This window comes from Streptomyces sp. NBC_00328 (assembly GCF_036139655.1).
Lineage (GTDB): Bacteria > Actinomycetota > Actinomycetes > Streptomycetales > Streptomycetaceae > Streptomyces.
In genome coordinates this window covers 2531602-2645836 of the sequence record NZ_CP108013.1, presented here as the reverse complement: position 1 = coordinate 2645836, position 114235 = coordinate 2531602, and the positions used below count along the sequence as shown (strand labels likewise).

General features: G+C 71.3%; 98 protein-coding genes, 1 tRNA gene and 1 pseudogene (2 of these 100 running past the window's edge). 53 read left to right on the top strand and 47 right to left on the bottom strand.

Annotated features, from left to right (window positions below):
• A protein-coding gene (locus OG485_RS11570; RefSeq protein WP_328674322.1) for a mannosyltransferase family protein crosses the window boundary here: on the bottom strand, positions 1-25 show its start. The gene continues 1127 nt to the left of window position 1, outside the view; only the first 25 of its 1152 coding nucleotides appear in the window; its start codon is at positions 23-25; the stop codon falls past the left edge of the window.
• A gap of 283 nt (positions 26-308) precedes the next feature.
• Between OG485_RS11570 and OG485_RS11565 the strand changes: the two genes are divergently transcribed.
• Positions 309-1997 (top strand): MFS transporter, encoded by a 1689-nt coding sequence (locus OG485_RS11565; protein WP_328667998.1) that lies wholly within the window; start codon positions 309-311, stop codon positions 1995-1997.
• A 225-nt stretch (positions 1998-2222) separates the two neighbouring features.
• Positions 2223-3413 carry an acyl-CoA dehydrogenase family protein gene (locus OG485_RS11560; protein ID WP_328667996.1) on the top strand — a complete coding sequence of 397 codons (1191 nt, stop codon included), beginning with the start codon at positions 2223-2225 and terminating at the stop codon, positions 3411-3413.
• Positions 3414-3464: 51 nt separating this feature from the next.
• Here OG485_RS11560 and OG485_RS11555 read toward each other — a convergent pair whose 3' ends face one another.
• Positions 3465-3902, bottom strand: coding sequence for a cell division protein SepF (locus tag OG485_RS11555; protein WP_328667994.1), 438 nt, complete (start codon positions 3900-3902; stop codon positions 3465-3467).
• A gap of 289 nt (positions 3903-4191) precedes the next feature.
• On the opposite strand from OG485_RS11555, the gene OG485_RS11550 reads away from it, so the two are divergent.
• The 6 genes and pseudogenes from OG485_RS11550 to OG485_RS11525 form a co-directional block, all read left to right on the top strand.
• Positions 4192-5460: a DUF5685 family protein gene (locus tag OG485_RS11550; protein ID WP_328667992.1), complete on the top strand. Its 1269-nt coding sequence runs from the start codon at positions 4192-4194 to the stop codon at positions 5458-5460.
• Positions 5461-5685: 225 nt separating this feature from the next.
• The gene (locus OG485_RS11545) at positions 5686-6468 is read left to right on the top strand and encodes a DUF1684 domain-containing protein (RefSeq protein ID WP_328667990.1); all 783 of its coding nucleotides are present in this window, start codon (positions 5686-5688) and stop codon (positions 6466-6468) included.
• 262 nt (positions 6469-6730) lie between these two features.
• Positions 6731-7630, top strand: a complete 900-nt coding sequence (locus tag OG485_RS11540; RefSeq protein WP_326788668.1) for a S1 family peptidase — start codon at positions 6731-6733, stop codon at positions 7628-7630.
• A gap of 224 nt (positions 7631-7854) precedes the next feature.
• Positions 7855-8718, top strand: a complete 864-nt coding sequence (locus tag OG485_RS11535) for a slipin family protein (RefSeq protein WP_328674319.1) — start codon at positions 7855-7857, stop codon at positions 8716-8718.
• A gap of 385 nt (positions 8719-9103) precedes the next feature.
• Positions 9104-10186 carry a S1 family peptidase gene (locus OG485_RS11530; protein WP_328667988.1) on the top strand — a complete coding sequence of 361 codons (1083 nt, stop codon included), beginning with the start codon at positions 9104-9106 and terminating at the stop codon, positions 10184-10186.
• Between the two features lie 196 nt (positions 10187-10382).
• Positions 10383-10733: pseudogene (locus OG485_RS11525) on the top strand (DinB/UmuC family translesion DNA polymerase); the annotation flags it as partial.
• 30 nt (positions 10734-10763) lie between these two features.
• Here the strand turns inward: OG485_RS11525 and OG485_RS11520 are convergent.
• A complete protein-coding gene (locus OG485_RS11520; protein ID WP_328674317.1) occupies positions 10764-11138 on the bottom strand; it encodes a cupin domain-containing protein in 375 nt (124 codons plus the stop codon).
• A gap of 130 nt (positions 11139-11268) precedes the next feature.
• On the opposite strand from OG485_RS11520, the gene OG485_RS11515 reads away from it, so the two are divergent.
• The gene (locus OG485_RS11515) at positions 11269-11715 is read left to right on the top strand and encodes a MarR family winged helix-turn-helix transcriptional regulator (protein ID WP_328667986.1); all 447 of its coding nucleotides are present in this window, start codon (positions 11269-11271) and stop codon (positions 11713-11715) included.
• A 170-nt stretch (positions 11716-11885) separates the two neighbouring features.
• Complete coding sequence (locus OG485_RS11510; RefSeq protein ID WP_328667984.1) at positions 11886-12746, top strand: esterase/lipase family protein; 861 nt, start codon at positions 11886-11888, stop codon at positions 12744-12746.
• A 155-nt stretch (positions 12747-12901) separates the two neighbouring features.
• On the opposite strand, the gene OG485_RS11505 is transcribed toward OG485_RS11510, so the two are convergent.
• On the bottom strand, positions 12902-13972 hold the full coding sequence (locus OG485_RS11505) for a lytic polysaccharide monooxygenase auxiliary activity family 9 protein (protein ID WP_328667982.1): 1071 nt from the start codon (positions 13970-13972) through the stop codon (positions 12902-12904).
• A gap of 327 nt (positions 13973-14299) precedes the next feature.
• Between OG485_RS11505 and OG485_RS11500 the strand changes: the two genes are divergently transcribed.
• Positions 14300-14953, top strand: coding sequence for an NUDIX hydrolase (locus OG485_RS11500; RefSeq protein ID WP_328667980.1), 654 nt, complete (start codon positions 14300-14302; stop codon positions 14951-14953).
• A 12-nt stretch (positions 14954-14965) separates the two neighbouring features.
• Here the strand turns inward: OG485_RS11500 and OG485_RS11495 are convergent, their stop codons facing one another.
• A complete protein-coding gene (locus OG485_RS11495; protein ID WP_328667978.1) occupies positions 14966-16210 on the bottom strand; it encodes a hypothetical protein in 1245 nt (414 codons plus the stop codon).
• Positions 16211-16386: 176 nt separating this feature from the next.
• Here OG485_RS11495 and OG485_RS11490 point away from each other — a divergent pair, with 176 nt between their 5' ends.
• Positions 16387-16869 (top strand): GNAT family N-acetyltransferase, encoded by a 483-nt coding sequence (locus tag OG485_RS11490; RefSeq protein ID WP_328667976.1) that lies wholly within the window; start codon positions 16387-16389, stop codon positions 16867-16869.
• Between the two features lie 106 nt (positions 16870-16975).
• On the opposite strand, the gene OG485_RS11485 is transcribed toward OG485_RS11490, so the two are convergent.
• A complete protein-coding gene (locus OG485_RS11485; protein ID WP_263974428.1) occupies positions 16976-17110 on the bottom strand; it encodes a hypothetical protein in 135 nt (44 codons plus the stop codon).
• A 161-nt stretch (positions 17111-17271) separates the two neighbouring features.
• Here OG485_RS11485 and OG485_RS11480 point away from each other — a divergent pair, with 161 nt between their 5' ends.
• The gene (locus OG485_RS11480; RefSeq protein WP_328674316.1) at positions 17272-17895 is read left to right on the top strand and encodes a class I SAM-dependent methyltransferase; all 624 of its coding nucleotides are present in this window, start codon (positions 17272-17274) and stop codon (positions 17893-17895) included.
• 193 nt (positions 17896-18088) lie between these two features.
• Here the strand turns inward: OG485_RS11480 and OG485_RS11475 are convergent, their stop codons facing one another.
• Together OG485_RS11475 and OG485_RS11470 are read right to left on the bottom strand one after the other, a co-directional pair.
• The gene (locus OG485_RS11475; RefSeq protein WP_328667970.1) at positions 18089-18589 is read right to left on the bottom strand and encodes a DUF402 domain-containing protein; all 501 of its coding nucleotides are present in this window, start codon (positions 18587-18589) and stop codon (positions 18089-18091) included.
• Entirely contained in the window at positions 18570-19499 is a 930-nt protein-coding gene (locus tag OG485_RS11470) for a GNAT family N-acetyltransferase (RefSeq protein ID WP_328667968.1), read from the bottom strand. Before OG485_RS11470 ends, OG485_RS11475 begins: the two co-directional genes overlap by 20 nt.
• 71 nt (positions 19500-19570) lie before the next feature.
• Between OG485_RS11470 and OG485_RS11465 the strand changes: the two genes are divergently transcribed.
• The gene (locus OG485_RS11465) at positions 19571-19948 is read left to right on the top strand and encodes a GntR family transcriptional regulator (RefSeq protein ID WP_328667966.1); all 378 of its coding nucleotides are present in this window, start codon (positions 19571-19573) and stop codon (positions 19946-19948) included.
• Between the two features lie 51 nt (positions 19949-19999).
• Here OG485_RS11465 and OG485_RS11460 read toward each other — a convergent pair whose 3' ends face one another.
• Entirely contained in the window at positions 20000-21094 is a 1095-nt protein-coding gene (locus OG485_RS11460; RefSeq protein ID WP_326788681.1) for a DUF5925 domain-containing protein, read from the bottom strand.
• Between the two features lie 451 nt (positions 21095-21545).
• Between OG485_RS11460 and OG485_RS11455 the strand changes: the two genes are divergently transcribed.
• Positions 21546-22352, top strand: a complete 807-nt coding sequence (locus OG485_RS11455) for an SGNH/GDSL hydrolase family protein (RefSeq protein WP_328667965.1) — start codon at positions 21546-21548, stop codon at positions 22350-22352.
• Between the two features lie 88 nt (positions 22353-22440).
• Here OG485_RS11455 and OG485_RS11450 read toward each other — a convergent pair whose 3' ends face one another.
• The 4 genes from OG485_RS11450 to OG485_RS11435 form a co-directional block, all read right to left on the bottom strand.
• Positions 22441-24075 carry a serine/threonine-protein kinase gene (locus tag OG485_RS11450; protein ID WP_328667964.1) on the bottom strand — a complete coding sequence of 545 codons (1635 nt, stop codon included), beginning with the start codon at positions 24073-24075 and terminating at the stop codon, positions 22441-22443.
• Positions 24076-24120: 45 nt separating this feature from the next.
• On the bottom strand, positions 24121-26028 hold the full coding sequence (locus tag OG485_RS11445) for an urease accessory protein UreH domain-containing protein (protein ID WP_328667963.1): 1908 nt from the start codon (positions 26026-26028) through the stop codon (positions 24121-24123).
• A complete protein-coding gene (locus OG485_RS11440) occupies positions 26025-27608 on the bottom strand; it encodes a tetratricopeptide repeat protein (protein WP_328667962.1) in 1584 nt (527 codons plus the stop codon). The genes OG485_RS11445 and OG485_RS11440 overlap by 4 nt, the downstream gene beginning before the upstream one ends.
• Positions 27609-27719: 111 nt before the next feature.
• On the bottom strand, positions 27720-29261 hold the full coding sequence (locus OG485_RS11435) for a DUF4331 domain-containing protein (protein WP_328667961.1): 1542 nt from the start codon (positions 29259-29261) through the stop codon (positions 27720-27722).
• A gap of 352 nt (positions 29262-29613) precedes the next feature.
• Between OG485_RS11435 and OG485_RS11430 the strand changes: the two genes are divergently transcribed.
• The 3 genes from OG485_RS11430 (at position 29614) to OG485_RS11420 (ending at position 31385) form a co-directional block, all read left to right on the top strand.
• On the top strand, positions 29614-30156 hold the full coding sequence (locus OG485_RS11430; RefSeq protein WP_328667960.1) for a sigma-70 family RNA polymerase sigma factor: 543 nt from the start codon (positions 29614-29616) through the stop codon (positions 30154-30156).
• A gap of 55 nt (positions 30157-30211) precedes the next feature.
• Positions 30212-31000: an anti-sigma factor gene (locus OG485_RS11425; protein ID WP_328667959.1), complete on the top strand. Its 789-nt coding sequence runs from the start codon at positions 30212-30214 to the stop codon at positions 30998-31000.
• 115 nt (positions 31001-31115) lie between these two features.
• Entirely contained in the window at positions 31116-31385 is a 270-nt protein-coding gene (locus OG485_RS11420) for a hypothetical protein (RefSeq protein ID WP_328667958.1), read from the top strand.
• Positions 31386-31542: 157 nt separating this feature from the next.
• On the opposite strand, the gene OG485_RS11415 is transcribed toward OG485_RS11420, so the two are convergent.
• The 4 genes from OG485_RS11415 to hmgA form a co-directional block, all read right to left on the bottom strand.
• Positions 31543-32739: a CaiB/BaiF CoA transferase family protein gene (locus OG485_RS11415; RefSeq protein ID WP_443048683.1), complete on the bottom strand. Its 1197-nt coding sequence runs from the start codon at positions 32737-32739 to the stop codon at positions 31543-31545.
• 200 nt (positions 32740-32939) lie between these two features.
• Positions 32940-34154 (bottom strand): type ISP restriction/modification enzyme, encoded by a 1215-nt coding sequence (locus tag OG485_RS11410; protein ID WP_328667954.1) that lies wholly within the window; start codon positions 34152-34154, stop codon positions 32940-32942.
• A 41-nt stretch (positions 34155-34195) separates the two neighbouring features.
• A complete protein-coding gene (locus OG485_RS11405; RefSeq protein WP_328667953.1) occupies positions 34196-34945 on the bottom strand; it encodes a GntR family transcriptional regulator in 750 nt (249 codons plus the stop codon).
• 48 nt (positions 34946-34993) lie between these two features.
• Positions 34994-36334, bottom strand: coding sequence for a homogentisate 1,2-dioxygenase (gene hmgA / locus OG485_RS11400; protein WP_328667952.1), 1341 nt, complete (start codon positions 36332-36334; stop codon positions 34994-34996).
• Between the two features lie 215 nt (positions 36335-36549).
• Here hmgA and OG485_RS11395 point away from each other — a divergent pair, with 215 nt between their 5' ends.
• From OG485_RS11395 to OG485_RS11360, 8 genes are all read left to right on the top strand, one after another.
• Positions 36550-37122 carry a hypothetical protein gene (locus OG485_RS11395; protein ID WP_328667950.1) on the top strand — a complete coding sequence of 191 codons (573 nt, stop codon included), beginning with the start codon at positions 36550-36552 and terminating at the stop codon, positions 37120-37122.
• 147 nt (positions 37123-37269) lie between these two features.
• A complete protein-coding gene (locus OG485_RS11390; protein WP_328454147.1) occupies positions 37270-37887 on the top strand; it encodes a TetR/AcrR family transcriptional regulator in 618 nt (205 codons plus the stop codon).
• A 317-nt stretch (positions 37888-38204) separates the two neighbouring features.
• Positions 38205-40463, top strand: coding sequence for a molybdopterin oxidoreductase family protein (locus tag OG485_RS11385; RefSeq protein WP_328667947.1), 2259 nt, complete (start codon positions 38205-38207; stop codon positions 40461-40463).
• Positions 40464-40651: 188 nt separating this feature from the next.
• Positions 40652-41362: a hypothetical protein gene (locus OG485_RS11380; RefSeq protein ID WP_328667946.1), complete on the top strand. Its 711-nt coding sequence runs from the start codon at positions 40652-40654 to the stop codon at positions 41360-41362.
• The gene (locus tag OG485_RS11375) at positions 41349-42128 is read left to right on the top strand and encodes a class F sortase (protein WP_328667943.1); all 780 of its coding nucleotides are present in this window, start codon (positions 41349-41351) and stop codon (positions 42126-42128) included. Before OG485_RS11380 ends, OG485_RS11375 begins: the two co-directional genes overlap by 14 nt.
• A 240-nt stretch (positions 42129-42368) precedes the next feature.
• Entirely contained in the window at positions 42369-43715 is a 1347-nt protein-coding gene (locus OG485_RS11370) for an ABC transporter ATP-binding protein (RefSeq protein ID WP_328667940.1), read from the top strand.
• 133 nt (positions 43716-43848) lie between these two features.
• Positions 43849-45237 carry an aldehyde dehydrogenase family protein gene (locus OG485_RS11365; protein ID WP_328667939.1) on the top strand — a complete coding sequence of 463 codons (1389 nt, stop codon included), beginning with the start codon at positions 43849-43851 and terminating at the stop codon, positions 45235-45237.
• A gap of 10 nt (positions 45238-45247) precedes the next feature.
• Entirely contained in the window at positions 45248-46330 is a 1083-nt protein-coding gene (locus OG485_RS11360) for a Zn-dependent alcohol dehydrogenase (RefSeq protein ID WP_328667938.1), read from the top strand.
• 96 nt (positions 46331-46426) lie between these two features.
• Here OG485_RS11360 and OG485_RS11355 read toward each other — a convergent pair whose 3' ends face one another.
• Entirely contained in the window at positions 46427-47068 is a 642-nt protein-coding gene (locus tag OG485_RS11355; protein WP_328667937.1) for a TetR/AcrR family transcriptional regulator, read from the bottom strand.
• A gap of 89 nt (positions 47069-47157) precedes the next feature.
• Between OG485_RS11355 and OG485_RS11350 the strand changes: the two genes are divergently transcribed.
• The 3 genes from OG485_RS11350 to OG485_RS11340 all read left to right on the top strand — a co-directional run bounded on the left by OG485_RS11350 (position 47158) and on the right by OG485_RS11340 (position 49352).
• A complete protein-coding gene (locus OG485_RS11350) occupies positions 47158-48309 on the top strand; it encodes an acyl-CoA dehydrogenase family protein (protein WP_328667935.1) in 1152 nt (383 codons plus the stop codon).
• Positions 48310-48374: 65 nt separating this feature from the next.
• The gene (locus OG485_RS11345) at positions 48375-48629 is read left to right on the top strand and encodes a YiaA/YiaB family inner membrane protein (RefSeq protein WP_326788704.1); all 255 of its coding nucleotides are present in this window, start codon (positions 48375-48377) and stop codon (positions 48627-48629) included.
• 96 nt (positions 48630-48725) lie between these two features.
• Positions 48726-49352, top strand: a complete 627-nt coding sequence (locus tag OG485_RS11340; protein WP_328454166.1) for a TetR/AcrR family transcriptional regulator — start codon at positions 48726-48728, stop codon at positions 49350-49352.
• Between the two features lie 107 nt (positions 49353-49459).
• Here OG485_RS11340 and OG485_RS11335 read toward each other — a convergent pair whose 3' ends face one another.
• Entirely contained in the window at positions 49460-49921 is a 462-nt protein-coding gene (locus OG485_RS11335; RefSeq protein ID WP_328667933.1) for a MaoC family dehydratase, read from the bottom strand.
• 106 nt (positions 49922-50027) lie between these two features.
• Here OG485_RS11335 and soxR point away from each other — a divergent pair, with 106 nt between their 5' ends.
• Entirely contained in the window at positions 50028-50579 is a 552-nt protein-coding gene (gene soxR / locus OG485_RS11330; RefSeq protein WP_328667932.1) for a redox-sensitive transcriptional activator SoxR, read from the top strand.
• A gap of 62 nt (positions 50580-50641) precedes the next feature.
• Here soxR and OG485_RS11325 read toward each other — a convergent pair whose 3' ends face one another.
• On the bottom strand, positions 50642-51748 hold the full coding sequence (locus OG485_RS11325; RefSeq protein ID WP_328667930.1) for an RNA ligase (ATP): 1107 nt from the start codon (positions 51746-51748) through the stop codon (positions 50642-50644).
• 429 nt (positions 51749-52177) lie between these two features.
• Positions 52178-52780 carry a hypothetical protein gene (locus OG485_RS11320; RefSeq protein WP_326788709.1) on the bottom strand — a complete coding sequence of 201 codons (603 nt, stop codon included), beginning with the start codon at positions 52778-52780 and terminating at the stop codon, positions 52178-52180.
• Between the two features lie 283 nt (positions 52781-53063).
• Here OG485_RS11320 and OG485_RS11315 point away from each other — a divergent pair, with 283 nt between their 5' ends.
• On the top strand, positions 53064-55856 hold the full coding sequence (locus OG485_RS11315) for a penicillin acylase family protein (protein WP_328667927.1): 2793 nt from the start codon (positions 53064-53066) through the stop codon (positions 55854-55856).
• A 95-nt stretch (positions 55857-55951) separates the two neighbouring features.
• Here OG485_RS11315 and OG485_RS11310 read toward each other — a convergent pair whose 3' ends face one another.
• Both OG485_RS11310 and OG485_RS11305 read right to left on the bottom strand, forming a co-directional pair.
• Positions 55952-57274: a serine-threonine protein kinase gene (locus OG485_RS11310; protein WP_328667925.1), complete on the bottom strand. Its 1323-nt coding sequence runs from the start codon at positions 57272-57274 to the stop codon at positions 55952-55954.
• A gap of 125 nt (positions 57275-57399) precedes the next feature.
• The gene (locus OG485_RS11305) at positions 57400-58647 is read right to left on the bottom strand and encodes an exo-beta-N-acetylmuramidase NamZ family protein (RefSeq protein WP_328667923.1); all 1248 of its coding nucleotides are present in this window, start codon (positions 58645-58647) and stop codon (positions 57400-57402) included.
• A 204-nt stretch (positions 58648-58851) separates the two neighbouring features.
• Between OG485_RS11305 and OG485_RS11300 the strand changes: the two genes are divergently transcribed.
• From OG485_RS11300 to OG485_RS11290, 3 genes are all read left to right on the top strand, one after another.
• Complete coding sequence (locus tag OG485_RS11300; protein WP_328667921.1) at positions 58852-59616, top strand: SDR family oxidoreductase; 765 nt, start codon at positions 58852-58854, stop codon at positions 59614-59616.
• Entirely contained in the window at positions 59613-61274 is a 1662-nt protein-coding gene (locus OG485_RS11295) for a class I adenylate-forming enzyme family protein (RefSeq protein ID WP_328667920.1), read from the top strand. The genes OG485_RS11300 and OG485_RS11295 overlap by 4 nt, the downstream gene beginning before the upstream one ends.
• A gap of 84 nt (positions 61275-61358) precedes the next feature.
• Positions 61359-61952 (top strand): TetR/AcrR family transcriptional regulator, encoded by a 594-nt coding sequence (locus OG485_RS11290; protein WP_328454182.1) that lies wholly within the window; start codon positions 61359-61361, stop codon positions 61950-61952.
• 95 nt (positions 61953-62047) lie between these two features.
• On the opposite strand, the gene OG485_RS11285 is transcribed toward OG485_RS11290, so the two are convergent.
• From OG485_RS11285 to OG485_RS11260, 6 genes are all read right to left on the bottom strand, one after another.
• On the bottom strand, positions 62048-63262 hold the full coding sequence (locus OG485_RS11285; protein WP_328667919.1) for an acyl-CoA dehydrogenase family protein: 1215 nt from the start codon (positions 63260-63262) through the stop codon (positions 62048-62050).
• Positions 63263-63268: 6 nt separating this feature from the next.
• On the bottom strand, positions 63269-64291 hold the full coding sequence (locus OG485_RS11280) for a phosphotransferase family protein (RefSeq protein ID WP_328667918.1): 1023 nt from the start codon (positions 64289-64291) through the stop codon (positions 63269-63271).
• A 145-nt stretch (positions 64292-64436) separates the two neighbouring features.
• On the bottom strand, positions 64437-64766 hold the full coding sequence (locus OG485_RS11275) for a DUF202 domain-containing protein (RefSeq protein ID WP_328667916.1): 330 nt from the start codon (positions 64764-64766) through the stop codon (positions 64437-64439).
• On the bottom strand, positions 64763-65155 hold the full coding sequence (locus OG485_RS11270) for a YidH family protein (protein WP_328667915.1): 393 nt from the start codon (positions 65153-65155) through the stop codon (positions 64763-64765). Before OG485_RS11270 ends, OG485_RS11275 begins: the two co-directional genes overlap by 4 nt.
• Positions 65156-65227: 72 nt before the next feature.
• Positions 65228-65743, bottom strand: a complete 516-nt coding sequence (locus OG485_RS11265; protein ID WP_328674314.1) for an NUDIX hydrolase — start codon at positions 65741-65743, stop codon at positions 65228-65230.
• A gap of 198 nt (positions 65744-65941) precedes the next feature.
• Positions 65942-66835 (bottom strand): DMT family transporter, encoded by an 894-nt coding sequence (locus OG485_RS11260; protein ID WP_328667914.1) that lies wholly within the window; start codon positions 66833-66835, stop codon positions 65942-65944.
• A 301-nt stretch (positions 66836-67136) separates the two neighbouring features.
• On the opposite strand from OG485_RS11260, the gene OG485_RS11255 reads away from it, so the two are divergent.
• The 5 genes from OG485_RS11255 to OG485_RS11235 all read left to right on the top strand — a co-directional run bounded on the left by OG485_RS11255 (position 67137) and on the right by OG485_RS11235 (position 73311).
• Positions 67137-68792: an FAD-binding dehydrogenase gene (locus tag OG485_RS11255; protein WP_328667913.1), complete on the top strand. Its 1656-nt coding sequence runs from the start codon at positions 67137-67139 to the stop codon at positions 68790-68792.
• A 317-nt stretch (positions 68793-69109) separates the two neighbouring features.
• Positions 69110-70060: a hypothetical protein gene (locus tag OG485_RS11250; protein WP_328667912.1), complete on the top strand. Its 951-nt coding sequence runs from the start codon at positions 69110-69112 to the stop codon at positions 70058-70060.
• Between the two features lie 40 nt (positions 70061-70100).
• Positions 70101-71666: an APC family permease gene (locus tag OG485_RS11245; protein ID WP_328667911.1), complete on the top strand. Its 1566-nt coding sequence runs from the start codon at positions 70101-70103 to the stop codon at positions 71664-71666.
• A 348-nt stretch (positions 71667-72014) separates the two neighbouring features.
• Entirely contained in the window at positions 72015-72692 is a 678-nt protein-coding gene (locus tag OG485_RS11240; RefSeq protein ID WP_328674312.1) for a molybdopterin-dependent oxidoreductase, read from the top strand.
• Positions 72676-73311 carry a cytochrome b/b6 domain-containing protein gene (locus OG485_RS11235; protein ID WP_328667910.1) on the top strand — a complete coding sequence of 212 codons (636 nt, stop codon included), beginning with the start codon at positions 72676-72678 and terminating at the stop codon, positions 73309-73311. The genes OG485_RS11240 and OG485_RS11235 overlap by 17 nt, the downstream gene beginning before the upstream one ends.
• Positions 73312-73422: 111 nt before the next feature.
• Here OG485_RS11235 and OG485_RS11230 read toward each other — a convergent pair whose 3' ends face one another.
• Positions 73423-73950 carry a gluconokinase gene (locus tag OG485_RS11230; protein ID WP_328667909.1) on the bottom strand — a complete coding sequence of 176 codons (528 nt, stop codon included), beginning with the start codon at positions 73948-73950 and terminating at the stop codon, positions 73423-73425.
• A gap of 130 nt (positions 73951-74080) precedes the next feature.
• Between OG485_RS11230 and OG485_RS11225 the strand changes: the two genes are divergently transcribed.
• Entirely contained in the window at positions 74081-74782 is a 702-nt protein-coding gene (locus tag OG485_RS11225) for a FadR/GntR family transcriptional regulator (RefSeq protein ID WP_328667908.1), read from the top strand.
• A gap of 26 nt (positions 74783-74808) precedes the next feature.
• Here the strand turns inward: OG485_RS11225 and OG485_RS11220 are convergent, their stop codons facing one another.
• From OG485_RS11220 to OG485_RS11195, 6 genes are all read right to left on the bottom strand, one after another.
• On the bottom strand, positions 74809-75183 hold the full coding sequence (locus OG485_RS11220; RefSeq protein ID WP_328667907.1) for a YchJ family protein: 375 nt from the start codon (positions 75181-75183) through the stop codon (positions 74809-74811).
• Positions 75184-75187: 4 nt separating this feature from the next.
• Positions 75188-76594 carry a M1 family metallopeptidase gene (locus OG485_RS11215; RefSeq protein WP_328667906.1) on the bottom strand — a complete coding sequence of 469 codons (1407 nt, stop codon included), beginning with the start codon at positions 76592-76594 and terminating at the stop codon, positions 75188-75190.
• Positions 76595-76667: 73 nt separating this feature from the next.
• Positions 76668-80543, bottom strand: a complete 3876-nt coding sequence (locus OG485_RS11210) for a Pls/PosA family non-ribosomal peptide synthetase (RefSeq protein ID WP_328667905.1) — start codon at positions 80541-80543, stop codon at positions 76668-76670.
• Positions 80544-80881: 338 nt separating this feature from the next.
• Positions 80882-81883 carry a polysaccharide deacetylase family protein gene (locus OG485_RS11205; protein WP_328667904.1) on the bottom strand — a complete coding sequence of 334 codons (1002 nt, stop codon included), beginning with the start codon at positions 81881-81883 and terminating at the stop codon, positions 80882-80884.
• Between the two features lie 39 nt (positions 81884-81922).
• On the bottom strand, positions 81923-82945 hold the full coding sequence (locus tag OG485_RS11200; RefSeq protein ID WP_443048682.1) for a glycoside hydrolase family 11 protein: 1023 nt from the start codon (positions 82943-82945) through the stop codon (positions 81923-81925).
• A 360-nt stretch (positions 82946-83305) separates the two neighbouring features.
• Positions 83306-83393, bottom strand: a tRNA-Leu gene (locus OG485_RS11195).
• 186 nt (positions 83394-83579) lie between these two features.
• Between OG485_RS11195 and OG485_RS11190 the strand changes: the two genes are divergently transcribed.
• From OG485_RS11190 to OG485_RS11180, 3 genes are all read left to right on the top strand, one after another.
• A complete protein-coding gene (locus tag OG485_RS11190; protein ID WP_328667903.1) occupies positions 83580-84905 on the top strand; it encodes a M20/M25/M40 family metallo-hydrolase in 1326 nt (441 codons plus the stop codon).
• A gap of 216 nt (positions 84906-85121) precedes the next feature.
• A complete protein-coding gene (gene chpH / locus OG485_RS11185; protein WP_328667902.1) occupies positions 85122-85355 on the top strand; it encodes a chaplin ChpH in 234 nt (77 codons plus the stop codon).
• A 214-nt stretch (positions 85356-85569) separates the two neighbouring features.
• Positions 85570-86505, top strand: coding sequence for a chaplin (locus tag OG485_RS11180; RefSeq protein ID WP_328667901.1), 936 nt, complete (start codon positions 85570-85572; stop codon positions 86503-86505).
• 184 nt (positions 86506-86689) lie between these two features.
• Here the strand turns inward: OG485_RS11180 and OG485_RS11175 are convergent, their stop codons facing one another.
• A complete protein-coding gene (locus OG485_RS11175) occupies positions 86690-86878 on the bottom strand; it encodes a DUF5703 family protein (RefSeq protein ID WP_326788735.1) in 189 nt (62 codons plus the stop codon).
• 47 nt (positions 86879-86925) lie between these two features.
• On the opposite strand from OG485_RS11175, the gene OG485_RS11170 reads away from it, so the two are divergent.
• A complete protein-coding gene (locus OG485_RS11170) occupies positions 86926-87633 on the top strand; it encodes a hypothetical protein (RefSeq protein WP_328667900.1) in 708 nt (235 codons plus the stop codon).
• 97 nt (positions 87634-87730) lie between these two features.
• On the opposite strand, the gene OG485_RS11165 is transcribed toward OG485_RS11170, so the two are convergent.
• On the bottom strand, positions 87731-89986 hold the full coding sequence (locus OG485_RS11165) for a helix-hairpin-helix domain-containing protein (RefSeq protein WP_328667899.1): 2256 nt from the start codon (positions 89984-89986) through the stop codon (positions 87731-87733).
• Entirely contained in the window at positions 89983-90966 is a 984-nt protein-coding gene (locus OG485_RS11160) for an aldo/keto reductase (protein WP_328667898.1), read from the bottom strand. Before OG485_RS11160 ends, OG485_RS11165 begins: the two co-directional genes overlap by 4 nt.
• A gap of 296 nt (positions 90967-91262) precedes the next feature.
• On the opposite strand from OG485_RS11160, the gene OG485_RS11155 reads away from it, so the two are divergent.
• Positions 91263-92318, top strand: coding sequence for an LLM class F420-dependent oxidoreductase (locus OG485_RS11155; protein ID WP_328454228.1), 1056 nt, complete (start codon positions 91263-91265; stop codon positions 92316-92318).
• Positions 92319-92545: 227 nt separating this feature from the next.
• Positions 92546-93334: a ferritin-like domain-containing protein gene (locus OG485_RS11150; protein ID WP_328667897.1), complete on the top strand. Its 789-nt coding sequence runs from the start codon at positions 92546-92548 to the stop codon at positions 93332-93334.
• Between the two features lie 9 nt (positions 93335-93343).
• On the opposite strand, the gene corA is transcribed toward OG485_RS11150, so the two are convergent.
• Entirely contained in the window at positions 93344-94342 is a 999-nt protein-coding gene (gene corA, locus OG485_RS11145) for a magnesium/cobalt transporter CorA (RefSeq protein ID WP_328667896.1), read from the bottom strand.
• A gap of 98 nt (positions 94343-94440) precedes the next feature.
• Between corA and OG485_RS11140 the strand changes: the two genes are divergently transcribed.
• The 4 genes from OG485_RS11140 to mshC all read left to right on the top strand — a co-directional run bounded on the left by OG485_RS11140 (position 94441) and on the right by mshC (position 97949).
• Positions 94441-95127, top strand: coding sequence for a histidine phosphatase family protein (locus tag OG485_RS11140; RefSeq protein ID WP_326788749.1), 687 nt, complete (start codon positions 94441-94443; stop codon positions 95125-95127).
• Positions 95128-95243: 116 nt separating this feature from the next.
• Positions 95244-95834, top strand: coding sequence for a DUF3090 domain-containing protein (locus OG485_RS11135; RefSeq protein ID WP_326788750.1), 591 nt, complete (start codon positions 95244-95246; stop codon positions 95832-95834).
• The gene (locus OG485_RS11130; RefSeq protein ID WP_328667895.1) at positions 95798-96625 is read left to right on the top strand and encodes an SCO1664 family protein; all 828 of its coding nucleotides are present in this window, start codon (positions 95798-95800) and stop codon (positions 96623-96625) included. Before OG485_RS11135 ends, OG485_RS11130 begins: the two co-directional genes overlap by 37 nt.
• A gap of 94 nt (positions 96626-96719) precedes the next feature.
• Positions 96720-97949, top strand: coding sequence for a cysteine--1-D-myo-inosityl 2-amino-2-deoxy-alpha-D-glucopyranoside ligase (mshC, locus tag OG485_RS11125; RefSeq protein ID WP_328667894.1), 1230 nt, complete (start codon positions 96720-96722; stop codon positions 97947-97949).
• A gap of 99 nt (positions 97950-98048) precedes the next feature.
• On the opposite strand, the gene OG485_RS11120 is transcribed toward mshC, so the two are convergent.
• The 7 genes from OG485_RS11120 to OG485_RS11090 form a co-directional block, all read right to left on the bottom strand.
• Positions 98049-98636: a hypothetical protein gene (locus OG485_RS11120; RefSeq protein WP_328667893.1), complete on the bottom strand. Its 588-nt coding sequence runs from the start codon at positions 98634-98636 to the stop codon at positions 98049-98051.
• Between the two features lie 63 nt (positions 98637-98699).
• Positions 98700-100448 (bottom strand): S8 family peptidase, encoded by a 1749-nt coding sequence (locus tag OG485_RS11115; RefSeq protein WP_328667892.1) that lies wholly within the window; start codon positions 100446-100448, stop codon positions 98700-98702.
• 447 nt (positions 100449-100895) lie between these two features.
• Positions 100896-102092, bottom strand: coding sequence for a PAC2 family protein (locus OG485_RS11110; RefSeq protein WP_328667891.1), 1197 nt, complete (start codon positions 102090-102092; stop codon positions 100896-100898).
• Between the two features lie 294 nt (positions 102093-102386).
• Positions 102387-104003 carry a glycerol-3-phosphate dehydrogenase/oxidase gene (locus OG485_RS11105; protein WP_328667890.1) on the bottom strand — a complete coding sequence of 539 codons (1617 nt, stop codon included), beginning with the start codon at positions 104001-104003 and terminating at the stop codon, positions 102387-102389.
• A gap of 19 nt (positions 104004-104022) precedes the next feature.
• Positions 104023-105561 carry a glycerol kinase GlpK gene (gene glpK, locus OG485_RS11100; protein ID WP_328667889.1) on the bottom strand — a complete coding sequence of 513 codons (1539 nt, stop codon included), beginning with the start codon at positions 105559-105561 and terminating at the stop codon, positions 104023-104025.
• Positions 105562-105677: 116 nt separating this feature from the next.
• Entirely contained in the window at positions 105678-106466 is a 789-nt protein-coding gene (locus OG485_RS11095; protein WP_328667888.1) for an MIP/aquaporin family protein, read from the bottom strand.
• A 637-nt stretch (positions 106467-107103) separates the two neighbouring features.
• On the bottom strand, positions 107104-107868 hold the full coding sequence (locus OG485_RS11090) for an IclR family transcriptional regulator (RefSeq protein WP_151468334.1): 765 nt from the start codon (positions 107866-107868) through the stop codon (positions 107104-107106).
• A gap of 266 nt (positions 107869-108134) precedes the next feature.
• Between OG485_RS11090 and metH the strand changes: the two genes are divergently transcribed.
• From metH to OG485_RS11075, 3 genes are all read left to right on the top strand, one after another.
• Entirely contained in the window at positions 108135-111662 is a 3528-nt protein-coding gene (gene metH, locus OG485_RS11085) for a methionine synthase (protein ID WP_328667887.1), read from the top strand.
• Positions 111663-111801: 139 nt separating this feature from the next.
• Positions 111802-112503, top strand: a complete 702-nt coding sequence (locus tag OG485_RS11080) for an HAD family hydrolase (protein ID WP_328667886.1) — start codon at positions 111802-111804, stop codon at positions 112501-112503.
• Positions 112504-112967: 464 nt separating this feature from the next.
• Positions 112968-114235, top strand: the 5' portion of a protein-coding gene (locus OG485_RS11075; RefSeq protein ID WP_328667885.1) for an ABC transporter substrate-binding protein. The gene runs 337 nt beyond the window's last position; the window shows 1268 of its 1605 coding nt (coding positions 1-1268); the start codon lies at positions 112968-112970; its stop codon lies off the right edge, out of view.

The following is a 114235-nucleotide window of genomic DNA, read 5'->3' as shown; positions in this document are numbered from 1 at the left end:
GGCGCAGGGCGCTCCCGCGGGGCATCACGGCGGGACTCTCCGGATCGGTCACGGGCTCGATTATCGGCGGACCGCGGAACCGGCAGGCCGTACGGGGTGTGACGACGTGCGGGCGGCGTGGCGTACGCCACACACCCGGCCGGCGAACGTGAGAGGTCCGCCACGTGTCACGGGCGAGAACTCGCGTACGCTGACGGCTCACTCGCCTTTGTTGCGTGGGCCCGGGACTCCGCTCTCCGGGCCGCAGCCCCAGGGAGTCCCCACCCTGCGGATCCGCAGAACGCGAGGGAATCTCTGGAGGTACGTACATGTCCGGGACGACCACGGCCGCTGCGCGATGCCGTCGGGAGGCCGGAGCCGGTGCCAACCGCTGGGTCGTCCTCGTCGTCCTGTGCGTCAGCCTGCTGCTCGTCGCCCTCGACGCCACCGTTCTCCATGTCGCGGTGCCCGCCGTCACCGAGGACCTGAAGCCCGGCGCGATAGAACTGCTCTGGATCGTCGACATCTATCCGCTCGTCTGCGCCTCGCTCCTCATCCTCTTCGGCACGCTCGGTGACCGGATCGGCCGACGACGGGTCCTGCTCCTCGGTTACGCGCTCTTCGGAGTCGCCTCCGGCATCGCGGCCTTCTCCGGTAACGCGCAGCTTCTGATAGGCGCCCGCGCCCTGCTCGGCATCGGCGGCGCCATGATCATGCCCGCCACGCTGTCGATCCTGCGCGAGGTCTTCCCCGACCGGCGCGAACGGGCGCTCGCGATCGGCATCTGGAGCGCCGTCGCCGCCGTCGGCGCGGCGGTCGGACCGCTCCTCGGCGGCTTCCTCCTCGAACACTTCTGGTGGGGATCGGTCTTCCTCGTCAACATCCCGCTGATGATCATCAGCCTGCCGGTCGGACGGCTGCTGCTGCCCGAGTCCCACGGCGACCGCGACGGTCCCTGGGACGTCGTCGGGGCGCTCATGGCCGCCGCCGGCCTGTTCGGACTCGTCCTCGGCGTGAAGCGCCTCGGCGGCGGCGAGGCACCCTTCAGCCCCTTCACCCTCGTACCGCTGCTCGTCGGCGCCGTACTGATGGCCGCCTTCGTACGGCGGCAGCGGCGGCGCGCGCATCCCCTGGTCGACCTGCGCATGTTCGCGCGTCCCGCCTTCAGCACGTCGGTGGGGTGCATCGTCCTCGCCATGCTCGCCCTGGTGGGCCTGGAACTGATCGCCGCCCAGTACCTCCAGCTCGTGCTCGGTCTGTCGCCGCTCCAGACCGGGCTGCGGCTGCTGCCGCTCACCATCGCGGCGATGGCCGCCGGTCTGGCCGGGGCGAAGCTGCTGCGCAGGTTCGGGCCGCGCGCGATGGTCTCCTTCGGGTTCTGTCTCACCGCGGCGGCCGTCGTCACGCTCACCGCGATGGGCGGGAACGACAACGCCGCGCTGCTGCTCTTCGGCTTCGTGCTGCTGGGCTTCGGCCTGGAGACCACGCTCTTCGGGGCGTACGAGTCCATGCTCAGTGAGGCGCCGCAGGCGCAGTCGGGCGGCGCCGCGGCGATCGGTGAGACCTCGTACCAGCTCGGCGCGGGGATAGGGATCGCGCTGCTGGGGAGCGTGATGAACGCGGCGTACACGCCCGGACTGTCGTCCGTCCCCGGGGTCCGGGCGGCCGATTCGGCGGCGGCGGGACACTCGCTGGGCGAGGCGTACCAGGTCGCCGACCGGCTCGGCGGCGCGTCCGGCGGTGCCCTGCGGCAGGCCGCCCGGGACTCCTTCGTGCACGGACTGCATGTGACCCTGCTGGTGAGCGCCGGCCTGTTGCTGCTCGGCGCCGTGATGGCGCTGCGGCTGCCGCGGGTCATGGAGTGCGGCACCGCCGCGGTTGCGGCTCCCGCCTCGGACGTCGTCGCCGTCCCGGCCTCCGCGCCGGGCCCCGCCGGTATCCCGGTGGCGCCGGGCCCGACCGGTATTCCGGTTCCCCGTGACGCCGCAGGGACCGCCGAGAGCCGCGTCTCCGCTTAGGTTCCCCGGTCCGCTCCTGGGCAGGGCCTCCGGCTCGCGAGCCGGTGCCGCACCCGCGAGCCGGAAGCCCGGGTCGCCCCGCGTCGCCCACTGGGCGGGCCGGCCGGGCGCCGGGCTCCCGGGTGCTGCGAGCCAGTGCCCTGGACTTGCGGGACACTGCGTCGTAACGTCGGGCCGAGATCCTTAACTAGCGGTGCTAGTTGTCACCCTGCCGGAGGCTGTCGTATGTCCGCGTCCTCGAAGCTGCCGCCCTTCGACCCCGCCGACCCGCTCGGGATCGACGACCTGCTGGACGCGGAGGAGCTGGCCGTCCGCGACACCGTGCGGAGCTGGGCCGCGGACCGCGTGCTGCCGTACGTCGCCGACTGGTACGAGAAGGGCGATCTGCCCGGTATCCGGGAACTGGCGCGGGAGCTGGGCGGGATCGGCGCCCTCGGGATGTCGCTGCAGGGGTACGGGTGCGCGGGCGCCAGCGCCGTGCAGTACGGCCTCGCCTGTCTGGAGCTCGAAGCGGCCGACTCCGGGATCCGCTCGCTCGTCTCGGTCCAGGGTTCCCTGGCCATGTACGCCATCCACCGGTTCGGCAGCGAGGAGCAGAAGCGGGCCTGGCTGCCGGGCATGGCCTCCGGCGAGATCATCGGATGCTTCGGACTGACCGAGCCCGATCATGGCTCCGACCCCGGTTCCATGCGGACGCACGCCAAGCGCGACGGCGGGGACTGGGTCCTGAACGGGCGCAAGATGTGGATCACCAACGGTTCCGTCGCCGGTGTCGCCGTCGTCTGGGCGCAGACCGAGGACGGCATCCGCGGATTCGTCGTGCCCACCGACGCGCCCGGCTTCTCCGCCCCCGAGATCAAGCACAAGTGGTCCCTGCGGGCGAGCGTGACCAGCGAACTCGTCCTCGACGACGTGCGGCTGCCGGCCGACGCCGTCCTGCCCGACGTTGTCGGACTCAAGGGCCCGCTCGGCTGCCTCTCGCACGCGCGGTACGGGATCGTGTGGGGCGCGATGGGCGCGGCGCGCTCCAGTTTCGAGTCCGCACTCGCGTACGCGAGGACGCGTGAGCAGTTCGGGCGCCCCATCGGCGGTTTCCAGCTCACCCAGGCCAAACTCGCCGACATGGCCGTCGAACTGCACAAGGGGATCCTGCTCGCCCATCACCTGGGCCGCCGCATGGACGCGGGACGGCTCCGCCCCGAGCAGATCAGTTTCGGCAAGCTCAACAACGTACGCGAGGCCATCGAGATCTGCCGTACCTCGCGCACGATCCTCGGTGCCAACGGGATCTCGCTCGAATATCCCGTGATGCGGCACGCCACGAACCTGGAGTCGGTGCTCACCTACGAGGGCACCGTCGAGATGCATCAGCTCGTGCTGGGCAAGGCGCTCACCGGGCTCGACGCCTTCCGGTGACGGTCCCGCGTGTGAAGCACCGGCCGGGCAGGGCCGGTGAGCGGCCCTGCCTCAGCTCTGGTTGAAGAAGCCGTCGGTCTGACGGCCCGCGGCGTCGCCGCTGACGATCTCCGTGTGCGCCGGGGTCAGCAGGAAGACCCGGGTCGCCACCCGCTCGATGGTGCCGTGCAGGCCGAAGGTCAGGCCGGCCGCGAAGTCCACCACGCGCTTGGCGTCGGCGGCCTCCATGGACGTGAGGTTGATGATGACCGGGACGCCGTCCCGGAAGAGTTCGCCGATACCGCGTGCGTCCCGGAAGCTGTCCGGGGTGACCGTGCCGATCCGGCGGCCCTTCTCCTCCGCCGTCTCGGAAGCAACCTTCACGCGAGGGTCGGTGACCCAGGCGTCGCCGGAGTCCTGACCCTCGGCGTAGTCGTCGTCGTAGTAACGCTCGTCATCGTTGTCGTCGACGAGGCCAAGCCAGGCACTCGCCTTGCGCACCGATCCCATGGACGCCTCCTCTCACAGCGGTCTTTCGTGCTTCCGCATCCCCATGGTCGTCCATGATGCGGATGTCGCGCCAAGTGGATAGACGCCGCGTGGGGGTTTCGTGACGGTACTGGTGCACAGCGAATCCGTCGAGAGCCCGCGCCCCCCAAGGGTCGTACGGGGTAAGGCTGCTGACTGAGAGTGAAATATGATTTCTCGCGGCGACCGGGTGACGGGCGGTGCGTACGGGTGAACGGGAGGGTCGATACGATGCCCGACCTCAATGTCGTACAGGTCACGGGGGAGTGTCGTGTTCGGAATCGTGAGGCCCTGCAGCCACCGTCTCGGTGAGGGGCTCAAGACGCAGTGGATGGCGCATCTGTGCGGGCTCTGTCTCGCGCTGCGCGGGGACCATGGTCAGTTCGCGCGGGTGGTCACCAACTATGACGGCCTGCTGGTATCGGTTCTGACGGAGGCTCAGGCCGAGCGGGCCACGGGATGGCGGCGCACGGCGGGCCCCTGTCCGCTGCGCGGCATGCGGACCGCCTCCGTCGCGCAGGGCGAGGGCGCGCGGCTCGCCGCCGCCGTCTCCCTGGTCCTCGCCTCGGCGAAGGTCCGCGACCATGTCGCCGACGGGGACGGGCTCCTGGCGCGCAAGCCGGTCGCGCTGGCCGCGCGCCGGGTGGCCGCGAGCTGGGGCAGGGCCGGGGCGCGAACGGGAACCGCCGTCGGCTTCGACACGGCCGTGCTCGTCGACGCGGTGGACCGGCAGGTCGGGATCGAGGCGCTGGCCGGGCCCGGAACACCGCTGCTGACCGTCACCGAACCCACCGAGACCGCCACCGCCGCAGCCTTCGCCTACACCGCCGTCCTCGCGGGCCGCCCCGGCAACGCCGCTCCGCTGGCCGAGGCCGGGCGGCTCTTCGGACGGCTCGCTCATCTGCTGGACGCCGTGGAGGACAGGGAAACCGACGCCGCGTCAGGAGCCTGGAACCCCCTCTCCGCCACCGGGACCTCGCTCACCGAGGCCCGCAGGCTCGCCGACGACGCCCTGCACGGGATACGGCTCGCGCTGCGCGAGGCCGAGTTCACCGACGGCAGACTGGCGCATGTGCTGCTCGCCCACGAACTGGGCCGCTCGGTGGACCGCGCGTTCGGGACGTCGGGGTGCGGGCACGCGGGGGACGGAGCACACGGACCGCACGGCGCCCTCGGCTCTCCCGGGTCCGGCCGTCTCCTCGACGCGCCGGGATCCGCCGTCCTGCTCGGCCCCGAGGGCTCCTTCGGGCCGCCCCGGCACGGCGGGAATCCGTACACCGGTGGGGGCGACCCCTTCGGCGGCGGCCCTTCCGTCCAGCCACCCAACCCCGGCAAGCGCGGATTCTGGGCCGGCTGCGCGGCCGCCGTCGGACTGTGCTGCACCTGCAAGATGTGCTGCGCCGACCAGTACGAGGGTCCGTGGTCGCGCAAGAAGCGCGAAGGGTGTCTGAACGACTGCGACTGCGACTGCGGTTGCTGCGAGGCGTGCAAGTGCTGCGAATGCTGTGAGTGCTGCTCGTGCTGTGACTGCGGGTTGTGACGGGCGGAAAGGCGTACGGGGGCGGTGCCGCCGACGGCTTCGCCCTCGTGCCCCCGCGATGCCCTGCGGACCAGAGGAGTCCGTGGACCGGGTGATGCCGCCGCTCCAGGACCGCGGATCGTTCCGCACCGAATAGCCAATAGCCGAATAACCCGAATGAACGGGCCTCACGTCGCCGCCCGCACCTCGACCTGGCCGAGCCGCTCGTGTGGAAGGGTTGATCACATGACGACGGACGCACCCGAGGACTGGAAGCACTGGCAGGAGCACCGCGTGGCGACGGTTTCGGCGCCGTACGGACCGCTCGCGCTCACCGGGACCCACTGGATCGAGAACTATCCGGAAGGGCGACTTCCGGACATCCCCGGGCGTTGGGCCGTCAAGGGCGGCCAAGTGACCCTGACGGCGGCCGCCGAGGACGGGCTCACGGTCGACGGCGAGCCCTTCACCGGCGACATCGCGCTGGACGCCGACTACGGACCGGCCGGCGGAGCCCGGGTCGGGCGCGGGGAGCGGCGGTTCGTCGTCCTGGCGCGCGAGGGGACGTGGGGCGTACGCGACTACGACCCCGACGCGCCCGGCCGGAAAGCCTTCGCCGGCATCGAGGCGACCCCGTACGACGGGCGCTGGGCGGTGCCCGGACAGTTCACCCCGTACGGCGAGGGCCGTACCGTGCGCGTCGAGAACGCCGACGGGGTGACCCGCGGGCTCGCCCTCGGCGGAGTCCTCGCCTTCACCCTGGACGGGCAGGACCTCACCCTCCAGGTGTCGGTCGAGAGCGACGGCACGCTGTGGGCCGTCTTCGCCGACACCACCAGCGGGGACAGCAGTTACCGCTTCCGGTTCCTGCGCCCCGCGGCGCCCGACGCCGAGGGGCGTACGACGGTGGACTTCAACCGGACCGTGCTTCCGCCGTGCGCGTTCGCCGACCATTTCGTCTGCCCGTTCCCGCCGCCCGGAAATACGCTGCGCGTGGCCGTCGCCGCGGGGGAGCGCCGATTGGCCTGAGGTCCCCGGGACTCCTGAAAACGCGCGGGAAATCCTGCGCCTTCAGTGGTCCGATGATCAACCTCCGGTGGATGAGGGCAAGTTGAACGCTGCACGGCCGAAAGGCGCCCTTGCGTCTGTCGGCCGCACAGCCGAATACTCCCCCTCAGCGCTTGTCAGGGGCATGGCTTGTTCGGAATCCGGACGGGCGGCTCCCGGCTGCGCCTCACGGGCCCCGACCCCACGACACGGGACCCCTTACTTCCCTTCGGAGGAATGAAACGTGAGGATCAAGCGCACCACCCCCCGCAGTGGCATCGCGAGACGGAGCCGGCTGATCGCCGTGACCACCGGACTCGTCGCCGCCGCAGCGTTCGCGGTCCCCAGCGCGAACGCGTCCGACGCCCAGACGTTCAGCGCCACCCAGCTGAGCAGTGCCAAGCAGTCGGTACTCAAGTCCGACATCGCGGGCACCGCTTGGGCGGTCGACGCCAAGACGAACCGTGTGGTCGTCACCGTCGACAGCACGGTCTCGAAGGCGGAGATCGCGAAGATCAAGCAGGAAGCGGGCGGCAACGCGGCCGCGCTCACCATCAAGCACACCCCGGGCACCTTCAAGAAGCTGATCACCGGCGGCGACGCCATCTACGGCGGCGGCTACCGCTGCTCGCTCGGCTTCAACGTGCACAGCGGGAGCACCTACTACTTCCTGACCGCCGGCCACTGCGGTGAGGTCGCCTCCACCTGGTACTCCAACTCGGGCCAGACCACGAAGCTGGGCACGAACGTCAGCTACAGCTTCCCGACCAACGACTTCGCGCTGGTCAAGTACACCAGCACCACGGTCGCGCACCCGAGCGCGGTCGGCAGCCAGACGATCAGCAGCGCGGCCACGCCCAGCGTGGGCACGACGGTCTACCGGCGCGGCTCGACCACCGGTACGCACAGCGGCCGGGTCACCGCACTGAACGCCACGGTCAACTACGGCAGTGGTGACGTCGTCTACGGCATGATCCAGACCACGGTCTGCGCCGAGGGCGGAGACAGCGGCGGTCCGCTGTACGGCGGCAGCGTGGCCTACGGTCTGACCTCCGGAGGCAGCGGAAACTGCACCTCCGGCGGTACGACCTTCTTCCAGCCGGTCACCGAGGCGCTCAGCTACTACGGCGTGAGCGTCGGCTGACCCGTCCGGTCGCGCGACGGACCGGCCGTTCGTCGACTCCTCGACCCACAGGGCCGGCACCCCCCACGGGACACCGCGCGACCGGACCCACGGCAGGCGGACCAACCGGCGAGCCCCCGCACGCAACCGACGTGCGGGGGCTCGCCCTTGCTCCGGTGACGGGTCTACCTTCGAAGCGCGCGCTCCGTACGCCCGGTGCGCCACGTCGGACCCTGGGGGCCGTGATGGTCGAGGAACTGGTGGTGGCGGGAGTCTCCGTCGTGTCCGTGGGGCTGGTCTACACGATGGCCGCCGCCCGCGTCGTCAAACAGTACGAACGGGGCGTGGTGCTGCGGCTCGGCAAGCTGCGCTCCGAGGTCCGCGGCCCCGGCTTCACCATGGTCGTGCCGTTCGTGGACCGGCTGCGCAAGGTCAACATGCAGATCGTGACCCTGCCCATCCCGGCCCAGGAGGGCATCACCCGGGACAACGTCACGGTCCGCGTGGACGCGGTCGTCTACTTCCGGGTGGTGGACGCGGCGAACGCGATCATCCAGGTCGAGGACTACCGCTTCGCGGTCTCCCAGATGGCACAGACCTCCCTCCGGTCGATCATCGGCAAGAGCGACCTGGACGACCTGCTCTCCAACCGCGAAAAGCTCAACCAGGGGCTGGAGTTGATGATCGACAGCCCGGCGATCGGCTGGGGCGTGCAGATCGACCGGGTCGAGATCAAGGACGTGTCGCTGCCCGAGACGATGAAACGGTCCATGGCCCGCCAGGCCGAGGCCGACCGCGAGCGCAGGGCCCGGATCATCAACGCGGACGCGGAACTTCAGGCATCCAAGAAGCTGGCGCAGGCCGCCGAGGTGATGTCGGAACAGCCGGCCGCGCTCCAACTGCGGCTGCTCCAGACGGTGGTGGCCGTCGCGGCCGAGAAGAACTCCACCCTCGTCCTGCCCTTCCCGGTCGAACTGCTGCGCTTCCTGGAACGGGCCCAGTCGGGACAGCCGCCGGCGGTGGCGCAGCCGCAGCCGGACTCGGGGCCGGAGCGGACGCCGGGTGCGTCACCCGTGGTGGAGCGGCAGCCCGGGACCGGGCCCGAGTAGTCCGCCGGGTGGCGGAGCGACCGGTGCGGAAGCAACCGCCTTGCGGGAGAGCCTTCCTGGATCCGCCCCACGCGAGGGCGATATCAAGACAGGGCCGGATCTCGTGAGCCGTGCGGTGCGACGCGTGTCTCCGTGTTTGCTGTGCGAATCCACGGGGCGTGACCACGCACAGTCAGGACGTAGAAGCGGTACGGCTGTTGTCGTACAGGCGTCCTGAAGTCGACCTTGTGTGTTCCCTGTGCGTCTCGGAATAGTGGTCGAGGAACAACTGGCATGGACGCGACGGTACGGACTTTTCGTCGTGCCCGGCGCCCATGTCCGTACGCCTTCCGGTCCCGGAGGTCCCCACAACCTCCCGGACCGACCCCCCACAGGAGGACGTGAGTTGAAGCACCGACGTATGTCCAAGAGGCCTGCCCTCATGACGGGCGCGGGCATCGCCGCACTCGTCGCCGCCGGAGTCACCTTCCAGACTGCGAACGCGAGCGAGGCCCCGAAGAGCCACGGACCGCACACCCTCTCCGTCACGGCGGCCGGAAAGCTCGCCTCGGCCCTCGGCGAGGACCTGGGCGCCGATGCCGCGGGAACGTACTACGACGCGAAGTCCCGGCACCTCGTCGTCAACGTGCTCGACGAGACCGCGGCCAAGACCGTCACGGCGGCCGGAGCCAGGGCCAGGATCGTCGAGAACTCCCTCGCCGAGCTGTCCGGCGCCCGCACCACGCTCAAGAAGGACGCGAGCATCCCCGGTACGTCCTGGGCCACCGACCCGGAGACCAACCAGGTCGTCGTCACCGCCGACCGCACGGTCTCCGACGCCGAGTGGGCCAGACTCGCCAAGGTCGTCGACGGTCTCGGCGCCAAGGCCGAACTCAAGCGGACGAAGGGGGAGTTCAAGCCCTTCATCGCCGGTGGTGACGCCATCAGCGGTTCCGGCGGGCGCTGTTCGCTCGGCTTCAACGTGGTCAAGGGCGGGCAGCCGTACTTCATCACCGCCGGGCACTGCACCGAGGCGATCTCCACCTGGTCGGACTCCGACGGCAAGCAGATCGGCACGAACGAGCAGTCCAGCTTCCCCGACAACGACTTCGGCCTGGTCAAGTACACGGCGACCACGGACCACCCGAGCGAGGTCGACCTCTACAACGGCTCCACGCAGCCCATCACCAAGGCGGGCGACGCCACCGTCGGCATGAAGGTGACCCGCAGCGGCTCCACGACCCAGGTGCACGACGGCACGGTCAAGGGCCTGGACGCCACCGTGAACTACGGCAACGGCGATGTCGTCAACGGTCTCATCCAGACCGACGTCTGCGCCGAGCCCGGCGACAGCGGCGGCTCGCTCTTCTCCGGTGACACCGCGATAGGCCTCACCTCCGGCGGCAGCGGTGACTGCACCGCGGGCGGCGAGACCTTCTTCCAGCCGGTGCCCGAGGCGCTCTCGGCCTTCGGCGCCCAGATCGGCTGACCGGTTGACGGCCTTCGGAGCCCGGACCGGCTGACCGGCTGACCGGCCGACGGGCTTCGGAGCCCGGACCGGCTGACGGTCTTCCCGGCCAGGCCTCCCCCGGGAAGGCGGAGCCCCGCTCCCGCGTACGTCGCGGGGGCGGGGCTCCCGGTTTCTCCCGGCTGGGGAGTCCCGGGCGGGAGGAACGCCGACGCTCCTCGGTACCCGGCTGCGCTCCCTGGAGAAGGTCTGCCGCACACTGACCCTCACCGTGCGTTACGCCGACCGCTCCGCGACCACCCGCAGCCGTACCCTCACGGAGGCGACCGCTCACTCCTCGACGCTGACCGGCACCGTGTACCGCATGTACGAGGCGCTGGGCCTCCAGCGTGCCCGGGTCCGTGTGATCGCCCTGCGCGCCGAGGGGCTGACCCCCGCGGCGCAGGCCTCCCGTCGGCTCACCTTCGACCCGGTCGACGAGAAGGTCCGCCGTATCGATGAGGTCGCCGACCGGGCGCGGGCGAAGTTCGGCCCGCACGTGATCGGCCCGGGGACGCCGGCCACGTGACGCCGTCCGGGGCCGGCGTCTTTGGGGCGCCTAGTTCGCCCAGGGCGGTGTGAGGGTCGAGCCGTCGGCCAGTTGCGCCTGGAGGCCGATGGACGTGGTGACCCAGGAGAGCGCGGCCTCCTGGGCAGGGTTCTCGATGCCGAGGGTCGCGCCCGGGGTGATGATCACGGTGTCGCCCGCGGTGATCCGCTCGGTGCGGCCGTCGAGCGTGACCAGCAGTTCGCCGGAGAGGAGAAGGAAGATCTCCTCACGGTTGACGGTGTGCACGGGGGCCTGATGCCCCGCGGGAATCTCCGCGCGCCAGGCGCACAGCTCCTTGCTGCCGCTGCGGGGAGCGGCGTACGAGACGAAACGGGCGCCGTGGACCTCGTGGGCGACGGCTTCGGACGAACGGACGACGGGCACGGGTGCCTCCAGGATCGGTGAGTCGGCGGGGCCGCCGACCGTCGGGAACATAGTCAATTAGCTTGACTATCTGTCTCGCGATTATGGTCAAGCAGCTTGACCGAATAGTCAAGGGTGTTTCAATGCGTGCGTGCAGAACTCCGAGGCCATGGCCCTGTCCGCCGCCCTGCTCGCCGCCGCCGGCGAGCTGACGCAACGTATCCACGAAGGCGTGGTCGCCCGGGGGTTCGAGGGGGTGCGGCCCGCGCACGGCTTCGCCTTCGCACGGCTCGCTCCGGACGGAGCGACGGTCACCGACGTCGCCGCCCACCTGGGGGTCACCAAGCAGGCCGCCAGTCAGCTCGTCGAGGAGCTCGTCCGCAAGGGGTACGTGGAGCGGCGGCCGCACCCCGACGACGCGCGGGCCCGGCTCCTCGTGCTCACCGAGCTCGGGTGGGCCTGCACCCGGGCGGCCGAAGAGGCGGCCGCGGACGCCGTACGGGCGTGGGCCGAAGTGCTGGGGGAGAGTGAAATGCGCGCGTTGCGCACGCGTTTGGCGAGCATCGCGCCCTACGGTCCCATCAGGCCCACCTGGTGACGTTCCGTCACCGGCGGCGGTCGTTCCGGCTATCACTGGAAGTTTTTACTGACGCGTAACTTCACACGTCTGCTACTCGCCCGTAACTTGACGAGTGAACAGCATCCTCGTGATCCGGATCACAGGGCGTAAACCCCCACAACTCCCTTGAGCCGCAAGGAGATCACCCGATGCTGCCCTGGAAGCGAGTGCTCAGACCCCTGGCCGCGCTGCTCCTGACCGCCATGGTCGCCGTCGTCCCCGCCGCCACAGCACAAGCTGATTCCGCCCCCAGCAGTGGCTGGAACAACTACTCCTGCAAGCCGTCCGCCACGCACCCGCGCCCCGTCGTCCTCGTCCACGGCACCTTCGGGAACTCCGTCGACAACTGGCTGGCCCTCGCCCCCTACCTGACCAGCCGCGGGTACTGCGTCTTCTCCCTCGACTACGGGCAGCTGCCCGGCGTCCCCTTCTTCAACGGCCTCGGCCCCATCGACAAGTCGGCCGCACAGCTCCAGGTCTTCGTAGACAAAGTGCTCGCCGCGACCGGCACCGCCAAGGTCGACGTGGTGGGTCACTCGCAGGGCGGCATGATGCCCCGCTACTACCTCAAGTTCCTCGGCGGAGCCGCCAAGGTGAACGCCCTCGTCGGTATCGCCCCCGACAACCACGGCACGTCCCTCAACGGACTCACCAAGCTGCTCCCGTACTTCCCGGGCGCGGAGGACCTGCTGTCCACGGCGACTCCGGGACTCGCGGACCAGATCGCCGGCTCCGCGTTCCTGACCAAGCTCAACGCGGGCGGCGACACCGTCCCCGGCGTCCACTACACGGTCATCGCCACCAAGTACGACGAGGTGGTCACGCCGTACGACTCCGGGTTCCTGAGCGGATCCGACGTCCACAACGTCCTGTTGCAGAACCTGTGCGGGCTCGACCTCTCCGAGCACGTGGCCATCGGGATCTTCGACCGGATCGCGTACCACGAGGTGGCGAACGCGCTCGACCCGGCGCACGCGTCCACCACCACCTGCGCGTCGGTGTTCAGCTGACCGGCTCGGCGGACCACTCGTCCATGGTGGTCCGCCCGAGCACACTGGCGTGATCGTCCGTCCGCGTCCCGCATGTGCGGAACGCGGACGGCGGAGCACGCCGCCGGGGGCTGTCCGGCCTGAGCCGCCGGTCAGCCCCCGGAGTCGTCCGGCTCTCAGCGCCCGCGCCGGCTGCCCGGCGTCGCGCGCCGCCGCACCGAGGCGAACAGCGCCGCGGCACCGAGCGCGAGCGCGGCGGCACCGCCGATCGCGATGTACGAGGTGGAGGCGTCGCCGCCGGTCTCGGCGAGACTCCGAGCGGAACCGGCGGCTTCCGGCAGGTTCTCCGAGGAGTCCGAAGAGCCCGCGGAATCACCGGAATCAGCAGTGGCCCCGGAGTCCTCGGCCGCCCCGGCCGACTTGGTGTCCCCGGCCGTCTCGGCGGTGTCCGCGCTCGCGGCCGGCTCCGCCGACGTACCGGCATCGTCGTCACCGTGGCCGTGGTGCTCCACGGTCGACTTGTCGCTGCCGTCCTCGATCTGCTTCTCGGACGGCGCCGAGGCGCTCGGCGCGGGAGCGCTGCCGCCGCCCGTCCCCTTGTCGCCACCTGTGCCGCCGAACGCCACATCGGAGCAGGAGTAGAAGGCTTCCGGGCTGTCCGAGCGCTGCCAGACCGCGTACAGGAGCTGCTTGCCGGAGCGCTCCGGGAGGGTGCCGGAGAACGTGTAGAAGCCGCCCGAGGCCGCCGGGTCGGTGGCCGTCGCGACCGGGTGCGCCAGGTCGAGGTCGCCCCAGGCCAGCGGCCGCGACGGGTCGTAGCCCGACTTCGTGACGTAGACCTTGAACGTGCCCTTGTGGGGTGCGGTCACCCGGTACTTGAAGGTGTACGAGCCACTGCTCACGCTCGTCGCGGGCCAGTCGGAGCGCGCCAGGTCGAGCCCCTTGAACTCGGCGTTGCCGGCGCTGCACAGCTTGCCGTCCGGGATCAGCTCCTGGTGCCGCCCGTTCGCGTCGCCGATACGGATGCCGTTCCAGTCGTAGAGCGCCTGGGTGCCGCCTGCCGCGACGGCCGCCTTGCAGGCGTCCGACCGGGGGTTCTCCGGACCTTCCGCGTAACACTGGGACACCCGGCTCACCGGGTCCCCCATCGAGCCGTGCGCCGAGGCGGGCGCGGCGGCCAGCGCGGACAGGGCGAGCGGGGCGATACCGAGGACGGCGACGCCGGCGGCCTTGCGGCGTGCGGACATGGGGAACTCCTCGAACGGTCCTGGTGCGTGGGGTGAGTCCCGCACGGCACTCCGTGCGGGGATCCCGTGGGGGGTGATCAGAAAGCTAGCCCCAAGAAGCCGTGGAATCGCCTGCTGGAGGCGGGTGACGGAGATCCTTATGGTGCCTTTAAGGCAGAGCTAACGGGGGGCTGAGGAAGGGCGTTCGAAGGGGCTGTCCCGCCTGCCGGGTGCCGGTGTTGGGGGCGCTGAACGGTCCGTGGCCGTCCGCTCCCGCGCGCAGGTCACCGTGACAGCCGAGCGGTGGCCCGTACGGCTCGCACGGAGCTGTCTCCGGAGGGAGGCGGGGTGTTCTGCCGACTGCCACCCGTGGATTGGCCGGCCGGGCCTACGGGCACGGTTGATGGGGTGTCGCCTTGTGGATCAATTCTCGAAGTCTGTTCTCGGAGGCAGTCGATGCAACCACGCCGTATCCGGAGACAAGAGGCTGTCGAGGTGTACCGGAACGCCTACGGAAGCCTGTACGACGACGCGGTCGTCTCTCCGGACGGGGAACCGGGACGCTATCTTCGGTGGAATTGTTCGACGCCGGGTGTTGTCGTTGTGCCCCGCTGGGCCGACACCGTCGCGCTCGTTCCCGCTTTTCGCTACCCGATCGGCGATCTGTCGTGGGAATTCCCGCGGGGAGGCCGGGAGCCCGGCGAGTCGGTCGAGGAAGCCGCGGCCCGGGAATTGAACGAAGAGACCGGCCTGACCGCGACCACCACCAAACGTGTGGGTGTGCTATACGCGGACACCGGCCTGATCGAGTCTTCCATCGAGGTGGTCGAGGCCTTCGTGGCGACCCCTGGGTTCGGGAAGCGGTCACCGGAAGTCATGGAATCGGTGGAGGAACCGGTCTGGTTCAGCTCCCCCGAGTTGCGGACAGCCTTCACGGAGCAGCGAGTACGGTGTGCGGTCATCATCGCCGCCGCCGCACTGGCTTGGCCACGGGAGCCCTAGCGGCCGGTCACTTCATTCGGGGGGTTCCGTCGGACTGACGATCCGCAGCAGCTTCTCATGATCGGGGAGCTGCTTCTCCAGCCGCCAGGCGTTCTTGAGCCTTTCGGATTCCTTCTTCAGTTTCCTCTCCTTCTTGTCCTGGGCGATGTCGAAGGGCATGGAGAGCAGATTGAGCATGAGCGAGGCAGGGTTGAAGCCGGAACTTATCAATCCGATCAGGGTGTCGAGGGAACCTGTGGCGACGGAGGATGCCGAGACGTGGAGCCTGGCCTTGACCCGCTCGTCCCGGACCGCGGCCAGAGCGTCGGCGTCGAGGCCTCGGAAGGCGGCGACCGCGGCTTCCTGGAGGTGCATGCAGAAGTCTTCGACGCCGTCCCTCGGCGCGTCGGTGTCCACCGGTCGGCCGCTGTGCGCCTTCGCGAATTGATCGACGACCACTTTCCGGGACGCGAGCCCGACGGCTTCGTTGACCACGCCCGCGGGGAGGCGCGCCAGTACATAGGGGTTCAGTGCATAGCCAGGCAGGGTCAATTCGCCCTGGAGAGCGTCCCCTTGCAGCGCGACCGTGGACGGCGTGCGCACGGCGCCCCATGCCACGGGCATCTCCAGTACGGCGGGCAAGGAAGTTCTGAAGGACCAGTTCGCCGACCGCTCGACGGCCGCCAGCGCGACTTCGGAGCTCTCTCCATGGGCCGCTCGCCGCTCCGCGATCCATCCGCGCAGGGAGTTGTAGTAAAGCGGATCCTGACCGTGGATCCATTCCACCGCGGCACGCAGGGTCCGGGAATAGGCATCGTCGGGCGGTCCGATCAGATCGGACAGACGATCCGCCGTCCTCCGCTTGAAGCGCGCGCTCACCTCGTCCACTGAATACGGGGCGATATGTCCTTCGGTGATCTCGTCCATGAGTTCGGCGTATTCCTCGGTCGGAACATCGACGACATTGCGCGCCTTGTGTTCGTCCCGGATCTCACGAAAGGAACCCGCCGAGTCGCGTCGCACGATGACCAGCATGCCCGAGCTGATCAATTCGGCGAGATCCGCACGCCATTCGGGAGTCGACGGGGTCTGCCCGTCGAGGAGTGAACGTAATGCCACGTTGTGGAGCACCTGGGAATCGGTGATGACCAGCCGCTCGGCGAAGAGAGCGTTCTGCACTATCCGCGCCCGTAGTCCTCCGGGGTCGGTGACAGTGCCGCCATGATGTTCCGTCTCGCTCAGAAAGACGTGGGTGCTGTTTCCCGCAGCAAAGGACACTGTTCCTCCACCAATGGCGTTTTCGAGCGCACCTGAGGAAGGCGCGTCCGCGTCCTTTGCGGCGACACTAGCGGCTCTGGCGCATCGCCCTCCAGCCGTCGCGGCTGAGGAGCTTCGGGGCGGCGTTCGGTATACAGGGGGTGTACGTGACTGCGATCAGGTAAGTGGGTGCGGGCATGGCGGAGACGTCGGGCGAATTCGGGGAGACGGCCGAGGGGTTCGGGGTACGGCCGGCCGGCGCCGCCGACGTGCCCGTCGTGAAAGCCGTGATCGACGCCGCCTTCCAGCCCTACGTGGAGCGCATCGGGCTCGTGCCGGTGCCCATGGAAGCGGACCACGCGGCGAACGTGGCCGCGGGACGGGTGTTCGTCACGGGCGAGCCGGTCCTCGGGCTCGTGGTCGTCGAGGAACGCCCGGACCATCTGTACCTCGACATCATCGCGGTCCGGCCCGATGCCCACGGCCGGGGCATCGGGGGCCGGCTGCTGCGCTTCGTCGAGGCACACGCGCGGGCGCTCGGGCTGGACGAGATCAGGCTCTACACCAACGCGATGATGTGGGAGAACCAGAAGATCTATCCGAGATACGGGTACGAGGTCGCCGAGCGGCGCGCCGACGGGCCGTACGACCGGATCCACTACCGCAAGCGGCTGGTCTGACGGGATCCACGGTGAGCGGTCGGCAGGCCTTCACCGCATGCCGACCGCGGGGCTTCACCGCCCGCCGTTGATCCGGCGGAACGCGCGCCGTGCCCGGCGCGCCGGCTCAGCCGTCCGGCCACCAGGTGCGCGCGATGTCCTTCCGGACCTCCGGACGCTCGGCGGGGCGCTCGTCGGGCTCGTCCCGTACACGGCGGGAGTCCGACTTCCTCAGGGGCTTCTGCACGGTCACACGGCGCATGGCTGCCTCCTCGTGTCTACCGGATTCCGCGGTTGTACGGAGGTAGACCGTTTCGGGGAGAGTTCCTCATCGGTCGCGAAATGTCTGTGGCGCGGGTCACTCGCCGGCCGTCCGTGATGGGCGCGGGCCGATTGTCAGTGGTGGGTGACACCGTGGAACGCATGGTGAGCGACGGCGGTACGAATACACGGGCGGGCGTCGACTGGGACGCGGAATCCGGCACGTTCGACGAGGAACCCGACCACGGGCTGCGCGATCCCGAGGTCCGCGGTGCCTGGGTCGCCCGGCTGCGGGACTGGCTGCCCGAGACCTCCGGTGACCTGCTCGACGTGGGCTGCGGCACCGGCAGCCTGTCGCTCATAGCGTCCGAGCAGGGGCACCGGGTCACCGGGGTCGATCTCGCCCCGGGCATGATCGGCCAGGCCCGCGCCAAGCTGGCCGGGCGGGACGCGGTCTTCCTCGTCGGCGACGCGGTGGCGCCACCCGTCGGGGAGCAGCGCTTCGACGTCCTGCTCAGCCGCCATGTGCTGTGGACGCTGCCCGATCCCGGGCGGGTGCTGCGGCACTGGCGCGGGCTGCTGCGCCCGGGAGGACGGCTGGTGCTCGTCGAGGGTGTGTGGGGGACCGTGAGCACGGTCGGTATATCCGCCGAACGGATGGCCACCCTGCTCCGGCCGCTGCTGTCCGACCCCGCCGACCTGCGGGTGGACCCGCTGTCGGCCGACGCGCGGCTGTGGGGCCGCGACGTCGGGGACGAGCGGTACGCGGTGGTGGCCCGCTTCTGAGCAGCGCTGCTCATTGACCGGCGCCGGTCATCGAGCAGGGTCGGTCATCGAGCGGGGCCAGTCACCGAGTGGCGCGTCCGGCGGTCTCGCCGGGTACGTGGCGGCCAGGGTCTGTCGATTGGATCAGGTGGCGCCGAGGTGCGGTGCGTTGTCGGTTGCCCCGCGTCCCGCCGCATGATCCAAACGACACCCCCTAGGCCAGCAGCGCCTCGAAGCCGCCCTCGCGGGCCAGGTGTTCGAGGTCGTCCAGGGCTTTCTCGGCGGCGGCCGCGGCGGCCGGGTCGGTGGTCGCCAGGCCGCTCTCCGCGAACTCGTCCTCGTCCAGGCGTCGTACGTCCGTGCCGTCGGCCGATCGCCACAGGTCGAGGTCGAGATCCTCGACGACCAGCCGGCCGCCGGAGAGGGTGGCCGGACGGGTGATGTCGCAGTACCAGCCCTTGCGCTCACCCGCCGCGTCCCGGACCTCCTTCACCGAGTACCAGCGGTCCCGCCAGTAGTACTCGGTGAAGATGTCGCCCTTCTCGAACCGTACGAAGCCGAAGTCACGGACGCCGTCTCCCGCCCAGGGGGCGCGCACGACGACCCGGGTGCCGTCGTCGGCGAGCAGCTCGGCCGGGTAACTGATCTTCGTACGGCCCGCCTTGACGAGCACGATCTCCAACGTGCCGGGCGTGTCAGCCGAGGTCACGGACATACCTCACCTCCGTTGCGCAGATTTCATAGCCGAACCATGTGTTGATCGCCAGCATCGGGTCGTTGCCGGCGTCGTTGCCCGTGAACGCGTCCGTGAACCCGGCCGCGCGGGCCCGGTGCAGGGAGTGGTTCTTGGCGAGTTTGGCCAGACCCCGGCCCCGGAAGGCACGGCCGGTGCCCGTCATCACGGTGCCGTAGCGGGTGCCGCCGTCGGTGCGGGCCGCGCTGAACGCCGCCGGGCGGCCGTCGACGAGCGCGACGGACGTGAGTTCAAGGTTCAGGAGAGGGTGGTGCCAGGTCTCCGTCAGCCAGGCGTCGTAGTCCGTGAACTCGTGCTCGATGTCGCTCGGTTCGTCGAGGGTTGTCTCCGCGTCCAGCCGGAACAGTGGCCTGGGATCGTCCGCGAAGTCCGCCGCGGTTCGCAACTCCACACCGTCCGGCGGGGACTGGAGCGGGGGCAGGGTGCCGTTCGCCAGGTCGAGGCGGAGGAAGTGCGCCGAGCGGGCGGCGCGATAGCCCCGCTTCCCGGCGAAGGCGCGGTTCTCGGGTGCGTCCAGTACCCAGGCGTGCAGTCGGGTCGCGCCCAGGGCGGCCAGTTGCTCCTCGGCGGTGCGGGCCAGCAGCGAACCCGCGCCGCGTCCCGTCCGTTCCGGGTGCACGTAGATGTTGAGGTTCCCCTGGCCGGGCTCGGGGCTGTCGTGGACAAGGCTCACCTGCGCGGTGCCGATCGGCTCCCCGTCCTCCTCGGCCACCAGCGGCCGGTAGTGGGAGTCCGGATGGGCCCGCTCCAGGTCGTAGGCGACGGACTCGGGGGTGAAGAGCATGAACGGGAGGGCCTGGTGACGAATGTGCGCGAAGCCCGCGGCGTCCACCGGGTCTCCGTGCCGCAGTTCGCGAACGATCACGGTCATGTGATCGCACGCTACGCGGGCGCCGCGTGCGGGTGCCTCTCATTTTCGTGCGGGTACGGGACAATCACCGCGTGACCCTGAAGATCCGCATCGAAGAGGGGGCCGCGCCGTACGAGCAGGTGCGCGCCCAGATTTCCGAGCAGGCCCGGTCCGGAGCGCTGCCGGTCGGCTACAAGCTGCCCACGGTGCGGGGGCTGGCCGAGTCGCTCGGCCTCGCTGCCAACACCGTCGCCAAGGCCTACCGGGCCCTGGAGTCGGACGGGGTGATCGAGACGCGGGGCCGCAACGGCACGTTCGTGGCGGCCGCCGGGGACGCCGCGTCCCGCGAGGCGGCGACGGCCGCGCAGGCCTACGCCGAGCGCGCGCGACGGCTCGGCCTGACGGAGGACGCCGCCCTGGACGCCGTACGAGACGCACTGCGGGCAGCCTTCGAGGACGGCGCCACCTGATCCGAACGACAGACCCCGGCGCCGAGGCGGGCGCCGTTCGGACCGGGCCGGTTACAGGTACAGCCCCGCGTCCGCGCCCTCGCGTTGGTCCGGGACGGATGTCGGGGTCGTCCCGCGGCGCAGCGCGTACAGCTCCGCGAGGGTCGCGCCCTCGCGTGAGACGCCTTCCTCGGTGCCCAGCCAGCCCACCGCCTCGCGGCGGGTGAGCGGTCCGACCTCGATCCGGGCGAGGCAGCGGCCGGGGCGGACGACGGCGGGATGGAGGCGCTCCAGGTCCTCGTTGGTCGTGACGCCCACGAGGACGTTGCGGCCCTGGCCGAGCAGTCCGTCGGTGAGGTTGAGCAGCCGGGACAGGGCCTGGCCCGCCGTGTGCTTCGCCTCGCCGCGGATCAGTTCGTCGCAGTCCTCCAGCAGGAGGAGCCGCCAGCGGCCCTTGCCGGTGCCGTCCTCCTCGCCGATCGCGATGTCCATCAGATAGCCGACGTCGGAGAAGAGGCGTTCGGGGTCCAGCACGCAGTCCACCTGGCACCAGTCGCGCCAGGAACGGGCCAGCGTGCGCAGGGCGGAGGTCTTGCCGGTGCCGGGCGGCCCGTGGAGCAGCAGCAGCCGGCCCGCGATGCCCTCCGGGGTCGTCTTCATCAGGTGGTCCATGGCGTCCGCCACCGGCGCCGTGTAGTTGGGGCGGATCTCCTCCCAGGTGCCCGCGGAGATCTGCCGGGTCGTGCGGTGCGGTCCCCGGCGCGGCGACACGTACCAGAAGCCCATCGTGACGTTCTCCGGCTGCGGTTCGGGTTCGTCCGCCGCGCCGTCCGTGGCCTGCTTCAGCACCTTCTCGGCGAGCTCGACGCTGGTCGCGGTCACCGTGACGTCGGCACCGCGGTTCCAGCGGGACACCAGCAGGGTCCAGCCGTCGCCCTCGGCGAGGGTGGCGCTGCGGTCGTCGTCGCGCGCGGAGCGCAGCACCCGGGCGCCCGGCGGGAGCAGAGTGGCCCCGGACCGTACGCGGTCGATGTTCGCCGCGTGCGAGTGCGGCTGCTCGCCCGTCGCGAAGCGGCCGAGGAACAGCGCGTCGACGACGTCCGACGGCGAGTCGCTGTCGTCGACGTTGAGCCTGATCGGCAGAGCGTCGTGTGGGTTCGCAGACATGTCGCCATGATCTGTCACAAGGGCGCCCCGTGCACCCGGTTTCCGCGGTGCGTCGTATGTGTCGCGCTCGTCCCGTCCTTCCGGTGTATCCCCTCCCTACCGCCGCGGGGCCGTCCTGTTGCGGGACCGCGGTGCGACGGGATCCGTCCCACGGCCGGTTCCCCCGGCGCCGTGGATCACGGACGGAATGTCAACTCCGCATCTTCCCAGGGGCGTTACGGCTTCGCCGTACAGGACGGCCGCCGTCTCCGGTGCGGCTTGCGGGAGTTGACGAGCCATCGGCCCGAGTCATCCGGCTGTCACCCGACCGTCATGGACATGTAGCGAAATATGTGATGAACGGGGGCGGATCGGCTGGTTGATGCGTTAAGAGTCTTGGCATGGACACTTCCTGTCAACATGCGTAGCTGCTACCAAAGTTGTGGCAGAGATCCTGCTAAAGGGAGGTTCCATGAGACGTCCCAGATTTTCGGCATACATGACCTCACTCCTCCTGGCCGTCGGCCTCGCCCTCACCGGGGCGGCCGCGGCGCAGGCGCAAACCGCGGCCGCCACCGGCTATGTGGCGCTCGGTGACTCCTATTCCTCCGGCGTCGGCGCGGGCAGCTACATCAGCTCGAGCGGCTCCTGCGACCGCAGCACGAAGGCGTACCCCTATCTCTGGAACGCCGCGCATTCACCCTCGTCGTTCGACTTCACCGCCTGCTCGGGCGCTCGTACGGGTGATGTCCTGGCGAACCAGCTCGGCCCGCTCAGCTCCGCCACGGGCCTCGTCTCGATCACCATCGGCGGCAACGACGCCGGCTTCTCGGACGTCATGACGACCTGCGTCCTGCAGTCCGAGAGCAACTGCCTGGCACGCATCGCCACGGCGAAGGCGTACGTCGACTCCACGCTCCCCGGCAAGCTCGACTCGGTCTACTCGGCGATCAGCGCGAAAGCCCCGGCCGCGCACGTGGTCGTCATCGGCTACCCCCGCTTCTACAAGCTCAACGGCAGCTGCCTGACCGGACTTTCGGAGAACGAACGGTCCGCCATCAACGGCGCCGCCGACTATCTGGACAGCGCGATCGCCACTCGTTCCGGCGCCCACGGCTTCACGTTCGCCGACGTCAGGGGCACCTTCACCGGCCACGAGATCTGCTCCGGCAGCGCCTGGCTGCACAGCCTGAACTGGCTCGACATCGGCGTGTCGTACCACCCGACCGCGAGCGGCCACTCCGGCGGTTACCTGCCGGCCTTCTCCGGAGCCGTCTGACCTCCGGGCCCCCACCCCGGAAACCCTTCGAGAGAACATCCGTCCCGGCAGGGCGGACGTCCGCCCCGCCGGGACATCGCCCGCCCTGTCAGGGGGATGCGGACACGGACGCGGAGGCCCCGTCCGTCGGGGTCTCCGTCACACACGTGATGGTGAACGGAACGGAGTCGGAGGCCACGCGCACCGGGCTGCGCACCTCCACGCTGATCGAGTTGGCGAACTCCCCGCTCGTGTCGTACGTCGTCGCCACCACCGTCTTCTGCTGCGTTCTGCCGCCGTTCGCGGGGAACGACAGCGTCTTCCAGCCCGGATCGGTCACCTCGCCCGTCTTCGTCACCCAGCGGTACTCGACGTCCACCGGGACACGGCCCACCGTGAACGTCGCCGTGAACGAGGGAGCCTGGGCGGCGGGCGGCGGACAGCTGCCCCGGTAGTCGCTGTGATGCCCCGAGAGCGTCACGTGGACGGACTGCGCGGGCGGCGCGGTGGTCGAACTCCCGCCCGCGGGAGCGCTGCTGGAGGGAATCTTGCCGCCGGTGGTACCGGCGGTGGCGCTCTCGCTCTTCCGGCCGCCCGAGGTCCCGCCGTCGGTGGTGCCCCCGCTGCTGCTGTTCCCCTGCCCGGTGTTCCCGCCGTCGCCGTCGTCCTGGTTCAGCAGGGCGTACGTCAGCCCGCCGAGGGCGAGTGCCAGCGCGACCAGGCCCGCGATGATGGCGACGGCCGCCCGGCGGTTGCGGTCGGGCTCCGGTGCGGGAGTGGCCGAGGGCAGGGTCGCGGGAGGCGGACCGAACCCCTGGGGCGGTGTCGCGGAGGACGGCGCCGGCAGTCCGAACGCCCCGATCGTCGGTGCCTCGGAAGAGCGGGTCGCGGCGCCCATGGGACGCGTGGGCGCGCTACCGCCCGCCGCGACCACGCGCAGTTCGTGTTCGGCCGAGCCGGCGCTCGTCCGTTCGGCCGGGTCCTTGGCGAGCAGCCCCTCGATGACGGGGGCGAGCGGGCCCGCGCGACGGGGCGGCGGCAGGGGTTCGTCGACGATGGCCCGCAGGGTGCTCAGCGGAGTGGGCTGCCGGAAGGGCGAGTTGCCCTCGACCGCCGCGTACAGCAGCACGCCGAGCGACCACAGATCCGACTCGGGTCCGGGGGTGCGCCCCAACGCCCGCTCCGGGGCGAGGAATTCCGGCGATCCGATGACCTCGCCCGTCATGGTCAGGGCGGAGCTGCCCTCGACCGTCGCGATGCCGAAGTCCGTCAGGACGACCCGTCCGTCGTTCGCCATCAGCACGTTGCCCGGTTTGACGTCCCGGTGCAGGACCCCCGCCTCGTGCGCCGCGCGCAGCGCGGCGAGCACCTCGGCGCCGATGTGGGCGGCGCGCTGTGGGTCCAACGGCCCCTCGGCGTCCAGCAGATCGGAGAGGGCGATGCCGCGGATCAGCTCCATCACGATCCAGGGCCGGCCGTCCTCCATGGCCACGTCGTACACCGTCACGACATTGCGGTGGGAGATACGGGCCGCCGCCCACGCCTCCCGCTCCAGACGCGCGTACATCCGCTCGATCTCGGACCCGGGAAGCCCGGCCGGGGCGCGGACCTCCTTCACGGCGACCTCGCGTTGCAGCACTTCGTCGCGAGCGCGCCACACCGTGCCCATACCGCCCTCGCCCAAGGGCGAGAGCAGCCGGTAGCGCCCCGCGATCACACGTTCACTGCCCGGATCTTCGGACACGTGCGTCCCCCATTCGCTTCCGCGCGATTTCTCCCCAAAAGTAGCTCAGCCGAGTACGGATGCCGCCCCCTTGAGCACCAATCCGGCCCCGAGGGCCACGACGATCAGTGCCGATCCGAGGGGCGCGGTCCTGCGGACCAGGAGCACGACGCGTCCCTCGGCCCACCGCCGCCGTCCTGCGAGGGCGCGGTTCACGCCGCTGCCGAGCTTGACGACGGCGAAACCGGCCGCCGTCAGCGTCAGGGCGAGTCCGACGCCGTACGCGAGCACGAGAAGAAGGCCGAACCAGGCCTGTCCGAGCGCCGCGGCGCCCACGAGGACGACGACCGCCGACGGACTGGGCACCAGCCCACCGGCGAAGCCGAGCAGGATCGTTCCACGGAGCGTGGGGGCGATCTCATGGGTGTGGGTGAAGCCGCCGTGGGTGTGTTCGAGGGTGGGGGAGTGGGGGGTGCCTCCCGAGCGGTGGTCGTGGTCGTGGCTGTGACCATGGCCGGCGTCGTGGTCGTGACTGTGGTCGTGCGGGTGGGGATGGTCGTGACCGTGGGGTCGGGTGGCCGTGGCCGTCGCTGTCGCGGTGGGGGTGCCGGTCGTGACGGACGCGCCGGCGTGGGCCAGTACCAGGGGGCGCGCGGTGTGACCGGCATGCCGGTGCGGAGCAGCGTCCACGTGGTCGTGATCGTGGTCATGGTCATGCGTGTGCGAAGGGGCTGGCGGGTGCTCGTGGTCGTGCGTGTGGCCGGGTTCGTGGTCGTGCGTGTGGCCAGGGGCCTGGTCCCGGTCCTGGCCGTGCTCGTGCGCGTGGTCGTGCCCGTGGGCGGACGCGTGGGTGTGGTCGTGCGGCTGCCCGTGGTCGTGCGCGTGGTCATGCCCGTGCGCGTGGTCGTGGCTGTGTCCGTGGTCGTGTCCGTGTACGGAGGGCCGGTTGCGCCAGGCTCGTCGCAGGAGTGTGGCGCCCGCCCCCGTGACGAGGACACCGCTGGACACGCCCAGCCAGGCGATCACGGAGGGGGCCGCCGCCGAGCCCGCGGTGACCAGCAGGCCGAGCGCGACGACGCCGAGGGTGTGGGTGACCGTCACCGAAGCGGCCAGGGGCAGCACGTCCTTGAACCGGGCCCGGCCCCCGCGCGCCGCCGCCGTCGCGGCCATCAGGGTCTTGCCGTGGCCGGGCGCGAGCGCGTGCATCGCCCCCAGGCCCACGGCGATGAGCAGGGCCAGGGAGGCGAAGCCGAAGGTGAGGTGATGGCGGGCCACCAGGTTGTTCAGGGCCTGGGTCCAGCGGTCGGCGCCGCGCGGGAGCACGGAGGCGGCCGGAGCGTCGCGCCGTTCCTCGACGAGGGCGGGGCCGCCGGGGCGGATCCGCAGCGACGCGGTGGCGGTGTCGGCGGGCGAGGAGAGCAGCGCCTTGGGGTACTGGGTCAGCTCCGCCGAGACGGACTTCCGCGGTACGTCGGAGGAGGCGAGCGTCATCCGGTCGCCACGGGCGGTGATCTCGCGCCAGCCGGGGCCGTGGTCGGTGCCCGCGCCCCGGAAGCCCACGGTGAGCGTGCCCTTGCCGGACAGCGGCGCCGTCAGCCGGCACTCCACGCGCAGGGTGTCGAGTCCCGCCTGTCCGGGCCGCAGGTGTGCCCTGCTCGCGCCCGCGGTCAGTGTCACCGTCCGCCCGTTCACCGTGACCTCGCTGCCCCGCGCGGCTGTCTCGCACCGCTGCCGGGCCCAGCCGGCCATGCCGAGCTTCTTGATGTCCGGCTTCGCCTGGGTGGCGGGGATCTCGGCCAGGTCCTCGACGTGATCGACGCGCAACTGCCCGGGGGCGGCGACGAGTCCGTCGTAGCGGTTGACGGTGAAGTTGCCGAGCGGATGCGCGCTCGCCTGCACCGAGGGGACCAGCACGAGCGCGCAGGCCGCGGTCAGGACCGTGCCGCACAGGGCGAGGAACCGGGGCGCCCTCACTGTGCGGCCTCCAGCGCCTTACGGGCCGCGCGGGCGCCCAGCGGCGAGAAGCCCGGGTTCAGGTCCAGGGCCGCCTTGAGCGCGGTGCGGGCCCTGCCGGTGTGGCCGGTGGCCTCCTCGATGACGCCGAGGTGGTAGAGGAAGGACGCGTTGCGGTAGCCGGTCGCCGTGGCCTGGCGCGCGTACCGCAGGGCCTCCGCGTCGCGGCCCGACACATGCAGGGCCCAGCCGAGCGCGTCCGCGGTGTGCACGGTGTGCCGGCGGGCCCACTCGGCGCGGGCCGCCGCGAGCGCCGCCTTGTGGTCGCCGTGGTCGGCGGCCGCCAGCGCGGTGTCGAGGTCGGCGTTGACGCCGTAGGCGTGGGCGAGGGAGATCCAGGCGTTGACCAGCGTGTACTGGTCACGGGCCTTCTCCGCGTCGCCCGCCGCGCCGCGGGCCTCGTACAACTCGCCGAGCTCGACGAGAGGCTGGGGCAGCGGAAAACGCTGCACGACCTGCTCCATCCCCTTGATCGCCGCCGCGCGGTCGCCCAGCGCGGCCTGGGTACGGGCCCGGCCTTCGAGGGCGGGGAGATAACTGTCGTCGGCGGCGAGCGCCCGCGCGTAGTAGGTGAGGGCGGAGTGGTAGTCGCCCTGGTTCCAGGCGAGTTGGCCGAGCGCGGACGTCACGTACGAGATGTCGCCGCGGCTGGTCGCCGTCGTGAGCGCCTGCTCCAGGACCCGGCGGGCGGTCTTCACGTCGCCGCGCAGCTCGTGGACGTAGGCGAACCGGGTGAAGACCGGGACGCCCGGGCGCCGCGAGTCCGCCAGGTCGGCCGCCTCGGACGCGTCGTCGTAGCGGCCGAGTTCGACGAGAGCGTCGATGCGGGAGGACAGGGCGCGTTCGCTGTAGGGGTTCTGCCGCAGCGCGAGGTCCGCGTACTTCAGGGCGCCGGTGAAGTCGTGCCGGGCGGCCGCGAGGGCGGCCCGTCCGGCGAGCGCCGGATCGTAGTCTGGGCGCAGCCTGAGGGACCGTTTGAATGCTTCCTGCGCCTGCGGATAGCGCGAGGGGTCGCCCTTGGTCCGGGCCTGTTCGACATAGGCGAGGCCGAGCGTGGCCCAGCCGCCGAAGTCCTTGGGCTGGGAGCGGAGATGGGCCTGGAGGGAGAGGACGCTCGCGTCGAGGTCGCCGCTCGCGAGGAGCTGGGGCGACACGCCGTTGGACACGGCCGCGACGGCGGGAGTCGTTCCGTTGTCCCTCAGAGCGCCGAGCACCACCGCGCCCGCCGTCATGGCGACCGCCAACGCGGCCGCGCAGAAACCGAGTTGAGCGGCCCGCCAGCGCCGCTGCGACTGCGACAGCCGGCGCACGGCGGCCACCCGCTCGTCGGCCCCGTCCGCGCTGTCCTCACCGGACGGGCCATCGGAGGCGGCCTCGGAGAGGGCGACGTCGGAGGTGGCCTCGGCGGAGGCTGCCTCGGAGGTGGCCTCGGCAGGTGAGACTTCGGCGGCGACCTCGGTGATGGCGGCTTCCGGGGTGACCTCGGCGGGCGTGGCCCTTTCGGCGTCCGGCGTCGCGTTGTCGTTCGTACGCGGGGACATGCCCTCTCCTCAAAGTCCTTGGCGAAATGGTCGTTGTGGGGGGTGGGGGGCGGCGCGGCCCGCACCGTGGGGGGTGAACTGCGTGCGGGCCGCGCCAGTCGGTGAGCCGGGTCAGTAGGCCCGGTTGTACATCCGTCGGCGCCACCACAGCAGACCGGAGCCGATGAGCAGGATGCCGGCGGCGCCCGCCGCGGCGGAGCCCGCGATCAGCATGGTGTCGGTCCCGCCACCGGAGCCGGAGCCGGCCGGCTGGAGCGCGTCGCCGAGCTGGCTGCGCACATCGGTCCCGCTGGTCGTGCCCTTGGCGAGCGCGCCGCGCGAACCCGAGGTCGGCTCGGCCACGTACGGGAAGTACTTCTCGAACTTCTTGTCGTTCTTGTCGACCGCGTCACCCAAGTCGTTCTTGGAGCCGACGAGTTCACCCTCGACCACCTGGAGCGAGGCGTCGATCACGTCGTCCGTGAGCCGGCGTCCGTTCGGGAAGCCCGCGTTGTCGCCGTCGAGGACACCGAGCCGCTTGGGGTGCATGGCCGGCTTGATCGAGGTGTTGAGCCGCAGCTCCTCCGCCGGACGCACGTTCGGCGGCTGGTTGAGGCCCTTGACACCCTTCAGGAACACGTCGACCAGGTCGTTGCGGGGCTCGGCCGGGGCCTTGATCTTGTAGATCCCCTCGATGAGCTTCGGGAGCTCCGGGTTGGTCACGTTCTTCAGGAACTGGGCGTCTTCCCAGGGCGCGGACGCGTTGAACTTGTCCTTGTCCTTCTGCGGGTTGACGACCTCGTTGACCAGCGGCATGCCGAGACGCGAGACCTGGCGGTACTGGCCGTGGGCGTCCTTGCGCTGCGTGGTGGACCAGATGCCGACGACCGGCTGTCCGGCCGACTCACGGATCATGTCGTTCGGGACCTGAAGGGCTATGGAGTTGACGTTGTAGCCCTTGAGGGTGTCCCGTCCGACCTCGGTCAGGTTCCCGCCGTACAGCAGGTCGAAGACGCGCAGGTCCAGGAAGAACGGGTCGTCCGCCTGGCCGGCGAACGTCGTCGTGCCGCCCGCGAGCTTGGAGATCGCATGGTGGCGCAGCTTCGCGTAGTCCGGCATCGACGCCTTGCCGACGTTGGACGGGGCGACCGGAACGTCGTCCGCGACCTTGGTCTTCGACACCAGCCGCTGGTTGTGCAGCCGCAGCAGCTCGATGTCGTACGTCTGCGTGATGTTCAGGTCGGGGTCGTCGAGGCTGGTGACCGGACCCGTGTTGTACAGGAACGTGTCGCCGTTCTTGCGGTGCGTCTTGAAGGTGTAGCGGTAGATCAACTCACCTTGTGCGTCACCGTTGTTGTCGATGTGGAGGTCGTACTGGGCGTCGTCGGCGAACGTGTAGAAGTTCGGACCGCCCGCGGGCTCCTCGAAAGGAATCCAGTTCGCCACGATCGTCGTCGTGTCCGGCTTGTCCGGGCTGACGAACGCGTACACGTCCGTGTTGTCGTACTGGGGAGTGCCCGAGATCAGCGGGGCCTCCCGGTGGCTGGAGGCGGAGGCCGCCCCCGGCGCCAGCGCCGTCGCACCGGCGGCCGCGAGCCCCCCGGCAGCCAGCGCACCGCATACGAAGGTCGCGAGAGTCCTTCGACCCGCGCCGCTCCTGGAGATAGGTGTCATGCCGTCCGTCCTCTGTCCAACTTGCCTGACGCACGCCATTCGGAGCGGTCGCCCGGGTGGATTGGTCGAATCCCAAACGTCTTTACGGCGGTTCTCCCAGCTTGTTTCATCGACGGGGCAGCTTCTTTCCCGACGGCCGCCCGAACAGGTCGGCGCGAGACGTGCGACAGTGCCGGTCGCGGACAGGGGGACGGGCGCCGGCGGACACGCGGACGAACAGGCCTCGGAGACAGGAACTGATCAGCGGTGGACGCGCGTTTTCGGCTCGCTGATCCGTAACCCATCCGTAGACAGGTTCGCTGCGAAGACGTAGGGGAAAGGACGGGCCGTGCACGGCCGGAGAGGGGGACGGGTGGAGGCTGACGAGCTACTGGTACTGGTGGCCGGAGGCGACCAGAAGGCGTTCGAGGAGCTGTACGGACTGGTGTCCGGGCCGGTGTTCGGACTGGTGCGCCGCGTGGTGCGGGACCCGGCGCAGTCGGAGGAGGTGTCGCAGGAGGTGCTGCTCGAACTCTGGCGCTCCGCGCCGCGGTTCGACCCCGGACGCGGCAGCGCACTGTCCTGGATCCTCACGCTCGCGCACCGCCGTGCCGTCGACAGGGTGCGCAGTGCCCGCGCGGCCACCGAACGCGAGCAGCGCGAGGGGCAGCGCAACCATCACCCCGCCTTCGACCAGGTCGCCGAGGAGGTCGAGGCCGGGCTCGAACGCGAGTGGGTCCGCCGCTGCCTCGACCGGCTCACCGCCCTTCAGCGACAGTCCGTCACCCTCGCCTACTACGACGGCTACACCTACCGAGAAGTCGCCGAGCGGCTCTCCCTGCCGCTGGGCACCGTCAAGACCCGTATGCGCGACGGGCTCACCCGCCTGCGCGATTGCCTGGGAGGAGTCGCGTGAACGCCGACGACCGCCTGCCGGGCCGTGATCCGAACGGAAGAGAGGGGGGTGCCGCATGAGCGTCCTCGACCGTCTGCTGGGCCGTGATCTGCACTCGCTCGCCGCCCCCTACGCCCTCGACGCGCTGGAGAGCGACGAGAGGCGCCGCTTCGAACGTCATCTGAAGGGCTGTGCCCGCTGTGCCGAGGAGGTGCGGGCGCTGACCGAGGACGCGGTACGGCTCGCCTGGTCCACGGCGGCGGCCCCGCCGGCCGCGCTGCGCGCGCGGGTGCTGACCGCCGTACGGACGACACCGCAGGAACACACGGCCCGGGACCTGCCCCGTGCGCGGCCGGCCCGTCAGCCCGCGCGTGCGCGTGCCCCCCGGCTCCGCCCGCTGTTCGCCCCGCTCGCCACCGCCACGGCCGCCGCGGCGCTCGTCGTCGCCGCGCTCTTCGCGGTGCAGGCGACCCAGGCGCGCGACGAACTGAACCAGGAGCGCGCCCAGGCGCGTGAGATCGCCCACGTTCTCGCGGCACCGGACGCGCGGGCGACCGGTGAACGGGACGCGGGGGGACGCGGAATCGGAGTAGTGGCCTCCGCGTCGGAGCGGCGCGCCGTCGTGACACTCAGCGGACTCGGCACACCCTCCGGCGGACGCGTCCATCAGCTGTGGCTCATGCGCCCCAACGAGAAACCGCGTTCCCTCGGCCTCTTCGACGGCGACACGCCCCTCGTCGCCGACGAGCTGAACACGAACGCGACGTCACTCGCAGTGACTGTCGAGCCTCACGGGGGCTCAGAACAGCCCACTACCTCGCCGGTTGTCCAACTCGCCCTGGAAACGGTTGGATTCGGAGAGTAACCGTCAACCCCCTTATGGGGAAGGTGAATCCTTTGTCCGAGATACACGCGCGCCATGAGGGGGCGATAGGGTTAGTCTGCCCGGGCCGGGTGGACTTGTACGGGTGGGGAGTGACATGGAACAGATAACGGTGCGCAGCAGGGCACGCGTCCCTGCGATCACGTGCGGGAGCAGCGCGACCAGTTCGCGCCTCGACCGACATCTCGCGGTGCTCGGTGGCCCTGCCATACCGCAGCGCGAGACGGTCGAGGCGACGTCACTGATGCGTGAGCTCACGACCCGTGACCACGCGCACGACAGCGGCTCCAGGGGTGCGCGCGTGCGGCGGGTCTCGCTGTTCGCGCCGCTCAGGCGGCTGCGCCGCTCGCTGTTCGGCGACCGCTGACCGCTGTCGCTACCGGCCTTCTCGACCCGCGCTCCGGCGACTCCACCGAGCCGGCGCAACGCTGCCCCTCCGCGTCCGTCATCCCCACGGCGGGCAGCGGCGCCCGGTGATCACCACATCCGGAGCGCGGGTCACCACCCTCACTGAGCCGTGAGGCTCAGCGCACCACTCCGTCCCGCCGCAGCTCGGCGACGTCCGCGTCCGTCATGCCCAGCGCCCGCAACACCACCCCTGTGTGCTCGCCGAGCCGCGGGACGGACCCCATCCGCGCCTCCTTTCCGCCCGGCAGGGTGATCGGAGGCAGCAGGGCCCGCAGCGGCCCGGCAGGCGATCCCACCTCCCGCCATCTGTTCCTGGCCGCCAGCTGCGGATGCTCCGCCACCTCCCCTACGTCCCGCAGCCGTGCGCAGGCGATGCCCGCGGCCTCCAGACGGGCCACCGCCTCGTCGGCGCCCAGCGCGCCCAGCGCCTCGGCCACCAGCGCGTCCACGCGCTCCCGGTCCGCCACCCGCGCCGCGTTCGTCGCGAAACGAGGATCGTCCGCCGTCTCGGGCCGCCCCAGAACCTGTTGGGCGAGCCGCCGCCACTCCCGGTCGTTCTGCACCGACAACAGCACGCGCCCGCCGTCCGCCGTCGAATAGGCGTCGTAGGGAACGATGACGGCATGGGCGAGGCCCGTGCGAGCCGGTGCGGTCCCGTCGTGCATCACGTGGTGCAGCGGATGCCCCATCCACTCCGCGAGCGCGTCCAGCATCGACACCTCGACCGGGCCCCCGCGCCCGGTCGTGCCACGCCGGACCAGGGCCGCGAGGACCCCCGAGAAGGCGTACATGGCCGCCGCGATGTCCGCGGCCGGGATGCCCGCCTTCACCGGCTGATCGGGGGTCCCGGTCACCGACACGAGCCCCGCCTCGCACTGCACGAGCATGTCGTACGCCCGTTTGCCGGCGTAGGGCCCCGACGGCCCGTATCCGGAGATGTCCACGGCGATCAGCCGGGGATGCTCGGCACACAGGGTCGCCGCGTCCAGGCCCAGCCGCGCCGCCGCGCCCTGGGCGAGGTTCTGCACGAACACGTCCGCGTCCGCGACGAGCCGGCGGACGACGTCGAGCCCGCGCGGGTCCTTCAGATCGAGGGCGACGGACTCCTTGCCCCGGTTGCACCACACGAAATGCGAGGCCAGGCCCTGGGCCGCGGTGTCGTAGCCACGCGCGAAGTCCCCGCCGTCGATCCGCTCGACCTTGACGACCCGGGCGCCGAGATCGGCGAGCTGCCGGGTCGCGAAGGGCGCGGCGACGGCTTGTTCGACGGCGACGACGGTGATGCCTTCGAGGGGCAGGGGCTCTGGCTGCATGCGATGGATCATGGCCCCCCCGGCAATACTTTTGTCATGCACTGATTGCCACTGATTGCCGCGGGGTGACTCTGTCGGCCGTCGGTTCCCGGTGCCCCGGCGGCCGGCGTCCGCCCGTCAAGGAGTGCCGGGCGTCGCGACGGGGCGGACATCGCCTGTCGGGGCACCGAGCGCCTGCCGATCACCACTGAAGACAGGCACTAGATCAGCGCGAACTGGCCCTCCGGGCCCTCTTCGTGGTGGTCGAGGACCGAGGCCGGGCGGCGCGCCGCGTCCGGGACCGGGAGCACCCCGGCCGTGCGCAGCTCCGTCCGGGTGATCGGTGACCGCGGCTCCAACGCGGCCTGCTGGGGGCGCAGTTCCGCGAGGAGCGCGAGCACCGTGATGAGTTCGAGGAGTTCGGACGTCCACGCCTGCGGCCAGCCGACGGGGCCGATCGCCTCCAGCGTCCCTGGCTCCGCCGCCCCCGTCCTCGCCGCGAACCACTGTTCCAGCACGGGTACGCCGCCGACCTCGAAGTCCCAGGCCTCGGGCGGGACGGGCGAGATCCTGCCGTCGCCGAGGTGCAGGGACTCCTCGGCGCGGTCGTAGTACGGGTCGGTGAACGGGGGGCCCGCGGCCGGCCGGGGTCCCTGGGGGAGGGCGGACAGCGGCGCGCGGACGTAGGGCCGCCGGCCGCCGGGGAGTTTGGGGCGCTCGCCCTCCCGGCGCATCAGCCGCAGCATGCGCCGGCCCAACTCGACGCCGTACGCCCACACTTCGGGGTCGGCGGTGAGGGGGACCGCGTATCCGTCGCGGCCGTGGCGCGCGACCGCCATCGTCCAGGCGAGGACGTCGAGGGGAGCGGGCGTGTCACCGAGGCGGGAGCCCAGATGCTCCAGCAGGCCCGGCGCCAGGTTCGGTTCACGGCCACCGGGGCGCCGGTAGAGGGGGCGCACCCGCCCGCCGCGGCCCGCGCTCAACGGCAGTACGGACGCGGCCAGCAGAGCCGGACCGGAGGCCTCGGGCACCGGGCTCTGCTCGACCGCGAACACCTGCTTCTCGTCCGCCACCCGCCACAACTCGGGGCGCGCCGCGTCGATCAGCCGGTGGTCGGGAATCAGCCACTGCTCGTCGAAGGGGGCGCTCAGTACGCGGACCGGCGCCGGGCAGGGGTCCGACGCCCGGGCGAGACGGCCCGTCCCGCTGGACTGGCCCGGAAGCTGGCCGACCGCGGAGTGCGTCGTGCGCGCCCGCGTCGGCCCGAACAGCGTCTCGCGGTCCTCCCCTTCGGCCCGCACGAGGGTGTCCCAGCGGGCTTTCAGGGAGGCCGCGTCGGGTGCCGTCGGCCACCTCCGGCCCAGCCTCGGCGGTGCGACGGACCACGGCATGAGGTCCGCGAGCAGCGGAGCGGCGTCGGGCGTCACGCCCGGCATCGTACGCCGCGGGCGCCGCGCGCCGTCCCCGTACGCCGTCGTCAGTGCGCGTCGAGGGTGACCGTGAACGAGAAGCGGTCGCCCCGGTAGTGGATGACCGCCACGTCCAGCGCCTGCCCGTCCGTGCCGTGGATGACGCCCGTGTAGCGCAGGATCGGGCTGAGCAGCGGCACTTGGAGCAGGCGCGCCGTCTCCGGGTCCGCGAGCGTGGCCTCCACGGTGTCGGTGATCCGGCTGATGCCGACCCCGAGCACGTCCCGCAGCACTTTGGTCATCGGCCAGCGGATCAGATCCTCCCGGTCGATACGGTCGGCCAGTTCCGGCCGGAGGTAGTTGCGCGCGTGGTTGGTCGGCTCGCCCGTCGTCTCGTCGCTGCGCAGCCGGTGGTACGTCGCCACCTCGTCGACACCCGGGAAGAATTCCGCCAGTTCACCCGGAACGGGCGCCTTCCCCTGGTCCAGCAGCTCGGTCGTCATGCCCGACTGCTGGGCCACGATCGCGTCCACCGAGCCGAGCAGCCGCACGGGCGCGCCCCGCCGCGCACTCGGCTCGATGAACGTGCCCCGCCGGCGGTGCCGGGTGATGAGCCCCTCGACCTCCAGCTCCTTGAGCGCCTGCCGCATGGTCAGCACGCTCACCCCGTAGTGCCCCGCGAGCTGCTCCTCGGTGGGCAGGCGCAGGGGGTCCTGGGGTGAGCGGCCGAGTATCGAGGCACGCAGGGACTGCGACACCTGATACCAGAGCGGCAGCTTGCGGTTCAGGACGATCGAGTCCGGAGCAAAGGAGGTCACGAGGTATCCGTACAGGTCGCGGGCGTGGAAGGCAACGGTCGGTGAAGGTCAGCCGGCCGGGCGGAAGTGCCGCCCGAGGCCCTTCCACACGTCGTCGTAGCCCTTCTGGAGATGGTCCGCCCGCGCCGCCTGGGCCGTCGCGGTCACCGGCCAGCGGGTCTCGAACATGAACGCCAGACCGTCGTCGATCTTCTGGGGCTTCAGCTCCGCGGCGCTGGCGCGGTCGAAGGTCTCCTGGTCCGGACCGTGCGCCGACATCATGTTGTGCAGCGAGCCGCCGCCCGGCACGAAGCCCTCCGCCTTCGCGTCGTAGGCGCCCTCGATGAGGCCCATGTACTCGCTCATCACGTTCCGGTGGAAGTACGGGGGCCGGAACGTGTCCTCGCCCACCAGCCAGCGCGGCGCGAACACGACGAAGTCGACACCGGCCAGGCCCGGGGTGTCGGACGGCGAGGTCAGCACCGTGAAGATCGAGGGGTCCGGGTGGTCGTAGCTGATGGAGCCGATCACATTGAAACGGTGCAGGTCGTAGACGTACGGCACATGGTTGCCGTGCCAGGCGACGACGTCCAGCGGTGAGTGGTCGTACGTCGCCGTCCAGAGGTTGCCGCAGAACTTGTTCACCACCTCGACGGGGCCCTCGACGTCCTCGTAGGCGGCGACCGGGGCCAGGAAGTCGCGGGCGTTGGCGAGGCCGTTGGCGCCGATCGGGCCGAGGTCGGGCAGCTGGAAGGGCGCCCCGTAGTTCTCGCACACATAACCCCGGGCGCCGCGGGCGCGCCCGCCCTCCGGTGCCGTGTCCAGAAGCTCCACCCGGAAACGGACCCCCCTGGGGATCAGCGCCATCTGGCCCGGTTCCACGTGCAGGAGCCCGAACTCGGTGCGCAGCAGCAGGCCGCCGCGCTCGGGGACGATGAGCAGCTCGCCGTCGGCGTCGCTGAACACCCGCTCCATCGACACGTTGGCGTGGTAGAGGTGCACCGCGATCCCGGTGCGCTGACCGGCGTCGCCGTTGCCGCCGAGCGTCCACAGGCCCGCGAGGAAGTCCGTCCCGGCGGGGGGCTCGGGGAGCGGGTTCCAGCGCAGCCGGTTCGGGTCGGGCACCGTCTCGGTGAACGGCGCCGTCCGCAGCGTGCCGTTGTCGGCGCGGGTGAACGCGGGGTGCGCGGCCGACGGCCGGATCCGGTAGAGCCACGAACGCCGGTTGGACGCTCGCGGCTCGGTGAACGCCGAACCGCTCAGCTGCTCCGCGTACAGGCCGAGGGGCGCTCGCTGCGGCGCGTTGCGGCCGTGCGGCAGGGCCCCCGGGACCGCCTCCGAGCTGTGTTCGTTGCCGAATCCGGAGAGGTAGGACAGCCCCTCGGCCGTCTTCCTCGCATCCCCGCTCATGATCGCTCCCTCGCGCCTGATTCCTATGCATCACCGTAGGATTCCCTCCCGCCCCGCGCAAGAGGCCGGCCGGGGCGGGTCGAGGGTTGTCCGGAATGTGCCAGGGGACTAGGACCTGCCCGGTCAGGTCCTAGTACTCAAGGGTGTGGGGGCGCTCCAAGAACCCGACTTCAGGGGGATCCGGCCGTAAGGCGCCTTGTTCTACGCTCCCGGACATGCGGTGGATGTGTGGACTGCTCACCGCGCTCGTGGTCTGCGCCCTGTGCGGCGGAGCCACGGGCTGCGGCGCCGGTGATGCGCACGAGCGGGGGACCACGGTCTCCGCCTCGCCCGTGGGCACGTTGCTCGACGAGACGGACGAGGAGGGACGGCTCTACCGTGAGGTGGACAGGAAGGGGGCACCCGAGGTCGCTGTCGAGATCCAGCCCGACTCCGCCGACGGCTGGCACGTGCGGCTGACCGTCCGCGACTTCCGCTTCTCGCCCGCGGGCACGCGCGCCGTGCCGGTCGCCGGGCGCGGCATCGCGCACCTCTATGTCGACGGCCGGACCGTCGCCCGGCTGCGCGCCGCCGAGTACCGCCTGGCCGGGCATCTCGTGCCGCGCGGCACCCACCACATCACCGCGCGGCTGTACGCGGACGACGGCACCGTCTGGGCCGTCCACGGCAGTCCCGTGGAGAGCACGGCCGACATCACGGCCTCGGGCTCCCGCGCGATACCCGGCCCGGAATCGCGGACACCCGAGGCCGGGGCCGCGGCCTCGACGGTGTCGCCCGCGGCGCGCTGACGCCGCCGGCCTCGGGAACCTCCCAGGCGGCGGGCCCGAGGCGCGACGCGTGGTCACGGCACGGATGTGCCCGCCGAAAATGAGTGGTCATGGCACGGAGGTGCGTACTGATGGGCGAGGTTCACCGGACCCCGTCGGAAAGGCATCATGAAGCCCGTGCCCCACGCGACCTCGCTCCGCAGAGCGCCCGTACAACGGCGTAGCGCAGAACGGCTGACCAGAATCCTCGACGCCTGCGCCGACCTCCTCGACGAGGTGGGCTACGACGGGCTGAGCACACGGGCCGTGGCCCAGCGGGCCGGTGTGCCCATCGGCTCCGTCTACCGCTTCTTCGGCAACAAGCGGGCGATGGCCGACGCGCTCGCCCAGCGCAACCTGGAGCTCTACAGCGAGCGCGTCACCGAGAGTCTGCGCGAGGCGGGCGGGGGAGGCTGGCGGGCCGCGATGGACGCGGTGCTCGACGAGTACCTCGCCATGAAGCGCACCGCGCCGGGCTTCTCCCTCGTCGACTTCGGCAACCAGATTCCCGTCGGTGCCCGTTACGCCGAGCCCAACACCCGGGTCGCCGACCGCCTGACCGACCTGCTCTCCGGTTACCTGGACCGCGAACCGGACGACGACCTCCGCCGCTGCTTCCTGGTCGCCGTGGAGAGCGCCGACACCCTGGTCCACCTCGCCTTCCGGGTCGATCCCGAGGGGGACGAGCGGATCATCGCGGAGACCCGCGAGCTGCTGCGGGCGTATCTGGCCAGGGTCCTCGACTGACGGCCGGCGTCCGGCGCTGCAAGGGGGACTCCCCGGACTCTTCGGATTTCCCGTACCTCTCGGACCCTCCCCGTGCCTCTCGGACTCCCGTACCGCTCGGGCCCCCCGTACCTCTCCGCACTCCCCGGATCCCCGGCAATTTCCCGGGACGGCGATATCCGTGACGTGTCGCTCACGGGGCGCCGCTCACGGTGCGCGGGAACCCGGTGCGCGGAATTCCGACGGACGCCCGGAGGGCCCTCGCCGTCATGCGTACCGGTCGGTATGCTCACTCGCGTCCGTGTGCCACCCAAGCCACCGCCCTCCGGGAGGACCCCGTGTCCCGTACCTCCGGTACCACCCCCGACTCCCGAACCGCGCTGCGCGTCTGCCCCCTGTGCGAGGCCACCTGCGGGCTGACCCTGACCATCGAGGGCACCCGGGTGACCGGTGCCCGGGGTGACCGGGACGACGTGTTCAGCAAGGGCTTCATCTGTCCGAAGGGTGCCTCCTTCGGCGCCGCCGACGGCGACCCCGACCGGCTGCGCACCCCCCTCGTCCGCGAGGACGGCGTCCTGCGCGAGGCCACCTGGGAGGAGGCCTTCGACGCGGTGGCCGCCGGACTGCGCCCGGTCGTCGAGCGGTACGGGCCGCACGCCCTCGGGGTCGTCCTCGGCAACCCGAACGTGCACACCATGGCCGGAGCCCTGTATCCGACCGTCCTGCTCGGCGCCCTGCGCACGCACAGCGTCTTCACCGCCTCCACGCTCGACCAGATGCCCAAGCACGTGTCGAGCGGACTGCTGTTCGGCGACGCCAACGCGATCCCCGTGCCGGACCTGGACCGCACCGACCACCTGCTGCTCATCGGCGCCAACCCGCTGGAGTCCAACGGGAGTCTGTGCACGGCCCCCGACTTCCCCGGCAAGCTCCGGGCGCTGCGGGCCCGCGGCGGCACGCTGACCGTCATCGACCCGCGCCGCACCCGCACGGCCAAGCTCGCCGACCGCCATGTGGCCATCCGCCCCGGCACCGACGCGATGCTCCTCGCGGCGATGGCGTACGTCCTGTTCGAGGAGAAGCTCGTCGACCTCGGCGCACTCGCCCCGCATGTCCAGGGTGTCGACGAACTCCCGGACGCGCTCCGGGACTTCACCCCCGAGGCGGCGAGCGCGGCCTGCGACGTGGACGCCGCCACCATCCGGGAGCTGGCGCGCGAGCTGGCCGCCGCGCCCACCGCCGCCGTCTACGGCCGCATCGGCAGCTGCACCGTTCCGCACGGCACCCTGGCCAGCTGGCTGGTGGACGTCCTCAACATCCTCACCGGCAACCTCGACCGCCCCGGCGGTGCCCTCTTCCCGACGGCCGCCACCGACCGGGCACCCCGCCCGGCGGGCCCCGGCCACGGCTTCGCCCTCGGCCGCTGGCACAGCCGGGTGAGCCGGCACCCGGAGGCCAAGGGCGAACTGCCCCTGGCCGCCCTGGCCGAGGAGATCGACACCCCGACCGAGGACGGCAGCCCGGTCCGCGCGGTCATCGCCGTCGCCGCCAACCCCGTCCTCTCCGCGCCCGACGGCCTCCGGCTCGACAAGGCGCTCGAATCGCTGGACTTCATGGTCAGCGTCGACCCCTACCTGAACGAGACCTCGCGCCACGCCCACGTCGTGCTCCCGCCGCCCCCGCCCTCCCGGAGCGCGCACCACGACTTCGCGTTCAACACCCTCGCCGTCCGCAACCAGGTCCGCTACAACCGCCCCGCCGTCCCCCTGGAGGAGGGCCGGATGGCGGAGACCGAGATCCTCGCCCGGCTCGTCCTCGCCGCGACCGGCATGCACGGAGCGGACCCGTCCGCCGTGGACACCATGGTCGTCGAGGGCACCCTCGCCAAGGCGGCCGGGGACAGCGCGTCCCCGGTGCACGGGCGCGACCCGCGTGAACTCGCCGCCGCCCTCACCGGCGAGAACGGTCCCGAACGCCGGCTCGACATGATGCTGCGCCTCGGCCCGTACGGCGACGGCTTCGGCGCCCGCCCCGACGGCCTGACCCTGGACAAGCTGCTGGCGCACCCGCACGGCATCGACCTCGGACCGCTCTCCTCCAGCCTGCCGCGCCGGCTGAAGACCCGCAGCGGGAAGGTCGAGCTGCTTCCGGAGCCGATCGCCGGCGATCTGCCGCGCCTGCGCGAGGCGCTGCGCGAGCGCCCGGCGGCGATCGTCCTCGTCGGCCGCCGTCATCTGCGCTCCAACAACAGCTGGATGCACAACATCCCCGCGCTCACCGGCGGTTCCAACCGCTGCACCCTGCACATCCACCCCGACGACGCCGCCCGGCTGGGGCTCGCCGACGGGGCGGCCGTGCGGGTCAGGGGCGCAGGCGGCGAGGTGATCGCCCCGGTGGAGGTCACCGACACCGTACGGCGCGGGGTGGTGAGCCTTCCGCACGGCTGGGGTCACGACCGCCCCGGCACCCGGATGAGCCATGCCGCCCTGGATCCGGGAGTCAACGTCAACCAGCTCCTCGACGGCTCGCTGCTCGACCCGCTGTCCGGAACGGCGGTCCTCAACGGGGTGCCCGTGGAACTGGCGGCCTGCCCCTGAGCCTGCCGAGTGCCCCGGGGCCGCCGCGGATGCCCATGAGCCGTCGCGGCCCGGGAGAGCCTTTGCGCCGGTGGAGCGACAGACGGCGGGGGTCAGGGCGCAGTTGCGTCCCTTTTTGGATCTTCTGTGAGAAGTAGTCAGATGACCTGAAATTCGTATGAAAATCATCTGACTCGGAGGCGCCTCGCATGTCCACCCCGTCCCTCTCCCTGCCACATCGCGGTGCCGGAGCCCTCGCCGCCCTCGCGGTCGCGGGCACCGCCCTCTTCGGTGCCCCGGCCGCCGTCGCCGCCCCCGGTGACAACGGCGACGTCAAGGTCCACGACGAGAACACCGCGGTCGACGACCAGCGGGACGATCCGAAGGTCTGCGTCTTCTACCTCGACGGCTTCAACTTCGACGGGGCACAGCAGATCACCTGGTCCATCGTGACCCAGCCTCCTGTCGCCGACGGCGCCACCCTCTCGGGCAACCTGATCGTGCCCGCGTCCGGGCACGGCTGGACAGGGGACCTCACGCTGCCCGACGGCCAGTACAAGCTGACCTGGAATTTCCAGGGCGAGAACGGCGCGGGCAAGAGCAAGGTCTTCAAGGTCGACTGCCCCCCCGGCAGTCCGTCCCCGTCCCCGTCCCCGTCCCCGTCCACGTCTCCGTCCACGACGCCGAGCACGACGCCGAGCACGACACCGAGCGCGACGCCCACCCACCCGGGCGGATACCCGGGTGGGCACCAGGGTGGACACCCCGGCGGCCCCAACGGAGGACCTCCGGCGGGCGGCGGCGGACTCGCTCAGGAGCGGAACTTCTCGCCGGTGGCCGGTGCGGCCGCCGCGGGTCTCGTCGTTGCCGGGGGAGTCGTGTTCCTGCGGCTGCGCCGACGCGGCAATGGCGCCGCGTAGACGACGGAGGCCCTGGTACCGGACGCGCGCCTACCGCCTGACGAGGACCCTGGTGGTCACCGTCGCACTGGTGGCGGGCGGCGTCTGGTGGGCGGGGGACGGTGAGCCCGCCGGGACCGTGGCGTCCGGCGCCGTACGCGACGACGGCGCCGCCTCCCGGGCTCCGGCCGGCAAGGCGGGCACCGGGCACACGCCGGACGCCCGCCCCGGCGGCGACGCGCGCGGCCCGCGGCGGCATCCGTCCCCGGCCGCCCGCCGGACGGCCCGGCCCGCGCCTCCGCCCGCACCGCTGCCCCGCTCCCGGGCCGTCCGCCTGCGCATTGCCTCCCTCGGCGTCGACGCACCGGTCATCGGTCTCCGGCTGGACCGCCGAAGACGGCTCGCCGCGCCGCCCGTGGACGATCCGAAGCCCGTCGGCTGGTACACGGACGGTCCCACGCCGGGCGAACGCGGTACGGCTCTCGTCGTCGGCCACCGCGACACCCGGACCGGGCCCGCCGTCTTCGCACCGCTCGAACGCATCCGTCCCGGCGCGCGCGTCGAGGCGCGGCGCGTGGACGGGCGGACCGCCGTCTATACGGTGGACGTCGTACGTACGTACGCGAAGGCGCAGTTCCCCGACCAGGAGGTGTACGGCAACCGGGGGCGCGCCGAGCTGCGGCTGATCACCTGCGGCGGCGCCTACGACCGCAGGTCCGGATACGCCGCCAACGTCATCGCCTTCGCCCACCTCACGCAGATCCTGGGGCGGGCCGGCGCCCGGTGAGGCGAACCGCGGTGCGGCGGACCGGAGTCGCGGCGAAGGATCCCCGTGCCCGGTCCCGGCCCGACCGGTATCCGATCGTCCGTTTCCGCCCGTACCGAACCCGCCCGTCCGATACCGCCATGTCTCTTCCCCCGGGCGTGTGCGGTCCGTTAGCTTCCGTGACTCAAGGTCCCGTACGACCCGTACGGGACGACCGGCCGCGGAGCACCAGCGCCTTGCACGCCCCCGGGGGCACCTGTCATGACACGCGCCATCTCCCTGCACCACGTCAGCAAGTCGTACGCCCGCGGGCCCCGTGCCGTGGAACGGTTCTCGCTGGACATCCGGCCCGGCGAGTTCCTCGTGCTGCTCGGCCCCTCCGGCTGCGGCAAGTCGACCGTGCTCAGGATGATCGCGGGACTGGAGGAGGTCACCGAGGGCGAGGTGCGCCTGGACGGCGAGTACGCCAACGACCTGCCGCCCTCCGAGCGGAACATGGCGATGGTGTTCCAGAACTTCGCCCTCTATCCGAGCATGACCAGCCGCGACAACATCGGCTTCCCGCTGCGGATCGAGACGCCCGGCGAGGACCCCCGGGCCCGGGTGGACGCCACCGCCCGGATGCTCGGTATCCAGGACCTCCTCGACCGCTTCCCCAACCAGCTCTCCGGCGGCGAGCGGCAGCGCGTCGCGATGGGCCGGGCGATAGCGCGCCACCCCTCCACCTTCCTGATGGACGAACCGCTGTCCAACCTCGACGCCAAACTCCGCAACCACCTGCGGGCCGAGATCTCCAAGCTCACCAGGGACCTCGGCGCGACCACGGTCTACGTCACCCACGACCAGGCCGAGGCCATGTCGCTCGGTGACCGCGTCGCCGTGATGCGCGGCGGAGTCCTCCAGCAACTGGGCACGCCCCGCACGGTCTACGGGCTGCCCGCGAACGTCTTCGTCGCCGCCTTCATCGGCACCCCGCGGATCAACCTGCTGCGCGGCCTGGTCCGGGCCCCGCTCGACGGCGCCATGACGATCAGTCTCGGCAAGCAGTACCTGCGGCTGCCCGAACCCCTCTGTCTGGACCACCAGTTGCTCCGGGTGCAGCAGGGCCGCGAGGTGATCGTCGGGCTGCGCTCCGAGGCCATACGGCTCGCCAGGGCGTCCGACGCCCGGCCGGGCGAGGTGGCGATCACCGGTCTGGTCGAACATGTGGAGTTCCAGGGGCACGAGGTCCTGGTCCACTTCAACACGGGCTCGCGGCCGGCCTTCGTGCCCGACCTGGAGTCGCCGCGCCCGTCCCGGCCGACGCGCCGACGGCGCCGTGACGCCGGCACCGTCCTGGACCGGCTGCGGGGGCGCGCCGGGGCGCTGCGGGCCGGGCCGGTCGTCGTCCTCGACCACCCCTCGGACGACGAGGCCGATCACCCCGGGCAGACACCGCCCGAGGGGCGGCTGCCCGGCGATCTGGTCGTCCGCACCACGCCCGACATCGAACTCCGCCACGGCATGCAGATCCCGCTCCTCGTGGACCTCGCCCACCTGTTTGTCTTCGACCGGAGCGGCGAACGGATCTGCCCGGCGCCGGAACGGCTTCCCGACCTGGAGGAGTGACTCCCCGGGGTGCGCGGGGTGCGGACTCCGGGCGGGGCCGGAGATCCGCCGTGCGGCAGGTCACCCTGGCGCCGCAAAACTATCATCGCTAGTTTAGGGTCCGGACGACGCTGCCCCGCCCGGGAGGAACACGATGAAGGCACATGACGGCATGTACATCGACGGGGCATGGCGCCCCGCGGCCGGACGGGACACGATCGAGGTCGTGAACCCGGTCGACGAGCAGGTGATCGGCGAGGTCCCGGCGGGCACGGCCCTGGACGTCGACGCCGCCGTGCGCGCCGCCCGTGCCGCGTTCCCCGGCTGGGCCGCGACCGCGCCCGCCGAACGCGCCGCCCGCCTGGCCGCCCTGAGGGACGTGCTGGCCGCCCGCAAGGACGAGATCGCCGAGACCGTCACCGCCGAGCTGGGAGCGCCGCTCGCGTTCTCCCAGGCGGTGCACGCGGGCGTCCCGGTGCTGGTCGCCGGCTCCTACGCCGAGCTGGCGGCGACGTACGCCTTCGAGGAGAAGGTCGGCAACTCGACCGTGTACCAGGAGCCCGTCGGCGTCGTCGGCGCGATCACGCCCTGGAACTACCCGCTCCACCAGATCGTCGCCAAGGTCGCCCCCGCGCTCGCCGCCGGCTGCACGGTGGTGCTGAAGCCCGCCGAGGACACCCCGCTCACCGCCCAGCTCTTCGCCGAGGCCGTGGCCGAGGCGGGCGTCCCGGCCGGCGTCTTCAACCTCGTCACCGGCCTCGGCCCGGTCGCGGGCCAGGCGCTCGCCGAGCACCCGGACGTCGACCTGGTCTCCTTCACCGGCTCCACGGCCGTCGGCCGGCGCATCGGCGCGACCGCGGGCGCCGCGGTCAAGCGCGTCGCCCTCGAACTCGGCGGCAAGTCCGCGAACGTCATCCTGCCGAGCGCCGACCTCGCCAAGGCCGTGAACGTCGGCGTCGCCAACGTGATGTCCAACTCCGGCCAGACGTGCAGCGCGTGGACCCGCATGCTGGTTCCCGCCGAGCGTTACGACGAGGCGGTCGAGCTGGCCGCGGCCGCCGCCGCGAAGTACGGCGACCGCATCGGACCCGTCGTCAACGCCAAGCAGCGTGACCGGGTGCGCGGTTACATCGAGAAGGGTGTCGCCGAGGGCGCACGGCTCGTCGCCGGCGGGCCCGAGTCCCCGCGTGAGCAGGGCTACTTCGTCAGCCCCACCGTCTTCGCCGACGTCACCGAGCGGATGACGATCGCCCAGGAGGAGATCTTCGGCCCCGTCCTGTCGATCCTGCGCTACGAGGACACCGAGGACGCCCTGCGGATCGCCAACGGCACCGTCTACGGGCTCGCGGGCGCGGTGTGGGCGGGCGAGGAGTCCGAGGCGGTCGCCTTCGCGCGGCGGCTCGACACCGGCCAGGTCGACATCAACGGGGGACGCTTCAACCCCCTGGCCCCCTTCGGGGGTTACAAGCAGTCGGGCGTGGGGCGCGAACTCGGCGCCCACGGACTGTCCGAGTACCTCCAGACCAAGTCCCTCCAGTTCTAGGAGCGTTCACGTGGTTCGCGCCGCCGTCCTTCCCGCCGTGGGTGCCCCGCTGGAGATCGCCGAGATCGAACTCCCCGACCCCGGACCGGGCCAGGTCCGGGTGAGACTCGCCGCCGCCGGGGTCTGCCACTCCGACCTGTCCCTGTCCGACGGCACCATGCGGGTGCCGGTGCCCGCCGTGCTCGGCCATGAGGGCGCCGGCACCGTCGTCGCCGTCGGCGAGGGTGTCACCCAGGTCGTCCCGGGCTCCCGTGTCGTCCTCAACTGGGCTCCTTCCTGCGGGAGTTGTCACGCCTGCTCGCTGGGCGAGGTGTGGCTGTGCGCCGACGCGCTCACCGGCGCGGGCACCGTGTACGCCCGCCGCGCCTCCGACGGCAGCGATCTGCACCCCGGCCTGAACGTCGCCGCGTTCGCGGAGGAGACGGTGGTGCCGGTGTCCTGCGTCCTGCCCGCCCCGGACGGCATCCCGCTCACCGAGGCCGCCCTGCTCGGCTGCGCGGTCCTCACCGGATACGGCGCCGTCCACAACTCCGCGAAGGTCCGGCCCGGCGAGACCGTCGCCGTGTTCGGGGCCGGCGGGGTCGGGCTCGCCGCCCTCCAGGCCGCCCGGATCGCGGGCGCCTCGAAGATCGTCGCGGTCGACGTCTCGCCCGAGAAGGAGTCACTGGCCCGCGAGGCGGGCGCCACCGACTACGTCGTCGCCTCCGACACCACCGCCCGCGAGATCCGCGCCCTCACCGGCAGGCAGGGCGTCGACGTCGCCGTCGAGTGCGTCGGCCGCGCCGTCACCATCCGTACCGCCTGGGAGTCGACCCGGCGCGGTGGGCGCACCACCGTCGTCGGCATCGGCGGCAAGGACCAGCAGGTCACCTTCAACGCCCTGGAGATCTTCCACTGGGGCAGGACCCTCGCAGGCTGCGTGTACGGCAACTCCGACCCGGCCCGCGATCTCCCGGTGCTCGCCGAGCACGTACGCGCGGGCCGTCTCGACCTCGGGGGCCTGGTCACCGACCGCATCGCCCTGGACGGCATCCCCGCGGCCTTCGACAACATGATCGCGGGCAAGGGGGGCCGGGCCCTGGTGGTCTTCTAGGCAGGTCCGTCGGTCATCCGGGCATGTCCGGCAGATGTCTCCGGGCCGCCTCGGGAGGATGCGAGAGCACCCGACGCGGCCCGGTGCCAGGCCTGTTCAGCCCTCCCGGACCAGCCTCGCGTACTGCACGGCGAGGCCGTCCAGCAGGGCGCCGAGTCCCGTCTCGAAGGCCCGCTCGTCGATCTTCTCCTGCTGTTCGGCGAGGAGGTGCGCCTGCCCCAGATGCGGATAGTCGGCCGGGTCGTACGCGCTCTCGTCGTCCACGAAGCCGCCGGCGAAGGAACCCAGCGCGGACCCCATGATGAAGTACCGCATCAGCGCCCCGATCGAGGTGGCCTGGGCCGGCGGCCAGCCCGCGTCGACCATGGCGCCGAACACGGCGTCCGCGAGCCGGAGCCCGGCCGGCCTGCGTCCCGGCCCGCGCGCGAGGACCGGGACGATGTTCGGGTGGTCGCGCAGGGCGGCGCGGTAGGAGACGGCCCAGTCGTGCAGCGCGGTCCGCCAGTCGCGGCCGCCCTCGAACATCGACAGGTCGACCTGCGCGCTCACCGAGTCCGCGACCGCCTCCAGGATCTGGTCCTTGGTGCGGAAGTGGTTGTAGAGGGAGGGCCCGCTCACCCCGAGTTCCGCGGCGAGCCGGCGGGTCGAGACGGCCGCCAGGCCCTCGGCGTCCACCAGCGCCCGTGCCGTCTCGACGATGCGGTCGGTGCTGAGGAGGGGCTTGCGCGGTCGGGCCATGGCGCACATAGTAGGGCTGCAACTGGAAACTAGCAGTGCTAATTTAAATGTACGGCTTTCAATGTCAGCTATCTGTGGGGTGACCCGGCATGAACCTTGGGCTCAGCGATGAGCAGACCGCCGTCCGGCAGCTCGCCAAGGACTTCGTGCGCCGCGAGATCACCCCGCACGTCGTCGCGTGGGACCGCGCGGAGGACGTGGACCGGTCCATCGTGAAGAAGCTCGGAGAGGTCGGCTTCCTCGGCCTCACCATCGACGAGGAGTACGGCGGCAGCGGCGGCGACCACCTCGCGTACTGCCTGGTCACCGAGGAACTCGGGCGCGGTGACTCCTCCGTGCGCGGGATCGTCTCCGTCTCGCTCGGGCTCGTCGCCAAGTCGATCGCCGCCTGGGGGAGCGAGGAGCAGAAGCGACGCTGGCTGCCGGGGCTGACCTCCGGCGAGTACGTCGGCTGCTTCGGGCTCACCGAGCCGGGCACCGGCTCCGACGCGGGCCAGTTGTCGACGCGGGCCGTGCGCGACGGCGACGGCTATGTGATCAACGGCAGCAAGATGTTCATCACGAACGGCACCTGGGCCGACGTCGTGCTGCTCTTCGCCCGCTCCACCGACGCCCCGGGCCACAAGGGCGTCTCCGCCTTCCTGGTGCCCACCGACACCCCCGGTCTGACCCGCCGCACCATCCACGGCAAGCTCGGGCTGCGCGGCCAGGCCACCGCCGAACTCGCCTTCGAGGACGTACGCGTGCCGGCGAGCGCCATGCTGGCGCCCGAGGGCAAGGGCTTCACGGTGGCCATGTCGGCACTCGCGAAGGGCCGGATGTCGGTGGCCGCGGGCTGCGTCGGCCTCGCCCAGGCCGCCCTGGACGCGGCGGTGACGTACGCGACCGAGCGTGAGCAGTTCGGCAAGACGATCGCCCACCACCAGCTCGTCCAGGAACTGATCAGCGACATCGCCGTCGACGTGGACGCGGCGCGGCTGCTGACCTGGCGGGTCGCCGACCTCGTCGACCGCGGACTGCCGTTCGCGACCGAGTCCTCCAAGGCCAAGCTCTTCGCCTCCGAGGCCGCCGTGCGCGCCGCGAACAACGCCCTCCAGGTCTACGGCGGCTACGGCTACATCGACGAGTACCCGGTCGGCAAACTCCTGCGCGACGCCCGGGTGATGACCCTCTACGAAGGCACCAGCCAGATACAGAAACTGCTCATCGGACGCGCTCTGACAGGTGTCTCGGCGTTCTGACTCTGAGTACGTCCCTGAGTACGAGGGCGGATGTGGCGGCGGCCACATCCGCCGACCCTTGTCCCATGACCGAGACACCCGTCAAGCAGCAGAACACGGCCGCCTTCTACGGACAGGCCGTGGCCTCCTTCTCCGTCGCCATGGCCGCCACCGCGCTCGGCATCTTCAAGCTCCAGGCCGACGCGTGGGTACGGGGCTTCCTGGCCATCGCCGTCCTCTATCTGGTGACGTCCTCCTTCACGCTCGCCAAGGTGATCCGCGACCGCCAGGACGGCGGCCGTCCCGGCACCCGGGTGTACGACCCGTTCGAGAAGCTCTGATCCCCGCGCGGCCATGACCTGGCCGAAGGCGCTAAGCGCTCGCTCAGGTTCGGGGGTATGGTGTTCACCCTGTCAGTGAAGAAGGGGCGAACAGCGATGAGTGCGGCGCAGGAGACGTCCGGCGGCGAGATGCAGCCGTGGTCCGAGGTGACCCCTGACGCGGCGCGGCGGCTGCTCGTGGCCGCGGTGGAGGCCTTCGCCGAGCGCGGGTACCACGCGACGACGACCCGGGACATCGCGGGCCGCGCGGGCATGAGCCCGGCCGCGCTGTACATCCACTACAAGACCAAGGAAGAGCTGCTCCACCGGATCAGCCGGATCGGCCACGACAAGGCGCTCGACATCGTGCGCACCGCCGCCGAGGCCGAGGGCACGGCCGCCGAACGGCTCTCCGACGCCGTGCGCTCCTTCGTACGGTGGCACGCGGGCCAGCACACCACGGCCCGCGTCGTCCAGTACGAGCTGGAGGCCCTCGGCCCCGACGCCCGCGCGGAGATCATCGCGCTGCGCAGGCAGGTCGACGCGGAGGTCCGCGGCATCATCCAGGACGGGGTCGCGACCGGCGAGTTCGACGTCCCGGACGTCCCCGGCACCACCGTCGCCGTACTGTCCCTGTGCATCGACGTGGCCCGCTGGTTCAACGTCGAAGGCCCCCGCACACCCGACGAGGTCGGCGCGCTCTACGCCGACCTGGTCCGGCGGATGGTGGGGTTCAAGGAGTAGGACCCGGCCGGTCCTGTGCCCGTTCCCGGGCTCGGCGGGGGCCGGGCCGGCGGACGCGCCGGTGCCGGGCCCGACCCGGACGCGCCGGTGCCGGGCCCGGGTGCGGTTCAGAGGTGGTAACGGGAGACCGACTCCGCGACGCAGACCGGCTTGTCGCCGCCCTCGCGCTCCACGGTGAAGGCCAGGGAGACCTGCACACCGCCGGGCACGTCGTCCACCGCGGTGATCGTCCCGGTGGCGCGCAGCCGCGAGCCGACCGGAACGGGAGCGGGGAAACGGACCTTGTTCGTCCCGTAGTTGACGCCCATCTTCACGCCTTCGACGCTGATCAGCTGAGGGCCGAAGAGCGGCAGCAGCGACAGGGTGAGATAGCCGTGCGCGATCGTGGTGCCGAACGGACCCGTCGCGGCCTTCTCGGGGTCGACGTGGATCCACTGGTGGTCGCCGGTGGCCTCCGCGAAGAGGTCGATCCGCTTCTGCTCGATCTCGACCCAGTCCGTGTGTCCCAGCTGCTCGCCCACGGCGCCCCGCAGTTCGTCGACCGTCGCGAACGTCCTCGGCTCTGCCATGTCCCTGGCCTCCCGCATCTCATAGTCTAAGCGACTGCTTAGCATGGTCGGCCGGGCGGCGCATGTCAACGGACCGGACGCGTGGCGCGGTAGGTAGGTTGGAGGCGTGCCCCAGATCCCCGAGACGGTCCACGAGCTGACCGTCGGACAGTTGTCGGCCCGCAGTGGCGCGGCCGTCTCCGCCCTGCACTTCTACGAGTCCAAGGGCCTGATCAGCAGCCGCCGCACCTCGGGCAACCAGCGCCGCTACCACCGTGACGCGCTGCGCCGGGTCGCCTTCGTCCGGGCCGCCCAGCGCGTCGGCATCCCGCTGGCCACCATCCGCGAGGCGCTCGCCGAGCTCCCCGAGGAGCGCACCCCGACGCGGGAGGACTGGGCCCGGCTGTCCCGGGCCTGGCGCTCCGAACTCGACGAGCGCATCAAACAGCTCGGCCGGCTGCGCGACCACCTCACGGACTGCATCGGCTGCGGCTGCCTCTCCCTGGAGACCTGTGTGCTCTCCAACCCCGACGACGTCCTCGGCGAGCGCCGGGCCGGCTCCCGCCTCATGGCGGAGCGGTCCGGAACGCAGCCGGCGCCGGCGCCCCGGGAGCGTGGGCCGGCGGCCGCGTGCGAACCCGGGCCGCGCCGGGAACCGGCGGCGGGGGACTGCCGCTGACGCCTGGTCCTCGACAGCCCCGCCCCCGACGCGTCAGCCGCCTCGCCCCGCCTGCGAGCACGTCACTCGTACTCCGTGCCGCCCTTGCGGGTCAGATAGGCCGGGCTGACCGCCTTCGCTATCGCCCGTCCGCCCGTCACCGGGCTGTACCGCTCGGCGGCGACGAAGGTCCCCTCCGGTCCACCGGGAGCCGGAGCGCCGGGCCGGATCACGACACCCTCACGCAGATGCAGCCCGCGCCCGGACACGGTCTCCCGCCCGGAGGCGGTCTCCAGGATGCGCTCGACGTCGTACGGCCCCTCGTACAGCCTTGGTACGAGGGGGAGTTCGCCCGCCAGCAGCTCCTGCGCGTCCAGCCAGCGGACCTCGCCGCCGATCTCCGCGGACACGTCGAACACGGCGTAACCGATCGTCTCGCGGCGGCCGTCGGCGCCGTACGACAGGTCCTGCACACCGGCCCCGTACACCTCGCCGAAGATGCCGACACGGCGTGCGCCCAGCCGTTCGGCGATCCCGGCGGCCGCCTCCGCGACACCGTGCCCGCGTACCGCGCGCCAGTACAGATTGCGCGGATCCTCCTTCAGCGCCAGGGACTTGGAGCCGAAGCCCTTCGAGGACACGTGGACGCGGCCCTCGTCGGCGAGGTAGGTCAGCAGACAGGCCGAACCGTGCAGCTTCTCCGTCACGACGACGGGCTCGCCCGGCATGAAGATGTCCGGGTACCGCTGGATGTTCTCGATGTCGACCCAGGGCAGCAGATCGGGCGCCGCCTCGACATCGCCGTTCATCGTGGGCGGGATCGGCGGCACCCATTTCACGATGCCGAGGAACTCCGCGAAGTCCGTGCCGTCCTCGGCGGCCCGCGCCAGGTCCACGTCCGCCAGCGCCTTCGGCCGGCACACGATCCCCTGCGACAGCTCGCCGCGCAGCCGCACCGCCCTGACCCGGTCCGACGAACTGCCCGCCAGACGCCCGGTCAGCCCCAGCTCCTCGATCAGCGGGGCCGGCAGCACGGACTGCTCCGGGATGTAGAGCGCCCACTCGCCGGTGCGGTACGCGCCTTTGGCGACCACGGCCCGATACAGACCCACCTGGGCCAGTTCGAGCGCGTCGGCGTTCGGATGGTCGTGGACGGTCAGCACTTCGGCGGTGACGCGCAGGGTCGACATGGGGACTCCAGGGGTCGCTCAGGGATTCTTCATCGCCCCCAACTGTCCGTGGGGGAAACGGCTGGAGCCAGCGGTTTTACGGCTGGTACCGTCACCGCGCGGCACCGCGATCCCTGCGCACGCCCGCCGCGAGGGCGTACCGCCTCCTCGGCCGCGGGCCCGTAACGAGGGCATCCCGCCTCGGCCGCGGGCCCGGACGGAGACCGCGCCGGCCGTCGGCCGGACCGTCGTCCGGGCGGCGTCGGCACGACGGTGGCGCCGCGCCGATCCGGGCTCCGTGCGCACGGAGCCGCACCGAGTCCCCCGTCGGCGCGGGACACTCCCCGGCCGACCCGGTGCCGGCAAGTACGCGCCAGGCCACGGACCTTCCGCGGCCGGCGGCTCACCCCCTGGGTCCGCCGCCCGGCCCGCTTCGGCCGGACGGGGCACTCACGCGGACACGAGCAGCCGGCCGCGCCTGGCGCCGGCCAGCGCCTCCGGGGTCAGGACGGGCCGCGGCACCACGATTCCGCAGCTCGTGCAGACGGGACCCGACGACGGTTCGTGGGCCAGTTCGTACATCCAGACAAGGCGCTCACCGGCGCACACGGGGCAGACGGTGCCCGGTTCGCGCTCCAGTGCCGCGATCAGCCGGCGCAGCACCTCGGCCAGTGGTTCATGGGGGTGGACACGGGGGTCGTCGCACCAGGCGACACCGAAGCCGCCCCAGGTCAGCCGGTGCCAGTCGTCGACACTGCCCGGCCTGCGCAGCCCGTCGTGCTTCTCCTTCTTGCGACGCTGCGCGAACGCGACCTCGTAGGCGAGCCAGACGGAGCGGGCCTCCTCCAGTTCGTCCAGTGCGGCCACGAGCCGCGCCGGATCGGGGGAGCGGTCCTCCGGGTCGAACCCGGCCCGGGAACACAGATGGTCCCAGGTCGCCCGATGCCCGTAAGGGGCGAACCGCTCCAGGCACTTGCGCAGTGAGTACCGCCGCAGCGCCAGATCACACCTCGGATCTCGCGCCTGTCTCGCCAGACTCCGGAAACCGGCCATCGTCCTGCACCTCCGTCACACCTGCACCTGTACTCCGGTCACTTCGGCGCCGTCCCGTACGGACGTCGTCGAGTAGACGTATCGACAAGCGATTCGGCTCCATCCATTTTTTCGACGACCCCCGCGAGCCATCCGCCGAGTGTCCCGACCACGCCTCCCGTCGCCGCCGGACCGCCGGTGCGCCCTCACTCGCTGTGAATCCCAAAAACTGACGCATGTTCATCTTCAAACTCGGGGATACCGGCGGTAACGTCCGGCCCACCCCCCGTCGGTAGGAGCTGACATGCCACCGAGCACCCCACGCACCACCTTGGACAGACTGAGAACTCCCCGCCGATTCCCCAAGTTCCTCAAGGCGGCATCCCTATGCGTGCTCATTGCCGGTCTTTTGTCGCCGCTTTCCCCTGCGGCCGCCGCCGGCACCTCGGCCGAAGCCGCCGCGAACGACTACTGCGGCGGTCAGTGCTCCGACATCCTGCCGCCCGGTGAGAACGGCAACGCCACCCTCGCCCAGATCCTGCTCAACCAGGCCTTCGGAACCCAGCCCGCGCACGCCGAGGACCAGCTCGGCCCCTACGGCAGCCTGCCCTCCGGCTACTCCACGCTCACCGACGCCAAGATCAACGACTTCTTCAACGACGCCTCCTTCGGCGTCGCTTCCAACCAGGTCGAGTCGACCACCAAGCCCGGCGGCCGCACCGACGTGACGATCGTCCGCGACAAGAAGACGGGCGTGCCGCACATCACCGGCACCACCCGCTACGGCACCGAGTACGGCGCCGGGTTCGCGGCGGCCCAGGACCGGCTGTGGCTCATGGACGTCTTCCGGCACGTCGGACGCGGCCAGCTCACCAGCTTCGCCGGCGGTGCGCCCTCCAACCAGGGACTGGAGCAGGAGTTCTGGCGCAACGCGCCCTACACCGAGGCCGATCTGCAGGCCCAGATCGACAGCGCGACCAGCAAGGCCGGAGCCCGCGGGGTCCAGGCCCTCGCCGACGCCAACGCTTACATCGACGGCGTCAACGCCTACATCGACGCCTCCGACAGCGGCCGCTACTTCCCCGGCGAATACGTCCTGACCGGCCACAAGGACTCCATCACCAACGCCGGCACCATCGACCACTTCAAGCTCACCGACCTGGTCGCGCTGGCTTCCGTCATCGGCTCGCTCTTCGGCTCCGGAGGCGGCGGCGAGGTCAACAACGCCCTCTCGCTGCTCGCCGCCCAGTCCAAGTACGGCGTCACCGAGGGCACCAAGGTCTGGGAGGCCTTCCGCGAGCGCAACGACCCGGAAGCAGCGCTCACCGTGCACAACGGCGAGAGCTTCCCGTACGCCTCCAAGCCCGACAGCGCGCAGGGCCAGGCCCTGCCCGACGCCGGCTCGGTGGCCCAGGAGCCGCTGGTCTACGACCGTACCGGCAGCGCGGCCGGCGCGAGCGCCGCCAGTGCCTCGGCCTCGGCCGCCACGACCGCGCTCACCTCCGCCAGGCGCGGGATGTCCAACGCCCTCGTGGTCAGCGGCAAGCACACGGCGAGCGGCCACCCGATCGCCGTCTTCGGCCCCCAGACCGGCTACTTCGCGCCGCAGCTCCTCATGCTCCAGGAGATCCAGGGCCCGGGCCTGAGCGCCCGCGGCGCCTCCTTCGCGGGCCTGAGCATGTACGTCGAACTCGGCCGCGGCCAGGACTACTCCTGGAGCGCGACGACCTCCGGCCAGGACATCATCGACACCTACGCCGTCGAACTGTGCCAGGACGACTACCACTACCTGTACCACGGCACCTGCACGGCGATGGACAAGGTCGAGCGGACCAACTCCTGGAAGCCGACCACCGCCGACGGCACCGCCGCCGGCTCCTACCGGATGCAGGTCTACCGCACCAAGTACGGGCCCGTGGCCTACCGCGCGACGGTGGGCGGCAAGAAGGTCGCGTACACCACCCTGCGCACCTCCTACATGCACGAGGCCGACTCGATCATCGGCTTCCAGATGCTCAACGACCCCGACTTCGTGAAGAGTCCGGCCACCTTCCAGAGCGCGGCGCAGAACATCAACTACACCTTCAACTGGTTCTACGCCGACTCGGCGCACACCGCCTACTACAACAGCGGTGACAACCCGGTGCGGGCGGGAGGCGTCGACGCGGAGTTCCCGGTGTGGGCGCAGGCCGCGTACGAGTGGCAGAACTGGGACCCGGCCACGAACACCGCCTCCTACACCCAGGCGTCCGCGCACCCCAACTCGGTGGACCAGGACTACTACATCTCCTGGAACAACAAACAGGCCAAGGACTACACCACGGCCTCCTGGGGAGACGGCTCGGTGCACCGCGGCGACCTGCTGGAGGACCGGGTGTCCAAGCTGGTCGCGGCGGGCGGAGTGACCAGGTCCGCGCTGGTCAAGGCGATGGCCGACGCGGCACTCGCCGATCTGCGCGCCGAGGACGTGCTCCCCGGCCTGCTCAAGGTCGTCAACAGCTCCCCGGTCACGGACTCCACGGCCGCCGCGGCCGTGAGCAAGCTGTCCGCCTGGGTGACGGCGGGCGCCAGGCGCAAGGAGACCTCAGCGGGTTCGCACACCTACGCCGACGCCGACGCGATCCGCATCCTGGACGCCTGGTGGCCGCTGCTGGTGAAGGCGGAGTTCCAGCCGGGGCTCGGCAGCGACCTGTACACCGCGTTCGGCAACAACCTCCCCGTCGACGAAGCACCGTCCGCCGGTCACGGACCGACCGGCTCGCACGCCGGAAGCTCCTTCCAGTACGGCTGGTGGAGCTATGTCGACAAGGACATCCGGGCGGTGCTCGGGGAGCCCGTGCAGGGCGGCCTGCCGCAGACGTACTGCGGCGGGGGCAGCCTCACCGCCTGCCGGGACGCCCTGATCGGCTCGCTGAAGGAGGCGGCCGGCAAGAGCGCGTCGACCGTGTACCCCGGCGACGACCAGTGCTCGGCGGGCGACCAGTGGTGCGCCGACTCGATCGTCCAGCGGACGCTCGGCGGCATCAAGCACGGCAAGATCACCTGGCAGAACCGGCCGACCTTCCAGCAGGTCGTCGAGTACACCTCGCACCGGTGAGCGCGGAGCTGCGCCGCCGGGACCGCCCCTAGGGGCGATCGGCGCTCAGGGCCTGTCCGGCATGATCCGCCGGACAGGCCCTGAACGGCGGCGGGTCACCTGACGCGGCCCGCCGCCAGCACCACCTGGGCCAGTTCGCGATGACAGATGTCGCTGTGCGCACCCGACGGGGCGCCGCCCCGGCACACCACCGAGGCGGCGTCGACGTTCACGCACCCCGAGACCGGAAGCCGGGTGCGCAGCGCCTCGGCGAGCGTGAACGACTTCGTCCCCGGCACCGCCTGCACCCCGTCGTGGCCCATCGCGCCCCACTGCGCGCCGAGCGCGCGGCCGATGCCGAAGTCCGCCACGACGGACCGGCCGTCCCCCGCCATCCGTGAGGCCAGCGGGTAGACCGTGCCGAGCGCCGAGTCGAAGTGGGAGTAGCAGCACACCAGCGGGCCGTCGATCCGGTGGTACTGGCCGTCCAGCACACCGCTCGCGCGCGGATCGTGGGGCAGCCGCGGGGCGAACGCGTAGTGCGAGAAGGCTCCTTGGAGCAGCGTCACCGACTTCACCGCGCGCACCCCGGGCGGCAGTCCGCGCAGCGCGAAGGAGACCAGCCGGGCGCCGAAGCTGTGCCCGACCAGATGCACCCGCACGTCAGGCGCCGCCGCCGCGAGCTGACCGACCGCCCGGCCGAGCCCGCGCTCGCCGACCGTGCCCGCGCGTCTCTTCATGGCGTAGTACGTGGCCTGGCGCAGCAGTTCGAGTGCTCCGTCCCACAGCCGGGGAAGCGCGAACGTCTCGGCGCCGGGGGTCCCGGTCCCGGCGAGCGCCTGCGCGAACTCGGCGCACACCGTCGCGGTGTCCCCGAAGAGCATCTCGGGATCGCTCTCCGGTACGCCCTCCGCGAGGGTGTCCGCCGCGAAGGAGGCCTGCGGACCCTGTGGCCGGACCTCGACGAGCAGCCGTACGAGGCGGCCGAACTCCTCCAATGACGCTCCCTCGTCAGGCTGTTGGTCGAGCAGCCGGGCGATCTGTTCGACCACGGTGGCGCGGCCGGGGAACACCTCCAGAAGGGCGTGCCGGGTGTTCTTGCCGAGCGGCGAGGCGCTGTCCCCGGCGACATCGGGGGCCACGGACGGGGAGAAGTCCGGGATCGGTTCGTCCGAGAACCGCATCGAGGGCCAGACCACCCCCACGTATCCGAGCCGCGCGGTGGGCGCGAGACCGGGGACGGGTTCGAGGAACTGGCTGAACAGGCGGGTGGCCGTCGAACGGTCGTTGTTCCAGCCGTGCGCGAAGACGATCAGATCGCGGACCTTTCGCCGCGGTACCTCCTCGAGCCACCGGTCCCGTCGGCGGCCGTCCACGTCCCCGTCCGCGTCGAAGGCCAGCTCCCAGTAGGGAGAAACGCTCACTGCCGATTCCGTCATGTCAGGCCCCCTGACCCCGCGGGCGGTGCGATATGGGCGCATCGTCCACCCGGCGGGGAGAGTTGGCCATACATGACGACCTATCCGTCACGCAGACTCACTCGTTCGTGGAAGCGGGCTCTGTCCTACTTGTAGACGAGGTAGTGCTTCCGGACCCTGCGGAAGGCCTCCAACTCGTCCTGCCAGGCCGCCACGACCTCGTCGGTGCCCGCACCCGCGTCGATCATCGTGCGCACCAGCGTCGAGCCCGTCAGCTTGTCGATCCAGTTGTCGGAGCGCCAGGCGAAGCCGCTCCACACCTTCTTCGCGGTCACCAGCAGGGCGATCCCGGTACGGACGGGCTCGAACGCGGCCCGGTCGTGCACATGGATCTGGACGCCCCCGATGGTCTTCCCCTGGAACTTGGAGAAGGTGGGAGAGAAGTAGGACTCTCTGAAGTGCACGCCGGGCAGCCCGAGTTCAGCGGCCGCCGCGGCCCAGCGCCCGTCGAGACCCTCCGCGCCGAGCAGTTCGAAGGGGCGTGTCGTACCCCGCCCCTCCGACAGGTTCGTCCCCTCGAAGAGACAGGTCCCGGAGTACACCAGCGCGGTGTCCGCCGTCGGCATGTTGGGGCTCGGCGGCACCCAGGGCAGCCCCGACGTGTCGTAGAACCGGTCACGTCTCCAGCCCGACATGAGCACGGTGTCCAGTTCCACGGGTGCCGCCAGGAACTCCCCGTTGAAGAGCCGGGCCAGCTCCGCCACCGTCATCCCGTGCGCCTGCGCGATCGGCTGCCGCCCGACGAACGTCGCGAACTCCTTGTGCAGGACGGGCCCTTGGGCCGAGCGTCCGGTGACCGGGTTCGGCCGGTCAAGGACCACGAACCGTTTCCCGGCCAGCCGCGCCGCCTCCATGCAGTCGTACAGCGTCCAGATGTACGTGTAGAAGCGCGCCCCCACGTCCTGGATGTCGAAGACGACGGTGTCCACGCCGGACGCGGTGAAGATGTCGGCGAGGGCCTGACCGCTCTTCACGTACGTGTCGTAGACGGGCAGTCCGGTCGCCGGATCGTCGTGGCGTCCCTCGGACCCGCCCGCCTGCGCGGTGCCCCGGAAACCGTGCTCGGGGCCGAAGACGGCGGTCAGGTCCACCCGGGCGTCGGCGTGCATGACGTCGACGATGTGCCGGACGTCGCGGGTGACGCCCGTGGGGTTGGTGACCATGCCGACGCGTCCGCCGCCGAGGAGGGCGTACCCGGCCCCGGCCAGACGCTCGAAGCCGGTGCGCAGCCGGGTGCCGGGGCCCGCGGTGGGCGCCGCCGCTTCGGCGGGCAGGGGGGTCAGGGCGGCCGCGGCGGTGCCGGCCGCGAGCAGTGACCGTCGGGACATGCGCATGGTGGGACCTCCGTGATCGCGGAAGGCTGGCACAGGCACGCTAAGGGCTTCCGGGGGAAGTTCGTAGGGCACGGACCCGACCGGCCTGTCGTGGCTCGTCACGGCGCCGTCCGCGCGGCGGCCGGGAACCCTTCCCTTGCTACATACCGACCGGTTAGTCTGGCGTCGCAGCAGAGCCGTGTCACGTCGCGTCGAAGGAGACCCGTGGTGGAAGCCATGCAGGGTGCGGGAGTCGTCGTCACCGGAGCGGGGGGCGGGATCGGGGCCGCGCTGGCCCGCCGTTTCGCCGCCGAGGGAGCTCGGGTCGTGGTCAACGACCTCGACGCGGCCAAGGTGAAGGCCGTGGCCGACGAGATAGGCGGCATCGCGGTCGTGGGCGACGCCTCCGCGATCGTGGCCGAGGCCCGCGACGCCCTCGACGGCTCCGTCGACGTCTACTGCGCGAACGCGGGAGTCGCCTCGGGCGGTTCCGAGGCGGCGGACGAGAGCGTGTGGGCCCTGGCCTGGGACGTCAACGTGATGGCCCATGTACGCGCCGCCCACGCACTGCTCCCGGACTGGCTGGAGCGCGGCAGCGGCCGGTTCGTCTCGACCGTCTCGGCCGCCGGACTGCTCACGATGATCGGCGCCGCGCCGTACAGCGTCACCAAGCACGGCGCGTACGCGTTCGCCGAGTGGCTGTCCCTGACGTACCGCCACCGCGGTGTGAAGGTGCACGCGATCTGCCCCCAGGGCGTGCGCACCGACATGCTGGAGGCCACCGGCAGCGCGGGCGACCTGGTGCTCCAGCCCACCGCCATCGAGCCCGGGGCCGTCGCCGACGCGCTCATGAAGGGCATCGAGGAGGACCGCTTCCTGGTCCTGCCGCACCCCGAGGTCGCCGGGTACTACCAGGCGCGGGCCGCCGACCCCGACCGCTGGATGACGAACATGAACCACCTCCAGCAGAAGTGGGAGACCGCCGAGTGACCCGCTACTCCGACAAGCCCTGGACGGCCCTGCTCAGCGAGGCACAGCGCGGTCCGGTGAACCCCGCCGACACCCTGGTGCACGCCCTCGCGGACGTCGTCGCGCACACCCCGGACCGCACCGCGCTCGCCTACTTCGACGGGCGGCTGAGCTACCGCGAGCTCCACGAGCTGAGCGACTCCGTGGCCGGGCACCTCGCCGCCCGGGGCGTGGAACGCGGCGACCGCGTGGCGATCATGCTCCAGAACTCCCCGCACTTCGTGCTCGCCCTGCTCGGCGCGTGGAAGGCCGGCGCGACGGTCGTGCCGGTCAACCCGATGTACAAGTCCGGCGAGGTCCGGCACGTCCTGCACGACGCCGAGACGGTCGCCCTCGTCTGCTCCGACCGCGCCTGGGACGCGTATCTGCGCGAGACCGCCGCCGGCTCGCCCGTACGCGTCGTCCTGACGGCCTGCGAACGGGATCTCCAGACCCGCGACGACGAACGCGTGCTGGCCTTCGGGCGGCTGCCCGTGGACGAGGCGGCCGACGACCTCCTCGCCGTCGCCCGGCAGGGGCACAAGGCCCCCGGCGACCGCGCCCTCGGCCCGTCCGACATCGCGCTGATCAGCTACACCTCGGGCACCAGCGGCACCCCCAAGGGAGCCACCAACACGCACGGCAACATCATGTACAACGCCGAGCGGCAGCGGACCGGCCTCGCGCTGCCCGAGGCGCCCGTGTACTTCGCGATGGCACCGCTGTTCCACATCACCGGGATGGTCTGCCAGCTCGCCGCCTGCCTCGACAGCGCGGGCACGCTGGTCCTCGCCTACCGCTTCGAGGCCGGGGTCGTCCTCGACGCCTTCGCCGAACACCGGCCGCTCTACACCGTCGGCCCCTCGACCGCCTTCATGGCGCTGGCCGCCCACCCGGACGTCACGCCGGACCACTTCTCCTCCTTCGTGAACATCTCCTCCGGCGGGGCCCCGCTGCCGCCCGCCCTCGTCGAGCGGTTCCGGGCCGGCTTCGGGCCGTACATCCGCAACGGTTACGGGCTCACCGAGTGCACCGCGCCCTGCGCCTCCGTGCCCCCGGGGCTGGAGGCGCCGGTGGACCCGGCCTCCGGGACCCTCGCCGTGGGCGTGCCCGGACCGGACTCGGTCGTGCGCATCGTCGACGACCTCGGCCAGGAGGTCCCCTTCGGAGAGCAGGGCGAGATCCTGGTCCGCGGTCCGCAGGTGGTGCCCGGCTACTGGCGCCGTCCCGAAGCCACCGCCGAGACCTTCCCGGACGGTGAACTGCACACCGGCGACATCGGCTTCATGGACGAGAACGGCTGGCTCTACGTGGTCGACCGGAAGAAGGACATGATCAACGCGTCCGGCTTCAAGGTCTGGCCGCGCGAGGTCGAGGACGTCCTGCACACCCACCCGGCGGTCCGCGAGGCGGCCGTCGTCGGGATCCCGGACGGCTACCGCGGAGAGACCGTCATGGCGTACATCAGCCTGCGGCCCGGGGCCACCGAGGACCCCGACGCGCTGGCCGCGTACTGCAAGGAGAGACTGGCCGCCTACAAGTATCCGCGGCGGGTGGAGATCCTGCCCGAACTGCCGAAGACGGCGAGTGGGAAGATCCTTCGTCGGGAACTGCGTTCCCGGTACCAGGACTCCCCGTAGTCTCCAGGACTCCTCCAGGACTCCTCCAGGACTCCTCACGGACGACGGACATCGATGTGAACGCACGGAAGGCAGGTGGCGGCAGTGCCCAGGACGACGGACGGTGACGGTACGCCCGTCCCGCAGCGGCTCCTTGCCGCCGCCACCCGGCTCTTCGCCGAGCAGGGCTACGACCGCACCTCGGTGCAGGAGATCGTCGAGGCCGCGGGTGTCACCAAGGGGGCGCTGTACCACTACTTCGGCTCCAAGGACGACCTCCTGCACGAGGTCTACGCGCGCGTGCTGCGCCTCCAGCAGGAGCGGCTGGACGCCTTCGCGGACGCCGACGCGCCGGTCGAGGAGCGGCTGCGGCGCGCGGCGGCCGACGTGGTCGTCACGACCATCGACAATCTCGACGACGCCTCGATCTTCTTCCGGTCGATGCACCACCTGGGCCCCGAGAAGCTCAAGCAGGTGCGGTCCGAGCGGCGCCGCTACCACGAGCGCTTCCGCGCCCTGGTCGAGGAGGGCCAGAAGAAGGGCGTCTTCTCCACGGCCACCCCCGCCGACCTGGTCGTCGACTACCACTTCGGCTCGGTCCACCACCTGTCCACGTGGTACCGCCCCGACGGCCCCCTCGCCCCCCAAGAGGTGGCCGACCACCTGGCGGACTTGCTGCTGCGCGCCCTGCGCCCGTAGAAACGTCTCTCGCCCCCTCCGCCCTACCCGTCCCGTACCCGGGGGCGGGCAGGGGCGGAGGGGGCGAAGAACCAGCCCCCTCGCGCCGCACGGCGTCACATGTACTTCTTGATCTCCCGGTACGCCAGCGAGCGCTGGTGGACCTCGTCGGGACCGTCGGCGAGCTTCAGCGTCCGCGCGGCGGCCCACAGTTCGGCCAGCGGGAAGTCCTGGCTGACGCCGCCGGCACCGTGCAGCTGGACCGCCTTGTCGAGGATGTCCACCACCGCGCGCGGAGTGGCGATCTTGATGGCCTGGATCTCGGTGTGGGCGCCCTTGTTGCCGACGGTGTCCATCATCCAGGCGGTCTTCAGGACCAGCAGACGAAGCTGCTCGACGGTGACCCGGGCGTCGGCGATCCAGTTCTGCACGACACCCTGCTGGGCCAGCGGCTTGCCGAACGCCGTACGCGACACCGCCCGGCGGCACATCAGCTCGATGGCCCGCTCCGCCATGCCGATCAGCCTCATGCAGTGGTGGATCCGGCCCGGACCGAGCCGCGCCTGCGCGATGGCGAACCCGCCGCCCTCCTCGCCGATCAGGTTGCCCGCCGGGACGCGGACGTGATCGAAGACGACCTCCGCGTGCCCGCCGTGGGAGTGGTCCTCGTAGCCGTACACCTGCATGGCGCGCCGGACCTCCAGGCCCGGGGTGTCGCGCGGGACCAGGATCATCGACTGCTGGCGGCGGATGTCGGCGCCGTCCGGGTCCGTCTTGCCCATCACGATGAAGATCTTGCAGTCGGGGTTCATCGCCCCGGAGATGTACCACTTGCGGCCCGTGACGACGTACTCGTCGCCGTCCCGCTCGATCAGCGTGGTGATGTTCGTCGCGTCCGAGGAGGCGACCTCGGGCTCCGTCATCGCGAACGCGGAACGGATCTCCCCGGCCAGCAGCGGCTCCAGCCACTGCTTGCGCTGCGACTCGTCGCCGAACTGGGAGAGCACCTCCATGTTCCCGGTGTCCGGAGCGGCGCAGTTCAGCGCGGTGGGCGCCAAGTGCGGGCTGCGGCCGGTGATTTCGGCGAGCGGCGCGTACTGGAGGTTGGTCAGCCCGGCACCGTACTCGGAGTCCGGCAGGAAGAGGTTCCACAGACCCTGCCTGCGGGCCTCGGCCTTCAGCTCGCCGACCACGGCGGGCGTGTCCCACGGCGAGGCCAGCAGGGCCCGCTGCTCCTCCGCGACGGCCTCCGCCGGGTACACGTACTCGTCCATGAAGGCGAGCAGCTTCCCGCGCAGCTCTTCGGTGCGCGCGTCGAATGCGAAGTCCATGGCGGATCAGCCTTCCTGAAGGGTGGTCAGGCCGTGCTCGATGAAGACGGGAACCAGCTCGCCGATGCGGTCGAAGCCCGCGCCGACCGTCTGGCCCTTGGTGTAGCGGTAGTGGATGCCCTCCAGGATCACGGCGAGCTTGAACCAGGCGAAGGCCGTGTACCAGGAGACCGCGGAGACGTCGCGCCCCGAGCGCGCGGCGTACCGCTCGACGATCTCGCTCGCCGGGGGGTGTCCGGCGGCCGAAGCGGTCGTGCTGATGGGGGAGTCGGGCAGCTCCAGGCGCGTGCTGTACATGACCAGCAGCCCGAGGTCGGTGAGCGGGTCGCCGAGCGTGGACATCTCCCAGTCCAGGATCGCCCTGATCCGGTCGTCGGGTCCGATCAGTACGTTGTCGAGCCGGTAGTCGCCGTGCACGACGGTGGGCGCGGGGGAGGTGGGCAGTTCGCGGCCCAGAGCCGCGTGAAGTTCGTCGATGCCGGCCAGCTCGCGGTTGCGGGAGGCGGCCAACTGCTTGCCCCAGCGCCGCAGTTGCCGGTCGAGGAAGCCCTCGGGGCGGCCGAAGTCGGCGAGGCCGACCGCGGCGGGGTCCACCGCGTGCAGTTCGACCAGGGTGTCCACCAGACCGAGCACCGCGTCGCGGGTGCGCTGCGGGCCGAGCGGGGCGAGCTGGCCGGCGGTGCGGAAGGGGGTGCCCTCCACGAACTCCATGACGTAGAACGGGGCGCCGAGCACCGACTCGTCCTCGCACAGCAGCACGGGGTCCGGGACCGGCACGGCTGTCGGGTGCAGTGCGCTGATCACCCGGTGCTCGCGCCTCATGTCGTGCGCCGTGGCCAGCACGTGGCCCAGCGGAGGCCGTCGTACGACCCACCGGGCGGTGCCGTCGGTGACCGCGTACGTGAGGTTCGACCGTCCGCCCTCGATCAGCCGGCCGCTCAGCGGGCCGTTCACCAGTCCGGGCCGCTCACGGTCGAGCAGGCCGCGCAGCCGGTCGAGATCGAGACCTGGCGGGTGGTCCGGGCTCATCTGTCGCTCCTCAGCACACGGGTATCGGGACATGACCATGATGCCGACCAGTCGGTATGTCGTCCAGCCGCTGCGCCAAACGTGATCGGCGTCTCCCCCGGACGAGCGCCGCTCCGGGGCGGCCGGCACCTGGAAGACCCGACGCCTAGAACACCAGCGCCACGGCGAACACGGCCAGCGCCACCGTGCACAGTGCCGCCGCCGCGGCGAGCCGGGGCGCGAGTGCGGCCGGACCCGCCGGGCCCGCGGACGCCAGGGTCCGGATGCGACGGTGGGCGAGGGCCAGGAACGCGAGCCAGGCGGCGCAGCAGAACGCGAACGCCAGGATCCCGGCGGCCGAGCTCCGCTCGTGCAGGGCCGCCTTCGCGGCGAGCACCGCGGCGACGGTGCAGGAGAGGGTCGTACGGCGCCAGGCCAGCCGCGTGCGTTCCGGCTGGAGGCCCGGATCGCGCTCCTCCCGGAGAGGGGTGGTCATCCCGCCCAGCCGACGAGGACGACGACGACCATCGCGACCGCGACGACCGCGACGACGATGCTCAGCAGCGCCGGGAAGCGCGACACCGGCAGGTCCTCGCCCCGCCGCATCGCCCGCTCGCAGCACACCCAGTGATTGACGGCCCGCAGCGCGCAGAGCACGCCCGCCGCCAGCAGCGCCAGGGCCAGACCCGCCCGCCAGGCCCAGCGCAGGTCCGGCAGGAACTGGTCCACGGCGAAGCCGCCGCCGATGAGTGCGAGCGCGGTGCGCAGCCAGGCCAGAAAAGTCCGCTCATTGGCCAGCGAGAACCGGTAGTCCGGGGTCTTGCCCTCGGACCGGATCTCCTGCGGCGCGAACCACAACCGGACATTGCGCACGAGTTCGATCACGCCCAGGACCCTACCGGGGGGCCTCGCGCGGGGCTCCTCCGGTGCCGCGCCGACCGCGTCCGGCCGGGCGGATCAGTCCATCGCCCGGTAGTCGGTGAGCCGCTCGTAGGCCGCCAGTCCGTCCGGCACCCACATCCACTCCTCCAGCCGGCGCTCCACCTCGTCCTCGGTGAGGAAGTCGTGCCAGGCGACCTCCTCCGCCTGCGGGTTCACCGGAAGTTCGCAGCGGACCTCGTACACGGCCGACCACCAGCTCGCGCCGGCTCCGTCGTCGTACAGGAACTTGAACAGCGGAGTCGGCCGGGGGAGCCCGGAGACGCCGAGTTCCTCCTCGGCCTCGCGGAGCGCCGCGTCGTCGTAGGACTCGCCCGCGCCGACGACCCCGCCCACGAACATGTCGTAGAACGAGGGGAACACCAGTTTGGTGGGGGTGCGCCGGTGGACGAAGAGCCGGCCCCGGGCGTCCCGCGCCTCGATGAACACGCACCGGTGGCGCAGCCCGCGCGCGTACGCCTCTCCGCGCGGGGACTGCCCGATGATCTCGTCGTTCTCGTCCACGATGTCGAGGATCTCGTCAGCGGCGCTCATGGGCTCCATCCAAGCAGCTCCGGGCTCCGCGGTGGCGGTGCTCGCGGCCGTCGGGGTGGTGAGCCGGCCCGTCGGCCGGGGCGTGGGCTGGATGGCGTGGTGCGCGGCCTCGACGGCGTCCGGTGCCTCGACGGCTGCCCGGTACGGCGTCACGGGGCCCGGGTACGGCGTCACGGCCCGGGCCGTGAGGGGGCTCGCTCAGTGCGGCTGGAGGTCCCGCGAGCGTTCCGGTTCCGCGGTGCCCGAGGGCATCGCCGGGTGCATGCCCAGCAGGACGATCCCCGTCACGATGCCGGCGAGCCCCGCGGCCTGCCAGGCGAGGGCGCCCGCGTCGGTGCGCAGCTGGTCCCCGAGGAAGCCCACCCCGCAGACGATGCCCGCCAGCGGCTGGGCGGCGGTGAGCGCGGGCAGCGACATCCGCAGGGGCGCGGTCTCGAAGGCGCTCTGGACGAGGATCAGCCCCGTCACGCCGAGGACGAGCACCGCGTACGGCTGCCAGCTGGTGAGCAGCTCGGCCAGCCCGTCGGCACTGAACCGCTGGCCGCTGACCCGGGTGAGCGCGTCCTGGAGGCCGTACAGCAGGCCGGCGGCGGTGGCGAGCAGCACGGGTCCGGCGCTCAGCCGGGACCGTTTCGCGCAGGTGGTGAGCAGCACGGCGAGCCCGACCACGATCCCGATGATCAGCCAGTGCCGCAGCGGGTCGTCGACGGCCTCGCCGCCCTGTGGCTGTCCGGCCACGATGAACGCCGAGACGCCGCCGGCGAGCAGCAGCAGCCCGGCCCAGCCCTGCCGGCCCAGCGGCTGTTTGGTCTGATGTCGGGAGAGCGCGAGCGCGAAGAGCAGGTTGGTGGCGAGGAGCGGTTCCACCAGCGAGACCTCGCCGTTGCCGAGCGCGACCGCCCCGAGGACCATGCCGCACACCATGAGCCCGATGCCGCCCAGCCAGCGGGGGACCCGGATGAGGTCGAGCAGGATGCGCGGCGAGAGGAAGTCGCTGAGCGGGGCGTGCGAGGCGGCGTTCTGCTGGAGCACGAACCCGAATCCCAGGCAGCAGGCCGCGCTCACGGCGAGGACCAGAACCAGTACCGACACGCTGGGTACCTCGATGCGTCAGAAGTCGGGGCGGGCCAGTGGTGCGTATCCCGCCGACTGTAGTGCCATCGTCCGCGCGCCCGCCCCCGGGAACAACCGGAACCAGGCAGTTGACTCGGTCACCTTTCGTACCGAAGGATTCGGACCGATCAGTAACAAGTGCTGGTCGGCCGCGTGGCCGACCGGCATCGATGTCTCCCCAACCAGCGACGCCACCGATCGGTTCGTGACAAACGTCATCAGGTCGTCCCCCGTGACGCCGACCCGATCAGACCCGTCGGATTGCCGAGAGGACGGGCCCATGGCCTACGACGCAGATGTGATCGTCATCGGAGCGGGCCTCGCCGGGCTCGCGGCGACCGCGGAGCTCGTCGACGCCGGCCGCAAGGTGATCCTCCTCGACCAGGAGCCCGAGCAGTCGATCGGCGGCCAGGCGCACTGGTCCTTCGGCGGGCTCTTCTTCGTCGACTCGCCCGAGCAGCGCCGCATGCGGATCAAGGACACGCACGAGCTGGCCCTCCAGGACTGGATGGGCACGGCCGGCTTCGACCGGCCGGAGGACCACTGGCCGCGCCGCTGGGCCGAGGCGTACGTCGACTTCGCGGCCGGCGAGAAGCGGCCCTGGCTGCACGCGCAGGGCGTGCGCTTCTTCCCCGTGGTGGGCTGGGCCGAGCGCGGCGGCTACGACGCCAACGGGCACGGCAACTCGGTGCCGCGCTTCCACATCACCTGGGGGACCGGGCCCGGCCTCGTCGCGCCCTTCGAGCGCCGGGTACGGGAAGGGGTCGCCCGCGGACTGGTCGAGCTGCGGTTCCGGCACCGGGTCACCGGTCTGTCCCGCAGCGCGGGCTCCGTCGACACCGTCACCGGGGAGATCCTGGAGCCGTCCGGCATCGAACGCGGCCAGGCCAGCGGCCGCACCGTCACCGGCGCCTTCGAGCTCAAGGCCCAGGCCGTGATCGTGACCTCCGGCGGCATCGGCGGCAACCACGACCTCGTGCGCGCCAACTGGCCGGAGCGGCTGGGCACCCCGCCCGAGCGGATGATCTCCGGTGTCCCCGCCCACGTCGACGGAGCCATGCTCGGGATCGCGGAGGAGGCCGGCGCCCGCCTCATCAACCGCGACCGCATGTGGCACTACACCGAGGGCATCCAGAACTGGAACCCCATCTGGGACAAGCACGGCATCCGCATCCTGCCGGGCCCCTCGTCCCTCTGGCTGGACGCGCGCGGCAACCGGCTGCCCGTACCGCTCTTCCCGGGCTTCGACACGCTCGGCACCCTCGAACACATCATGAGCACCGGGTACGACTACACCTGGTTCGTGCTCGACCAGAAGATCATCGGCAAGGAGTTCGCGCTCTCCGGCTCGGAGCAGAACCCCGACCTGACCGGCAAGTCGATCCGCGGCGTCCTCGGCCGGGCCCGCGCGGACGTGCCCGCACCGGTCAAAGCCTTCATGGACAACGGTGTCGACTTCGTCGTCGAGAAGGATCTCGGCGCCCTGGTGCGCGGGATGAACGCGCTCACCGAGAAGCCCCTCATCGACGAGGCTGCGCTGCGCCACGAGATCGTCGCGCGGGACCGGGAGATCGCCAACCCCTTCACCAAGGACCTCCAGGTCATGTCGATCCGGGGGGCCCGCAACTACCTCGGCGACAAGCTGATCCGCACCGCGCCCCTGCACCGCATCCTCGACCCCGAGGCCGGCCCGCTGATCGCGGTGCGCCTCAACATCCTGACCCGCAAGACCCTCGGCGGCCTGGAGACGGACCTCTCCTCGCGGGTGCTGACCGAGGGCGGCGACCCGCTGGAGGGTGTGTACGCCGCCGGTGAGGCCGCCGGTTTCGGCGGCGGCGGAGTCCACGGCTACCGCTCGCTGGAGGGCACCTTCCTCGGCGGCTGCCTCTTCTCCGGCCGCACGGCGGGCCGGGCGGCGGCCAAGGCGGTGAAGTGATCGCGCCCGGCGGTCCTGCCCGGCTCTGATCGCGCCCGGCTCCGATCGCGCCCCGATCTGCAAGTCGCCTGCCCCGGGCGGCCGTTGTCATCAGGACAGTGGCGGCCGCCCGCGGCTCGGCGACAAGAGGACTCGCCAAGTCGGTTGGACGAGGCGCCTGTTCAGGACTTTGCGGGATGGTGTGCGGGTAACTGGTATGTACAAGTGGCTAGTTGACACGTGTAGTGACTTGGTCCGAGCTTGACTTGAACCCGTGGCTCCGGGTTTGCTGTGCGTGATCACCCTTTGACGAACCGCGCATGTGAGGTTGAGCAGCGGTGTCACCACCCCCACCTCCTCTGGGCCGCGGCCGCAAGCGGGCGTCCCAGGCCTTCGACGCCGCCCTCGACGACGCCGAACTCGTGACCGCACGTACCGCGTTGAACCAGGGGCGGTGGACCGACGTCCGGGCGCTGCTCGCCGCGACCGGCGACGACTGGGACCGCCGCGGGCACCGTGTCACCGTTCTCGCGCAGGAGCCGGCGACGCTCGCCTGGGCCCGCGACTGGCAGCTGGCCGAACCGGAATCCGCCGACGCCGCCGTGCTCCTCGGCTGTGCCGCCGTGGAACGCGCCCTGCACGGCAAGGAGCGCCCCGACAGCGCCCGCGAGGCCTGCCGGCGGGCGGCGGCCCTCGCCCCCGACGACCCCACTCCCTGGCTCGGACTCCTCCTCCTGGAGCGCTCGCTCGGGGCCGAGGACGACGTGGTCCGCCTCTTCGACGAGGTGCGCCACCGGCACGCCGTCCATCACCACGCGCACCATCTGATGGTCGCCCGGCTCGCCGAGCGCCGCGCCGCCGCGGGCCAGGACCCGCTGCACGAGGTCTACGACTTCGCCAACTGGTCGGCCGAGCAGGCGCCCGCCGACTCGCCGCTCGCGATCCTTCCGGTCGTCGCGCACGCCGAGCGCTTCCGCGTGCTCGCCGACGCCGGGAGCGAGCCCGCCGACCCGGTCGCCTCCGGGCACTGGGCCGGACGCCGGGCCCGCCAGGTGATGAAGGCCGCGTTCGACTGGTGGCTGGAGTGGGAGCACGGCGACCACCCGCGCCGCCTCGTCGACCTCAACTTCCTCGCCCACGCCAAGATCTGCGAGGGCCGGGACGGCGAGGCCGCCGCCCTGTTCCTCCGGATCGCGGACCACCCGACGGCGGCTCCGTGGTCGTATCCGGACCTCGACGGACACCAAGCCTTCCGTGCCGCGCGCGACCGCGTGCTCGGCACGGTGTGAACGCCCCCGATGATCTGACATCCGAAAGGACGACCCCGCGATGACGACGGGCAGTTCGAGCACACCGAGTACGTCGAGCACGGGAAGACCGGACGCCGACGGCGCCGGCATCAGCACGTTCAAGGGACAGGACCGGGCCCTGCGCGCCGGCCGGCTGGGCACGGCGGGTCTGCTGCTGTCCGTTCTCGCGGCCACCGCCCCGCTCATGGTGGTCGCGGGTGTCATGCCCACCACATTCGCGGTGATGGGGATCGTCGGGCAGCCGCTGCTCTTCGTCATCCTCGGCATCGTCCTGGTGCTCTTCAGCGTCGGGTACGCCGAGATGAGCCGGCACGTCCACAACGCGGGCGCCTTCTACGCGTACATCTCGCGCGGGCTCGGCGGCACCCCGGGCGCGGGCGCCGCCGCGGTCGCCCTCGTCGCCTACAGCGCGCTCCAGGTCGGGATCTACGGCCTCTTCGGCTTCGAGGTCTCCGGGCTGTTCGCCACCTACCTCGACACCGAAGTCGTCTGGTGGATACCGGCGTTGGCCGCCGTGCTCGTCGTGGGCGCGCTGGCCTGGCTGAAGATCGACGTCAACGCCTGGGTGCTCGGCGTCCTGCTGGTCATCGAGGTGACGCTCGTCGTCGTCTTCGACGTCGCGGCCATCGGCGATCCCGCCAAGGAGGGCCTGTCGCTGCACGCCTTCAACCCCGACACGCTCACCGGAGCGGGCGTCGGCACCGCGCTGTGCTTCTGCATCGCCGCCTTCACCGGCTTCGAACAGGCCCCGGTCTACGCCGAGGAGACCAGCCGGCCGCACATCCTCGTGCCCCGCGTGATGTTCCTCGCGATCGGTTTCGTCGCCGTCTTCTTCGCGATCAGCTCCTGGGCGCTCACCGTCGCCACCGGTCCCTCCGCGATCGTCGGGACGGCGAACAAGCAGAGCGCCGGACTGCTGTTCTTCCTCACCGAGTCACGGCTCGGCTCCACCTTCACCGACGTCCTGCACGTGCTGTTCGTGACCGGCATGTTCGCGGCGCTGCTCAGCTTCCACAACGTCGTCGCGCGGTACGCCTTCGCCATGGGCCGCGAGGGTCTGCTGCCCGCCGCCTTCGGCCGCACCTCCGAGTCCAGCGGCGCCCCCGGCACCGGCTCGCTCCTGCACACCGTCGTCTCGCTCATCGTGGTCGGCGGCTTCGCCCTGGCCGACGACAGGCCGGCCGGCGACCCGACCGCCCCCGTGCTCCAGCTCTTCACCTGGGGCGGCAACGTCGGAGCGCTCGGCGTCACGCTCCTGATGGCGGCCGCCTCGCTCTCGGTCATCGTGTTCTTCGTCCGCCGCGGCGCGGCCCGCGCCCAGGCCTGGCGTCTGGTCACCTCCGCTATCGCGGGCATCGCCCTGCTGGTCATCGCGTTCTACACGGTCAAGGACTTCGACGTCCTCGTCGGCTCCGGTCCGGACTCCGTCCTGAACGTGCTGCTGCCCGCCGTCATCGGGGTGGCGCTGGCCGCCGGACTCGTCCAGGGGCTGCTGCTGCGCTCCCGCAAGCCCGAGGCGCACGCCCGGATCGGCCTCGGCAACGAGGCGTTCCAGTTGGACAAGGCGGCCGAGTCCGCCACCTGATGAGGCCCTGCCGTCCTCTCAGGGGCCGAAGTTCCCGGTCCGCAGGTGAGAAGAGATGACGGAACGCTGACGAGCACCCGCCACCGCTGGCTTTTTGGGGGTCGCGGGTGCTCGAATCAAGGGGTGAACACTGAAAGGCCCGGGGAACCGGACCCGGAGCGACCGCGGCCACGGGAACCCGAGCGGCCGGAGCCGCGCGAGCCGGAACGCCCCGAACCTCGGGAACCGGAAGACCGCGAGGAACACGAGGCTCGCGACGACCGTGAAGTCCGCGAGGCCGGTGACGTCCGCGCGGGACGCGAGGAACACGAGGCGTCCGGCGAGCGCGGCAGGCCCGTCGGCCGCCGGGTGCTGCTCGGCACGCTCGGACTCGGCGCCCTCGGCCTGGTGACCGCGCCCACGCTCCAGCGCGCGATGGACGCCTTCCTCGCCGGTGCCTCCCAGAAGGACCCCACCGGCCTGACGGGGCTGCTGCCCAACGGCGGCGGCTTCCGCTACTACTCGGTGGCGGCGTCCGTCCCCCACAAGAACGAGACGAACTACCGTCTCACCGTCGACGGACTGGTCGACCGTCCCACCAGCTACACCCTCGCCGACCTGCGCGCCCTGCCCCAGACCCGACTGGTGCACGACGTCCAGTGCGTCACCGGCTGGCGGGTTCCGAGCACCCCCTTCGAGGGCGTACGCCTGTCGCACCTCCTGGACGCCGCCGGGGTGCACCACTCCGCCGGCGCCATCCGCTTCACCTGCTTCGACGGGACGTACACGGAGAGCCTCACCATGCGCCAGGCCCGGCGCCCGGACGTCCTGGTGGCCCTGCGCATGCAGGACAAGCCCGTCGGCCACAACCACGGCGGTCCCGTCCGTCTCTATGTGGCCCCGATGTACTTCTACAAATCCGCCAAGTGGCTCTCCGGCATCACCGTCACCAAGGACGTCCGTCCCGGGTACTGGGAGGACCGGGGGTACGACGTCGACGCCTGGGTCGGCCGTTCGAACGGACGCGACGATGAACCCACGAGCTGACGCGTCGCCGGCGGGAGCCGTGCACTCCTCCCGCGTACGGCGTTTCACCCGGGCCGAGCACTGGGTGCACCGGGTCACCGGCGCGCTGATGGGTGTGTGCGTGGCCACCGCGGCCTGCCTGTACATCCCTCAGCTCGCCGAACTCGTCGGCCGCCGCGAACTCGTCGTCCGTGTCCACGAATGGGCCGGCCTGATGCTGCCGGTCCCGGTCCTCGCGGGCCTCGCCTCCCGGGCGTTCCGCCGCGACCTGGGTTTCCTGAACCGCTTCGGCCCGCACGACCGGGTGTGGCTGCGGGCGGCACTGCGCCGCGACAAGGACCCGGAGTCCCGTCCGGCGGGCAAGTTCAACGCGGGGCAGAAGATCTACGCCGCGTGGATCGCGGGGGCGGCCCTGGTGATGCTGGGCACCGGTCTGCTGATGTGGTTCACCCACCTCACCCCGCTGATGTGGCGCACCTCGGCGACCTTCGTCCACGACTGGCTGGCCCTCACCGTCGGCATCGTCCTCGGGGGCCACATCGGTATGGCACTGGGCGACCCGGAGGCCCGGCGGGGCCTGCGCACGGGATCGGTGAGCCGGGTGTGGGCCGACCGCGAACATCCGCTGTGGCGGCCGTGAGCAGAGGCTGACGGGCCGATCGGCCCGTCAGCCGGCCAGACGGTCGATTTGGCACTCCGGCAGGCCGGCGACGGCGGTGGAGGCCGATACCGGGCGCGGCAGAGGAGGGTGTCACATCCGGGGCGGTGTGAGGCCGTCGAGAGCCCTCGCAGCCCGCTCGGTGATCTCGGCGGGGCCCCCGGACACGTCCACCTCGACGCCCGCCTCGTTCGCCGCCAGCGGCTGGAGCGTGGCGAACTGCGAGTCCAGGAGCGCCGTGGGCATGAAGTGGCCCGTGCGGTGCGACATCCGGTCCTCGATGAGCTCGCGGGTGCCGGTCAGATGCACGAAGACGATCCCGGGCGCCGCCGCCCGCAGCCGGTCCCGGTAGACGCGCTTGAGCGCCGAGCCGCTGACCACACCGCCGAGCCCGGCGCGTTCGTGCGCCCAGTGCCCGATGGAGTCCAGCCAGGGCCACCGGTCGTCGTCGGTCAGCGGCGTCCCGGCCGTCATCTTGGCGATGTTGGCCTGCGGGTGGAAGTCGTCGCCCTCGGCGTACGGCACGCCGAGCCGGGCCGCGAGCAGGGCGCCGATGGTGGTCTTCCCGGTGCCTGCGACGCCCATGATCACGACGACATGGGGGGTGGGACTGTGCTGCATCGCGCTCTCGCCGTCCTCGTCGACATCTGATGTCGACGATACTGAACTGCATTAGGTACGACTAATTCAAGAGTGTGTGGCATATAAGTCTGACTTTTTGTTCGTGGCGTATGCCTCGTACCCTGACCCCATGAGCACACGGGGCCGGGGTCTGCACGGACACGTACTGGAGACCCTCGGACCGGCGATCACGGCGGGCGACTACCCGCCGGGGAGCGTGCTGCGCACCGACGAACTCGCACAGCGCTTCGAGGTGTCACGCTCCGTGATGCGCGAGGCGGTCCGGGTGCTCGAATCCATGTACCTGGTCGAGTCCCGCCGCCGCGTGGGCGTGACGGTCCGTCCCAAGTCCGAGTGGAACGTCTACGATCCCCAGGTCATCCGCTGGCGGCTGGCCGGCGCCGACCGTCCCCACCAGCTGCGTTCCCTCACCGTCCTGCGCTCGGCGATCGAACCCGTCGCCGCGGGACTGGCCGCCCGGCACGCCACGGCGGAGCAGTGCGCGGAGCTCACCGAGTGCGCGCTCGGCATGGTCGCCACCTCACGCGGACACCAGCTGGAGGGGTATCTCGTCCATGACGTCGCCTTCCACCGGGTGATTCTCAGGGCGTCGGGCAACGAGATGTTCGCCCGCCTCGGAGACGTCGTCGCGGAGGTCCTGTCCGGCCGCACCCATCACGACGTCATGTTCGAGGACCCCGACCCCGCCGCCGTCACCCTGCACGTCCAGCTCGCCGAGGCCGTCCGTGAGGGCGACGCCGTCCGCGCCGAGAAACTCACCCGCGAGATCACGGCCGGCGCGCTCCAGGAACTGGACGTCCTGGCCCCCTGACCGGAGCACCCCGGGGCCGGTCCGGGTCAGTCGAGGAACTCCCCGTCCAGATACACCCAGGCCCCGTCCACCCGCTCGAACCGGCTCCGCTCGTGCAGCGAACCGCCCCGGTAGGAGGCCCGGAAGGTCACGGTCCCCGTGGTGTGGAACGCCGAACCCTGGCCCGTGTCCAGGATCTCCAGGCCGGTCCACCGCATCCCGGGATCGAAGTCCACCCGGGCCGGCCGCGTCCGCGGATGCCAGGTCCGCAGCAGATACCCCTCGTCCTCCTTGACGAAGGCGCAGTACCGCGACCGCATCAGCGCCTCGGCGCTCGGCGCCGCGGCCTCACCGCGATGGAAGCGCCCGCAGCAGCGCGCGTACGGCCCGGCGAGCCCGCAGGGACAGGAACGGCTGGTCATCGCGTCATTCTCCCCGGACCCGGGCCGGGTCCGCGTTCGGGGGCGGAAAGGTGGGCGGATGGGCGGGCCGGGCGGGAATCTGCGGGGCCGCCTCCGGCAACGGCGGCAGCGCCGTCTCGTACAGCCACGCCGTGAAGAGCTCGTCCAGCGGCTCGGCCGCGTAGCGCGAGACGTGTGCGGTGAAGACGGACGTGGTGACCGTGCCGCCCCGGTGCAGCGTCGCCCAGCCGCGCAGCATGCGGAAGAAGGCCTCGTCGCCCATCGCGCACCGGATCGCGTGCACCGTGAGCCCGCCGCGCTCGTAGAGCCGGTCGTCGAACATCAGCTTGCGGCCCGGGTCGGACAGCAGCAGGTCCCGCGGCAGCGCGGACAGCTTCCGGTGCGCGGCAGCGGCGAGCTGGCGTGCCGGGCGCCCGCCGGAGCGCTCCGACCACAGCCACTCGGCGTACTTCGCGAGCCCCTCGTTCAGCCAGATGTGCCGCCAGTCCGCGATCGTCACACTGTTGCCGAACCACTGGTGCGCCAGCTCGTGCGCGATCAGCCGCTCCGAACCCCGCGACCCGTCCAGATGGTTGGCGCCGAACAGCGAAAGACCCTGCGCCTCGACCGGGACGTCGAGTTCCTCCTCGGTCACCACCACCGTGTACTCGCCGAACGGATACGGCCCGAAGAGGCCCTGGAACAGCTCCATCATCGCGGGCTGCCGCGCGAAGTCCCGGGAGAACTCCGGGAGCAGCTGCGCGGGCAGGTGCCCGGACTGCGGTACGCCCCCGAGACCCGGGTCGCCGAGCAGCACCGTCTGGTACTTGCCGATCGACAGGCCCACCAGATAGCTGGAGGTCGGCGCCGACTGCTCGTACACCCAGGTGGTCGTCGACGCCTTCGTCGTCCGCGTCAGCAGACGCCCGCCGGCCACCACCGCGTACGCGGACGGCGTGGTGACCGAGATCTGGTACGCGGCCTTGTCGGCCGGCCGGTCGTTGCACGGATACCAGGACGGCGAACCGACCGGCTGGCTCGCCACCAGCGCCCCGTCCTCCAGCTCCTCCCAGCCGATCCCGCCCCAGGGGCTGTTGACCGGCTTGGGGTTGCCCGACCAGTGCACCTCGACGGTGAAGGCGGCGCCGGACCGTATCGGCTTCGGCGGACGGATACGCAGCCTGCCGCCCCGGTGCGTGTAGTGCGGGGCCTTGCCGTCGACACGGACCCGGCCGATCCGGAAATCGGCCAGGTTCAGCTGGAACTCGGTCAGCGCGGAACGGCCCGCTATGGCGTTGATCCGCGCGGTGCCGGAGAGCCGGTTCGGGCCGGGGCGGTAGTCCAGCGCGAGCTCGTACCGGTGCACCCGGTAACGGGGATCTCCGTTCGCCGGGAAATAGGGGTCCGGTCCCGCTGTCTGCTGAACGCTCACCGCTGCGACTGCTCCCTGCCCTGTGCTCGACGTGCCGCTGTACCGCCCTTCGTGTCCGATCAGGTCAATTCTGCTACGAACGCCAGGCCTCGATCGGATTGCCCAGCCAGCGGGTGTCGTCGGGAACGGACTCCGCCGCCATCACGAGCGACGCGGGACCCAGAGTGGAGCGGGCCCCGACGGTGCTGCCGGGCAGGACGATTCCGCCCGGACCCAAAGTGGCGCCCTCACGGAGGACCACAGTATCCGTCCGCAAGATCCGGTCGTGGAAGAGGTGGGTCTGCAGGACACAGCCCCGGTTGACCGTGACCGCGTCCCCGAGCGTCACGAGGTCCGTCTCGGGCAGCCAGTAACTCTCGACCCACGTGCCCCTGCCGATCCGGGCGCCCAGGCCGCGCAGCCACGCCGTCATCAGCGGAGTACCCGGAACGGATCCCGCCAGCCACGGCACCGCGACGACCTCCACGAACGTGTCGGCCAGCTCGTTGCGCCACACGAAACCGCTCCACAGCGGGTGCTCACCGGCACGGTGCCGGCCGACCAGCAGCCACTTCGCCACGATGGAGACGAGGCACGCGAGCACGCCCACCGCGAGCAGCACGGCCCCCGAGAACGCCCAAGCCCACGGTCCCAGCGCGCACAGCGCGGCGACCGTCAGTACGGCCAGCGCCGCCGAACAGAACACCGGCACCAGCCGGCACAGCTCCACCAGACCGCGGGCCCACAGCAGCCGGGCGGGCGGGTCGTAGGTACGGCTCTGATCGCCGCCCTGCGCCGCACGCGGCAGCTTCATCGGCGGCAGCCCCAGATAGGAGCTGCCCTTCTTCGCCTTCTTCGGCGTCGCCGACAGCACACCGACCAGTCCGCCGTCCGGCACACTGCGGCCAGGAGCGGTCATCCCGGAGTTGCCGAGGAACGCCCGGCGGCCGATCTCGGCCCGCCCGATACGCATCCAGCCGCCACCGAGCTCGTACGGCGCGGTCAGTGTGTCGTCGGCGAGGAACGCGCCCTCGCCGACCGTCGTCAGACTCGGCAGCGCGAGCACGGTCGACACCTCGGCGCCCCGGCCGATCCGCATGCCGAGCAGTCGCAGCCACACCGGCGTGATCAGCCCCGCGTACAGCGGGAACAGCGTCTCCCGGGAGAGGTCCATCAACTGCGTGACCGTCCAGGCCTGCCAGCCGATCCGGCTGTGCGTGGGATGCGTGCCCTCGTGCAGCCCGAGACTCAGCAGCCGTACGGCGACCAGGAGCAGCAGCGCGTACGCGAGACCGAACGCGAGCGTCGCCGGAACCAGGGCGATCCCGGCACCGCGCAGCGCCGCACCGAGCCCGGCGTCCGCGCTCACGAACACCCGGGCCACCAGCAGCGCCGCGACGGCGGCCAGCACCGGCAGCGCGCTCAGCGCGAGCCCGGTCGCGCCGTACATCACCCGCCAGTACGTGCCGCGCTGCGGCCGCTCCTTGGGCCACGCGTGCTTCGCCTTGCCGAGCTTGACCGCGGGCGCCCCGGCCCAGCGCTGCCCGGTCGGAATCTGGCCCGCCACGGCGGAGCCCGGCGCCACCTCGGCGCGCTTGCCCACCCGGGCCCCCGGGAAGAGGATGCTGCGCGTCCCGACCACGGCACCGGCGCCCACCTTCACCGGGCCGATCTCCAGCCGGTCGCCGTCCAGCCAGTACCCCGACAGGTCCACCTCGGACCCGACGGCGGCACCCCGGCCCATCTTGAGCATGCCGGTCACCGGCGGCAGCGAGTGCAGATCCACGTCCGGGCCGACCCTGGCGCCCAGCGCACGGGCGTACCGCTCCAGCCAGGACCCGGTCAGCGAGGTCGCGCCGCTGAACCCGGCGAGCCGCTCGGCCGTCCACAGCCGCAGATGGACACTCCCGCCGCGCGGGTACCGTCCGGGCCTCACACCGCGCAGCAGCAGCCGCGCGCCGCCCGCCGCGACGGCGAGCCGCCCGGGCGGGCTGTAGAGAACCAGCGCACCGGCGCCCACCAGCCACCACGAGGCGCCCGGCGCCCACGGATACGGGCCGAACCAGTGCAGTACGTTGCCGAGCGCGGCCAGCGCCACCGTCCAGCGCAGCCCGAGCAGGCTGAACAGCGGGATCAGGACGAGCAGCTGGACCAGCTTGGCGCGCAGCGGGACCGGCGCGACGATCCGCTCGGCGCCGTCGTCCTGGCCGGACTTCTCCAGATGCCGGGCCAGCTTGCGCAGCACGGGCTGCTGATAGATGTCGAGCACGGCGGCGTTCGGGTAACGGGCGCGCAGCTTCGTGGTGAGCTGGGCAGCCGCGAGACTGCTGCCGCCGATCGCGAAGAAGTCGTCGCCGGCTCCGCCGACGGGGATGCCCAGTACCTCGCTCCACTGCTCGGCGAGCCAGGCCTCGGTGCCGTACAGCTGCTCCTTGGCCCCGCCGGTCTCCAGACCCTCCAGCGGCCAGGGCAGCGCGTTGCGGTCGACCTTGCCCGACGTCCGGGTCGGCAGGTCCTCGACCGGCGCGATCAGCGGCACCAGCGCTGCGGGCAGCTCGGCGCGCAGCTTCTCGACGGCGGCCGCCTGGTCCCAGCCGTCCTGGGTCACGACATAGCCGACGAGGAGCTGATTGCCGCCGCGAGCGGTCCGCACGGCGGCCGCGGCGCCCGCGACCCCGGGCAGCGCCTGGAGCGCGGCGTCCACCTCACCCAGCTCGATCCGGCGTCCGCCGAGCTTGATCTGCTCGTCGGCCCGCCCGAGGAAGATCAGCCCCTCGGGTTCGGCCTTGACCAGGTCACCGCTGCGGTACGCCCGCTCCCAGCCCAGCGAGGCGAGCGGCGCGTACTTCTCGGCGTCCTTCTCCGCGTCGAGATAGCGGGCGAGTCCCACCCCGCCGATCACGAGCTGGCCGCTGCCGCCCATCGGCACCGGCTCGTCCGCCTCGTCGACGACCGCGAGCTCCCAGCCGTTGAGCGGCAGCCCGATGCGGATGGGCTCGTCGCCGGTCAGCAGCGAGGCACAGGCCACGACGGTCGCCTCGGTCGGCCCGTACGTGTTCCACACCTCCCGGCCCTCGGTCACCAGGCGCTGCGTCAGCTCGGGCGGGCAGGCCTCACCGCCGAAGATCAGCAGCCGGACGTCGTTGAGGGTCTCCGGCTCCCACAGGGCGGCGAGCGTGGGCACGGTGGAGACGACGGAGATGTCCTGCTCCGCCAGCCAGGGCCCCAGGTCGGCGCCGCTGCGCACCTGGGAGCGCGGTACGGGCACCAGACAGGCCCCGTACCGCCAGGCCAGCCACATCTCCTCGCAGGAGGCGTCGAAGGCGACGGAGAGGCCCGCCATGACCCGGTCACCGGGGCCGATCGGCTCCTCGGTCAGGAAGAGGTCGGCCTCCGCGTCGACGAAGGCCGCGGCGCTGCGATGGCTCACGGCCACGCCCTTGGGCTTGCCGGTGGAACCCGAGGTGAAGATGATCCACGCGTCGTGCTCGACACCGGGCCGCCCGGCGGGAATCTCCGAGCGTCCGTCGACGGTCAGCTCGAGCCCCGCGCCGACGACCGCGCGCACACCGGCCTCGCCGAACACCAGCTCGGCCCGTTCGTCCGGGTCCTCGGCGTCCACCGGGACATAGGCGGCCCCGGCCGCGAGGACGGCGAGGATCGCCACGTACAGCTCGTTCGTACCCGACGGGACCCGTACGCCGACCCGGTCGCCGAGACCGACCCCGGCCTCCGCGAGCCGCCACCGCACGGCCTCGACCTCGGCGGCCAGGGCCCGGTAGCTGAGGGCGCGCCGGCCGTCGTCCAGAGCGGGCTCGTCGGGGTACGCCCGTACGGAGGCATCGAGGATGTCGACTAGCGTGCGCGGCGAGGCGGCCGAGGCGGCGGAGAAGCGCGCCTGGTCACCGAACTCCGCACGCACCTCGTCGTCGGACAACGCGACTGCGGGGCCTTGCTGGAGGGCTGCCATCGGGTCCTCACGTGTTGTTCCCGGATGCTCCGGGGAGCCGGTGGGCCCGCAGGTACGCCTGGGGATATTCCGGTCCAGCTCCGAACAAGCCTGCAATTTTAGTACGACGCTAGCTTCGGACCTGCGGATCAGCGATGCGAGGCGTCCCTGAGGGGGACTTCCCATCCCCTGCTCCAGTGCTGTGACGTGGGGGTATGTCAGCGTGACGAGATCTGCCCCACATCTTTCCGTGACGCCGTGGACACAGTGAGCGAGGGCCCCGATCCGATGATCGGGGCCCTCGCCCGCCGTGCCGGGTGACGCTGGGCGGCGCTGTTCCTCGGTGCGGTCCCGCCGGGTCAGCCCGTGGTGCAGGAGACCGTCGGCCACGTCCACGTGCCGTTGGTCTGAACGGTGACGCCGAAGGTGTTGCCGTTGCCGTTGGGTCTGGCCGTCAGGACCTGGGCGCTGGGGTAGGCGGCCGTGATGTTCCAGGTGGCGATGATCTTCTCGGGCGCGGGCACGTTCATCGTCACGGTCCAGGTGCTGGAACCGGTGACCGTGACGTTGAGGTTGTACCGGTCGCTCCACTGCTGGCCGGCGGACAGGGTGGCGGTGCACCCGCCACCGCCGCCACCCGAGCCGCCGCCGTCGGGAGCCACGGCACGGCCGGTCCCCGGGGAGATCATCCCGGCGCACAGGCCGCGCGAGGCCAGTCCCTGCGCGATGCGCGGGATCGCGGCGATCGTGTTGGCCGGCCAGTCGTGCATGAGGATGATCTGGCCGTTGGTGAGCCGGCCGGCCGCCTGGACGATCGCGTCGGTGCTCGCGCCGTTCCAGTCCTGCGAGTCGACGTCCCAGATGATCTCGGTCAGCCCGTACTTGGCCTCGACGGCCTTCACCGTCGCGTTGGTCTCTCCGTACGGCGGACGGAACAGTTTCGGCGTGCCGCCGCCGGCGCCGGAGATGGCCTGCTGGGTCCGGGAGATCTCCGAGTCGATCTGCGCCTGGTTCTGCTGGACGAGGTGCGGGTGGGTGTAGCTGTGGTTGCCCACCCACATGCCGGCGTCGACCTGGGCCCGTACCTGCGCGGGGTTGGACGCCGCGTACTGGCCCTCGTTGAACATCGTGGCCCGCAGCCCGTTCTGCTTGAGGGCGTTGAGCAGGGTCGACGTGGTGCTGGACGGCCCGTCGTCGAAGGTGAGTCCGACGTACCCGTTGCAGGTGGCGGCGTGCGCGGGTCCGGCGTCGAGGGCGAGGGGGCTCGCGGCGGCCGTCGCGACGACGGCCAGTCCCGTGATCAGCGTGCGTAACGAGCGAAGTCGTCCGGACGCCGTCCGGATTCTCGTGCGGAAGGTCATGCGAAGGGGTCCTTCAGCCTCGGGGGTGGGGGAGGGGGGTCAGCTCGCGCTGCAGGAGACCGTGGGCCAGGTCCAGTTGCCGTTGGTCTGGACGGTGACGCCGAAGGTGTTGCCGCTGCCGTTGGGTTTGGCCGTCAGGACCTGGGCGCTGGGGTAGGCGGCGCTGATGTTCCAGGTCGAGAGGATCTTCGCCGGGGCCGGGACGTTCATCGTCACGGTCCAGTTGCTCGATCCGGTGACGGCGACGTTGAGGTTGTAGCGGTCGTTCCACTGCTGGCCCGCGGACAGGGCCGCCGCGCAACCGCCGCCGGTTCCACCGCCCCCGGATCCGCCGCCCGATCCCGCGTCGCCCACCGTGATGTTGGAGTTCCCGCTGCTCTGGTAACCCTCGGTGGCGAGGATCATGTAGTAGCTGAAGCTGCCCAGGTTCATTCCGGCGCGGGCCCAGGCGTCGAAGTGGTTGCCGGTGGTGATGGTCCCGCCCGTCCGCTTCGACTGCCGGACGCTCCAGTACTGGTCGAAGGTGCGGGTGCCCTCGACGGACGGCGCGTTCGTCCGCGTCGTCTTGTAGATGTCGTACGTGCCACCGTCGCTGGTGACCGTGCCTTTGAACGTTCCCGTGGGCCGGTAGGTGCCCCAGTTGTCGACGATGTAGTACTCGACGAGCGGACTGGACGTCCACCCGTAGAGGGCCAGGTAGGCGTTGCCGGACGGGTTGAAGGTGCCCGAGTAGGTCACACTCCTGCGTCCGCCGTTGCTCCAGCCCTTGCCGGCGACGAAGTTCCCGGTGTTGCTCCACGAGGTGCTGTAGTTGCCGCCGGAGCCCAGGTTCATGGACACCGTGCCGCTGCTGTCGGTCCAGAACGAGTAGTAGTACCCGTTGTCGGTGCCGGTCTGGTTCGAGGTGACGACCGTGTCGGCCTGGGCGGTGCCGGGCAGCGTCATGGCGGCCACGGCGACGAGCAGCATGGTGCAGACACCGCTGATGAGCAGCCTGAGGTGACGGAACGCCCCTGAGCGGCCGCCGCGGCGGCCCGGAGGGGGTGCGGGTGCGTCGATCATGTGCGTGTTTCCTCCTCGTTCTCGTGAGGTGGCGCGCTGTGAATCGCCGACAGTTTTGAACCGACCCTGTCAACTGTCAATACTTTCGACGCTCAAGCCGAAACATTCGTCCGCGATGGCAATGGTGATGAGTGGTGTCATCCCTGCTCAGGTGCATCAGATGGCTCGCCCCGGAACGGCCGTCTGTCGATGGTGTCTCGACCAAGATCGGAAAGGGTCACTGATTCTTCGAAAGTTTCGAAAAATCGGCCGACCGTCCGGCAGGTGGTGCGGAGGGGCCAGGGCGTCAGAAGGGGGCCGGACGTGTGGATGCGAAGAGGTCCGGACATGCAAAAGACCCCACATGCAGTGGGGTCTCGCTGGTGTCCGAGGGGGGACTTGAACCCCCACGCCCGATAAAGGGCACTAGCACCTCAAGCTAGCGCGTCTGCCATTCCGCCACCCGGACAAGGTGTTTGTCGCGCGGGTTTCCCTCGCGGCGACAGGTGAAACATTACCAGGCTTTCGAGGGTCCCCGATCACCCCCCGTCGCGGCGTGAACTGCGTGTGACGGGTGGGGGCCGCCCTTGGGCGGGAAGGCGGGTCGGGGAGAGGATGAGGGGGACCACCAGCGGCGGCAGCGGGAGGAAGCAGCGTGAGCGAGAGCGGCACGACCAGGAACGTCACGGGCGAGGACGAGGTCGTGGACCTCTGTCGTGAGCTGATCCGGATCGACACCAGCAACTACGGGGACCACTCGGGCCCCGGCGAGCGCAAGGCCGCGGAGTACGTCGCCGAGAAACTCGCCGAGGTCGGCCTCGAGCCGCGCATCTTCGAGTCGCACAAGGGGCGTGCCTCCACCGTGGCCCGCATCGAGGGGGAGGACCCCTCGCGGCCCGCGCTCCTCATCCACGGCCACACCGATGTCGTACCGGCCAACGCGGCGGACTGGACCCACCACCCCTTCTCCGGCGAGATCGCCGACGGGATGGTCTGGGGCCGCGGCGCGGTCGACATGAAGGACATGGACGCCATGACCCTGGCGGTCGTACGGGAGCGGATGCGCACCGGCCGCAAGCCTCCGCGCGACATCGTCCTCGCCTTCCTCGCCGACGAGGAGGCCGGCGGCACGTGGGGCGCCCGGCATCTGGTCGACAAGCACCCCGATCTCTTCGAGGGCGTCACCGAGGCGATCGGCGAGGTCGGCGGGTTCTCCTTCACGGTCAACGAGAAGCTGCGGCTGTACCTCGTGGAGACCGCGCAGAAGGGCATGCACTGGATGAAGCTGACCGTGGACGGCACCGCCGGCCACGGGTCGATGATCCACAAGGACAACGCGATCACGGAGCTGTCCGAGGCCGTCGGAAGGCTCGGCAGGCACAAGTTCCCGGTGCGGGTGACGAAGACCCTGCGGCACTTCCTCGACGAGCTCGGCGACGCCCTGGGCACCGAGCTCGACCCGGAGAACATGGACGAGACGCTCGCCAGGCTCGGCGGCATCGCCAAGCTCATCGGCGCCTCGCTGCAGAACACGGCCAACCCGACCCAGCTGGGCGCCGGCTACAAGGTCAACGTGATTCCGGGACAGGCCACCGCGCATGTCGACGGCCGCTATCTGCCGGGCTACGAGGAGGAGTTCCTCGCCGACCTCGACCGGATCCTCGGCCCCCGGGTCAAGCGGGAGGACGTGCACGCGGACAAGGCGCTGGAGACCGGCTTCGACGGCGCCCTCGTCGACGCCATGCAGACCGCGCTCTCGGCCGAGGACCCGATCGCGCGTGCCGTTCCCTACATGCTCTCGGCCGGCACCGACGCCAAGTCCTTCGCCGATCTCGGCATCCGCTGCTTCGGGTTCGCCCCGCTGAAGCTGCCCCCGGAGCTGGACTTCGCGGGCATGTTCCACGGGGTCGACGAGCGGGTGCCGGTGGACGCGCTCCAGTTCGGCGTCCGAGTGCTGGACCGATTCATCGACGCGTCGTGACGTGCCGCCGGCGGCACGCCCCGGCACGGTGTCGGCGGGCTGACCTGCCGCGCCGCCGTGGAGGTGCGGGGTGTTGACGCCGGCATTCGTCCACGCGTGCGGGGATCGCCCGGGATGGGTGAATGCGACCATAAGCCCATAGCCCTACTACTTCCTCCTCGTTACAGGTGTTGCGATCCGCTGCATTGGACCGCGTTTTGCCTATCAGGAGGAATAATGATCAAGAAGATCGTCGCCGCCGCCGCTGCCACGGGTGGCCTGGTTCTCGCGGGTGCGGGTCTGGCCGTCGCCGACTCGGGCGCCCAGGGTGCCGCTGTGCAGTCCCCGGGCGTCGCCTCCGGCAACGTCGTTCAGGTGCCCGTCCACGTTCCGGTGAACGTCTGCGGCAACACGGTCTCCGTGATCGGGCTGCTGAACCCCGCCTTCGGCAACGCCTGCTTCAACGACTGACGTTGCGTCCCTTCCCCTGTGGGGGATCCCACGGGTCACCTCTTGAGGGTCACTTCGTGAAGGTCTGAGTCCGTCGGCCCCGGAGTGCGTGCCATGCGCTCCGGGGCCGACCGGCTTTCCCGCGCACGTCCTGTGGCGTGCGCGTGTTCTCGACGGTCCGCGTCCCAAGGACTGTCGGTCCACGTCCCAAGGACTGAAGGCAGGGATTTCAGCTATGCGACAGATCACCCGCAAGGGCCTGATGACCGTGGTGGCGGCCGGTGGTGTGCTCGCGGTCACCGGTGTCTCCGCGCACGCCGACCCGGGGGCGATCGGCTCCGCGTCGGACTCTCCCGGCGTGCTGTCGGGCAACACGGTGCAGGCGCCGGTGCACGTGCCGGTGAACGTCTGCGGAAACACCGTGAACGTGGTCGGGCTGCTCAACCCGGCGATGGGCAACACCTGTGTCAACCACGGCGGCCGAGGCGCTTCGTCCGAAGGCCGGTCCGGTCAGGGCGGTCACAGCGGCCAGGGCGGTCACGCCGGCCGGGGGACCCACTCCGGCGGCGGTTCGCGGGCCGCCGGCAGCGCCGCCCACTCGCCGGGCGTGGGCTCCGGCAACCACGTACAAGTGCCGGTCGACGTTCCGGTGAACGTCTGCGGCAACAGCGTGAACGTCGTGGGGATCGGCAACGCGGCGGCGGGCGACAGCTGCGCGAACGACGCGTCCATCGGCGGCCACCAGACACACCACCCCGGCCGGCCCGGACACCCGGGTCACCCCGGACACCCGGGTCACGACGGTCACTGTGAGCACCCAGGTCACCCGGGTCACCCTGGACACCCGGGCGAGCCCGGTCACCCTGGCCACCCCGGTCATCCCGGAACCCCTGGTCACCCCAGCCACCCTGGTCAGCCCGGTCACCCGGGCAACCCCGGAACCCCGGGTCACCCGGGTACGTCCACCTCGGGCGGCGGCAAGCACCGCGCCGGTGCCGTGCAGGTGGGCCGGCCCGGCTCGGGGGCCGCCGTGCGGACGCCGGGCACGGACGGTGCGCCCCAGCTGGCCCACACGGGCAGTGAGCTGCCGATCGGAGCGGTCGTACCGGCGGGAGCCGCCGCGCTGCTGGCCGGCGCCGTGCTCTACCGCCGGGCGCGCGCCGCGGCGTGAAGCCCTGGCCTGACACGATGACGGTGCGATGATCGCATCGCGAAGTGAGGCGTGGACATCACCCGGCGCGCAGGTCTGATCGCTGCGCGGCACGACCGGGACCGGGACGCCACGGCCTTCCCCCCATGGAGTGACGGTGCGGGCCCCGTGATGACGGGGCCCGCACCGGCTCAGCGGCCTTCCGTCACCACGTGGCGCGTACCTGGCGGATGATCCGCCGGCGCAGCCGCACTCTGCGGCTGCCGTCACGGAGCAGGCTCAGGCGGTCCAACTCCCAGTGTCCGTACTCGGCATGGTCCGTCAGCAGACGTGTCGTGTCCTTGCGGGAGACCCCGCGAGGTACGTACACGTCGACAAATTCGTATTCCGGCATCGCATCTATTGTGCGGGCAGAGGCCCTGTACGGATAGCGTCTGCACTATGTCTGATGCTGTGCAGCCCACCGCTGCCGAGGTACGCGCCGCCGCAGAGGCGGTCAAGACCGCACTCGACCGCCACCTGGCCGCGGTCGAGCGCAGGACGGGCGATGACGACCCGGACGTCTACGAGGCTTTCAACGAGCTCGCCGCGGCGGCCGAGGAGTATGACGAGCTCCTCTACGACCGCTATGACGAGGTCACGCCCTTCGAGATCCCCGGCGGTGACGACACCCTGCCTCCGTACACCGGACCCGAGGAGCCGAACGCGCTGAGCGTGGTGATCCGCCGGGACTACGCGGTGGTGGAGCCGCAGCGACTGCTGGCACAGGCCCAGCGGGTGGAGGCGGTGGAGGAGGACGGCGCCACCGCCGACGAAGGCTTCGACGCGGCGTCCGGCACCGTTCACGGCGCGCTCGGGGTCCTCTTCGGAGAGTTCGAGCCGGACGAGATCGCCTCCCGGCACAAGGAATTCGGACTGGAGGAGGGCGACTCCACGCTCTGGGTGACCGCCGCCGACGAACCGGCCGAGCCCGGTGAATGGCTGGAGACACCCTTCGAGTCGATCGACCCGCAGCGTGTCGTCTGCCGCTTCGACGTCAGCGCGGTGTTCGACGAGGAGTCGGACGACGACCTGGACGACGATCTGGACAACGACCTCGGCTCCGACGGGGAGACCGAGTCCCTGGACCCGCTGGACGCGGATCGCTGAGCCGGCCCGGCACGGACCGGCGTACGCGGGTGGCGGTCACCGGATTCCGGTGACCGCCACCCGCGTTTTCCGGGGTCGCGGGAGCGCGGGTGCCGATTCAGCCCGTCGTCGGTGTCTGCGCCTTCAGCAGGGACTGGAGGCGGGTTGTGCGCGGTTTCTGCGGGACCTCGGCCACCGCGTGCGGCAGCGCCTGCTCCACCCCGTGCACGACGGAGAGATGACGCTCGGCCCGCCCGAAGGCCGTGTAGACCCAGGGCCGGGTCAGGGCCGCCGCGGCGTCGCCCGGGAGCACCACGACCGCGGCCGGCCAGCGCAGACCCACCGCCTGGTGCGCGGTGAGCGCCCAGCCGTGCCGCACGGTCTGCTCCACCCTCTCCTTCGGTACGACCACGGGGGCGCCCGAGCAGTCCAGGTGCAGCCCCTCGGCGTCGGCCTTCACCACCCGGCCCGGCAGCGCCCGGCCCGGTGCGGGGGAGTGGACGATCCGGTCGCCCGGGTCGAAGCCGCCGAAACGGCCGGGACCGGGGTTCAGCCGCTCCTTGAGCGCGGTGTTCAGCGCGCGGGTGCCGACCGCGCCACCGTGCCCCGGGGTGATGACCTGCGTCTGTTCGGCCGGGACGCCGATCGCGCGCGGCACCGAGTCCGCGACGAGCTGGACCGTCCGGTGGACCGCCTCGCCCGCGTCGCGCACCGGGACGATCACGACCTCCTTGCCGGGCGCCTCGACCTGGTTGAGCTCGCCGATGCCGATCCCGGAGACCAGCTCGCCGATGGGCCCGGGGTCAGGGGTCCGCGAGGCCACCTGCGGGCAGGCGCGGGCGGCGAGCAGGTCCGCGAAGACCCGGCCCGGGCCCGCCGACCACAGCACGCCCGGATCACCGCTCAGCACGAGCCGCGCCCCGTCCGGCAGCGACTCCACGAGCATCGCCGCCGTCTCGACGTCGAGCTGCGGAGCGTCCAGGACGACCAGGACGTCCAGGTCCAGGGCGCCCTCCGCGTCCCGGCCCGGTCCTTCGGAGCCGGAGAGAAGTCCGGCGACCGTGGCGGCTTCCGTCGCCGCGCCGTCCGTGGGGTGCTCCGCGGCGCCGTCCGCAGGCCTGTGTCCGGCCGCGAAGGCGTCGCGCCCGCCGGAGGTGTGCGCGGCGGCCCAGCCGCGCAGGCCGAGCGCGCGTGCCGCGTGCAGCAGCGCCGCCGCCTCGGACCGCGAGGCCTCGCCGCCGGTGTGCAGCACGAGGCCGTGGGCGGCGACCGCCCGGATCAGCTCCCCGGCGGAGCGGGGGGCCGAGGAGGCGGCCCGCTCCCATTCGGCGGCCGAACCGTCCTGCTTCGGCACCGAGTTCATCAGCCGGGCGAGTCCGTCGGCGAGGCTCTCCTCGGCCAGCGCGTACCGCTCCAGGCCGATCAGGATCCGCACCGGCTGTTCCTGCGGCTCCTCCGTGTCGTCCGGGGCCGCCGGGGCCGGGGGAGCGGCGTCCAGCGCGTCCTGGAAGGCCAGGGCCTCGCCCTCCGCGAGAGCGCTCTGCACGGCCGCGTCCGGGTCCGGCACCGAGCGCTGGGAGAGCGCGGCGATGAGGGCCGGGGCGTCCAGCGCGGTGTGCCCGGCGACGGCCGCCTGCTCCAGCAGCCACACGGTCAGAGCCGTGCCGCGGCGTTCGTCGTCCGGGCGGCACTCCGCGCCGAGCAGCGTCCGGGCGAACCCGTCGGTCTGCTCGGGGCGCACTCCGGGCACCCGCAGCAACTGCCAGGGATCCTCGCGGAGCAGGTCGTCGGCGCCCTCGCCCAGAACCGCGACGACCTGCGCCGCGAGCGCCTCGGGTGCGCCGGTTCCGGCCAGCACGGCGCGGACGGCGGCGACCGCCTCCGGCGCCGCGCCGGGTGCCGGTGCGGCCTGTGCCACGACCGGCCGCGGTTGCCGTGCGGGTTCCGGGGCGGCCCTGCGCGGAGCGGGATCCGGTTCGCGGAAGGCGGTGGCCGCGGGCTTCTCGCCGCTCTCCACGGCCCGCACCGCCGCGAGCAGGTCCGCGGCCGTGCCGCTGAGCTTGGCCCCGGCCTCGATCGGCGCCTGCTTCTCCGCCTTCCGCCGCTCGATCCGCTCCCGTTCCACACGCTGGGCAGCCAACTCGGCGGCTGCCTCGGACACCTGCGCGGCGCCTTCGGCGGACGCGGTTGCCTCGGCGTCCGTGCCGTCGCCCGCTTCGGCGCCCTCGCCCCCGGAGCCGTCCCCGTCGCCGTCCCCGGGGCGCGGGTCCGCCCGGTCCACGTCCTCGCCCGTCGGCTCAGGGACGCCGGCGGCCGTGTCCGCGCCCGGCGTCCCCGGCTCCGCGTCCTGAGTGGTCTCGGGCTCCGTGCTCACAGCGTGCTCCAGTCGTGATCGGGATAGTGGTGCACCGGGGCCGACACGTCGTCGAGCGCCCGGCAGATCTCGTCAGGAAGACTAAGCGCCTCCACTGACAACGCCGCCGTGAGCTGCTGCGCGTTGCGCGCGCCGACGATGGGGGCGACGACCCCCGGCCGGTCGCGGACCCAGGCGAGGGCCACCTGGAGCGCGGTCACGGCCAGGCCGTCCGCCGCGGTCGTCACCGCCTCCACGACGCCGCTCGCCGTGTCGTCGAGATACGGCGCCACGAAGGGCGCGAGGTGTTCCGAACCGCCCCGGGAGTCGGCCGGCGTCCCGCCCCGGTACTTGCCGGTGAGCACACCACGCCCGAGCGGCGAGGAGGGCAGCAGGCCGACGCCCAGGTCGAGGGCGGCGGGCAGCACCTCCCGCTCGACCCCGCGCTGCAACAGGGAGTACTCCATCTGCGTACTGGCCAGCCGGGTGCGTATACCGGGCGCCGAGAGCTGCCAGGTGGCAGCCTTGGCGAGCTGCCAGCCGCAGAAGTTGGACACGCCCGCGTAGCGCGCGCGGCCGCTGCTGACGGCCAGGTCGAGGGCCTGGAGGGTCTCGTCGAGAGGTGTCAGGGGGTCGTAGCCGTGCACGTGCCACACGTCCACGTAGTCGGTGCCCAGGCGGGCGAGCGAGGCGTCCAGGGCCGGCAGCAGATGACTGCGCGAGCCGTCGAAGCGGCGGTCCGGCTCGCGCACGCTGCCCGCCTTCGTCGAGATGACCAGATCCCGGCGCGGAACGAGCCCTTCCATCAGCTGCCCGAGGAGATACTCGGCCTCCCCGTCGCCGTACACGTCCGCCGTGTCGACGAGGTTCCCGCCCGCTTCCCAGAACGTCTTCAAGAGGTCCGCGGCGTCATGCTCGTCGGTGTCGCGCCCCCAGGTGAGGGTGCCGAGTCCGATCCGGGAAACACGCAGGCCGGTACGGCCGAGATGCCTCTGCTCCATGGACGCCGAGATTACTGTCCGGCACCGGCGGTGTGGGGGCCTGTGGACAACGGAAATCCCGGCGCGGGCGGCCCGGGACGGCCGGTGCCACGGGGCGGCGGACGTCACCGGCGCACGCGGGCACGCGCGAAGGCGGCGCCGGACGGCCGCGAGGGGCCGCGAGGCGCCGGGCACAGGCGGCCCCGGCGGCGCGCCGCGCCCGTACCGGCAACGGGAACGCGCCGCTCCCCGGCGGGGCGCCCGCACGCTAGGGTCTCGGGCACAAGGGACGTTACTGATCGGTAAGGAGATCGGCCATGCAGCTCGGCATCAATCTCGGCTACTGGGGCGCCGGAATGGACGCGGACAACCTCGCCGTCGCCCAGGAGGCAGACCGGCTCGGATACGCCGTCTGCTGGGCGGCCGAGGCGTACGGCTCCGACGCGGCCACCGTGCTCAGCTGGGTCGCCGCCCAGACCGAGCGCATCGACGTCGGTTCGGCCATCTTCCAGATCCCGGCCCGCCAGCCCGCGATGACCGCGATGACCGCCGCGACCCTCGACTCGCTGTCGGGGGGCCGCTTCCGCCTCGGCCTCGGCGTCTCCGGCCCGCAGGTCTCCGAGGGCTGGTACGGCGTCAAGTTCGACAAGCCGCTGGCCCGCACCCGCGAGTACGTGGAGATCGTGCGCAAGGCCATGACGCGAGAGCGGCTGTCCCACGACGGTGAGCACTGGACCCTGCCGCTGCCCGGCGGTCCGGGCAAGCCGCTCAAGCTGACCGTGCACCCGGAGCGCGAGCACATCCCCCTGTACATCGCCGCGATCGGCCCGAAGAACCTGGAGCAGACCGGCGAGATCGCGGACGGCGCGCTGCTCATCTTCCCCTCGGCCGAGCACCTCGAGGACACCGCGATCAGCCACCTGCGCGCGGGCCGCGAGAAGGCCGGGAAGACGATGGAGGGGTTCGACGTCTGCCCGACCCTGCCGCTCGCCGTCGGCGACGACAAGGACGTCCCCGCGCTCGCCGACATGTTCCGCCCGTACACCGCGCTGTACGTCGGCGGCATGGGCAGCTTCAAGCAGAACTTCTACAACCAGCTCGCCCAGCGCATGGGCTACGAGAAGGAAGCCGCCGAGATCCAGACCAAGTACCTGTCCGGCGACAAGGAGGGGGCGGCCGCCGCGATTCCGCACTCGCTGATCGACCAGACGACGCTGCTCGGCTCGGTGGACCGCATCGCCGAGCGCATGAAGGCGTACGCCGCCGTCGGCGTCACCACGCTCACGCTGGCCCCCGCGGGCTTCACTCTGGAGGACCGGATCGCCTCGCTGCGGGCGGGCTCCGAGGCCCTGGAGCGGGCCGGACTCGCGTAACCCCGGCGGAACCGCCGCCGGGAAGGTTCTGCGGCCGTGGTGGGGGCTCGGGGGTCTTCCCCGCCACGGCCGTCACGGGGAACAACGCGCCGACGGCCGCTTGGTTACGCGTCCGGACCCGCCGCGCCGTCCGTCGTTCGGCGGATTTGTCGGACACATCGGTTGCCAGGCCACAAGCAACCCATTTGACTCGTTTTCTGCACAACTCTGCAGAGAGGGTGTCAAAGATGCTGTCCGCCAAGAGCCTGTTCCAGGAAATCCTCGACAACGACGAGTCGTACCGCCTCTTCTGTTCCATCGCCGCCAGCGGGGAGTCGCAGGGCGGCTGGGAGAACGCCCGGATCGCCGCACTGGTCCCCGCGGACGAACGCGCCCTCGCCCCCAAGATCGCCCGGCACGGCGCCGACGAGGACAAGCACGGCCGGATCTTCAACGCCCTCATGAAGAAGCGCGGCCTCGAACCCGTCGAGGTACCGTCCGAGACCGACTACACGATGCTCCTGGAGCGGTACGGCATCGGCCTCGCACACGACAAGCTCAAGGGCGACCAGCCCCTCACCGTGCAGGACATCGTCACCTATCTGGCCCACAGCCGGGTCACCGAACAGCGCGCCTCCGAGCAGATGGACCTGCTGCGCAGGCACTTCGCCGACCACCCCGACATCGGCCGCGCGGTGCGGATGATCGCGGCCGACGAGGACAACCACCTCGCCTACTGCCACGAGGAACTGCTGCGCTTCGCCTACGCCGGCCACGGCCGCGCCATCCAGCGGGCCCTGCGCGAGTGCGCGCTCGCCGAGATCAGGATCTACCGGGACGTCAGCCTCGCCGTGATGGCCCGCATGGGCCGCGTCCTCGGCTGGTCCAGGTCCAGGGCGGCCGTCCTCGCCGCGGGCATCCACGCCGTGTACGCCTACGAGCGGGCCGCGGGCTGGCGCCGCATGGTCACCCTGAAGACGCCCGAGCGGCGCGGCGCGCTCGACGGCCCCGCCACGACCGCGCCCGAATTCGCCTGACCGGCCCGCCTACAGCCAGCCCCTCCGCTTGAAGAGCCGGAACAGCAGGAACTCCAGGACGACCAGGCTCCCGATCACCACCGGATACGACCACCGCCAGTGCAGCTCGGGCATGTGGTCGAAGTTCATGCCGTAGATCCCCGCCACCATCGTGGGGACCGCCGCCATGGCCGCCCACGCGGAGATCTTCCGCATGTCGTCGTTCTGCCGCACGCTCATCTGCGCCAGATGCGCCGAGAGGATGTCCGACACGAGCCGGTCCAGACCCTCCACCGACTCGTTGACCCGCAGGAGGTGGTCGTTGACGTCACGGAAGAACGGCTTCGCCTTCTCGTTCACGAACGGTACGTCCGCCGCCTTCGGGCCCGGGCCCGAGAGCCGGGCCAGCGGCACCGCCAGCGGGACCGTCGCCCTGCGGAACTCCTGGACCTGCCGCTTGAACGCGTAGATCCGCGACGCGGTGTTCCGCGAGCCTCCGGACTGCGGAGAGAAGACCTCGGCCTCCAGGTGCTCCAGGTCGGTGCCGAGCTCGGTGGCCACCTCCAGATAGTGGTCCACCGTGGCATCGGCGATCGCGTACAGCACCGCCGTCGGCCCGTGCCGCATCGTCTCGGGATCCGACTCCAGACGCTCCCGGACCGCCTTGAGAGGCGACTCCTCGCCGTGCCGCACGGTCACCACGAACGAGTCGCCGACGAACACCATGACCTCGCCGGAGGTGACCGTGTCGCTCTCCGGCTCGTACGCCACCGGCTTCAGGACGACGAAGAGCGAATCCTCGTACACCTCGAGCTTGGGGCGCTGATGGGCCTTGAGGGCGTCCTCGACCGCCAGCGGATGGAGCGCGAACTCCTCCGTGACCAGCTCGAACTCGTTCTCCGTGGGCTCGTACAGGCCGATCCACACGAAGGCGTCGCCCACAGCGCGGCACTGGTCCAGGGCGTCGGAGAGGTCACCGCGGTCCTCGGTCCGCCGGCCGTCACGGTAGATGGCGCAGTCGACGATCACGGTGCGGATTCTCCCGCCGTCGGGGCCCCACCGCACACGGGGAGCCGCTTTCCACAGGGCCCGCCGTCTTCCGGGGCCCTCCGTTTACGCTGGGCCGCATGCCCACCCTGATCCTCGTCCGGCACGGACGTTCCACCGCCAACACCGCGGGACTGCTCGCCGGCTGGACACCCGGCGTCGCCCTCGACGAGCGCGGTACGCAGCAGGCCGCGGCCCTGCCCGGCCGGCTGGCCGGGCTGCCGATCGCCGAGGTCGTCACCAGCCCCCTCCAACGCTGCCGGGAGACCGTCCAGCCGCTGCTGGAGGCCCGCCCCGACGTCCCCGTGCACACCGAGGAACGGATCGGGGAGGCCCACTACGGAGACTGGTCGGGCCGCAAGCTCGCCGAGCTCAAGGACGAGCCGCTGATGGACGTCGTCCAGGCGCACCCGTCCGCGGCCGCGTTCCCGGGCGGCGAATCGATGCGCGCGATGCAGACCCGCGCCGCCGAGGCGGTACGCGAGTGGAACGCGCGCGTGGAGCGCGACCACGGCGGTGACGCGGTCTACCTCATGTGTTCGCACGGCGACATCATCAAGTCGCTCGTCGCCGACGCACTCGGACTTCATCTCGACCTCTTTCAACGGATCTCTGTCGAACCGTGTTCCATCACCGCGATCCGTTACACCCGTCTGAGGCCCTTTCTCGTGCGTCTCGGGGACACCGGTGATCTCGCCTCCCTGGCCCCGCGCGAGGAACCGCCGGGCGGCGACGCACCGGTCGGGGGCGGTGCGGGCGCACCGTGATCGTCGGCCGCAGTAGGGTGAAGCGGTCGAACCAGCACAGCAGTTGTCAACCCGTTCTCAGCCGATGCGGGCCGGCGCCGTCAGCCGGCCCCATGCCGATTCAATGGAGACAGGACGTGTCCCGTCAGGTGTTCCTCTACGACCCCCCGGACCGCTTCGTGGCCGGTACGGTCGGGTTGCCCGGACGCCGTACCTTCTTCCTGCAGGCATCCTCCGGCCCCCGGGTGACGAGTGTGGCTCTGGAGAAGACCCAGGTCGCCGCACTCGCCGAGCGGATGGACGAACTCCTCGACGAGGTCGTCCGGCGCACCGGTGGCAGCGCCCCGGTCCCGGCGATGGCCCCGACCGAGGTGTCCGACACCGCCCCCCTCGACACCCCCGTGGAGGAGGAGTTCCGGGTCGGCACCATGGCGCTGGCCTGGGACGGTGAAGAACAGCGCATGATCGTCGAGGCGCAGGCCCTCGTGGAGGTCGAGGCGGAGTCCGACGAGGACCTCGCCGAGGCCGAGGAACGGCTGCTCCAGGACGAGGAGAACGGCCCGCCCATGCTCCGCGTCCGGCTCACCGGCGCGCAGGCCAGAGCCTTCGCCAAGCGCGCACTCGACGTCGTCAACGCCGGCCGGCCCCCCTGCCCGCTGTGCAGCCTCCCGCTCGACCCGGAAGGACACGTATGTCCGCGCCAGAACGGATACCGCCGCGGAGCGTGACGACCGCCGAGCTGCTCGCCCGGGGCGAGCTGAAGGTACGCGGACAGATTCGCGAGGCCTCGAACGCGGTGCTCTACTGCTCCGTGTCCTACGAGGGCCACGAAGCCTTCTGCGTCTACAAGCCCGTCGCCGGGGAGCGTCCGCTGTGGGACTTCCCCGACGGCACGCTCGCCCAGCGCGAGGTCGCGGCCTACGAGGTCTCCGAGGCGACCGGCTGGGGGCTCGTGCCCACCACCGTGCTGCGCGACGGGCCGTACGGCGAGGGCATGTGCCAGATGTGGATCGAGCCGTCCGCCGCCGAGGACGGTGAGGGGCTTCTCGCCCTCGTGGAGGGCGAGGAGCCCGCCGAGGGCTGGAAGGCGATCGGTTTCGCCGAGGTCGGCGAGGGCGGGACGGCCCTGCTCGTGCACGCCGACGACGTCCGGCTGCGGCGGCTCGCCGTCCTCGACGCAGTGATCAACAACGCCGACCGCAAGGGCGGCCATCTGCTGCCCGCGCAGGAAGGCCGCCTCTACGCCATCGACCACGGGGTCACCTTCAACGCCGAGAACAAGCTGCGCACCCTGCTGTGGGGATGGGCGGGGGAGCCGCTCACGGACGAGGCCCTTCAGGTCCTGGCCTCCCTGCGCGACGCCCTGGCCCCGGGCGCCCCCCTGGCCACCCGCCTGGCCGAACTCGTCACCGCCGTCGAGATCGAGGCCACGCGCGCGCGGGTCGAGGCCATGCTCGCGTCCGGAAAGCACCCGGAACCGAGCGGGGACTGGCCCGCGATTCCCTGGCCCCCGGTGTAGCGCGGCGGCGCGTCCGCACCGCGCGACACGGTCTTGCCAACGTCAGTTCATGCCCAGTTCGTATACGGAAGTCCCGTCCGGTTAGGCTCATGCCATGTATGCCTGGCCCGCTTCTGAGGTCCCCGCCCTTCCTGGTGAGGGCCGCGACCTCCGGATCCACGACACCGCGACCGGTGGGCTCGTCACCCTCGACCCCGGTCCCGTCGCCCGAATCTATGTCTGCGGCATCACGCCGTACGACGCCACCCACATGGGACACGCGGCGACCTACAACGCGTTCGACCTGGTGCAGCGCGTGTGGCTCGACACCAAGCGGCAGGTTCACTACGTCCAGAACGTGACGGACGTCGACGACCCGCTGCTGGAGCGGGCCGAGCGCGACGGCGTCGACTGGGTGGGACTCGCCGAGAAGGAGACCGCCCTCTTCCGCGAGGACATGACCGCCCTGCGGATGCTGCCGCCGCGCCACTACATAGGCGCCGTCGAGGCGATACCCGGCATCGTGCCGCTCGTCGAGCGGCTGCGGGACGCCGGAGCCGCCTACGAACTCGAAGGCGACGTCTACTTCTCCGTCGAGACCGACCCCGACTTCGGCAGGGTGTCCAACCTGGACGCCGCGACGATGCGCCTGCTCTCCGCCGAGCGCGGCGGCGACCCGGACCGGCCCGGCAAGAAGAACCCCCTCGACCCGATGCTGTGGATGGCCGCCCGCGACGGCGAGCCGAGCTGGGACGGCGGCTCGCTGGGCCGCGGCCGGCCCGGCTGGCACATCGAGTGCGTCGCCATCGCCCTCGACCACCTGGGCATGAGCTTCGACGTCCAGGGCGGCGGCTCCGATCTCGCCTTCCCGCACCACGAGATGGGTGCCTCGCACGCTCAGGTGCTGACCGGCGAGTTCCCCATGGCCAAGGCGTACGTCCACGCCGGCATGGTCGCGCTCGACGGCGAGAAGATGTCGAAGTCCAAGGGCAACCTCGTCTTCGTGTCCCGGCTGCGGCGAGACGGGGTCGACCCCGCCGCCATCCGGCTGGCGCTGCTGTCCCACCACTACCGCTCCGACTGGGAGTGGACGGACAGCGTCCTCGAAGAGGCACTCGCGCGCCTGGACGACTGGCGGGCCGCGGTGTCGCGTCCCGACGGTCCGTCCGCGGACGCGCTCGTCGAGGAGATCCGCGCCGCGCTCGCCGAGGACCTCGACGCACCGGCCGCGCTCGCCGCGGTCGACCGCTGGGCGGCGCTCCAGCACGAGACGGGCGGCACGGACGAGGGTGCCCCCGGCATCGTCTCGCGGGCCGTCGACGCCCTCCTCGGCGTCGCCCTGTAGTACCTCGTCCCGCCGCACTCCACCGAGCGCGGCGGGACACGCGAGTGCCGGGCGGGGATTCTCCGCCCGGCACTCGCCATGTTCCTGGAACCTCCGTCCCTACCTGGTCACGATGACGGACTGGAGGGCGCCGGTGCCGGTGTCGTAGATCCCGTAGACCTGCTGCCCGAAGGCGAAGGCCTTCTGGACCACGTCGTGGGTCACCGGGTCGGGGTGGACGAGCCTGCGCCAGCCGTTGTCGATGAACAGGTACAGGGCCTGCGGCTGGCCGGGCAGCGGCGTCACGACGTCCTGGAAGTGCTGGGCCATGCCGATGGACAGGGCCCGGGTCTCGACCGCGCTCGGCAGGATCAGCGGCTCACCCTGCTGGATCTGCTGGTGCTGTTGGTGGTGCTGCTGACCGCCGAGCTGCTGGAGCAGTTGCTGGAACGGCTGCTGCTGGCCGAGCTGCTGGAGCTGCTGCTGGAGGTACTGCGGAACCTGCTGCCCGGTCTCGTGCCGGCCGAAGGGCTGCTGAGCCTGCTGCCCCGTCGGCGTCTGCTGCCCGATGAGCGTCTGCTGCCCGATGGGCATCTGCTGTCCGAACGGCTGCTGCTGGGCCATGCCCTGCTGCTGGTAGGGCGATGTGCTCGGGTACTGCTGCTGTCCCTGCTGTCCCTGCTGGCTCATCTGCGGGATCGTGCTCATGCGGGGTGCCACCTTCCATCCATGGTTGGTTGCGTTCCGTCTCGGTCCGGTGGGACCACGTCCTCAGCCCGTCACGACCAGGCCGACGATCTCGTCGTCCGAGAACCAGACCCGTACATCGGGCCGTCCTCCCGCGAAGGCGGAGTGCACCGCCTGACGGATCTCGGGGGACGGGTGGTCGAGGTTGCGCCAGGCACCGGACACGTACAGCCGGAGCCTCGGCGGGAGTTCGCGCGGATACGGCAGCAACTCGTCCCAGTACCGTTCGGCCCGGCCCGAGCCGACCGCCTCCGGCAGCAGACGGGTGACCGCCGCCTTGATGTCGGGCCGGCTGCCGATCCGCTGGGACGCGGGCCGGTCCGGCGCGTCCTGCTGCGGGGAACCCGTGGACCGCAGCAGTTCGCGCGCACGTTCCGGGGACATCGGCGGTCGGCCCGCGGCCCTGAGCATGCCCTGAAGCGCCGCCAGAGCGCCGACCACCACCGGGGAGGCGGAAGAGGTCCCGGAGAACGTGTCCGTGTACCAGGCGATCTCCTCGGCCCCGCCCTGCAGATCGCCGGGCCGGTCCCAGAAGCCACCGGTGGTCGTGACCTCGCGTCCCCAGCCCTGCGCGTCCACGCGCGCGCCGTGGTTGGAGAACGCGAGCCGTGAACGGTCCGGCCCGTGGTCGCGGCCGTGTGTGCCGGGCGGCGGTGCGCCCGCGCCGACCAGGATCGCCCCGGAGGACGGATTGGAGGGGTTGAAGGGATTGCGCCACCACTCCGGGAACTCCGGCGGGCGCCGCTCGTAGAGCGCGTCGTCGAGCGACTCGGCGCCGTTGCCGGCCGCCGCCACCACGAGGATGCCCCGGGAGGTCGCGTCCTGGATGGCGGCGAAGTCGTCGGGCCACCATTCGAGGGCGATGTAGCCCGCCTGGCTGTCGCGTTCCTCGAAGTCGAGCCGGGGTCCAGGAGCGTGCAGTCCGACCAGGATGATGTCGCCGGGGCCCAGCCGTTCCGCCGCCGCGTGGATCGCCGCGGCCGTCCCGATGCCGCGGACGGACGCGGCCGCGGTCACGGCGTCCGGCACGATCCCGGTGATCCCGTGATCGTCGCGGCCGCCGCCGATCACGCCGATGGCCGCGGTCCCGTGGTTGCGCCACGCGAGGTCCGTGTGCGGAGTGCCGACGACCACGCCGGCGAGCTTCGACGCCAGGTCCTCGTGTCCGAGCTGCCAGGCGCCCTCCACGTCGATCACGGTGACGCCCCGGCCCGAACCGCCCGGCCGCTGCCACGCCCAGTACGCGTCGACGCCCTCGGGCGCCGGGCGCAAGTAGCCCTGCCTGCTGGTGAAGTCGGGGGTGACGGGCGCCCCCTCCTTCAGCCGCCGGCCGTCTTCGGAGCTCCCGCCGGTCCACGGTCCCGGTTCCGGCGCCGCGGGAACGGCGCCGGGTTTCACGTACGCCGCGTCGATCCCCGGCAGCGCGGCGATCCGGGCGCGCAGTTCCTGGGCGCGGCTGCCCGCGCCGCGCAGCCGGTAGAAGAGCGCGAGGCCGGGACCGCTCCCGGTACCCGCAGCCGTGGACTGCCGGAGGCGGTCCTCGCTGCCGAACAGCGGCTCCAGGACGAGCTGTTCGTCGCTGAGGAACATGTCGAGGGCCGAGACGTCGGCGCCCGCCGCCGAGCGGACGCCCTCGGCCCGTGCGCGCAGCCTGGCTTCCGGACGGGCGACGACGATCAGTTCCCGCTCGGCTCCTCGGTAGGTGAATCCCGCTCCGTCGGGCCCCGGCCCGGTCGTTCCCGGGCCCTGCGCCGGCTCTACCTGGTCGGTCATCGCGTACCGCTCCCTTCGATCCCTGGGGTGCCGGTCCCTGCGTGTGCCGTTCCCTGCGTGTGCCGTACGCCGTGCCGTGCGCTGTCCTCCGGCCGGCGGCATGCGCCATGTCCCTTGCCGGGGCGGCGCCTTCGAGGCACAACCTGGCACGCCCACGGCGTCCCGTCCACCCCGAATTCGCCAACTTGGTTTGCCGACAAGTTGAATTGGGCAACGTGTGCAATCCGTCCTGAAACAGATGTCACGCCGAATTCAGGCCGAAGGCCAACGAGACGGATGTCATGCAGCGGGGCGGCAGTGGTGGCCGACCGCCGATGGTGCGCCCGGACAGCACTCCTGAGGACGTGTGGGGGCGTGCGGGGACGTGAAGGCGGGGCCGCGGCGATGGGCCCGGACAGCCGGAAGGGGCGGTACGCGTGGCGCGCACCGCCCCTTCGGGTCGTCCTGTCAGTCCTCGGAGGAGTCGTCCGCGTCGGAGGGGCCGGAGGAATCCGGCGTGTCCGTGGACTCCGGCGCGTCCGGCGCGTCCGGCGCGTCCTGCGCGCTCGATGTGCCCGATGTGCTCGACGTGCCCGGGGTGTCCCCGGAGTCGGACCCGCGGTCGTGTGCGTCCGGCCCGGTGCCGTCGCTGCCCGGCTCCCGGTCCTTCCCCGACTCCTCGCCCGGGCCGGTGTCCTGCCCGTTGCCGGACTCGGGGCGCTGGGTCAGCGGCGGCCGGGTGCGGCCGCCGGGAGTGTCGCGGAGGTACGAGGCCGGCTCGCCGCTCTCCGTCGCGTGGCCCGGAGCCCCCGCCGTCGGACCGCCGCCGTCCCTGCGGCGCAGATAACGCTCGAACTCGCGGGCGATCGCCTCGCCGGACGCCTCCGGCAGCTCGGCGGTGTCCCGGGCCTCCTCCAGCGTCTGCACGTACTCGGCGACCTCGCTGTCCTCGGCGGCGAGCTGGTCGACGCCCAACTGCCAGGCACGCGCGTCCTCGGGCAGCTCGCCCAGCGGAATGCGCAGGTCGATGAGGTCTTCCAGGCGGTTGAGCAGCGCCAGGGTCGCCTTCGGGTTGGGCGGCTGCGACACGTAGTGCGGTACGGCCGCCCACAGGGACACGGCGGGTACGCCCGCGTGCGTGCACGCCTCCTGGAGGACGCCGACGATGCCCGTGGGGCCCTCGTACTTGGTCTCCTCCAGATCCATCGTGCGGGCCAGGTCGGCGTCGGAGGTGACTCCGCTGACCGGCACGGGACGGGTGTGCGGGGTGTCGCCGAGCAGCGCGCCCAGGATGACCACCAGCTCCACGCCCAGTTCGTGCGCGAAACCGAGCAGTTCGTTGCAGAACGAGCGCCAGCGCATCGACGGCTCGATACCGCGGACCAGCACCAGATCGCGCGGCTTCTCGCCGCCGATCCGGACCACCGACAGACGCGTGGTCGGCCAGGTGATCTTGCGCACGCCGGCGTCCAGCCACACGGTCGGACGGTTCACCTGGAAATCGTAGTAGTCCTCGGCGTCCAGCGCCGCGAACACCTCGCCCTTCCATTCCCGATCCAGATGCGCGACCGCGGCGGAGGCGGCGTCGCCGGCGTCGTTCCAGCCCTCGAACGCGGCCACCATGACTGGGTCGATCAGCTCGGGAACCCCCTCCAGCTCGATCACCCAGCGCCTCCTTCCGATGTGCCCTCGCGTACGCCTCAACCTTACGGCGTGCCGAGGGGACCTCCGCAGCCCCCTTGCACGGGGGAGTGAACGGATCACTGCCCCGTCGAAGGCCCGGAAACACGCGAGCCCGTCACCCCGCCCCGCCCGCGCGTCCGGGCCGCCCCCGGTCAACTCGCCGGGCAGCCGTGAGGGTTGCCGCGCGGCGAGCGGCCACGAAGAGCGCGGAGCCCGCACACGGGCTGAGGGGCGGCACCCCCCGTGGGAGCCGCCCCTCAGCCCGGCCGTGGGCGCCTACTTGCCGTCGAGCAGATCCTGCACCTTGCCGCGGACCTCGTCCGTGGCCAGACCGCGGATCGTCAGCGTCGTACGGCGGCGCAGCACGTCGTCCGCCGTCTCGGCCCACTCGTTGTCCCGGGCGTAGACGACCTGCGCCCAGATCTCCGGGGCGTCCGGGTGGACGCGCTCGCCGAGCGCCGGGTTCTCGTTGGCCAGCCGGGCGATGTCGAAGGCCAGCGAGCCGTAGTGGGTGGCCAGATGCCGGGCCGTGTCGGCGGCCATGCGCGGACCGGGAGCCGGTCCGTCCACCAGCAGGCGGTGGGCGACCGCGCGCGGGTTGGCGACACCGGGCAGCGGCAGTTTCTTCGGCAGCGTGGACATCGGCTCGAAGTCCTCGCCCAGCGGGTGGCCGGGCAGCGACTCCAGCTTCTTCATGACCGTACGGCCGATGTGCCGGAAGGTGGTCCACTTGCCGCCCGCGACGGACAGCATCCCGCCGCGGCCCTCCGTGACGACCGTCTCGCGCTTGGCCTTCGACGTGTCGCCGGGACCGCCCGGCAGCACCCGCAGACCCGCGAAGGAGTAGGTGATCAGGTCGCGCGAGAGCTGCTGGTCGCGGATGGAGAACGCGGCCTCGTCGAGTATCTGCGCCGTGTCCTTCTCGGTGACCGAGACGTCCGCCGGGTCGCCCTCGTACTCCTCGTCGGTGGTGCCGAGCAGCAGCATGTCCTCCCAGGGGAGGGCGAAGGTGATGCGGTACTTGTCGATCGGGGTGGCCAGGGCCGCCTTCCACGGCGAGGTGCGCTTCAGGACCAGGTGCGCGCCCTTGGACAGACGTATGGAGGGAGCCGCGTTCGGGTCCTCCAGCTTGCGCAGGTGGTCGACCCACGGGCCGGTCGCGTTCAGCACGAGCCGGGCGTTCACGCCGAACTCGTCGCCGGACAGCCGGTCCCGCAGCTCCGCGCCCGTCACCCGGCCCCGGGTGAAGCGCAGGCCCGTGACCTCGGCGTGGTTCAGGACCGCGGCCCCCGACTCGACGGCCGCGCGGACCGTCATGAGGGCCATGCGGGAGTCGTTCATCTGGTCGTCGCCGTACACGGCCACGGCCTTGAGGTTGTCGGTGCGCAGCTCGGGCACGTCCTGCGCGGCCTTGGAGGGGCTGAGCAGATGTCCCACGCCGTCACCGAACGCCGACAGGGCGGAGTAGGCGAAGACGCCCGCTCCGAGCTTCGCCGCGCCGTGCGGCCCGCCCTTGTACACGGGGAGGTAGAACGTGAGCGGGTTCGCCAGGTGGGGTGCCACCTGGCGGGAGACCGCACGGCGCTCGAAGTGGTTCTCCGCCACCAGCTTCACCGCGCCGGTCTGCAGGTAGCGCAGACCGCCGTGGAGGAGCTTGGAGGAGGCGGAGGAGGTGGCGCCGGCGAAGTCGCCGGCGTCGACCAGCGCCACCCGCAGTCCGGACTGCGCGGCGTGCCAGGCGGTGGAGATGCCCAGGATGCCGCCGCCGATGACGAGGAGGTCGTACGTTGCCTTGGAGAGCTGCTCCCGGGCCTCGGCGCGGCTCGGGTTGGAGCCGGAGGCCGGGTGCGTACCGAGGGCAGGCACGGACTGCAGGGTGGGCTGGCTGGTCATTGCGGGTTCTTACTCCTCGTCAGTTCTCGTCTTCGATCCAGCCCATGGTCCGCTCGACGGCCTTGAGCCAGCTCTTGTACTCACGGTCGCGGACGTCCGCGTCCATGTTGGGGGTCCATTCCGCGGCCCGGCGCCAGTTGGCGCGCAGGTCCTCGGTGTTGGTCCAGAAGCCGACGGCGAGGCCGGCGGCGTAGGCGGCGCCGAGGCAGGTGGTCTCGGCGACCATCGGGCGCACCACGGGGGCGTCCAGGACGTCGGCCAGGGTCTGCATCAGCAGGTTGTTGGAGGTCATGCCGCCGTCGACCTTGAGCGCCGTGAGCTCGACGCCGGAGTCCTTGGTCATGGCGTCGCTGATCTCACGGGTCTGCCAGGCGGTGGCCTCCAGGACGGCGCGCGCGATGTGCGCCTTGGTGACGTACCGGGTCAGGCCGGCGATCACACCGCGGGCGTCGGGACGCCAGTACGGGGCGAACAGACCGGAGAAGGCCGGTACGACGTAGGCGCCGCCGTTGTCCTCGACCGAGGACGCGAGCGTCTCGATCTCGGCGGCGGACTGGATCAGGCCCATCTGGTCGCGCATCCACTGCACCAGCGACCCGGTGACGGCGATGGAGCCTTCCAGGGCGTAGACCGGCTCCTGTTCGCCGATCCGGTAGCCGACGGTGGTCAGCAGGCCCGAGTAGGAGTTGATGATCTTGTCACCGGTGTTCATCAGCATGAAGGTGCCGGTGCCGTACGTGGACTTGGCCTCGCCGGGGGAGAAACAGGTCTGGCCGAACAGCGCCGCCTGCTGGTCGCCGAGCGCGGAGGCGACCGGGATGCCGCCGAGCAGCTCGCCGAGCGGGCCGCCGGTGACCTCGCCGTACACCTCGGCGGAGGAGCGGATCTCGGGCAGCATGGCCAGTGGGACGCCGATGGACTCGGCGATCTTCTCGTCCCACGCCAGGGTGTGCAGGTTCATCAGCATGGTGCGCGAGGCGTTGGTGACGTCGGTGACGTGCTTGCCGCCGTCGACGCCGCCGGTCAGGTTCCAGATGACCCAGGTGTCCATGGTGCCGAAGAGGATGTCCCCGGCCTCGGCGCGCTCGCGCAGGCCCTCGACGTTGTCGAGCAGCCAGCGGGCCTTGGGGCCGGCGAAGTACGACGCGAGGGGCAGGCCGGTCTCGCGGCGGAAGCGGTCCTGGCCGACGTTGCGTCCGAGCTCCCGGCACAGGGCGTCGGTGCGGGTGTCCTGCCAGACGAGCGCGTTGTGGACGGGCTCACCGGTGTTCTTGTCCCAGAGCAGCGTGGTCTCACGCTGGTTGGTGATGCCGATGGCCTTGATGTCGTCGCGGGTGATGCCGGCCTTCGAGATGGCTCCGGCGACGACCTCCTGGACGTTGGTCCAGATCTCGGTGGCGTCGTGCTCGACCCAGCCCGGCTTCGGGAAGATCTGCTCGTGCTCCTTCTGGTCGACGGAGACGATGCGTCCGTCGCGGTCGAAGACGATGCAGCGCGACGAGGTGGTGCCCTGGTCGATGGCGGCGATGAAGGGGCCGGCGGTGTGTGCGTCGGTCACGGTGTGCTCCTGGTGTCCGTGGGAGAGGGGCTGTATACGGCGCGGTGCTTCAAAGCGGTGCTGTGCGGCTCATGGTGCATGGGGCGCGGCTTCCAAGCGTGCTGGAGCGGGGGCTCCTAGGCGAAGGCGACGTTGTATATGCCTGCTGCGATCGCGCCGCCGATGAGCGGGCCGACGACCGGTATCCAGGCGTAGCTCCAGTCGGAACCACCCTTGTTGGGCAGGGGGAGCAGGGCGTGCACGATGCGCGGACCGAGGTCACGGGCCGGGTTGATCGCGTAGCCGGTGGGGCCACCGAGGGAGAGGCCGATGCCCACCACCACGAAGGAGGTGATCAGGGCGCCGAGGACGCCCAGGCCGTCACCGTTGTTGTTCAGTCCCTGCGTGAGGATCGCGAGGATCAGCACCACGGTGCCGATGATCTCGGTGGCGAGGTTCTGCACGGCGTTACGGATCTCGGGGCCGGTGGAGAAGATACCGAGCACCGGTCCCGCGGCCGCCTCCTCGGCCTCGACGGCCTTCACGGCCGGCTTGTCGGAGCCGCCGACGATCTCGCTGTCGGTGAGGTGGGCGAGGAACTGGCCGTAGTAGGCCACCCAGACCAGCGCCGCGCCGATCATGGCGCCGAGCAGCTGTCCGCCCCAGTAGACGGCGAGGTTGCTGTAGTCGTCGTCCTTGATCGCGAGGGCGAGGGTCACGGCCGGGTTGAGGTGCGCGCCGGACAGCGGCGCCGAGATGTAGACCGCGGTCATGACCGCGAAGCCCCACCCGAAGGCGATGGCCAGCCATCCGGCGGCTCGCGCCTTGGAGGCCTTCAGCGTGACGGCGGCGCACACGCCACCGCCGAGCAGGATGAGAACGGCGGTACCTATGGTCTCGCCGATGAAGATGTCGGAGCTGGACACCCGCGACTCCTTTGTCCTTCGTCCAGGGGAAGCCGAACCCCGGGTCCCACCGGTGGTTCGTGCTCTCGGGGAGTGAGAGCGATGTCGGCCCCGGCATTGCCACACCCTAACGTCTATTGCCGGTAGGTGTTCGACAATGCCGACCGATGGACGGGAGTCTTGCCCTCGCTTCGCCGCCTCGTCAAGGGTTCGGTTATCGAAAACGCGATCGTTATTGATTGATGTGTGCTATCGGTGCGTCGCCGCTCGTCCGAGGGCATACGAAGAAGGCCGGGAAGCATTCCGCTTCCCGGCCTCGGCCCCTGTGAATCCCGGACCTCGGCGAGTACGAAACCCGGAGCGGCGCACGCCTAGGCCGACGCGCGCGCCGGAAGGGGCCCGCGACGGTGTGCGTCCGGGAGCGGTTCTGCGAACGGCGCACGTGTCGAAACCGCCCGGCGGGCGGTGTATACGGTCAGCGTCGCCGGGCGAACAGTGTTCGTGTCGTCAACGTCGAACGGTGGGGCCCAGGCGGCGGACGTCAGGCGTCAGGCGGCCGACGCCGAACGGCAGGCGTCGAACGTCAGGTGACAGGTGACAGGCGTAAGGCGTCCCACGGACGGTGCACGGTGGGACGGCCCGGCGAACGGTGTTCGCGTCAGAACCGGCCGGCGCCCAGGTCGCGCGACACCGCGCGGGCGCAGTCGCGCACTGCGGCGATCAGCTCCGGCCGCAGCTCCCCGTCCTTGCACACCCGCTCCACGGCCCCGGTGATGCCCACCGCGCCGACCGGCATGCGGCGCCGGTTGTGGATCGGGGCGGCCACCGAGGCGACCCCCGTCCACGTCTCCTCCACGTCGTCCGCGTACCCGCGCGCGCGGGTCACGTCGAGGACGCCCTCGAAGTCGTCCAGTTCGCTGATCGTCCGCGGGGTGAACGCCTTGCGCTCGACCTCCAGGACCTCGCTGTGCGCCACCGGGTCGTACGCCGACAGCACCTTGCCCAGGGCCGTGGAGTGCAGCGGCTGCATCGCCCCCACCTCCAGGACCTGGCGGCTGTCGTCCGGCCGGAAGACGTGGTGCACGATCAGGACGCCCTGCTGGTGCAGCACGCCCAGATAGACGCTCTCGCCGCTGGAGCGGGCCAGGTCGTCGGTCCACACCAGGGCGCGCGCCCGCAGTTCGTGGACGTCGAGGTAGGTGGTGCCCAGTCGCAGCAGTTCGGCGCCCAGCTGATAGCGCCCGGAGACCGTGTCCTGCTCGACGAACCCCTCCTGCTGGAGGGTGCGCAGGATGCCATGGGCCGTACCCTTGGCCAGGCCCAGCGAGGAGGCGATGTCCGACAGGCCGAGCTGTCGCTCGCCGCCCGCGAGCAGCCGCAGCATCGCCGCTGCCCGTTCGAGCGACTGGATGTTCCGTGCCATCGCCGTGCTGCCTCCGTCCCCTTCGACCGCCGGCGCGACTACCCGCTGCCGTTCGGCAATGTCGAACACTACCGGTCGTCACCGAGCTCCCGCCAATGGGTGGTCGCCCCACGTTCCGTCCGCCTCCACACCGCCGTCACCCACATCACGCCCGTCCGCGTCGTGGACGCCCATGCCTGATCCGCGGTGCTCCGGATACCCTGACGGCGTGCGCCTTCCATGGGAAGCGCAAAGCCGACAGCCGTCGCACTCCAGGGAGCACCTTCATGGCCTCGTTGCCGAACCCGTCCCTTTCGTCCGGTCTCTCCGAAGGCCGGAAGCGAACCGAAGCACTCCGAGAAGCGCTCGCCACCCGTGTGGTGGTGGCCGACGGCGCGATGGGCACGATGCTTCAGGAGCAGGACCCGACGCTGGAGGACTTCGAGAACCTCGAAGGCTGCAACGAGATTCTCAACGTCACCCGCCCGGACATCGTGCGCTCGGTGCACGAGGCGTATTTCGAGGTGGGCGTCGACTGCGTGGAGACGAACACCTTCGGTGCGAACCACTCGGCGATGGCCGAGTACGACATCGCCGAGCGCGTCCACGAGCTGTCCGAGGCCGGGGCCCGGATCGCCCGTGAGGTCGCCGACTCCTTCGGTGCCCGCGACGGCCGTCAGCGCTGGGTCCTCGGCTCGATCGGCCCCGGCACGAAGCTGCCGACGCTCGGCCACGTCTCCTACGGCACCCTGCGCGACGGTTTCCAGGCCAATGCCGAGGGCCTGCTCGCGGGCGGCGCCGACGCGCTGATCGTGGAGACCACCCAGGACCTGCTGCAGACGAAGTCCTCCGTGCTGGGCGCGCACCGCGCCATGGAGGCGACCGGCGTCCGGGTGCCCCTGCTGGTCTCGATGGCCTTCGAGACCACCGGCACCATGCTGCTCGGCTCCGAGATCGGCGCCGCGCTGACCGCGCTGGAACCGCTCGGCATCGACATGATCGGCCTGAACTGCTCGACCGGCCCCGCCGAGATGAGCGAGCATCTGCGCTACCTCACCCGGCACTCCCGCATCCCCCTGCTGTGCATGCCGAACGCGGGTCTGCCGGTCCTGACGAAGAACGGCGCCCACTTCCCGCTCGACGCCGAGGGGCTGGCCGACGCCCAGGAGAACTTCGTCCGGGACTACGGCCTGTCCCTGGTGGGCGGTTGCTGCGGTACGACCCCGGAGCACCTGCGCCGGGTGGTGGAGCGGGTGAACGGCGTTACGCCCCCCGGGCGTGACCCGCGGCCGGAGCCCGGTGCCGCCTCGCTCTACCAGACGGTCTCCTTCCGTCAGGACACCGCCTACATGGCGATCGGTGAGCGGACCAACGCCAACGGGTCGAAGAAGTTCCGCGAGGCGATGCTGGAGGGGCGCTGGGACGACTGTGTGGAGATGGCCCGTGACCAGATCCGTGAGGGCGCGCACATGCTCGACCTGTGTGTCGACTACGTCGGCCGGGACGGGGCGGCGGACATGGACGAGCTGGCCGGCCGGTTCGCCACCGCCTCCACGCTGCCGATCGTGCTGGACTCCACCGAGGTTCCGGTGCTGCGGGCGGGTCTGGAGCGTCTGGGGGGCCGTGCGGTCCTCAACTCGGTCAACTACGAGGACGGCGACGGGCCGGAGTCCCGGTTCGCGAAGGTCACCCGACTGGCCCGGGAGCATGGGGCCGCGCTGATCGCGCTGACCATCGACGAGGAGGGCCAGGCCCGCACGGTGGAGACCAAGGTCGCCATCGCCGAACGGCTGATCGAGGACCTCACGGGCAACTGGGGGATCCATGAGTCCGACATCCTCATCGACACCCTGACCTTCACGATCTGCACCGGTCAGGAGGAGTCCCGCAAGGACGGTATCGCGACGATCGAGGCGATCCGCGAGCTCAAGCGCCGCCGCCCGGACGTGCAGACCACGCTCGGCCTGTCCAACATCTCCTTCGGCCTCAACCCGGCCGCCCGTATCCTGCTCAACTCGGTCTTCCTGGACGAGTGCGTCAAGGCGGGCCTGGACTCGGCGATCGTGCACGCCTCCAAGATCCTGCCGATCGCCCGGTTCAGCGAGGAGGAGGTCGCCACCGCCCTCGACCTCATCCACGACCGCCGGGCCGAGGGGTATGACCCGCTGCAGAAGCTGATGGCGCTGTTCGAGGGCGCCACCACCAAGTCGCTGAAGGCGGGCAAGGCCGAGGAACTGGCCGCGCTCCCGCTGGACGAACGCCTCAAGCGGCGGATCATCGACGGCGAGAAGAACGGCCTGGAGGCCGACCTCGCCGAGGCCCTGCAGGACCGTCCGGCCCTGGACATCGTCAACGAGACGCTGCTGGACGGCATGAAGGTGGTCGGCGAGCTGTTCGGCTCCGGCCAGATGCAGCTGCCGTTCGTGCTCCAGTCCGCCGAGGTCATGAAGACGGCCGTCGCCTACCTCGAACCGCACATGGAGAAGTCGGACGCGGAGGGCAAGGGCACCATCGTGCTGGCCACCGTGCGCGGCGACGTCCACGACATCGGCAAGAACCTCGTCGACATCATCCTGTCCAACAACGGCTACAACGTCGTCAACCTCGGCATCAAGCAGCCGGTCTCCGCGATCCTGGACGCCGCCCAGGAACACCGGGCCGACGTCATCGGCATGTCCGGACTCCTGGTCAAGTCCACGGTGATCATGAAGGAGAACCTGGAGGAGCTCAACCAGCGCGGCATGTCCGCCGACTACCCCGTCATCCTCGGCGGCGCCGCCCTGACCCGCGCCTACGTCGAACAGGACCTCCACGAGATCTACCAGGGCGAGGTCCGCTACGCCCGCGACGCCTTCGAGGGCCTGCGCCTGATGGACGCCCTGATCGGCGTCAAACGCGGAGTGCCCGGCGCGGTCCTGCCCGAACTCAAGCAACGCCGGGTGCGGGCCACCGCGTCCGCCGAGATCGAGGAGCGCCCGCAGGAGGGACACGTCCGCTCCGACATCTCCACCGACAACCCCGTACCGAAGGCCCCCTTCACCGGCACCCGCGTGATCAAGGGCATCCAGCTCAAGGAGTACGCCTCCTGGCTGGACGAGGGCGCCCTGTTCAAGGGGCAGTGGGGTCTCAAGCAGGCCCGCGCCGGCGACGGCCCGACCTACGAGGAACTCGTCGAGACCGAGGGCCGGCCGCGACTGCGCGGGCTGCTCGACCGCCTCCAGACCGACAACCTGCTGGAAGCCGCCGTGGTCTACGGCTACTTCCCCTGCGTCTCCAAGGACGACGACCTGATCATCCTCGACGACCAGGGCAACGAGCGGACCCGCTTCACCTTCCCCCGCCAGAGCCGCGGCCGCCGGCTGTGCCTCGCCGACTTCTTCCGCCCCGAGGAATCGGGGGAGACCGACGTGGTCGGCCTCCAGGTCGTCACCGTCGGCTCCCGGATCGGTGAGGAGACCGCCAAGCTCTTCGAGGCCAACGCCTACCGCGACTACCTCGAGCTGCACGGCCTGTCCGTCCAGCTCGCCGAGGCCCTCGCCGAGTACTGGCACGCCCGCGTGCGCTCCGAGCTCGGCTTCGCGGGGGAGGACCCCTCCGAGATCGCCGACATGTTCTCCCTCAAGTACCGCGGGGCCCGCTTCTCCCTCGGCTACGGCGCCTGCCCGAACCTGGAGGACCGCGCCAAGATCGCGCAGCTCCTGGAACCCGAGCGCATCGGCGTCCACCTCTCCGAGGAGTTCCAGCTCCACCCCGAGCAGTCGACCGACGCCATCGTGATCCACCACCCCGAGGCCAAGTACTTCAACGCCCGGTGAGGTCCCGACGCGCCGCGGCGTGCGCTGCGGCGCACGCTGATCGGATAAGTCGTACACTTATCGGTCCATCGCAGGCCGGTTGTCCCCTGGCGCTCCAGGGGACAACCGGCCTGGTCGTCCCTCAAGGAGGTGCGCCAGGATGACCAGTACGGTCCCCGCGCTCGGAATCCGTACGGCCGAAGGCTCAGCCCTGCAGGCCGTGCTCCTCGACATGGACGGAACCCTGGTGGACACCGAGGGCTTCTGGTGGGACGTGGAGGTCGCGGTCTTCGCGGCTCTCGGACACGCGCTGGACGACTCCTGGCGCCATGTGGTGGTCGGCGGCCCGATGACCCGCAGCGCGGGTTTCCTCATCGAGGCCACCGGCGCCGACATCACGCTGCCCGAACTGTCCGTGCTGCTCAACGACGGTTTCGAGGAGCGCATCGGCCACTCCCTGCCGCTGATGCCGGGCGCAGCCCGGCTGCTCGCCGAACTCGCGGCGCACGAGATCCCCACCGCGCTCGTCTCCGCCTCGCACCGGCGGATCATCGACCGCGTCCTGGGCGTGATCGGCTCGCACTTCTTCCACCTGACCGTCGCGGGCGACGAGGTGGAGCGCACCAAGCCGTTCCCCGACCCGTACCTCCTCGCGGCCGCCCGGCTCGACGCCGAACCGGCACGCTGCGCCGTCATCGAGGACACCTCGACCGGTGTCGCCTCCGCCGAGGCCGCGGGCTGCCAGGTGATCGCGGTGCCCTCGGTCGCGCCCATCGCCCCGGCCGCCCGTCGCACCGTCGTGAATTCCCTCGAAGAGGTCGACCTGCCCTTTCTGCATCGTCTGATGACAAAAGCCCACTGACACGATCACAGAACGTCGTCGCTTTCGTCACGCAGCGTGCCGAGTCGAATGCTCGGAAAGGGCTCGGCCGTTCCGTGTGATAACCGCGGGCGAGGGCCCGATGGAATGCATATCGGGGCGGAACGACTAATTCCGGAAGCCTCAATCAATTTTACTGTGTGACGTTCGCCACGTGGCGGAGGGTCGACAGTGGGACCGACTTGTGCCCCCGTCGCCCATTCGTTACCCATCGACGTGCCCTTGTGTCCCGATTGATGAAACCCTGCACTAATCCTTCCCGTGTCGGGTTATCGGTGCGTCCACGCCCCGTTTCGCAGCGTGAGCGGAAGACGGCTCTCGCATCGGATTGCCGAGCCTGTGGTGCGGACTAATGTCATCGCGAGAACATCGCCGTAACCCCGTGACCCGCCGCGCCACCCCTGCATGCCGGTTCGCGGAACCTACAGCTCTGGAGAAACACGAGCATGAACCGCAAGACTTTGGTGATGCCGGCCGTGGTCGGCCTGCTCGCCCCAGTGCTCGCCGCGTGCGGCGGGTCCGCCAGCGGGGGCGACAGCGGCGATGCCATCGTTGTTGGTACCACGGACCAGTTCACCGCGTCGAAGGAAGCCCCGGCACCGTTCGACCCGGCGTACGCGTACGACGTCGGCACCTGGAACGTCCTGCGTCAGACCGTGCAGACGCTGATGGTCCAGCCGCGTGGTGACGGCGAGCCCCAGCCCGAGGCGGCCGAGAAGTGCGGGTTCACCGACAGCGGGAACGAGCGCTACTCGTGCACCCTGCGTGAGGGCCTGGAGTTCTCCAACGGTGACTCGATCACCGCGAAGGACGTCAAGTTCTCCATCGACCGTGCGCGGGCCCTCGATGCCGACAGTGGTGTGGCCGCCCTGCTGTCCACCATCGACACGGTCGAGACCCGCGGCGACCGCGAGGTGATCTTCCACCTCAAGATCGCCGACGCGACCTTCCCGTTCAAGCTGTCGACCCCGGTCGCCGGCATCGTGAACCCGAACGACTACGAAAAGGGCAAGCTGCGCGACGGCTTCTCCGTGGACGGCTCCGGTCCGTACAGCGTGAAGATCGAGTCCAGCGACGACACCGTCACCAAGGCCGTCTTCACGAAGAACTCCCGGTACAAGGGTCAGCTGAAGGTCAAGAACTCCAAGGTCGAGCTGCGCTCCTTCACGGACGCCGACACCATGGGTGCGGCCCTCGAAAAGGGCGACATCGACCTGATGACGCGCTCGATGACGCCGGACCAGATCAACAAGCTGGACAACACTTCGGGTGGCAACGTCAACCTGAACGAGATGCCCGGCCTCGAGATCCGCTACCTGGCCTTCAACACCAACGCCACGTCGGTGAAGTCGGCGGCCGTCCGCCAGGCCATGGCCCAGGTGATCAACCGCGGCGAGCTCGTCTCCAAGGTCTACGGTTCCCAGGCCGAGCCGCTGTACTCGCTCGTCCCGGCGACCATCACGGGCCACGCCAACGCCTTCTTCAACAAGTACGGCGACCCGAGCGTCAGCAGGGCCCAGACGCTGCTCGCCAAGGCCGGCATCACCACCCCGGTCAAGATGACCCTGCACTACACGACCGACCACTACGGTGCGGTCACCGCGGAGGAGTTCCAGGTTCTGAAGAGCCAGCTCAACAAGAGCGGCCTCTTCGACGTCGACATCCAGGGCACCCCCTGGGCCAAGTTCCGCCCGGCCGAGCAGAAGGGCGCCTA

What these genes read in the sequence shown, in the direction of transcription:
- OG485_RS11565 (WP_328667998.1), top strand. Translation starts at nt 309, where the DNA reads ATGTCCGGGACGACCACGGCCGCTGCGCGATGCCGTCGGGAGGCCGGA.
- OG485_RS11560 (WP_328667996.1), top strand. Translation starts at nt 2,223, where the DNA reads ATGTCCGCGTCCTCGAAGCTGCCGCCCTTCGACCCCGCCGACCCGCTC.
- OG485_RS11555 (WP_328667994.1), bottom strand. Translation starts at nt 3,902, where the DNA reads ATGGGATCGGTGCGCAAGGCGAGTGCCTGGCTTGGCCTCGTCGACGAC.
- OG485_RS11545 (WP_328667990.1), top strand. Translation starts at nt 5,686, where the DNA reads ATGACGACGGACGCACCCGAGGACTGGAAGCACTGGCAGGAGCACCGC.
- OG485_RS11535 (WP_328674319.1), top strand. Translation starts at nt 7,855, where the DNA reads ATGGTCGAGGAACTGGTGGTGGCGGGAGTCTCCGTCGTGTCCGTGGGG.
- OG485_RS11510 (WP_328667984.1), top strand. Translation starts at nt 11,886, where the DNA reads ATGCTGCCCTGGAAGCGAGTGCTCAGACCCCTGGCCGCGCTGCTCCTG.
- OG485_RS11505 (WP_328667982.1), bottom strand. Translation starts at nt 13,972, where the DNA reads ATGTCCGCACGCCGCAAGGCCGCCGGCGTCGCCGTCCTCGGTATCGCC.
- OG485_RS11490 (WP_328667976.1), top strand. Translation starts at nt 16,387, where the DNA reads ATGGCGGAGACGTCGGGCGAATTCGGGGAGACGGCCGAGGGGTTCGGG.
- OG485_RS11485 (WP_263974428.1), bottom strand. Translation starts at nt 17,110, where the DNA reads ATGCGCCGTGTGACCGTGCAGAAGCCCCTGAGGAAGTCGGACTCCCGC.
- OG485_RS11480 (WP_328674316.1), top strand. Translation starts at nt 17,272, where the DNA reads ATGGTGAGCGACGGCGGTACGAATACACGGGCGGGCGTCGACTGGGAC.
- OG485_RS11475 (WP_328667970.1), bottom strand. Translation starts at nt 18,589, where the DNA reads ATGTCCGTGACCTCGGCTGACACGCCCGGCACGTTGGAGATCGTGCTC.
- OG485_RS11470 (WP_328667968.1), bottom strand. Translation starts at nt 19,499, where the DNA reads ATGACCGTGATCGTTCGCGAACTGCGGCACGGAGACCCGGTGGACGCC.
- OG485_RS11460 (WP_326788681.1), bottom strand. Translation starts at nt 21,094, where the DNA reads ATGTCTGCGAACCCACACGACGCTCTGCCGATCAGGCTCAACGTCGAC.
- OG485_RS11455 (WP_328667965.1), top strand. Translation starts at nt 21,546, where the DNA reads ATGAGACGTCCCAGATTTTCGGCATACATGACCTCACTCCTCCTGGCC.
- OG485_RS11440 (WP_328667962.1), bottom strand. Translation starts at nt 27,608, where the DNA reads ATGTCCCCGCGTACGAACGACAACGCGACGCCGGACGCCGAAAGGGCC.
- OG485_RS11435 (WP_328667961.1), bottom strand. Translation starts at nt 29,261, where the DNA reads ATGACACCTATCTCCAGGAGCGGCGCGGGTCGAAGGACTCTCGCGACC.
- OG485_RS11425 (WP_328667959.1), top strand. Translation starts at nt 30,212, where the DNA reads ATGAGCGTCCTCGACCGTCTGCTGGGCCGTGATCTGCACTCGCTCGCC.
- OG485_RS11420 (WP_328667958.1), top strand. Translation starts at nt 31,116, where the DNA reads ATGGAACAGATAACGGTGCGCAGCAGGGCACGCGTCCCTGCGATCACG.
- OG485_RS11415 (WP_443048683.1), bottom strand. Translation starts at nt 32,739, where the DNA reads ATGCAGCCAGAGCCCCTGCCCCTCGAAGGCATCACCGTCGTCGCCGTC.
- OG485_RS11410 (WP_328667954.1), bottom strand. Translation starts at nt 34,154, where the DNA reads ATGCCGGGCGTGACGCCCGACGCCGCTCCGCTGCTCGCGGACCTCATG.
- hmgA (WP_328667952.1), bottom strand. Translation starts at nt 36,334, where the DNA reads ATGAGCGGGGATGCGAGGAAGACGGCCGAGGGGCTGTCCTACCTCTCC.
- OG485_RS11395 (WP_328667950.1), top strand. Translation starts at nt 36,550, where the DNA reads ATGCGGTGGATGTGTGGACTGCTCACCGCGCTCGTGGTCTGCGCCCTG.
- OG485_RS11390 (WP_328454147.1), top strand. Translation starts at nt 37,270, where the DNA reads ATGAAGCCCGTGCCCCACGCGACCTCGCTCCGCAGAGCGCCCGTACAA.
- OG485_RS11380 (WP_328667946.1), top strand. Translation starts at nt 40,652, where the DNA reads ATGTCCACCCCGTCCCTCTCCCTGCCACATCGCGGTGCCGGAGCCCTC.
- OG485_RS11375 (WP_328667943.1), top strand. Translation starts at nt 41,349, where the DNA reads ATGGCGCCGCGTAGACGACGGAGGCCCTGGTACCGGACGCGCGCCTAC.
- OG485_RS11370 (WP_328667940.1), top strand. Translation starts at nt 42,369, where the DNA reads ATGACACGCGCCATCTCCCTGCACCACGTCAGCAAGTCGTACGCCCGC.
- OG485_RS11365 (WP_328667939.1), top strand. Translation starts at nt 43,849, where the DNA reads ATGAAGGCACATGACGGCATGTACATCGACGGGGCATGGCGCCCCGCG.
- OG485_RS11355 (WP_328667937.1), bottom strand. Translation starts at nt 47,068, where the DNA reads ATGGCCCGACCGCGCAAGCCCCTCCTCAGCACCGACCGCATCGTCGAG.
- OG485_RS11350 (WP_328667935.1), top strand. Translation starts at nt 47,158, where the DNA reads ATGAACCTTGGGCTCAGCGATGAGCAGACCGCCGTCCGGCAGCTCGCC.
- OG485_RS11345 (WP_326788704.1), top strand. Translation starts at nt 48,375, where the DNA reads ATGACCGAGACACCCGTCAAGCAGCAGAACACGGCCGCCTTCTACGGA.
- OG485_RS11340 (WP_328454166.1), top strand. Translation starts at nt 48,726, where the DNA reads ATGAGTGCGGCGCAGGAGACGTCCGGCGGCGAGATGCAGCCGTGGTCC.
- OG485_RS11335 (WP_328667933.1), bottom strand. Translation starts at nt 49,921, where the DNA reads ATGGCAGAGCCGAGGACGTTCGCGACGGTCGACGAACTGCGGGGCGCC.
- OG485_RS11325 (WP_328667930.1), bottom strand. Translation starts at nt 51,748, where the DNA reads ATGTCGACCCTGCGCGTCACCGCCGAAGTGCTGACCGTCCACGACCAT.
- OG485_RS11320 (WP_326788709.1), bottom strand. Translation starts at nt 52,780, where the DNA reads ATGGCCGGTTTCCGGAGTCTGGCGAGACAGGCGCGAGATCCGAGGTGT.
- OG485_RS11315 (WP_328667927.1), top strand. Translation starts at nt 53,064, where the DNA reads ATGCCACCGAGCACCCCACGCACCACCTTGGACAGACTGAGAACTCCC.
- OG485_RS11310 (WP_328667925.1), bottom strand. Translation starts at nt 57,274, where the DNA reads ATGACGGAATCGGCAGTGAGCGTTTCTCCCTACTGGGAGCTGGCCTTC.
- OG485_RS11305 (WP_328667923.1), bottom strand. Translation starts at nt 58,647, where the DNA reads ATGCGCATGTCCCGACGGTCACTGCTCGCGGCCGGCACCGCCGCGGCC.
- OG485_RS11285 (WP_328667919.1), bottom strand. Translation starts at nt 63,262, where the DNA reads ATGGACTTCGCATTCGACGCGCGCACCGAAGAGCTGCGCGGGAAGCTG.
- OG485_RS11280 (WP_328667918.1), bottom strand. Translation starts at nt 64,291, where the DNA reads ATGAGCCCGGACCACCCGCCAGGTCTCGATCTCGACCGGCTGCGCGGC.
- OG485_RS11275 (WP_328667916.1), bottom strand. Translation starts at nt 64,766, where the DNA reads ATGACCACCCCTCTCCGGGAGGAGCGCGATCCGGGCCTCCAGCCGGAA.
- OG485_RS11265 (WP_328674314.1), bottom strand. Translation starts at nt 65,743, where the DNA reads ATGAGCGCCGCTGACGAGATCCTCGACATCGTGGACGAGAACGACGAG.
- OG485_RS11255 (WP_328667913.1), top strand. Translation starts at nt 67,137, where the DNA reads ATGGCCTACGACGCAGATGTGATCGTCATCGGAGCGGGCCTCGCCGGG.
- OG485_RS11245 (WP_328667911.1), top strand. Translation starts at nt 70,101, where the DNA reads ATGACGACGGGCAGTTCGAGCACACCGAGTACGTCGAGCACGGGAAGA.
- OG485_RS11235 (WP_328667910.1), top strand. Translation starts at nt 72,676, where the DNA reads ATGAACCCACGAGCTGACGCGTCGCCGGCGGGAGCCGTGCACTCCTCC.
- OG485_RS11230 (WP_328667909.1), bottom strand. Translation starts at nt 73,950, where the DNA reads ATGCAGCACAGTCCCACCCCCCATGTCGTCGTGATCATGGGCGTCGCA.
- OG485_RS11225 (WP_328667908.1), top strand. Translation starts at nt 74,081, where the DNA reads ATGAGCACACGGGGCCGGGGTCTGCACGGACACGTACTGGAGACCCTC.
- OG485_RS11220 (WP_328667907.1), bottom strand. Translation starts at nt 75,183, where the DNA reads ATGACCAGCCGTTCCTGTCCCTGCGGGCTCGCCGGGCCGTACGCGCGC.
- OG485_RS11210 (WP_328667905.1), bottom strand. Translation starts at nt 80,543, where the DNA reads ATGGCAGCCCTCCAGCAAGGCCCCGCAGTCGCGTTGTCCGACGACGAG.
- OG485_RS11205 (WP_328667904.1), bottom strand. Translation starts at nt 81,883, where the DNA reads ATGACCTTCCGCACGAGAATCCGGACGGCGTCCGGACGACTTCGCTCG.
- OG485_RS11200 (WP_443048682.1), bottom strand. Translation starts at nt 82,945, where the DNA reads ATGATCGACGCACCCGCACCCCCTCCGGGCCGCCGCGGCGGCCGCTCA.
- chpH (WP_328667902.1), top strand. Translation starts at nt 85,122, where the DNA reads ATGATCAAGAAGATCGTCGCCGCCGCCGCTGCCACGGGTGGCCTGGTT.
- OG485_RS11180 (WP_328667901.1), top strand. Translation starts at nt 85,570, where the DNA reads ATGCGACAGATCACCCGCAAGGGCCTGATGACCGTGGTGGCGGCCGGT.
- OG485_RS11175 (WP_326788735.1), bottom strand. Translation starts at nt 86,878, where the DNA reads ATGCCGGAATACGAATTTGTCGACGTGTACGTACCTCGCGGGGTCTCC.
- OG485_RS11170 (WP_328667900.1), top strand. Translation starts at nt 86,926, where the DNA reads ATGTCTGATGCTGTGCAGCCCACCGCTGCCGAGGTACGCGCCGCCGCA.
- OG485_RS11160 (WP_328667898.1), bottom strand. Translation starts at nt 90,966, where the DNA reads ATGGAGCAGAGGCATCTCGGCCGTACCGGCCTGCGTGTTTCCCGGATC.
- OG485_RS11155 (WP_328454228.1), top strand. Translation starts at nt 91,263, where the DNA reads ATGCAGCTCGGCATCAATCTCGGCTACTGGGGCGCCGGAATGGACGCG.
- OG485_RS11150 (WP_328667897.1), top strand. Translation starts at nt 92,546, where the DNA reads ATGCTGTCCGCCAAGAGCCTGTTCCAGGAAATCCTCGACAACGACGAG.
- OG485_RS11140 (WP_326788749.1), top strand. Translation starts at nt 94,441, where the DNA reads ATGCCCACCCTGATCCTCGTCCGGCACGGACGTTCCACCGCCAACACC.
- OG485_RS11130 (WP_328667895.1), top strand. Translation starts at nt 95,798, where the DNA reads ATGTCCGCGCCAGAACGGATACCGCCGCGGAGCGTGACGACCGCCGAG.
- mshC (WP_328667894.1), top strand. Translation starts at nt 96,720, where the DNA reads ATGTATGCCTGGCCCGCTTCTGAGGTCCCCGCCCTTCCTGGTGAGGGC.
- OG485_RS11120 (WP_328667893.1), bottom strand. Translation starts at nt 98,636, where the DNA reads ATGAGCACGATCCCGCAGATGAGCCAGCAGGGACAGCAGGGACAGCAG.
- OG485_RS11115 (WP_328667892.1), bottom strand. Translation starts at nt 100,448, where the DNA reads ATGACCGACCAGGTAGAGCCGGCGCAGGGCCCGGGAACGACCGGGCCG.
- OG485_RS11105 (WP_328667890.1), bottom strand. Translation starts at nt 104,003, where the DNA reads ATGACCAGCCAGCCCACCCTGCAGTCCGTGCCTGCCCTCGGTACGCAC.
- OG485_RS11090 (WP_151468334.1), bottom strand. Translation starts at nt 107,868, where the DNA reads ATGGCACGGAACATCCAGTCGCTCGAACGGGCAGCGGCGATGCTGCGG.
- metH (WP_328667887.1), top strand. Translation starts at nt 108,135, where the DNA reads ATGGCCTCGTTGCCGAACCCGTCCCTTTCGTCCGGTCTCTCCGAAGGC.
- OG485_RS11080 (WP_328667886.1), top strand. Translation starts at nt 111,802, where the DNA reads ATGACCAGTACGGTCCCCGCGCTCGGAATCCGTACGGCCGAAGGCTCA.